A 113,909-nucleotide genomic window follows, 5' to 3' on the forward strand; every position below is an offset into this window, starting at 1 on the left:
CAGCACCACGTCACCGGCCCGCAGCTCGGCCCGCAGCAACTCCAGCGCGGCGTCGGCGTCGGCGACCATGGTGGCCTCGGCTCCCCACGATCCCTCCATCACCGCGCCGTGGTGCATGGCGCTCATAGCCCTCCCGGTTCCGACGACGACGAGTCGTGACACATCTAAGCGCACCGCCAGTCGGCCGATGTTGTCATGCTCCGATATCGCATCGTCGCCGAGTTCGGCCATCTCGCCGAGCACCGCCCAACTGCGGCCGCCGTCCGGGCCGGCATCCTGGGCCATCCAGGCCAGCGCCTTGAGCCCGGCCCGCATGGAGTCGGGGTTGGCGTTGTAGGCGTCGTTGATGACCGTCACCCCGTCGTCGCGGGTCACCACCTGCATGCGGTGCCGCGACACCGGACCCGCCCCGGCCAGCGCGTCGGCCACCTGATCCAGGGTGGCGCCGCACTCGAGCGCGACGGCGGCCGCGCACAGCGCGTTGGACACCTGGTGGTCGCCGTGCACGGCGAGGCCGACCTCGACCTGCCGATCGCCGGCATGCAGGGTGAACCGCGGCCGGGCCAACCCGTCGAGCGTCACGTCGCCGGCCCACAGATCGGCCCCCGGTTCGCGCGACACGCTCACGACACGCGCGGCGGTCCGGTCGGCCATCGCCGCCACCGCGCTGTCATCGACATTGAGGACCACCACGCCCGAGGCCGGAACCACTTGGGGAAGCTCGGATTTGGTCTCCGCGATGGCTTCGCGGGAGCCGAACTCGCCGAGGTGAGCGGTGCCGACGTTGAGCACCACCGCGATCGACGGGGGCGCGATCGCCGCCAGCGCCGCGATGTTGCCGCGGTGTCGCGCCGACATCTCCAGGACCAGGTAGTCGGTGGACTCCGTGGCCCGCAGCACCGTCCATGGGTGGCCGAGCTCGTTGTTGAACGAACCCGGCGGCGCCACCACCTCGCCGAGCGGGACCAGCACCGCGGCCAGCAGATCCTTGGTGGAGGTCTTGCCCGACGATCCGGTGACCCCGATGACGGTCAACCCGCCCTCGACCAGCTGGGCGGCGACCGCGCTCGCCAATTTGGCCAGCGCGGCCAGCACCGCCGCCCCCGCGCCGTCGGTGTCGTGTTCGAGCACGCTGGCCAGCTGATTGTCGGCGGCCGCGCCGGTATGGGGCTCGACGACGATCGCGGGCACGCCCACCGGCCGCGCCGCCAACACCGCGACGGCGCCGGATTGCACCGCGGCGGCGGCGAACTCGTGGCCGTCGGCGTGCGCGCCCGGAAGCGCGAGGAACAGCCCGCCGGGGGTGACGGCCCGCGAGTCGAACTCCACGGTCCCGGTCACCCGCGTGGCGGCGGCCTGCTCGGCGGAGATGTCGGCGAGGCGACCCCCGACGATGTCGGCGATCGCGGCGATGCTCAGCTCGATCACGGGCGGTGTCCCAACGCGTCGAGAGCGGCGGCAAGCTCGACGCGGTCGTCGAACGGCCGGGTCTGGCCGCTTCCGGTCTGCCCGGGCTCGTGGCCCTTGCCTGCGACCAGCACGACATCTCCTGAGCGGGCCCACGCGACCGCGTGCGCGATGGCCTCGCGCCGGTCGCCGATCTCGACCACCTCGGCGCGGGGGGCCCCGGCGCCCGCCGCGCCTTTGGTGATCGCGGCCCGGATCTCGGCGGGGTCCTCGTCGCGCGGATTGTCGTCGGTGACCACCACCAGATCGGCCAGTTCGGCGGCGACCCGGCCCATCGGTTCGCGCTTACCCGGATCGCGGTTGCCACCCGCCCCGATCACCACGGCCAACCGACCGCCGTGCTCCCGCAGGGTCTGCAGCGCGGCCTGCAGCGCGCCGGGTTTGTGCGCGTAATCCACCACCGCGAGAAACGGCTGACCACGGTCGACGGGCTCCATCCGGCCGGGAACCGTCGCGGTGCGCAGACCCGGCCCGGCCTGCTCGGGTGAGACGCCGACCGCGTCGAGCAGGGCCACCGCCAGCAGACAGTTGGCCACGTTGTAGCGCCCGGGCAACTCGATGCGCAGCCCGTGGTGCACCCCTGCCGGGTCGACCGCCGAGAACTCCTGTGCCCCGCGCCCGGCGGGGCGGAGGCCCTCAACGCGCCAGTCGGCGTCGCGCCCGGTGGCGCTGACCGTCACCGGCGCGGCCGCCAGCGCGGCGATCCGCCGTCCTGCGTCGTCGTCCACGCAGACCACCGAAACCGCGGCGTGACTTGGTGATCGGGGGTCGAACAGCCGAGCCTTGGCGTCGAAGTAGTCCTGCATCGTCGGGTGGAAGTCCAGGTGATCGCGGGACAGGTTGGTGAAACCCCCGACGGCGAACCGCACCCCGTCGACGCGCCCCAGCGTCAGCGCGTGGCTGGACACCTCCATCACCACGGTGTCCACGCCCTGTTCGACCATCAGCGCCAGCAGGGCCTGCAGGTCGGGCGCCTCCGGTGTGGTCAGTGCGCTGACCTGATCGTGTCCGGCGATCCGCACGCCGACGGTGCCGATCAGGCCGACGACACGGTCGCCGGAGCGCAGACCGGCCTCGGCCAGATAGGCGGTGGTGGTCTTGCCCGACGTCCCGGTCACGCCGATGACCCGCAGCTTCTCGGAGGGATGGCCGTACACCGTGGCCGCGAGGTCGCCGAGCACCGTGCGCGGCGCCGGATGGATCAGCACGGGCACGTCGACCTCGGGAAACTGCTCACCGATCCGGCCTGCCCCCGCGGCGTCGGTGAGCACCGCGACCGCACCGCGGGCCACCGCGTCGCCGACGTAGGTCGCGCCGTGCGAGGACGCGCCGGGCAGAGCGGCGAACAGGTCGCCCGCCCGGGCGTCCTGTCCGCGCAGCGTGACCCCGGTGATGTCGACATCGGGCACGGAGGCCCCCCTGGCGGGCACCGCCTTGACCTGCTCGGCCAACGGCCCGAGAGCGTGGCCGAGGGGGTGGCTGGGACGCAGGTTCATGGCGTTGACACAGTACCGGCCCGGCCCGCGGGCGCCGGTCTGTGCTCAGCCGGCCTGAAGCGTCAGCGGCGGGCCGGGATCCGGTGACAGCGGGACGTTCTCCCGCTGCAGCAGCCACGCCGCGATGTTGTGGAACAGCGGTGCCACCGTGGATCCGCGCTCACCGTCGGAGGTGCGGTGCGGGTTGTCCATCATGACGCCGACGACGTAGCGCGGATCGTCGGCGGGGGCGATCCCGGCGAACGAAATCCAGTACACGTCGTCGTAGTAACACCCGCAGCCCGGGTTGATCTGCTGGGCAGTGCCGGTCTTGCCCGCGATCTGATAACCCTCGACCGCGGCCTGCGGGCCGGTGCCCTGTTGATCGCCACGCGGGTCGCGTTGCACGGTCGCCCTGAACATGTGCCGCACGGTCTGGGCGGTCTTCGCCGAGACCACCCGCACACCCTCCGGGCGCGGTTCGTCGGTCTGGGTGCCGTCCGGCGCGATGGTGGCCTTGACGATGCGCGGCGGAATGCGCATACCGTCGTTGGCGATGGTCTGGAACATGCCCGTCATCTGCAGCAGGGTCGTCGAAAGACCTTGGCCGATGGGCAGGTTGGAGAAGGTGCTGCCCGACCACTGGTCGATCGGCGGGACCAGTCCGGCGCTCTCTCCGGGCAGTCCGACCCCGGTGCGCTGGCCGAGGCCGAAGCGGTGCAGCATGTCGGCAAAGCGCTCCGGGCCGAGGCGTTGGGCCAGCATCAACGTGCCGACGTTCGACGACTTCCCGAAGATGCCGGTGGTGGTGTAGGGCATGGTGCCGTGCTCCCACGCGTCCTTGACCGTCACACCGCCCATGTGGATCTGACCGGGCACCTGCAGCACCTCGTCGGGGTTGGACAGCCCGTACTCGATGACCGAGGCCGCGGTGACGACCTTGTTGACCGATCCGGGCTCGAAGGGCGACGAGACCGCGGGGTTGCCGAGTTCGCGGTCGGCCTGCCGCCCGATGTCCTGCGACGGGTCGAAGGTGTTGTCGTTCGCCATCGCAAGCACCTCAGCGGTTTTCGCGTCCAGCACCACGGCCATCACGTTCTTCGCCCCGGACAGGTTCGCGGCCTGCTGCACCTGCTGCTGCACGTAGAACTGGATGTCGTCGTCGATGGTCAGCATCACCGTCGAGCCGTCGACGGCGTCGTGGCGGTTGCGGTAGCTGCCCGGAATCACCACGCCGTCCGAACCGCGGTCGTAGGTGACCGCGCCGTCGGTGCCGGCCAGCACGGCGTCGAGCGAATCCTCGAGGCCCAGCAGTCCGTGCCCATCCCAGTCGATACCGCCCACGATGTTGGCGGCCAGCGACCCGCCCGGGTACTGGCGCAGATCCTGGCGCTCCGAGCCGACCTCCGGGAACTTCTTGCTGATCGCCTCTGCGACGGCCGGGTCGACCGCGCGCGCCAGATAGACGAAGGGCTCGTCGCTCTCGAGCTTCTTGAGCACCGACTTCGCGTCGGGCTTGCCGTTCAGCCGTGCAGCCACCTCGTCGGCGATGTCACGCAACCGGCGCTGCGGATCCGGCGCGTCGGGGGTCTTCTCCCTGGCCTCCGTCAGCTGCTTGCGGATCCTCACCGGCTGGAAGGTCAACGCGCGGGCTTCGATCGTGAACGCGAGCTTGTCGTGGTTGCGGTCGACGATCGAGCCGCGCACCGCCTTCTCCACATCGGTGACCTTGAGCTGACCCGCAGCCTCGGCGCGCAGTCCCGCCGCGCGCGGCACCTGCAGATTGAACAGCTGGGCGGCGGCGACGACGAGCACCAGGAAGATGACGGCGTTGCCGGTGCGATGCCGGAACACGAACGACGCACTGCGCAGGCCGGCGTCGGTGACCGGTGCCCTGGTCCGCCGCGCCTTGGCGGACCTGCCCTGCGCCTTGGCCGGTGTGCGGGTCTTCGGGTTGCTCCGGCCGCGACCCTGGCCCGAGGTCCGGCTCATGCCGGCGCACCGAGCGGCGTCGGCGCCGGCGGGCTGACCTGCTCGACCGCCGGGGCCGGCCCGGGAAGCCCGGAGAGCGCGGGCACATGCGGTGTGCCTGCCTCCGGCGGAGCACCCGGGACCAGCTGGGGCACCTCGGGCGCCGGGGCCCCTGCCAGCGGCGCGACCGGTGCGCCGGGCGCGCCGGGCACGGTGGGCACAGTCGGAACAGTGGGTACGCCGGGCACGGTGGGCATCGGCCGCTCGGCACCCGGCAGGGGGGCCGGTGGCGTGCGGGACGGCAACCGCACCACGAGTTCGCGAGGTTCGATGACGCGCGGGGCGGGCGGCGGCGGGGGTGGCGGCGGCGCCGCTTCGGGTAGCGGGGTGTTCAGCGGCGGCGGCGGAACCCCCTCGGCGGGTTTGGGCGTGCCGACCACGATCCAGTTGCCTGCGGGATCCTGCACCAGGTGCGCGGTGTCCCGCGAGGGGATCATGCCCAGATCCCTGGCCGCCTCGGCCAGCGCGGGCGCGGCCTGCGCCTCGAGCACGTCGCGTTCGAGTGCCTCCTTCTGCTGCAGCAGCGCCTGGTTGGTCTCGCGGGCGTTGCCGAGTTGGTAGGACCGCTCGGCGGAGTCGGTGGACAGCCACAACGTGATACCCAGGCCCATCCCCAGCGACCCGATCACCAGGACGACGAACGGCACCCGGGCCACCAGGGCCCGCGGGCTCAGCTCGATCGAGGTCAGCTTGACGACGATCCGTTCCCGCAACCTGTCCCGCAGCGGAGGCCGGACGACCTTGGGCGCCTTGGCCTTTCGCGCCTTGGCGCGGGCCTTGGCCTGGCTGGCGCTCTTCGGCCTCGCCGGCTTCTCGACGGGCCGCGGAATCGGGTTGGTCTGCGGAGCCGACCGCGTCGGACCCGGTTCGCGGATGCGGCCGCGGCGCGTGGGCGCGTCGGCGGAGCGGCGTTGGTCGCCACGGGCGTTGCGGGCTTTGCGACGACGGTCGTCGCTGCCCCGCGCAGGTGCTGTCCGCTTGCTCACGGTTGCCTCCCCACCTTCTCCAGTGCACGCAACCGCACCGACGCACTACGCGGGTTGGTTGCGATCTCCTCTGCGCTCGCGCGTTCGGCGCGACGTGTCAGGGACACGAATTGCGGTTCGTGGCCCGGCAGTTCGACCGGCAGCCCGGTCGGGGTGCGGGACGCGGTGGCGGCCGCGAACTGTCTCTTGACGATGCGGTCTTCCAGGGACTGGTAGGCCATCACGACGATCCGGCCGCCTGGCGCAAGGGCGTCCATCGCGGCCGGCAGGGCGTCGCGCAACGAGTCCAGCTCGCCGTTGACGACGATGCGCAGCGCCTGAAATGTCCGCTTGGCGGGGTGGCCTCCGGTGCGGCGGGCCGGCGCCGGAATCGCCTGATACAGCAGCTCCACCAGTTCACCGGTGGTCGAGAACGGCTGGCGGGCGCGGCGGCGCACGATGTGTGCGGCAATGCGGCCCGCGAACTTCTCGTCGCCGAAGTCGCGCAGCACCCGCGTCAGCGCCTTCTCGTCGTAGGTGTTGACCACCTCGGCGGCGGTGAGGTCCGCGTCGCGGTCCATCCGCATGTCCAGCGGCGCGTCGGCCGCGTAGGAGAAGCCGCGCTCGCTGCGGTCCAGCTGCATCGAGGACACGCCGAGGTCGAATAGCACACCGTCGACGAGTAGGGGTTCTGAGCCCGCCCAAGAGCCCGAATCGGCGAGCACGCTTGCGATGCCGTCGTAGCGGGTGCGTACCAGCAACACCCGGTCGCCGAACCGCGTCAGCCGCTCACCGGCGATCCACAGGGCGTCGGGATCGCGGTCGAGCCCGATCAGGCGCAGCCCGGGCAGCTCGGTCAGAAACCGCTCGGCGTGCCCGCCCGCGCCCAGCGTGGCGTCGACCAGCACCGCCCCGGCGCCGTCGGGGCTGTGTCGGGTCAGCGCCGGCTTGAGCAGTTCGACACACCGGTCGATCAGGACCGGAATGTGGCCATGGTCGTGGGGATTTCGGGATTCCTGGGCCATCGCTGCGTCTCCGTCCGGGCCTGTGGTGACAGACCGCGCACCGAGGTCCCTGTCCGAGAGCGCGGACCTGGCGTCGGGGAAGTACGCCAGGGCCGGTTCGGGCAGAGGCCACGATGCACGGGCCGGTCGCCGGTGGGCCGTCGGGTCAGATGATGTCGTGCAGAGCTTCATCGGTGGCCGCGGAGAAGTTCTCTTCGTGGGACTGCTGGTAGGACTGCCACGCCGCCGAATCCCAGATCTCCAGGTAGTCGACCGCCCCGATCACCACGCACTCCTTGGACAGGTTGGCGTAGCGGCGGTGGTCGGCCGACAGCGTGATCCGGCCCTGCCCGTCGGGGTGCTGCTCGTCGGTGGCGGCCGCCAGGCTTCGCAGAAACGCCCGGGCCTCGGGGTTGCTGCGCGATGCCTGCGATGCTCGACGGGCCAGCTTCTCGAACTCGGCGCGTGGGTACACGGCGAGGCTGTGGTCTTGGCTCTTGGTCACCATCAACCCTCCTGCCAGTGCGTCACGGAATTTGGCGGGCAGCGTCAGCCGCCCCTTGTCGTCGAGCTTCGGCGTGTACGTGCCGAGAAACATCCGGCCACTTCCTGCTTCTCCGGAGCCCCGGTTGCTCCGTTGCCGCCACTTTACCCCACTTTCCCCCACTCTGTGCCATTTGCTGCCTGGTTTTGCGCACGAACCCCCACACAGCAGGGAATCTGCGCCGAGAAATGTGTCGGTCGGCGGGGCCACGAGCGCGGCCTGAGGCGTAAAACCGCAGCTAGTGGCGCCCGAACGAGGCGGTGGGGGGTAGTGGGGGCGTCGACCTACGCCGGCGTCGACGTCGCCTCAATGCCGCGACACGCGCACGAAAAAAAGGGGCAGCCCGGCGGGCTGCCCCTACGTCGTCGGGATCCTATTCGTCGAAGCGGCGGCGGAACCGGTCTTCCATCCGACTGGTGAACGAGCCACCGGTGCCCTTGGCGCGCTTCGGCCGCGGCATCCCGGGCGCGGCGTTGGCGACCTCGCGCACCCCCACCCGGGGTCCGGTGATCGCGAAGACCACGCCACCGAACATCACCATGAAGCCGAGTACTGACACGATCGGGAAACCACCGATCTGAGTGGCCGGGATCGCGACGCCCGAGACCAGCATCGCCAGTCCGATCACGAAAAGCGCTGCGCCCTGCAGCCGACGTCGCGTAGAGGGAGCGCGCAGGGTGCCGCCACGAACACTCGAGGCGAACTTGGGGTCCTCGGCATAGAGCGCGCTCTCGATCTGCTCGAGCATGCGCTGCTCATGATCGGAGAGTGGCATTCGTCCCTCCCTTTTCAAGCCGGGGGCGCGCCCGGAGCCGTCTCAGTCCTTCAAACTCGCTTATGCCCACAGTAACGGGCACCTAACAGTCATGATACGAGGTCAATCTGAGCCGTACCACCTAGTTGGATTCCCGATTGTATGCCGGATCGCACAACCTCGAAGATCCCATCCGCTTTCCGGTTTCCCAATAATGGTGTGACGAGTCCGCACGAGACCGCGAAGGGCAAGGGAAGTTGGCGACATTTCTCATCGACTTGTCGCCGAGCGATATGCAACGCCGGCTCGGTGACGCGCTGGCGGTCTACGTCGACGCCATGCGTTACCCGCGCGGCACCGAGGACCAGCGCGCGGCGATGTGGATGGAACACACCCGCAGACCCGGCTGGAAAGCGGTCGCGGCCGTGCAGACCGCCGATCCCGCCGACACCGACGACCTGGTGGGCCAGCCGCTGCTCGGCGTCGCGTACGGCTACTGCGGGGCGCCCGACCAGTGGTGGCAGCAGCAGGTGGTGGCCGGTCTGCACCGGGTCGGGGCGGACCGCAACCGCATCGCCGAGCTGATGACCAGTTACTTCGAGCTCACCGAACTGCACATCCACCCGCGGGCGCAGGGCCGCGGGCTCGGTGAGGCGCTGGCCCGCCGGCTGCTCGCCGACCGCGGCGAAACTCATGTGTTGCTGTCCACGCCGGAGATCAACGGCGAGGCCAACCGGGCCTGGCGGCTCTACCGCAGGCTCGGTTTCACCGACGTCATCCGCGGCTACCACTTCGCCGGTGACCCGCGGGCCTTCGCCATCCTCGGCCGCGCTCTGCCCTTGTGAGCCCCTTGCAGCCCCCAGTCTGGCACGATGACGACGTGTTCGACGTGCCCGCCCGCCGGTCCCGCAACCGACACCGGCTGCTTGCGGTGGTGTTACTGGCGTTGATCGTGCTGCCGACGGTCGTGGGCTGCGTGCGGATCAGGGCGTCGATCACGGTGTCCCCCGACGACCGGGTGTCCGGGCAGATCGTCGCCGCGGCCAAGCCCCGCAACGCCGACGACAAGGGCCCCCAACTGCTCAACAACCTGACCTTCGCCAACAAGGTCGCGGTCTCCGAATACAGCCGCGACGACTACGTCGGCTCGCAGGCGGTGTTCTCCGATCTCACGTTCGCCGAGTTACCGCAGCTGGCCAACATGAACCGCGACGCCGCGGGGGTGGACATCTCGTTGCGCCGCGCGGGCGATCTGGTGATCCTCGAGGGCCGCGCCGATCTGACGTCGCTGAGCGACCCGGACGCCGACGTGTCGCTGTCGGTGTCCTTCCCCGGCGAGGTGACCTCGACCAACGGCGACCAGATCTCCGCGGAGATCGTCGAGTGGAAACTGAAACCCGGCGTGGTCAGCACCATGAACGCGCAGGCGAGCTACACCGACCCCAGCGCACGCTCCTTCACCGGCGCCGCGATCTGGCTCGGGGTCGCGTCGTTTCTGGTGGCGGGCATCATCGGTGCGCTGGCCTACGTCAACCGCGACCAGTCGCCGCGGGTGGGCGAACCCAGCGAGTAGGCCACCGGATGACCCCGGTGAGTTGCTAAAACCCAAGTTGCAGGCTCTACTCTGATTTCACCCGGATGGGTGAGCAGAGCACACAGAAAGGGGCGCCCGCTGAGCGTGTACGCAGCGGCACCGTCGGCCGTCGAGCTGGCCAGCGCCGTCACCGATCAACTGCGGGCGTATCTGGCAGAACGCCGCCGCGACTGCGCGTACATGGGTGCCGACTACGGCGAGTTCACCGCGGCGCTGGAGGAATTCGTGGTGCGGGGCGGCAAGCGGCTACGGCCGGCCTTTGCGTACTGGGGCTGGCGCGCGGTGGTCGACCGCCCCGGCGACGTCGTCGATCCCGATGCGCTGCGGCTGTTCTCGGCACTGGAACTGCTGCACGCCTGCGCGCTGATCCACGACGACGTCATCGACGCGTCGGCGACCCGGCGCGGCATGCCGACCGTGCACCGACTGTTCGCCGACCGGCACCGCGCCCACGACTGGCACGGGTCCTCCGAGCAGTTCGGGATGTCGGCGGCGATCCTGCTCGGCGACCTCGCGCTGGTGTGGGCCGACGACATCGTGGCCACCGCCGAACTGCCCGACGCGGCGCGCCACCGGGTACAGCACATCTGGGCGGCCATTCGCACCGAGGTGCTCGGCGGCCAGTATCTCGACATCGCCGCGGAGGCCAGCCGCGCGGAATCGGTGGCGTCGGCGATGACGGTCAACATCTACAAGACCGCCTCGTACACGATTTCGCGCCCGTTGCAGCTGGGTGCCGCCGCGGCCGCCGACCGGCCGGAGGTGCAGGCCGCGTTCCACGAACTCGGCACCAACCTCGGCGTCGCGTTCCAGTTGCGCGACGACGTGCTCGGCGTATTCGGTGACCCGCTGGTCACCGGCAAGCCATCGGGTGACGACCTGCGCTCGGGCAAACGCACCGTGCTGCTGGCCGAGGCCGTCGAGCTGGCCGACGAGCGCGATCCGGCGGCCGCCGAACGGTTGCGGACCTCCATCGGCACCGAACTGACCGACGCCCAGGCCAAACAACTGTGCGAGGTGATCGAATCGGTCGGGGCGCTGGCCGCGGTGGAGCACCGCATCGACGTGCTCACCCGCAAGGCGCTCGACATCATCGACACCGCGCCCATCGACGAACAGGCCAAGACCGGCCTCACCGAACTCGCCCGTCTAGCCGCCAACCGGTCCGCCTAGAGCATGACCACCCCCACGTCCAAACCCCGGATGTCGGAGCGCATCTCGCGCTTCATGACGTTCGCCGCCTCCCCCGACGCGCAGCCCGCGCGGCTGGGCTTCTTCGGCGCCGCGTTGATCACCGCCGGCGGGGTCGGAGCGGGAAGCACCCGGCTGCACGATCCGCTGCTGGAGTCGCTGCACCTGTCGTGGTTGCGCTTCGGGCACGGGCTGGTGTTGTCCTCGGTGTTGTTGTGGGCCGGCGTGGCGCTGATGCTGATCGCGTGGCTGCGCCTGGGCCGCCGCGTCATCGACCGCACCGCCACCGAGTACACGATGGTCGCGACCACCGCGTTCTGGCTGGCGCCTCTGCTGCTGAGCGTGCCCGTGTTCAGCAGGGACACCTATTCCTACCTCGCCCAGGGCGCACTGTTGCGGGACGGGTTCGACCCTTACGTGGTCGGGCCCATCGAGAATCCGAACCTCTTGCTGGACAACGTCAGTCCCATCTGGACCACCACCACCGCGCCGTACGGGCCCGCGTTCATCCTGATCGCGAAGTTCGTCACGATGTGGGTCGGCAACGACGTCGTGGCCGGCACCATGCTGTTGCGGTTGTGCATGCTGCCCGGTCTGGCGCTGCTGATCTGGGCGGCCCCACGGGTGGCCCGCCACGTCGGCGCCAACGGCGCGGCGGCGCTGTGGATCTGCGTGCTCAACCCGCTGGTGATCATCCATCTGATGGGCGGCGTGCACAACGAGATGCTGATGGTCGGGTTGATGATGGCCGGACTCGCCCTGACCTTCAGCAAGCATCACATCTGGGGTGTCGGCCTGATCGCCGTCGCGGTCGCGGTGAAAGCCACCGCCGGACTGGCACTTCCGTTCATGGTGTGGGTGTGGATGCGCGACCTGCGCAGCAGGCGCGGGTTCCCGACGGTCAAGGCGTTCGCGGTGGCGACGGCGGCGGCGCTGCTGATCTTCGTCGCGGTGTTCGCGGTGTTGTCGCTGGCCGCCGGTGTCGGGCTGGGCTGGCTGACCGCGCTCGCCGGTTCGGTGAAGATCATCAACTGGCTGACGGTGCCTACCGCGGTGGCCAACGTCGTCAACGCCGTCGGCGGGCTGATCATGCCGGTGAACTTCTACGCAGTGCTCGACGTCACCCGGATCGCCGGGATCGCGATCATCGCGATCTCACTTCCGGTGTTGTGGTGGAGGTTCCGCCACACCGACCGCGAGGCCCTCGTCGGTATCGCGTTGGTGATGGGCGTCGTGGTGCTGTTCGTGCCCGCCGCGCTGCCGTGGTACTACACGTGGCCGCTGGCCGTGGTCGCGGCGCTGGCGCAGAGCAGGCCCGCGATTGCCGTGATCGCCGGGTTGTCCACCTGGATCACCGTGATCTGGCGGCCCGACGGCGCGCACGGCATGTACTCCTGGACGCACGTGTTGCTCGCCATGGCATGCGGTGTGGCGGCGTGGTATTCGCTTTACCGGACGCCTAGCACGCCATCGCCTGGGCCCGACGCACCACCTCGCGGGCCTGATGCGAGTGCAGCGCGTCAACCGGCCGGGCATTAGCCTGCTTGTCCGTCGAACCGTCGCGGCGGATCGTCAGGGACGGATCGGGGGTGAACAGCCATCGGACGATCTCCGTCTCGCCGTATCCCCCGTCGTGCAGCACGACGAGCAGGCCGGGCAGGCTCTTCACCACGTGGCCGGTGTCGTCGAAGAAGATCTGCGGTATCACCACCGCACCGCCGCGGCGCACCCCGATGAGGTGCCCGTCGCGCAGTTGTTGATGCACCTTCGTCACCGGAACGCCCAACAGATCGGCGACGGTGGGTAGGTCGTAGACCGCCTCGCCAGGGTCCAGAACATCGTCGGCGGCTGGAATGCTGCTCACCGCATCGAGTCTAGGCCTCCTGGCGGGTTCGAGCGGCTCGTAACATGTCTCTGATGGACACTCACCGGCGATTGGATCCGCTCGCCGGTACCGTGCTCGACGGTCGCTACCGCGTCGACAGCCTGATCGCCACCGGCGGGATGAGCGCCGTGTACCGCGGTCTGGACCTTCGGTTGGACCGTCCGGTGGCGCTGAAGATCATGGAGTCGCAGTACGCCGGCGATCAACAGTTCCTGATGCGCTTCCAGCGCGAGGCCCGCGCCGTGGCCCGACTCAAGGATCCCGGCCTGGTCGCCGTCTACGACCAGGGCGGCGGAGACCGGGGCGGTCAGCCTCCCTTCCTGGTGATGGAACTCATCGAGGGTGGCACGCTGCGCGAACTGCTGCGTGAGCGCGGACCGATGCCGCCGCACGCCGCCGCGGCGGTGCTCGCGCCGGTGCTGGGTGGCCTGGCCGTCGCGCATTCGGCCGGACTGGTGCATCGCGACATCAAGCCGGAGAACGTGTTGATCTCCGACGACGGCGAGGTCAAGCTCGTCGACTTCGGGCTGGTCCGCGCGGTCGCCGAGGCCAAGATCACCTCCACCAGCGTGATTTTGGGCACCGCGGCGTACCTGTCGCCCGAACAGGTCAGCACCGGACATGCGGATCCGCGCAGCGACGTCTACGCCGTCGGTGTGCTGGCCTACGAACTGCTCACCGGCGACACCCCGTTCACCGGTGACAGCGCGCTCGCAATCGCCTACCAGCGGATGGACAACGACGTCGCCGCGCCGAGCACGAAGATCGCCGGTGTGCCACCACAGTTCGACCACCTCGTGCTGCGCGCGACCGCGCGCGACCCGTCGCAGCGGTATGCCGACGCGCGCGAGATGGGCGAGGCGCTCGAAACCGTCGTCGAGGAATTGGGGCTGCCCGCGTTTCGCGTGCCCGCGCCGCGCGATTCGGCGCAGCACGCGTCGGGGGCCCTGACGTCGCGGCACCCGGCGCCCGCCAACCGCCCGCCCCGGCAACAGACCCGCGAGTTCACCCGAGACAATATGGCACCCGTTGAACTCGAATCACCGGACCCGCCAAGGCAGTTCGCCGGCATCGACATCGACGAGTTCTACTGGGCCCGCCAACGCTCCAGGCGCGCGCTGCTGTTCTGGGTGCTCGCCGTGCTGACACTGACGGGTCTGGCCGCGGCCGGGGCGTACACCCTCGGCACGAACATCGGCACCCTGCTTTAGTCGCGCAGCATCTCGGCGACCAAGAACGCCAACTCCAGCGACTGCTGGGTGTTCAGGCGCGGATCGCAGGCCGTCTCGTAGCGGCCCGCCAGGTCCAGGTCGGAGATGTCCTGCGCGCCACCGAGACACTCGGTGACGTTCTCGCCGGTGATCTCGACGTGGATACCGCCGGGGTGGGTGCCCAGAGCGCGGTGCACCTCGAAGAACCCCTGAACCTCGTCGACGATGCGGTCGAAGTGGCGGGTCTTGTAGCCGTTGGAGGATTCGTGGGTGTTGCCGTGCATCGGGTCGCACTGCCAGATCACCTGATGCCCGGTGGCCTGCACCTTCTCGATGATCGGCGGCAACAGATCGCGAATCTTGTTGTTGCCCATCCGAGTCACCAGGGTCAGCCGGCCAGGTTGGTTGCGCGGATCGAGGCGCTCGACGTATTCGACGGCGACCTCAGGGGTCATCGTCGGGCCCAGCTTCACCCCGATCGGGTTGTCGATCACCTCGGCGAACGCCACGTGCGCGCCGTCGAGTTGGCGGGTCCGCTCGCCGATCCACACGTAGTGCGCGGACAGGTCATACAGCGCGGGCCTGCCGTCCTCGTCCTCGCCGAGGCGCAGCATCGCGCGTTCGTAATCGAGCACCAACGCCTCATGGCTGGCGTAGATCTCGGCGGTCTGCAAATTGTGGTCGTCGACCCCGCAGGCCGTCATGAAGGTCAGCCCGCGGTCGATCTCGCTGGCCAGCGCCTCGTAGCGCGCCCCCGCCGGTGAGGTCCGGACGAACTCGCGGTTCCAGTCGTGCACGAGATGCAGCGAGGCCAGCCCCGACGCGGTCAGCGCCCGCACCAGGTTCATCGCCGCGCTGGCGTTGGCGTACGCGCGCACCAGGCGCGACGGGTCGTGTTCGCGGGTGGCGGCGTCGGGGGCGAACCCGTTGACCATGTCACCGCGGTAGGACTTCAGCCCCAGTGCGTCGATGTCCGACGAGCGCGGCTTGGCGTACTGACCCGCGATGCGGGCCACCTTGACCACCGGCATGCTGGCGCCGTAGGTGAGCACCACCGCCATCTGCAGCAGCGCGCGGATGTTGGCGCGGATGTGCGGTTCGGTGTTGTTGACGAACGTCTCGGCGCAGTCCCCGCCCTGCAGCAAAAACGCCTCGCCCCGCGCGACGTCGCCCAGCAGGGCCTTGAGCCGTTGCACCTCGGCGGGCACGGTGACCGGCGGGACGCTCTCGAGCACGGTGCGCATCTTCTTGGCCGTCTCGGCGTCCCAGCTGGGCTGCTGCAGTGCGGGCTTGGCCAGGGCGGCGTCCAACCGATGCCGCAGGTCATCGGGCAGCGGCGGCAGCGACGGCAGCTGATCGATGGGTACGTCGACGGTCCAGTTCACGTGTTCATGGTAACGGGACATCCGGGACGCCCTTCACCGCTGCGCGACGGCCTGCCCACCGGTGATGATCTGGTATCGCAGCAGGTTGTGCCGGGCGTCGACGAGCGCGTCGTGCGCATCGCGCGGGCCCGGCGGCATCCGCGGCGACCCCCTGTCCTCCCACAACTGCCGAAGCTCGCGGGTGAACCGGGGCATGGCGGGCGGCAGCTCGGTCATCGGCCCCCACAACTGGCACAGCACGACGTGGTCGTAGGCGCCCACCCAGGCCCACAGTTCGATCGGCTCCTCCCCGTCGATGCCGAAGAAGTCCTCGAGTTCGGCCCGGATCTGCCGCCGCGACCGCCACAGCGCGGACGCCGGCGACGGCAGCTTGGGCAGCACGTGCTTCCGCACCCAGCTGCCCGCCTGTTGAGGATCGAATTCCGTTGACACCGCGTAGTATTCACGTCCGTCTTCGGCGGCGATGCCGATCGAGATCAGCTCGATCGTCCGGCCGTCATCGATGAACTCGGTGTCATAGAAGTACCTCACCTCAGGCCGCCGTCCGTTGCGGCGGAGCGGGGGCGGCTCGGATCTCGCGGTCCAGTTGCTCGTCGACCTCGGCGTCGTCGGGAAACTTCGGCATCCCGGTGATGGCGTCCTGTAGCCACAGCTTGGCCTGCACCACCGGGCGTCGAAGCCACCGCTCGCGCTCCAGGGCGCGATGCATTTTGCGAGGCCGATTGGTGTAGCGCCAGCGCGCCCACGGCGCGTGCGGGCGTGAGAGCCGGATCGCGCCGATGACCAGCAACGGCGTGATGAACATCCCGACCAACCCCGTCCACACCTTTCCCTTGAGCAGCACCACCACCGCCAGCGCCAATGTCAGCACCGCGATCGCGATCACCGACACCCGCGCGGCCATCGTGTGATCCTCGCGCCAGATCCCGATGTTGAGAAACGACAACGGGTTGAACCCGAGCACCAGCAGGCCTGCGACCGCGACCGCGGCGAACACCGCATCCACCGACGCCCTGCCGTCCTCGGCCCAATACACGTCGTCCAAATGCAGGATGAGCGCGAACTCGTCGAGTACCAGCGCGGCGCCGATTCCGAAAAATGTTGCCGCCACCGTGAACTCGGGTACTCCCCCGTCCACAGCCATCGTCACCATAGCGACCCCGGAGACCATGACCAGAATCACACCGATGACCACGTGGTGGATGTGCAGTCCACCGGTGCCCAGGTTGCGCGGCTGCCACCACTTGCGGGGGGCGTCGCTGTCGGCGTGGCGGCGGATGTACCGCACGATCGTGCGGGTGACGAAGAACGTGAGGATGAACGCGATCAGGCAATACACCAACGGCAACCGCCCGTGCGGAACGGAGAGGTCGAATTCGAAGATCGGCGCTGCCGCTGCTGGAGCCACCCAGAAAACTTACGCCGACCTGCGCGTGTCGGGCCCGGGATACCCGCCGAGTCAGCGGGACCCCCCGATAGTCTGGTCGGCGATATGAGTAATTGGCGGCTGCCCGGGGGGCGCGGTTCGGTACCAACGCTCGCCTGGCGGCTGTTTCAGTTGCTTACCGCGGCCCTGCTGGCCTGGGCGGGCTGGCGGCTGCTGGGCCAGACCCCGTACCGGATCGACATCGACGTCTACCGCATGGGCGGTCGAGCCTGGCTCGACGGCACTCCGCTGTACGCCGACGGCGTCATGTTCCAAACGCGTGGCGGCCTGGACCTGCCCTTCACCTATCCGCCTCTGGCGGCGGTCGCGTTCGCGCCGTTCGCGTTGCTCTCGCTGGAACTGGCCAGCGTCGCGATCACCTTGACCACGCTGATCCTGCTGGTCGTCGCGACGACGATCGTGCTGACGCGGCTCGATGTGTGGCCGACTACCTCCGCCACCGGGGAGCCCGCGTGGTTGCGCCGCGGCTGGCTGGCCGCCGCGATCGTCGCCCCCGCGGTGATCTACCTGGAACCGATCCGGTCCAACTTCGACTTCGGCCAGATCAACGTGGTGCTGATGGCGCTGGTGATCGCCGACTGCGTGCCGCGCCGCACGCCCTGGCCGCGCGGCATGCTGCTGGGCCTGGCCATCGCGCTCAAGCTCACCCCCGCGGTGTTCCTGCTGTACTTCCTGCTGCGCCGCGACACCCGCGCGCTCATCGTCACGACGGCGTCGGCGGTGGTGGCCACGCTGGCCGGCTTCGCGTTCGCCTGGCGCGATTCGATCGAGTACTGGACCGAGACGGTGCGCAACACCGACCGCATCGGCACCGCGACGTTGAACACCAACCAGAACATCGCCGGCGCGCTGGCCCGGCTCGGGCTGGGCGAGGGCGAGCGGTTCGTGCTGTGGGTCCTCGCCTGCTTCGCGGTGCTGGCGGTGACGGTGTGGGCGGCGCGACGACTGCTCAGGGCCGGGCAATCGGTGCTCGCGCTGATCTGCGTGGCGATGTTCGGGCTGGTGGTCTCGCCGGTGTCCTGGTCACACCACTGGGTGTGGGTGCTGCCCACGGTGGTGGTGACCGCGGTGGTCGCCTACCGGCAGCGGCACATCGCGCTGGGCGTGATGTCGGCGGTCGGGGTCGCGCTGATGGTCTGGACGCCGATTCCGCTGATGCCCGAGCACCGCGAGACCGCGGCCCCGCTGTGGCGCCAGTTGGCGGGCGGTTCCTACGTCTGGTGGGCCATCGCGGTGATCGTCGTGGCGGGCACGCTGACGGTGCGTGCGACTGCGGGCAGTTGCGACCTCGACGCCGCGCGCGTCCCCGCCGTCAACTAGCCGGCCCCTGCTCATTCGCCGGCTCAGCCGGCGGCCACCTCCGGGACGCGGGCCGCCGGCGGTACCTCCTCGGGCGCCCTGCCCTCCTTGATGTCGGCCGCGTAGAGGTCGACGTACTCCTGCCCGGAGAGTCGCATCAGTTCGTACATCACCTCGTCGATCACCGCGCGTTCGATGAACCGGTTGCCGGCCATGCCCTCGAACCGGCTGAAGTCCATCGGCTTGCCGAACTTGACCTGGACCCGGCCGAAACGCCACATCTTGCTGCCCGGGGGGTTGACGACATCGGTGCCCACCATCGCGACCGGGATCACCGGGACACCGGTCTGCAACGCCAAGCGCGCCAGACCCGTCTTGCCCTTGTACAGCCGCCCGTCGGGCGAGCGGGTGCCCTCCGGATACATGCCCAGCAGCTTGCCCTCACCCAGGATGCGGGCGGCGGTGTTCAGCGCGCTCTGGGCGCTGTCGGCATCGGTGCGGTCGATCGGCACCTGCCCCGCCACGGTGTAGAACCAGCGCGTGAGCCAACCCTTGATCCCGGTGCCGGTGAAGTACTCGGCCTTGGCCAGAAAGGTGATCCGCCTGCGCACCACCAGGGGCAGATAGAAGCTGTCGGCGACCGCCAGGTGGTTGCTGGCCAGGATGGCCGCACCCGACGGCGGAACATATTCCAGCCCTTGCACTTTCGGCCGCCCCAACACGGACAGCAGTGGGCCCATGAACACGTATTTGAACAGCCAGTACCACATGGGCCCTCCCGGATACCGAACACCGGCCGGTGTTCTTCGACAACTTTACCCAGGTGCTGTGGATGCGACCACAGCACAAGGCGTTACTCCTCGACCGTCACCGGGATGTGCTGATAGCCACCCGGCGGTGGCGGCCGGTCCTGCGGCGGTTCGGGCGGCCCGTCCCCGTCCGGACCCGCGGTGTCGTCCAGAACCGCCCTGATCACCGCCAGCAACGCAACGCTGTGCTCGGCGACGACCTCCAACAGCGGGTGCTGCTCCCCTGACACCAGCGCGGCCAGCGCGCACACCGGGCACCACACCTGTTGACACCTGCCGGGGCCGGCCGCGCTGCTTGCTGCCCTGGCGGCCGCCAGCCGCACCGCGGGGTCGAGCTTGTCCAGGATGGTCTGGGCGAGTTGCCGCAGTTCCGGGCCGAGGTCGGCGTGCTCGCCACTCACTGGGGCCACACCTCCGGATTCGGTCGGAACCGCACGGTCAGTTCACTGCCTCGCAACTGCGCGTCCATCACGATGCATCGCCGCAGGACGGACGCCAGCCGAACACGGCGCCGCAGACCGCCTGCGCCGATGATCAAGTCGTCGTCGACCCGGCCCAGCGTCAGGGCGGCGGAGTCGACCTGGGGCAACTCTAGTCGCATCCGGTAGACCGCCTCGAGCCCGGATCCGGATTCGCGGTCCACCACCGGCCGCAGCGGCCCCGGCGGCGGTGAACCGTCGCGCCGGCGCGCGCTGTCGAGCAGCTCGCCCAGCGCCTTGGCGCCGATCGGTTCGCCGGCCAGGTGCGGCACCAGGACGAGTTGCACGTCGCCGATCGCGGCGTCCAACTCCTCGAGCACGCTGCGCTGCTCCGAGATGCGCTCGGCGTACCAGTCGAACGCCGGATGGTCGGGCAGGTTGCGGTACTCATATGAATCGTCTTGCACCAGAATCTGGTTCACGATCAACTCGTCGACCCGCACACCCATCAGCGCCAGCGACCCGAGCGTGCGCACGGCCTCGGCCGCGACCACGCGTTCGGCCGTCATCACCAGGTGGGCGCTGACCTTCGAACCGTCGGTGAGCAGCGCGCTGAGCCGGTCGGTGCCCGCGCCGATGCGCTCGAACAGGCCGACGACGGCCCCCGCGCGGGCGTCGTCTCCCGCCGCGGCGAGCCTGCGGTGTCGCGGCCATGCCCGTTCCAGGTAGAGCCCGAACGTCGCGGGCAGGGTCAACATCCGCAGCGCGTCGGCCGTCGACGCGCAGTCCACCACCACGTGGTCCCACTCCCCCGAATCGGCCAGGTCGCCGACCTCGTGCAGACCGAGCACCTCCTGAATCCCCGGCAGTGCCGAAAGCTCCTCGGGTGCAACACTTCCCAGGTCAGAATCGGGGAAGCGATCTGACAGCACGCCCGCGATCTCGCGCCAGCGCTGTTCCAGCAGCGCCAAGGTGTCCAGCGCCAGCGCGTCGAGGAAACCACCGCCCGCGTCGGCGTCGTCGGCGAGCACACGGGTGGGTTCGCGGCGTCCGGTGGGTGTCACCGACGTGCCGAGCACGTCGCCGATCGAATGCGCCTGGTCGGTCGATACCAGCAGCACCCGCATCCCCGACCGCACGTCGCGCACGGCAGTGGCGGTCGCCAACGTCGACTTGCCTACGCCGCCCTTCCCGACGAACAGGCTGATCCGAGCCGTCGGAGGCGGGCGATCACCCAAATCACTCAGCCTCGACTCGTTTCTTGAGATCCTTCAACGCGGTGTCGGTGAGACGCCGTTCCGCCTTGCGTTTGAGCAGACCGATCATCGGGATCATCAGGTCCACCGCCAACTCGTAGGTGACATCTGTCCCGGATCCCTTGGGCGTGAGCCGATATTCGCCGTCCAGCGACTTCAGCAGCGAACTCGACACCAACGACCATGTCACCGACCTGCGGTCGGTGGGCCAGTCGTAGGACAGCACCATGGTGTCCTTGAGCACCGCGGCGTCCAACACCAGCCGTGCGGTCTTGGGATTGCCGTTTTCGTCGACCTCGAGTACCTCGGCCTCCTTGTACTCGGCAACCCACTCGGGGTAGGAACCGATGTCCGCGATGACGTCCATCACCGTCGAAGGGTCGGCCTCGATGTAGATGGTCTGCGCCGTCTTGTCCGCCACTGCCTACTTCCCCGTCGAATCTGCCAATGGCAGAAATCTACCGCGCCCCGCGCCGTTGCCCCACTCTCAAGCCAGCGGGGACACCCCAACCGGGCGCTCGGCCTCGAGCCGCCACTTCACCTCGAACGCCATCTTCTTGCCCGCCACCCGGCGCCGATGGGTCATCTTGGCCAGGTTCATCTTGGCCAGTTGCCACGCCGCCGCGCCGGAGGGTTCGGCGTGCAGGAAGTAGTGCAGGATCACCCCGTCGAGCACCGGCTGCAGCCAGATCTCCATGGTTCCGGTGAGCGCCCCGGTCACCGTCCACCGCTGCCCCAGCTCGGCGCGGTCCTCGACCAGCGTCAACCGCAGATCGGGCCACCAGCGACGCCAACTCGCCTGGTCCGCGACGGCCTTGCCGACCTCGGCCGGGTCGGCGGCGACGAACGTCTCGTCCGCGATCTGGATGCTGTTCATGGCCCACAAGCTTCACATACACGCCAACCCCACCCCAAGATGGCCGACTAGGCTGGAGCCCACGAAGCCGCCAGCGGAGAGGCCATGACCGTGCGTGAGTTAAGTGTTCCCGCTACTTTCAGCGTCGGTGAGCACGACAACATCGTCAGCTACGTGTTCGAACACGAGCGCGACGACCCCGACCATGTGATCTTCAAGCGCCTCGTCGACGGCGAATGGACGGATGTGACCTGCAAGCAGGCCGCAGACCAGATCCGTTCGGCGGCTTTGGGGCTGATCGCCGAAGGCGTCGCGCCCGGTGACCGGGTCGGCTTGTTGTCGGCCACCCGCTACGAGTGGCCGATCCTGGACCTCGCGATCCTGGCCGCCGGTGCGCGCACCGTGCCGATCTATGAGACCAACTCCGCCGAACAGGTGAAGTTCGTGCTCCAGGATTCCGGGGCGGTGCTCGTCATCGCCGAGACCGACGCGCACGCCGAGAAGATCGAACAGCAGCGTGACGAGCTGCCCGGGCTCCGCAAGGTGTTGCGCATCGAGGGCGCCGACACCCCTGCGCTCGACGCGCTCGCCGAGGCGGGCAGATCCGTCGACGTCGGACGACTCGAGGAGCGGCTGGCGGCCATCAGGGCCGCCGACCCCGCGACGCTGATCTACACCTCGGGCACCACCGGCAAGCCGAAGGGCTGCCAGCTGACGCATTCCAACCTGATCTACGAGATCCGCGGCGCCAAGGACTGTTTCCCCAACCTGCTCGGCAAGAACGAGAAGATGCTGGTGTTCCTGCCGCTCGCACACGTGCTGGCCCGCGCGATCACGCTGGCGGCGTTCGCCAACAAGGTCACGCTCGGGTTCACCAGCGACATCAAGAACCTGGTGCCGATGTTCGCCGTGTTCAAGCCGACGTTGGTGGTTTCGGTGCCGCGGGTGTTCGAGAAGGTCTACAACACCGCCCACCAGAACGCCCACAGCGACGGCAAGGGCCGGATCTTCGAGATCGCCGCCAACACCGCGATCGACTACAGCAAGGCCCTCGACCACGGCGGGCCCGGCCTGCTGCTGAAGGCCAAGCACGCGCTGTTCGACCGGCTGGTGTACGGCAAGCTGCGTGCCGCGCTCGGCGGTGAGTGCCACGCCTCGATATCGGGCGGCGCGCCGCTGGGCGCCCGACTCGGCCACTTCTACCGCGGCGTCGGACTGACCATCTACGAGGGCTACGGGCTCACCGAGACCAGCGCCGCGATCACCGTGAACCGGGTCGACGACCTGCGGATCGGGTCAGTCGGAAAACCGCTGCCGGGCAACAGTTTACGCATCAACGACGATGACGAGCTGCTGGTCAAGGGCGGCGTGGTGTTCAACGGCTACTGGAACAACGAAGAAGAGACCGCGGCGGTGTTCTCCGACGGCTGGTTCCACACCGGCGATCTGGGCGCCATCGACGCCGACGGCTTCCTGACGATCATCGGCCGCAAGAAGGAGATCATCGTCACCGCAGGCGGCAAGAACGTCGCGCCCGCGATCCTCGAGGATCAACTGCGCGCCCACCCGCTGATCAGCCAGGCGATGGCGGTCGGCGACGAGAAGCCGTTCATCGCCGCGCTGATCACCATCGACCCCGAGGCCTTCGAGGTATGGAAGGAGCGCACCGGCAAGGATCCCAACGCCTCGGTGGGCGATCTGGCCACCGCCCCCGACCTGGTGGCCGAGATCGACCTGGCGGTCAAGGAGGCCAACGAGGCGGTGTCCAAGGCCGAGGCGATCCGCAAGTTCACCATCCTGCCGGTCGACTTCACCGAGGACACCGGTGAGCTCACCCCGACGCTGAAGGTCAAGCGCAAAGTCGTGGCGCAGAAGTTCGCCGCCGACATCGAAGCCCTCTACGAGAAGAACTAGAGCAGTTCGGCCAGGCGCGCCGCCTGAGCGCTCCACTGCCAGTTGTCGACGACCCACTGCCGGCCCGCGGCGCCCATTTTCGCCGCGCGGTCGCGGTCGGCCAGCAGATCGCTGATCGCGGCCGCGATCGCGCCGACGTCCCAGCCGTCGACCACCACACCGGTCTGGCCGTCGCGCACGGTCTCCGGGGCCCCGCCCGAGCGTCCCGCCACCACCGGCACGCCCGACGCCGAGGCCTCCAGATAGACGATGCCCAACCCCTCGACGTCCAGGCCCGCGCCGCGGGTGCGGCAGGGCATCGCGAACACGTCGGCCATCGCGTGGTGGGCGGGTAATTCCTCACCGGGCACCCCGTCGGTGAACACGACGTGTTCGGTCACGCCGAAACTGTGCGCCAACCGGTGCAGGGCCGTCCGGTACGGGCCGCCCCCGACGATGACCAGCGCGGCGTCGGGCACCCGCTGCCGGATCGCGGGCAGGGCCCGGATCAGCATGTCCTGACCCTTGCGGGGCACCAGTCGAGACACGCACACCACCGCGGGGCGGTTGCCCAGCCCGTACCGGGCGCGCAGTTCGGCGCGGGCGACGTCGTCCGGGGCGAACCGGTCGATGTCCACGCCGGGGGGAAGGTGCTCGAGCGCGGCGTGTGACCCGAACGCCGAGGCGAACCGGCGCCTGGTGTAGCCGCTGATGTAGGTCACCACGTCAGTCTGAGAACCTATGCGGTGCAACGCACTTCGAGCCAGCGGCAGCATCGACCAGCCCACTTCGTGACCGTGTGTGCTCGCCACGACGCGATTGGCGCCCGCGCTGCGCGCCAGCGGGGTCAGCAGAGCCAGCGGCGCGGCCGCCCCGAACCAGACGGTGTCGATCTGGTGTCGCTCGATGAGCCGCCGCATCCGGCGGGCCACCGACGGTTCGGGCAGCATCAGGCTGCCCGGATGGCGCACCACCTCATATCCTTCGATCCCGGCCTGCTCGTCGAAGTCGTCGGAGCCCTTCCACTTGGGCGCATACACCGTCAGCGTGTGCGCCCCCGACACCACCAGATGCCCCACCAACTCGTGCAGGTAGGACTGAATTCCGCCACGTCTGGGCGGAAAGTCGTTGGTGACCAACAGAACCCGGCTCATCGGTCAGCGGTTCCGCATCCAGTCGTCCCACCGGGTCAGCACGGCGGCGAAGTCGTCACCCAGGGTGTCTGCCACGGCCGTCGCCACGTCGGGATGGCCCGGCGCGCACGCCCGCACATACAGCTCACGCAGCGCCTCGACGCCGTAGCGATCAGCCACGAACCGGGTGAACAACCACGCCCGGTCGTAGGCCGAGGAACGGTCGGGGCCGGCCAGGTCGGCGTCAGTGGGCAGTCCCCCGGCGTGCACCGCGTCGGGGGACGTCGCGGCGCTACCCGGGCGGGCGACGAAGTCCGCGACCCCCTCGGTAAGCCACCGCGGGGCATCTGCGGCCGTCTCGTGCCGCGCCGCGACGTGAAACAACTCGTGGCGCACCACGATCCGCAACGCGTCGTCGCTCATCGCGGCGGCGCCGGGAGCGAACGTGATTCGGTCCACCTTCGTGGTGGCCGCGGTCTGCGAGTCACCGCCTGCGACGACGTCGAACTGCGCATCGCTGCCCGCGGCGACCACGATGATCTTCCGCGGCCACTGCGGCCCCCAGAACGCGGTGACCGCGTCCGCGGCGTCGTCGAGGTGATCGGCGATGCGGGCAAGCAGTGGCGCGGTGCCCGCGTCGAGGCCGACCAGGCGCACCGTGCGCCCGTCGGGCAGGGTCTGTGACGTCGAGGGGGCGATCGGCGTCACCGACGAGGCGGCCGTCGCGGGTTGTGGTGCGGCAGGCGCGGATTCGGCCGTGCCGACGAGCAGAAGTGCGCAGATCAACTGGGCGACGAGCAGAACACCTATGCGCCTTCTGCTCGCGTGCGCGTCAGTACCGGCGGACGTTGTAGATCGGCGCATTGTCCACCGGGGCGACTCGCACCGGCGTGCCGTAGGTGGAAGCGTGCACCATCATTCCGTCGCCGATGTAGATCGCCGAGTGCGACGCATCGGAGTAGTAGTTGACCACGTCGCCGGGCTGCATCTGGTCCATCGAGACCGGTTGACCGCCCCTGGCCAGCGCCTGACTGGAGTGTGGCAGCGAGATACCGGCCTGCTGGAACGCCCACATCACCAGCCCGGAGCAGTCGAAGGCGTTGGGTCCGGAGCCGCCCCACGAGTACGGCGAGCCGATGCGGCTCAGCGCCGCCTGGATCACGGTGGTCTTGTCGCCCGCGGGTGGGGCCAGGTCGCCGGGCGGGATCGCCCCGGGCGGGGCGGCCAGAATGCCGGGATCGCCCGCTGGTGGCAAACCGTTGAGCGCGGGCACCGGGGGCACCGGCGGGATCGCGGCCAGCACCTCGCGCTGGGCCGGCGTCAGCGCCTCGAACTGCGACTTGACGATCGCGATCTGCACCTGCAGTTGGCTTTGTTTGGCCTGCAGGTCGGCGCGCACCGCCGCGGCCTGCTCGGCGGCGGTCTTGGCCGCGGCCGCGGACTTGGCTGATGCGTCTTCAGCGAGCGCGGCCTTGACCTCGGCGTCGCGGAAGCTCTTCATCTGCGCCGACATCTCGGTGGCCATCACCCGCTGGATCGACAACCGGTCGATCAGGCCCTGCGGTGACGTCGCGGTCAGCATCGCGTCCATGCCGTCGGGGCGCCCGCCCATGTACTGGGCGGCAGCAACTCGGTCGACCGCGGTCTGGAACGTTGCCAGCTGCCCCCTGGCGGCTTCCCCGGCCGCGATGTCGGCGGCGTGCTTGGCTTCCGCCGCCTGCTGTGCTGCCAGCTTGTTGTCGAGGTCCAGCTGGGCCGAATGCATCGCTTCGGTGGTCTGTTCGGCCTGGCGCGACAGTTCGGTGAGCTTAGCCAGCGCATCGTCGGCCGGATCTGCCTGCACACTGGCGACCGAACCACCGAGGATGACCAAACCGGCCAGCACACCCACGACGGGTCGCTTAATGACACGGGTGATCCGGTGCATGCGGTCGAGCCTCAAGTTGCGTCCTTCAACTGCCGTGACGGAAGCCGCGTCGATCTGCTCTTAGGTCTCAGACAGGTTACGAAACGGCATCGGCCTTGTCCAACAGAGAACGCAAATTTAACAGGCGTCTCAGAATTCCCCGCCTCGGGGCGTGATCACGCCACCCCTGAGCCACCTTGACGATGGATCGGCACCAGGCGCAGGCGGGGCGCCAAACCCACCTCCGCGAGCACCTCCAGCGCCTGCCGTTCATCATCCAGCAACGTATCGGGTACGCCGAGCAGCACGCTCACGACGCAGTCCTGGCAGCCGGGACCCCGGACCGCGCAGTCGTCGCAGTCGATCTTCACCGGCCCGTCGGGCCTCTCCTGTGCCATCTGACCGTCCTTTACTCGGGTGTCAACCGCACGGTAACGGCACCCCCCGACAAGTCAGCCGCGAGATTGCATCTGCGCAGGCAAAGTGCGAGTGACGGCCTGCTGGAATGCAATGGAATGCAATTTCGCGGTCACGAGCCGCGGCGGGCATCGGTGTGGCAGCCACGGCCTGTCGGAGGTGTTGCCTACCTTCAGCGCATGGGCCAGCTCAGCTTCGCCGATGTCGATCCGCTGGCCGACATCACGTTGCGGGAGACCACCTTCGTGGTGGTGGACCTGGAAACCACCGGTGGGCGTGCCACCGGCGACGGGTACGACGCGATCACCGAGATCGGCGCTGTGAAGGTGCGCGGCGGTGAGGTCCTCGGCGAGCTGGCCACGCTGGTGGATCCGGGCCGGAGCATTCCGCCGCAAATCGTGGCGCTGACCGGCATCACCACCGCGATGGTGTGCGACGCGCCCACCATCGACTCGGTGCTGCCCGCATTCCTGGAGTTCTCCCGCGGTGCGGTGCTGGTCGCCCACAACGCCGGCTTCGACATGGGCTTCTTGCGCGCGGCCGCCGAGCGGCTGCAGATCGTCTGGCCCCGCCCGCCGGTGCTGTGCACGGTTCGGCTCGCCCGCCGGGTGCTCACCCGCGACGAGGCGCCCAGCGTGCGACTGGCCGCGTTGGCCCGATTGTTCGGCGCGAACACCAAACCCACCCACCGCGCCCTCGATGATGCCCGAGCCACCGTCGACGTATTGCACGGGCTGATCGAACGCATCGGCAACCAGGGGGTGCACACCTACACCGAGTTGCGCTCGTATCTGCCCGACGTCACGCCGGCGCAACGGCGCAACCGTCACCTGGCCCAGGCCCTGCCCCGCCGGCCCGGCGTGTACCTGTTCCGCGGCCCCGCCGCCGAAGTGCTCTACGTCGGGACCGCGGTGGACTTGCGCCGCCGGGTCGGCCAGTACTTCAACGGCGCCGACTCCCGCACCCGGATCAAGGAGATGGCCTCGCTGGCCACCGCGGTCGACCACGTCGAGTGCGCGCACGACCTCGAGGCCGGGGTGCGCGAGTTGCGCCTGCTGGCCGCCCACGCGCCGCCCTACAACCGGCGCTCGAAGTTTCCGCACCGGTGGTGGTGGATCACGTTGACCGACGAGGCGTTTCCCCGGTTCTCCACGGTGCGCACGCCGCGGTCCGACACCGCGGTGGGTCCGTTCCGGACCCGGTCTCAGGCCGTCGAGACCGCTGAGCTGTTGGCCCGGTTCACCAAGCTGCGCACCTGCACCGCCCACCTGGGTCGCAGCGCGCGGCACGGCCCGCGATGTCCCGAACGCGAGCTGTCCCCGTGCCCGGCGCCGCGCGATGTGGGCGCCGCCGACTACGCCGCGGCCGCGCTGCGCGCCCGCGAGCTCATCGAGGGCCGCGACGGCGCCGCGCTGACCGACCTGCTGGCCCACATCGAGGACCTGGCCCGCCGCAGCCGCTACGAGACCGCCGCCCGGCTCCGCGATCACGCCGCCACGGCCATCGACGTGCTCTGGCGTGGTCAGCGACTGCGTGCGCTGGCTCAGGTGAACGAGATGGTGGCGGCCCGCCCCGACGGCAGCGGCGGTTGGCACCTGGCGGTGATCCGGCACGGACAGTTGGCCGCCGCCGGTAACGCCCCGCGGGGGGTGCCGCCCATGCCGGTCATCGACGCGATATCGGCCGGGGCGCAGGCGGTGCTGCCGACGACGGCGCCGCTGGGCGGTGCGCTCGTCGAGGAGACGGCCCTGATCGCGCACTGGCTCGGCCGGCCGGGCGTCCGCATCGTGCGCGCCGAACCCGGCTGGTGCTCACCGATCGCGGCCGCCGGCCGGTGGGCGGCGTGGGCGGCCTCGGCACGGTCGGCGCGACTGGCCGCCGAGCAACTCGCCGAGAGCGACTCAGATCTGCTGTCCGAACCTCACCCAACGCGCGAGCAACTTCTCGGCCGCCCCGGAGTCGATCGCCTCGGTGGCCCTGGCCAGCCCCGACTCCCAGGCCGGCACCCATTTGGCGTCGCTGGCTAGGCCGGCGTGGGCCACCATCGCGCCCGCGGCGTTGAGCACCACCGCGTCGCGAACCGCGCCCTTCGCGCCGGCCAGCACCGACCGCACCTCGGCGGCGTTGGATTCGGCGTCGCCGCCCACCAACTCGGACAGTTCGGCGCGTTTGAAGCCGAAGGCGGCCGGATCGAACGTCAACCGCTCCACCGTGCCCGCCTGCACCCGCCAGATGGTGCTGGTGGTCGTGGTGGTCAACTCGTCGAGGCCGTCGTCGCCGTGCACCACCAGCACACTGGAGCGCCTGGTCGCGAACACCCCGGCCATCACCTCGGCCAGATCCCCCCACGCGCAGCCGATCAGGCCCGCCCGCGGGGAGGCCGGATTCGTCAGCGGCCCGAGCAGGTTGAACACCGTCGGCACACCGATCTCGCGGCGCACCACACCGGCGTGTCGGTACGAGGGATGAAACTGCGGCGCGAACGCGAAGCCGATTCCGACCTCGGCCACACAGCGGGCGACGTCGTCGGGGCCCAGGTCGATGCGCACCCCGAGCGCCTCGAGCGTGTCGGCGCCGCCGGACAGCGACGAGGCCGCCCGGTTGCCGTGCTTGACCACCGGCACTCCGGCGGCGGCCACCACGATCGCGGCCATCGTCGACAGGTTCACCGTGTTGGACCCGTCCCCGCCGGTGCCGACGACGTCGACGGTCTCGGTGCCGATCACCTCGGTCGGTACCCGCCGGGCATGCTTGAGCATGGTGTCGGCCAGTTCGGTGACCTCCCCGGACGTCGGGCTCTTCATCTTCATCGACACGCCGAAGGCCGCGATCTGGGCGGGGGTCGCCAATCCGGTCATGATCTGATCCATCGCCCAACCGGCCTGACCCGAGGCAAGCGCCTGACCAGTGGTGAGACGGCTGAGGATCTGGGCCCACGTCGGGGAGTCGGGGGGAGTCACCCGCTGATTATGACGAATTCCTCGACCCGGGTGGAGTTCGACAACTACAAAGCGTCATACTTGCTCATGTGACGAGCGCTGTAGGTACGTCGGGAACTGCAATCACGTCGCGAGTACATTCGCTGAACCGACCCAACATGGTGAGTGTCGGCACCATAGTGTGGCTTTCCAGTGAGCTGATGTTCTTTGCTGGGTTGTTCGCAATGTACTTCACGGCACGTTCCCAAGCCGGGGGTGTTTGGCCGCCGCCACCCACCGAGCTCAACCTGGCCCAGGCGGTTCCGGTCACGCTGGTGCTGATCGCGTCGTCGTTCACCTGTCAGATGGGCGTTTTCGCCGCTGAGAAGGGCGACGTGTTCGGGCTGCGACGCTGGTACTTCATCACCCTGCTGATGGGCACGTTCTTCGTGCTCGGCCAGGGCTACGAATACCTGCATCTGGTGCAGCACGGCACGACGATCTCCAGCAGCGCGTACGGCTCGGTGTTCTACTTGGCCACCGGTTTTCACGGCCTGCACGTCATCGGTGGTCTCGTCGCGTTCGTTCTGTTGCTCGCGCGAACCACGATGAGTAAGTTCACTCCGGCTCAAGCCACCGCCGCGATTGTCGTCTCCTATTACTGGCATTTCGTCGACATCGTGTGGATCGCACTGTTCGCCACGATCTACTTCGTCCGCTGATCGGCTAGCCGAAGCCGATGCGTCCGTTGAAAAGGGGTTCGATGACCGACAAGTCCCGCCGCCGGCTGCGCCGGCGCATTTCAGGGGCTCTACTGCTGCTGCTCGGGCTGGCCGTCGCCGGTGGTCTGGCCGCCACTCTGACGCCCACGCCCCAGGTGGCGGTCGCCGATGAGTCACAGTCGGCGCTGCTGCGCACCGGCAAGCAGTTGTTCGACACGTCATGTGTCACCTGCCACGGCGTCAACCTGCAGGGTGTGGCCGACCGCGGCCCCAGCCTGATCGGGGTGGGCGAGGCGTCCGTCTACTTCCAGGTCTCCACCGGCCGCATGCCCGCCATGCGCGGTGAGGCTCAGGCCCCGCAGAAGCCGGCGTTCTACGACCCGGAACAGATCGACGCGCTCGGCGCCTACGTGCAGGCCAACGGCGGCGGACCCGTCGTCCCCCGCGACGAGAACGGTCAGGTCGCCCAGGACTCGCTGCTCGGTGACGACATCGCGCGCGGCGGTGACCTGTTCCGGTTGAACTGCGCGTCCTGCCACAACTTCACCGGCAAGGGCGGGGCGCTGTCCTCGGGCAAGTACGCCCCGGATCTGGGGACCGCCACCCCGGCGGAGATCTACACCGCGATGCTGACCGGTCCGCAGAACATGCCGAAGTTCTCCGACCGTCAGCTGACGCCGGAGGAGAAGCGCGACATCGTCACCTACGTCCGTCACTCGGCCGAGACCCCCAGCTACGGCGGCTACGGCCTGGGCGGATTCGGTCCCGCCTCAGAAGGCATGGCGGCGTGGATCATCGGCATGGTCGCCGTCATCGGTGCGGCCCTGTGGATCGGAGCACGAGCGTGACTGAGAGCACCCCGAAGGGCACGGACGTCCCGGGCCACGCCGGCGTCCCCGGCCAGCCCAGCGACGCCGAACTCGCGGCGATGTCGCGTGAGGAGTTGGTGGAACTCGGCGGCAAGATCGACGGCGTCGAGACCGTCTACAAGGAGGACCGCTGGCCGGTCCCCGGCACCCGCGCCGAGAAGCGCTCCGAACGCCAGGTGGCCTACTGGCTGATGCTGGGCGGCCTGGCTGGTCTGGCGCTGCTGCTGGTGTTCGCGTTCTGGCCGTGGGAGTGGCAGCCGGCGGGCTCCGAGGGTGAATTCCTCTACACGCTGGCCACTCCGCTGTACGGGCTGACGTTCGGGCTCTCCATCCTGGCGATCGGCATCGGCGCGGTGCTGTACCAGAAGAAGTTCATCCCCTCGGAGATCTCGATCCAGGAACGCCACGACGGCGCCTCCCCCGAGATCCACCGCAAGACGGTGGTGGCCAACCTCGCCGACGCGCTCGAGGGCTCGACGATCAAGCGCCGCAAGCTCGTCGGCCTCTCGCTGGGCATCGGGCTCGGCGCGTTCGGGGTCGGCACCCTGGTGGCATTCCTGGGCGGGCTGATCAAGAACCCGTGGAAGCCGGTCGTGCAGACCGCCGAAGGCAAGAAGGCGGTGCTGTGGACGTCGGGGTGGACCCCGCGCTACGAGGGCGAGACGATCTATCTGGCCCGCGCCACCGGCAGGCCCGGCGAGTCCCCGTTCATCAAGATGCGTCCGGAGGACATCGACGCCGGCGGGATGGAGACGGTGTTCCCGTGGCGGGAGTCCGACGGTGACGGCACCACTCCCGAGTCGCACCACCGCCTGGCCGAGATCTCGATGGGCGTGCGCAACCCCGTGATGCTGATCCGGCTGCGGGCCACCGACATGCCCAAGGTCATCAAGCGAAAGGGTCAGGAGAGCTTCAACTTCGGTGAGCTGTTCGCTTACACGAAGGTGTGCTCGCACCTGGGCTGCCCGGCCTCGCTGTTCGAGCAGCAGACCAACCGCATCCTGTGCCCGTGTCACCAATCCCAGTTTGACGCGTTGCGCTTCGCCGCACCCATATTCGGCCCCGCCGCGCGGGCGCTGGCGCAGCTGCCCATCACCATCGACCAGGACGGGTATCTGGTGGCCAACGGAGACTTCATCGAACCCGTTGGTCCGGCCTTTTGGGAACGGAAAGCATAATGAGTCCGACATTGCCGAAACCGCCGAGCATCAACGAGATCGCCGCCAAGCAGGGCAACGACATCGATTCGCGCTACCACCCCTCGGCGGCGGTGCGGCGGCAGCTGAACAAGGTGTTTCCGACGCACTGGTCGTTCCTGCTGGGTGAGATAGCCCTCTACAGCTTCATCATCCTGCTGATCACCGGCGTGTACCTGACCCTGTTCTTCGACCCGTCGATGGCCGAGGTGACCTACAACGGGGTCTACCAACCGCTGCGCGGCATCCAGATGTCGAAGGCCTACGAGTCGACGCTGGACATCAGCTTCGAAGTGCGCGGCGGGTTGTTCGTCCGCCAGGTACACCACTGGGCCGCACTACTTTTCGCCGCGGCGATCATGGTGCACCTCGCGCGCATCTTCTTCACCGGCGCGTTCCGGCGCCCCCGCGAGGCCAACTGGGTGATCGGCGCGCTGCTGCTGATCCTGGCGATGTTCGAGGGCTATTTCGGTTACTCGCTGCCCGACGACCTGCTCTCGGGCATCGGCCTGCGGGCGGCGCTGTCGTCGATCACGCTGGGCATGCCGGTGATCGGAACGTGGTTGCACTGGGCGCTGTTCGGCGGCGACTTCCCCTGTGGCGGTGTCGGATACATGTGTTCGCAGGACGGCTTCTGGGTGCCGCGAATGTATGCGCTGCACATCCTGTTGATTCCGGGCATCATGCTGGCGCTGATCGGTCTGCACCTGGCGCTGGTGTGGTTCCAGAAGCACACCCAGTTCCCCGGCCCCGGCCGCACCGAGTCCAACGTCGTCGGCGTGCGGGTCATGCCGGTGTTCGCGGTGAAGTCGGGCGCGTTCTTCGCGATGACCACCGGCGTCCTCGGCCTGATGGGTGGGTTGATGACGATCAACCCGGTGTGGAATCTGGGGCCCTACAAGCCATCCATGGTGTCGGCGGGCAGTCAGCCGGACTTCTACATGATGTGGACGGAGGGCCTGGCCCGAATCTGGCCCGCGTGGGAGTTCTACATCGGCAACTACACGATCCCGGCATCGGTGTGGGTGGCGGTGATCATGGGCCTGATCTTCGTGCTGCTGATCATCTACCCGTGGATCGAGAAGAGGCTCTCCGGCGACAACGCGCATCACAACCTGCTGCAGCGGCCCCGCGATGTGCCGGTGCGCACCGCGGTCGGTGCGGCTGCGATCGCGTTCTACATGCTGCTGACGCTGTGCGCGATGAACGACATCATCGCGCTGAAGTTCCACATCTCGCTGAACGCGACGACGTGGATCGGCCGCATCGGCATGGTGGTGCTGCCCGCGATCGTGTACTACGTGGCCTACCGGTGGGCGGTCAGCCTGCAGCGCAGCGACCGCGCGGTGCTCGAGCACGGAATCGAGACCGGCATCATCAAGCGGCTGCCGCACGGCGCCTACGTCGAGGTGCACCAGCCCCTCGGCCCGGTCGACGAGCACGGACACCCGGTGCCGCTGGAGTACCAGGGCGCTGCCGTGCCGAAGCGGATGAACAAGCTCGGGTTCTCGGGTGCACCGGGCACCGGCAGCTTCCTGTCCGCCGATCCGCTGTCCGAGCACGAGGCGATCACCGAGGCGGCCCACCGCGCGGAGCGCAAGGCGCTCGCCGTGTTGCGGGAACGCCAGGAGGAGTCGCCTAACGGCGAGGCCGCGACCAACGGTGAGTCCGGCAAGGGGCAGCACTGATCGCCACCGGCTGATCACTCACAACCAGCCTGCGCGCCCTACTCGTCGAGTAGGGCGCGCAGTTCGTTGAGGTAGAACCACGGCACGGCGGGCATGGCCACCGCGACGAGGCCGGCCAGCACATAGAACACCCACCCCGCGGCATTGCTGCCGATCGCGCTCAGATAGGTGGCGATCCCGATGGCGACCATGGCGATGCCCATCGCCGAGATGATCACCACCGCGCAGCGCAGCCATATCTGGTCAACGGCGGCCACCAGAGACGCCGGCAGCGAGGGACTGTGGGCCCACGGGGCGGAGTAGCCGGGCCCACCGCTGAGCCGGCCCACGGACGCCCCGGTCACGCGCAGTTTCTCGGTGGGCGCCTCCCCGCCCCTGGCCGCGGGCGAGGCCTGCGGCCGCTCGGCGGGCCGCGGCGGCGGCTCCTCCTGGGTGGCCTCGCGGCGGGCCCGCAGCAGTAGCGGCACGGCGCCGACGATCACCACCGCGGAGATCCCGATGACGCTGTACAGCAGCCACGGTGTGCCGGAGTCCCCCGCGGCCTCGGCGTGGCCGCGGCCGAGGTCGACGAGGGCCACCGTGGCGGCCACCCCGGTGCCCAGCGCGGCCAGCCAGATGCCCCCGCACGAGCCCAGCAGGATGCGGTCGACACGATCGAGTTCGGCGGGATCCAGACCCGCGCTCAGCGGCGAACGGCGCCCACTGTCAGGTTGGTAGGCCATCAGCAGACCGTCTGCGCGGCGTTGTTGGTGTTCGACGACAGCACTGTGCCGTCGCTGGTGGTGATCGTGCAGTTCAGCTGGCTGACCAGAAACAGGCTCGACGCCTGCACGGAGCCCACCTCGGACTGCGAGATCGGCGTCACCGTCAACGACCACGGGATGTAGACGTTGCGTTGGGTTCGGCTGCGCCCTGATGCGTCGGTGTAGGTGACGGTGATGATGTCTCCCGGTGCCTTGGTTCCCGTCACCGAGTAGGTGACCTGACGTGGACCCGCGCGCGTCGTCGTGGTGGTCGGCGGCGGCGCTTCGGAGGTCTCCGGTGGTGGCGGCGGCGGTTCCTCGGCCGGTGGCGGGGGCGGCGGCGGCTCCTGGGTGACGGTGACCGTCTCCGGAGGTGGTGGCGGCGGCTCCTCGGTCGGAGGGGGCGGTGGCGGTGGTGGTGGCGGTGGCGTCGTCGTGGTGATCTCGTCCTGCACCGGCGGCACGGTGCTGGTGGTCGTCGACGGGACCGCCAGGTTGTCGGTGTCGGTGCGGGTGACCAGGACCGACACCGAGACCACGAGCGCGACCGCGGCGAGAATGGCCGCCACGCCCACCACCCAGGGCCAGCGCGGCGGGGTCGGCTCCTCGACCACCTCGGTCTGCTCGTAGCTGTCGTAGTCGTAGAGCGCCGAGTCCGCGGGCACGTACGGTCCGCTGCTGAAATGCTCGGACTCCGGCGCGGAGTACGCCTGCGAATAGATGTCGGTCTGGCCGGTCTGCGCCGCGCCCGCCTCACCCGGATCCCGGCCGGGCTGTTCAGAAGTCGGTTGGTCGCCGGCGTCCTGACCGCCGATTTCGGACCCTTCGTTCTCCGGGGGGTTCGGCCCGCTCATTTACGCCTATCCTTCTCGACTACTCAACCGGCGCGACAGGCCGGTAAGCGGCTGACCGTGCCTCGGCAACACTACCCAACCGGGTCCGGAGATGACGCGCGCAGCGCGGTTGCGCCGACGAAGTGATGGCCCGATTGTGACCTTGCCACGCACCGGCGGGCGGCGGCGGGGTCAGTGCTTTTCGGGGCCGATGTAGTACTCGAACGTCAGGCCGGCCACGGCGGCGATCACGAAGCAGATGCCCGCCACGATCAGCCACGGCAACCACAGCGCGATGCCCACGGCACCGATCGAGAAGGCCAGCGCGACCAGGATCGGCCACCAGCTGTGCGGGCTGAAGAAGCCCAGCTCGCCGGCGCCGTCGCTGATCTCGGCGTCCTCGTAGTCCTCCGGCCGGGTGTCCAGGCGCCGAGCCACGAACCGGAAGAACGTGCCGGTGATCAGGGTCAGGCCCGCGGTCAGCACCAGCGCGGTCGTGCCCGCCCATTCCACGCCGCCGTACTGGAACATCGACGACAGCACGGCGTAGACGATCGCCGCCAGGATGAAGAACGCGGTGAGGAACTCGAACAGCCGGGCTTCGATATGCATGTGGTGTCCCTACTTGCTGGCCTGGGCTTGCTGTGGTGCCAGCTCGCCCCGGCGCGTGTCGAACGGATGCGTGGTCACGGCAAGCGGCGGCTGGTCGATGGCCTTCAGCGCCTCGGCGTTGGTCTGACCGGCGATGCGCTGGTCCATGTACGCCTTGAAGTCGTTGGGCTCGACGACGCGCACCTCGAAGTTCATCATCGCGTGGTAGGTGCCGCACAGCTCCGCGCACCGGCCGACGAAGGCGCCGGTCTGGTTGATCTCGCTGATCTGGAAGATGTGGTCGGAGTTGTTGGCCTCCGGGTTCGGATACACGTCCCGCTTGAACAGGAACTCCGGCACCCAGAACGCGTGCGCCACATCGGCCGAGGCGAGCTGGAACTCGACGCGCTTACCGACGGGCAGCACCAGGACCGGGATCTCGTTGGAGGTGCCCAGCGTCTCGATCTTGTTGTAGTTCAGGTAGCTGCGGTCCTCGGGGTTCATGCCGTGAATGGCGCCGTACTCGCCGCCGTGCGGGCCCTCGGTGCCCTCCGGACCGGACGCCACGGCCTCCTTGCGCTCGGGGTCCGCGCCGTCGTAGTCGAAGGTGCCGTCGCGGAAGTTCACCGACTGGTAGCCGAACTTCCAGTTCCACTGGAAGGCGGTCACGTCGATGACGACCTCGGGGTCGGAATCCTTGTGCAGCATCCGCTCCTGCACGACCACGGTGAAGTAGAACAGCACCGAGATGATCAGGAACGGGATCACCGTGAGCACCAGCTCCAGCGGCATGTTGTAGCCGAACTGGCGCGGCAGCTCGGTGTCGCCCTTCTTCTTGCGGTGGAAGGCCGACGTCCAGAAGATCAGGCCCCACACGATCGCGCCGACGACGAGCGAGGCGATCACCGAACCGATCCACAGTTCACGGTTGAGGTGGGCTTCGGGCGTGATGCCGTTGGGCCAGCCGAGGCCCAGCACCTCCGACCAGCTACACCCGCTGAGCAGCAACGCCGCGCCACCCAGGACGACTGACAATGACGCCGCTCGCGCCACCGCCTTCAGCCGGCGAGGTGTCACGTGGAGCCTCCTAGAAGTCAGTAGCACTCGACCGCGGTGCGGTCAGTCCTCAGAAGCGAATACTACGCAGCGTAGACCACGCCCGGGTACCGGTCTCGACACACCTCGGTATTAGGCATACTGGCGCCGTGTGCGGACTGCTGGCCCTGGTGTGTGACTCGTCCGCGAACAGTGCATCTGCGCTGGTTGACGAGGTTTCGGCGGCCTCGCACCTGATGCGCCACCGCGGGCCCGACGAGCCGGGCACGTGGTCGGACGACCCGGCGCGCCCCACCGTGCTGTTCGGGTTCAACCGACTGTCGATCATCGACATCGCGCACAGCCACCAACCGCTGCGCTGGGGACCGCCAGAGTCCCCCGACCGCTACGTGCTGGTGTTCAACGGCGAGATCTACAACTACCTGGAACTGCGCGACGAGTTGCGCGCCGATTTCGGTGCGCAGTTCGCCACCGACGGCGACGGTGAGGCGATCGTCGCCGCCTACCACCATTGGGGCACCGACGCGCTGGCGCGGCTGCGGGGCATGTTCGCGTTCGCGCTGTGGGACACCGTGGCGGGCGAGCTGTTCTGTGCGCGTGACCCGTTCGGCATCAAACCGCTCTACATGGCCACCGGGCCGGGCGGCACCGCGGTGGGCAGCGAGAAGAAGTGTCTGCTGGCGCTCGCCGAGACCATCGGCATCGACCTGGGCATCGACGAACGCGCCGTGCAGCACTACACGGTGCTGCAGTACGTCCCGGAGCCGGAGACGCTGCACCGCGGGGTGCGCCGACTGGAGTCGGGCAGCTACGCCAGGGTGCGGCCCGGCGGAGGGCCGGAGGTGACGCGCTACTTCACGCCGCGCTTCGCCGCGGTGCCCTTCGCCCCGGACACCGAACAGGCCCGCTACGACGAAATCACCGCGGTGCTCGAGGATTCGGTCGCCAAGCACATGCGCGCAGACGTCACCGTCGGCGCGTTCCTGTCGGGAGGTATCGACTCGACGGCCATCGCCGCGCTGGCGATGCGCCACAATCCGCGGCTGATCACGTTCACCACCGGGTTCGAACGCGAGGGATTCTCGGAGGTCGACGTCGCCGTCGCGTCGGCCGAGGCGATCGGCGCCAGGCATGTGACCAAGGTGGTCAGCCAGGAGGAGTTCGTCGCGGCGCTGCCCGAAATCGTCTGGTATCTCGACGAACCCGTCGCCGATCCCGCGCTGGTGCCGTTGTTCTTCATCGCCCGTGAGGCCCGCAAACACGTCAAGGTGGTGCTCTCCGGCGAGGGCGCCGACGAGCTCTTCGGTGGCTACACGATCTACCGAGAGCCGTTGTCGCTGCGGCCGTTCGAGCTTCTCCCCCGGCCGGTGCGGCGGTCGCTGGGCCGGGCCTCGCGCCCGCTGCCGGAGGGAATGCGCGGCAAGAGCCTGCTGCACCGTGGGTCGCTCACGCTCGAGGAGCGTTACTACGGCAACGCGCGCAGCTTCTCCGACGATCAACTGCGCGCGGTGCTGGCTGATTTCCGGCCGGAGTGGACACACACCGACATCACCGCGCCGATCTACGCGGCGTCGAAGGGGTGGGACCCGGTCGCGCGCATGCAGCACATCGACCTGTTCACCTGGCTGCGCGGTGACATCCTGGTCAAGGCCGACAAGATGACGATGGCCAACTCGCTGGAGTTGCGGGTGCCGTTCTTGGATCCCGAGGTGTTCGCGGTGGCCGCCCGGCTGCCGATGGAGCAGAAGATCACCAGGGCCACTACGAAATTCGCGCTGCGGCGCGCTCTGGAGCCGATTGTGCCCGCCCATGTGCTGAACCGGCCCAAGCTGGGTTTCCCGGTGCCGATCCGGCACTGGCTGCGCGCCGGCGAACTGCTGGACTGGGCGCACACCATGGTCACCACGTCACAGGCCGGCGATTTGATCGACCTGGCGGCGGTGAGGATGATGCTCGACGAACACCGCGACGGCGCAAGCGATCACAGCCGCCGGCTGTGGACCGTGCTGATCTTCATGCTGTGGCACGCGATCTTCGTCGAGCGCAGCATCACCCCGCAGATCAGCGAACCGACCTACCCCGTGCAGTTGTAGCCGCGCGGCGCGATCAGCCGCCCAGCGCTTGCGAGATCTCGGTGCCCGTGGCGTCGCCGTAGGCGTCGGCGATCCGCTTCACCGCGGCGGCCCTGTCCCACGTCCATTCCTGCGGACCGGGCGCTTCGAGCACCAGCGTCGCCACCATCGACGCCAGTTGCGCCGAGCGCTCCGGGCTCAGGCCCGCGCTGCGGCCGGTCAAAAAGCCCGCCCGGAACGCGTCGCCGATACCGGTGGGGTCTTCCTTGTGGGTCTCGGGAACCACGTCGACGTGGACGAAAGTGCCGTTGCGGCTGACGATGTCGACGCCCTTCTCCCCCAGCGTGGTGATGCGCATCTCGATCTGGCGCATCACCTCGGCCTCCGACCATTCGGTCTTCTGCAGCAGCAGATCCCACTCGTAGTCGTTGGTGAACAGATACGTCGCGCCGTCGATCAGCTTGCGGATCTCCTCACCGGACAGCCGGGCGAGTTGCTGCGACGGGTCGGCCGCGAAGGCCAGACCCAGCTTGCGGCACTCCTCGGTGTGCCTGAACATCGCATCCGGGTCGTTGGCGCCGATGATGACGAGTTCTGGTGCGCCGGCACGCGATACCAGGTCGGCGAGCTTGATGTTGCGGGCCTCCGACATCGCCCCGGGGTAGAAGGAGGCGATCTGGGCCATCGCCTCGTCGGTCGTGCAGACGAAGCGCGCGGTGTAGGCCGACTCGGAGATCAGCACCGAACTGCAGTCCACACCGTGACTGCTCAGCCAGCCGCGGTAGTCGTCGAAGTCCTTACCCGCCGCGCCGACCAGCGCCACGTCGCCGCCGAGCACCCCGATCGCGAACGCCATGTTGCCCGCGACGCCGCCGCGGTGCACGACGAGGTCGTCGACGAGAAAGCTCAGGGACACCTTCTGCAGGTGATCGGCCAGCAGCTGCTCCGAGAACTTGCCCGGAAAACGCATCAGATGGTCGGTCGCAATGGATCCGGTCACCGCAATGGTCACAAGACGTCACCCTTCATTCGATAGGTCCCTCTAGTCAAACGGCACTCGTCGTCGGTGCGCTAACCTGCCTACAAGTGCCCGCCCGGTCACTGTAGACAGGCGTACATCGACCCACATTTCGGGGGAGCAAATCCATGGCTGGTCCGTACCCGCCCGATTACGGCGCTGGACCGGTCGGGCCGCAAAGCTATCCGCCGTCCGCCACCCAGGGGTTCGGGCCGCGGCCCGGCGCCGAACCGTATCCCGACCACGTCGCCTCGGCCTACCCGGGCACGCTGCCGCCGCCGGTGCAGTACCCGAAGCGGCGGCGCTGGCCGCTGATCGTCGGTGTCGTCGCCGTGCTGGCGGTCGCGGGTCTGATCGCCGCGTTGGTCCTCACCCGCTCGGAGGGCGCGTCCACCCCCGCGACCGCGCTGACCGAGGAATCGGCGAAGGCCGCCATTCAGGAATACCTGGACGCGATGACCAACGGCGACGATGAGACCGTGGCCCGCCACACCCTGTGCGGGCTGTTCGACGCGGTCAAGGAGCGCCGCTCGGATCTGGCGCTGGCCGGGCTGTCCGCGGACGCGTTCCGCAAGCAGTACCGCGGCGCCGAGGTGACCTCGATCGACAAGATGGTGGTGTGGTCGCCGCGGCAGGCACAGGTGCTGTTCACGATGCGGGCGACACCGGCGCGCGGATCCAGCCGTGACCAGTCCGGACCGCGCGACCAGCAGGCCGTCGCTCAGTTGCTCACCGAGGACGACGAGGTGTTGGTCTGCTCGTATCTGCCCAGGACCGGCGGCCAGTACTGACCGCCGGATCGCCGGGTCGAAATCAGTTGAACGAGTCGCCGCAGGCGCACGACCCGGTGGCCTGCGGGTTGTCGATGGTGAAGCCTTGCTTCTCGATCGAATCGACGAAGTCGATCGTGGCGCCCTGGACATACGGCGCGCTCATCCGGTCAACCGTCAGCACGACGCCGCCGAACTCGGCGGTCAGGTCGCCGTCGAGGGTCCGGTCGTCGAAGAAGAGGTTGTAGCGCAGCCCGGCGCAGCCACCCGGCTGGACGGCGATGCGCAACGCCAGGTCGTCGCGGCCCTCCTGGTCGAGCAGCGCCTTGGCCTTGGCGGCGGCGGCATCGCTCAGGATCACGCCGTGCGTGGCGGTTCCCGTGGCCGAGTCTTCCTGAACAGTCATTACGTCTCCCTGTATGGCCTCATCGTGTGCGGCGTACTGTCACAACGGTACCTCCTCTGTCCACTATTCCCGAGTTGCTCCACAGGTCCCCGACGGTCCGCGCGGGTGCGTCAGTAACCTGGCAGGCGTGAACCTGCTGGGCCGTAAGAAGGACAATCGGCGCCCCTCGGACCCCTCCAACGAGGACACCGCCGGGGACACCGCCGAGGATGTGGGCGAAGACACCGCTGCGACGCAGGCGGTCAAGGGCTCGCGCGTCACCCCGCCCAAGGGCAGGCCGACGCCTCGGCGCAATCAGGCGGCACGCAGGCGGGGGCCGGTCGCGCCCGCGCCGATGACGGCCGCCGAGGCGCGCCGCCGCCGCAAGGAGATGCGCACCAAGCTCACCCGCGAGGAGCGCAAGGCCGAAAGGCTCGAACGCCGCGCCGACATGGCCGAACGCCGCGAGAAGATGATGGCCGGCGACGAGGCCTACCTGCTGCCGCGGGACAAGGGCCCGGTGCGCCGGTACGTGCGCGACGTCGTCGACGCGCGCCGCAATGTGCTCGGGTTGTTCATGCCGTCGGCCCTGATGTTGATCTTCGTCATGCTCGCGGTGCCCTCGGTGCAGCTTCAGCGGCTGCTCTCACCCGCGATGCTGCTGCTTGTCGTGATCATGGTGATCGACGGGTTCGTCCTGGGCCGCAAGGTCAACCGGCTGGTCGACGCCAAGTTCCCCGACAACGTCGAAACCGGGTGGCGGCTGGGCTTCTACGCCGCCAGCCGCGCCTCGCAGCTGCGCCGGATGCGCGCCCCACGCCCCATGGTGAACCGCGGCGAAAAGATCGCCTGAACCCCGGTGCGCACCCTGGTCCTCGGCGGTATCCGATCGGGCAAGTCGCAGTGGGCGGAGGCGGCCATCGCCGATGCGGTGGGCGCCTCCGAGCCGGTGTGCTATCTGGCCACCGGCCCGGCCGTCGACGATGACAGCGACTGGGCGGCGCGCGTGCAGGCCCACCGCTCGCGCAGGCCGGTCGGTTGGTCGACCGTCGAGACCACCGATGTGGCAGCGCAACTGCGCGCCGATCACCGCGCGGCCACCATCGTCGACGATGTCGGCGGCTGGCTGACCGCGGTGATGGACCGGGCCGGCGCGTGGGACGGCGGGTCGGTCGCCGCCGACGTCGAGGATCTCCTCGGGGCGGTCGAGTCGTTTGGGGCCCCGCTGGCGTTGGTCTCCCCGGAGGTCGGCCTGACCGTGGTGCCCGCCACCCGCTCGGCGCGCCGGTTCGCCGACGAGTTGGGCATCCTCAACCAGCGGCTGGCGGCGCTGTGCGACCGAGTGGTGCTCGTCGTCGCAGGACAACCGGTCGTCGTCAAGGGGGACGCGCGGTGACCGGGTTCGCGCCCGTCGTCGCCCCCGACGCCGAGGCCGCGGCCGCCGCGCGCACCCGCCAGGACCGGTTGACCAAACCGCCGGGGTCGCTGGGCAGGCTGGAGGATCTGGGGGTCTGGGTGGCGGCGTGTCAGGGGGTCTGCCCGCCGCGTCAGTTCCAGCGGGCGCGGGTGGTGGTGTTCGCGGGCGACCACGGGGTCACGACCGCCGGGGTGTCGGCGTATCCGGCGGAGATCACCGCACAGATGGTCGCGAACTTCGCCGGCGGCGGCGCAGCGATCAACGTGCTCGCCGACGTCGCGGGCGCGACCGTACGGGTGGTCGACATGGCCGTCGACGCCGAGCACCCGTACACCGCGGCGATCGGGGCGCACAAGGTGCGCCGCGGCAGCGGCAACATCGCCGTGCAGGACGCGCTGACCGACGAGCAGGTCGCCGCCGCGATCGACGCGGGCCGTCGGATCGCCGACGACGAAGTCGATTCGGGCGCCGATCTGCTGATCGCCGGCGACATGGGTATCGGAAACACCACGCCGGCAACGACTTTGGTCGCGGCGATGACCGACACCGAGCCCGTCGTGGCGGTGGGCCGCGGTGCCGGGGTCGACGACGCGGGCTGGGCCCGAAAGACCGCCGCGGTCCGGGACGCGCTCTACCGTTCTCGCGCGGTCTGGTCGGATCCCGTTGCGCTGCTACGGGTCTGCGGCGGCGCCGATCTGGCCGCGATGGCCGCCTTCTGCGCGCAGGCCGCGGTGCGCCGGACACCGGTGCTGCTGGACGGGCTGGTGGTGACGGCGGCGGCGATGGTCGCGGATCGGCTCGCACCGGGTGCGCGGCAGTGGTGGCAGGCCGGGCACCGCTCCACCGAACCCGCCCACGAGATGGCGCTACAACGGTTGGGCCTCGAGCCCCTCGTGGACATGCGGATGCGCCTCGGCGAGGGCACCGGCGCGGCCGTCGCGCTGCCGATCCTGCGCGCCGCGGTGGCCACGCTGGCGTCGATGGCGACGTTCGACGAGGCCGGCATCACGGGCCCGCCCGAGGTGCGATGATCCGCTCGTTGGCCGCGGCGTTCGCGTTCGGCACCGTGCTTCCGGTGCGCGCGGCGGGCGCCGTGGGCCGCGGCGCGCTGAGCGCGTTCCCGCTTGTCGGTGTCGCGCTGGGCGCGGTCGCCGCGGCAGTGGCGTGGGCGGGGTCGTGGGCATTTGGCCCCGGCCACCCGCTGGGCGGATTGCTGGCGGTGGCCGTGCTGCTGGTCGCGACCCGCGGTCTGCACGCCGACGGCCTGGCCGACACCGCCGACGGGCTGGGCTGCTACGGGCCGCCGCAACGCGCGCTCGAGGTGATGCGCGACGGGTCCGCGGGACCGTTCGGCGTGGTGACGCTGCTGGTCGTGGTGGCGGCGCAGGCGTTGGCGTTCGCCGAACTGAGCGCGCTCGGTGTGGTCGTCGCGGTGACCGCCGGCCGGGTGGCCGCGGTGCTGGCCTGCCGGCGGTCGGTGCCCGCGGCGGCGGGCAGTTCGCTCGGCGCGCGGGTGGCGGGTACCCAGCCGATCGCCGTCGCGGCGGTGTGGGTGCTCGCGGTGGCCGCCGCCGCGGTGTGGGCGATACCGCGGCCCTGGCAGGGTCCACTGGCCGCGGTGGTCGCGCTGTTGTGCGGCGCCGCGCTGGTCGGCCACTGCGTGCGCCGCTTCGGTGGCATCACCGGCGACGTGCTGGGCGCCGCGGTGGAGATCACCACCACGCTGACCGCCGTCGGCCTGGCGGTCGGCGTCAGCTGAGCCGCGCCATCCAGCCGTGGGTGTCGGCGAACGTGCCGCGCTGGATACCGGTCAACGTGTCGCGCAGCGCCATGGTGATCTCGCCCGCCGCGCCGTCGGCGATGGTGAACTCGCCGTCGGCGTGCTTGACGTGGGCGACCGGCGTGATGACCGCGGCGGTGCCGCAGGCGAACACCTCGGTGATCTCCCCGGCGGCGGCCTTCTTCTGCCACTCGTCGACGTCGATCTTGCGTTCCTCGACGGCGAACCCGGCGTCGGTCGCCAGCTGCAGCAACGAATCTCGCGTCACCCCCGGCAGGATCGAGCCGCTCAGCTCGGGGGTCACCAGCCGCGCCGACCCGCCGCTGCCGAACACGAAGAACAGGTTCATCCCGCCCATCTCTTCGATGAAGCGGCGTTCCGCGGCGTCCAGCCACACCACCTGGTCGCAGTCGTTGTCGATGGCCTGCGCCTGAGCCAGCAGCGATGCCGCGTAGTTGCCGCCGAACTTGGCCGCGCCGGTTCCACCCGGGCAGGCCCGCACGTACTCCGTCGACAACCACACGCTGACCGGTTTGACCCCGCCCCGGAAATACGCGCCCGCCGGCGAGGCGATGACCATGTAGCGGTATTCGTTGGCCGGCCGAACCCCGAGGCCGGGTTCGGTGGCGAAGATGTAGGGCCGCAGGTACAGCGACTCCTCCCCGCCCGCCGGTGGCACCCACGGTTCGTCGACGGCGATCAGTTGGCGCAGCGACTCGATGAACACCTCTTCGGGCAGTTCGGGAATCGCCATCCGCCGCGCCGACGTGCACAGCCTGCGTGCGTTGGCTTCGGGCCGAAACGACACGATCGACCCGTCCGCCCAGCGGTAGGCCTTGAGCCCCTCGAAAACCTCTTGGGCGTAGTGCAACACGATCGCCGACGGATCGAGTTCGATGGGCCCGTACGGGATGACACGCGCGTTGTGCCAGCCTTTGCCGTCCTGGTAGTCGATGGACACCATGTGATCGGTGTAGAACTGGCCGAACGGCGGATCGGACAGGATCGACGCCCGTACCTCGTCGCTCACCGGGTTCGCGTTGCGCTCAACGGTGAACTCGAGGGGGCCGTCAGTCATGCACAGATTGTATATCCGCCCCGCTACCGAGTTTTCAGCTCGACGAACGGCGGCTTGACCACCTCACATTCGACCGCGCGTCCGCGCACGTCGACCGTGACGCGTTGCCCGTCGGCGATGTCGGCGGCGGCGTCGATCAGCGCCAGCGCGATGCCGACCTTCAGGGTCGGCGAGAACGTTCCCGACGTCGTGACCCCGACGGTGCGCTCACCGTCGCGCACCGCCAGATCGGCGCGCAGCACACCGCGGCCGACGGCCCTGAGCCCGCGCACCACCCGGTCGGGCCCGGCCTGCTTCTCGGCCAGCAACGCATCGCGGCCCCAGAACTGGTCCTTTTTCCACCCGATGGCCCAGCCGCAGCGCGCCTGCAGCGGGGAGATCTCCAGCGACAGTTCGTGGCCGTGCAGTGGATAGCCCATCTCGGTGCGCAGCGTGTCGCGGGCGCCGAGCCCGGCCAGTTCTCCCCCGGCCGCGGTCACCGCGTCGACCAGCGCGTCGAACACCACCTGCGCGCGGTCCCACGGTGGCAGCACCTCGTAGCCCTGCTCGCCGGTGTAGCCGGTGCGGCACACCCGCACCGGCACGCCGCCCCACTCGGCGTCGACATAGCCCATGTAGTCCATGTCGGTGGGCAGTCCCAGCCCGCCGAGCACCTCGGCGGATTTGGGGCCCTGCACCGCGAGCACGGCATACGAGCGGTGCTCGTCGGTGATGGTCAGCCCGTCGGGTGCGTGCTCCTGCAGCGCCGCGACGACGGCGGCGTTGTTGGCCGCGTTGGGCACCAGGAAGATCTCGTCGTCGGAGACGTAGTAGGCGATCAGGTCGTCGATCACGCCTCCGGATTCGGTGCAGCACAGGGTGTACTGGGCCTTACCCGGTCCGATCCGGTCGAGGTCGTTGGTGAACGCGGAGTTGATGTAGGCCGCGGCGCCCGGGCCACGCACCAGCGCCTTGCCGAGGTGGCTGACGTCGAACAGGCCGACGGTAGTGCGGGTGGCGGTGTGTTCGCTGACTGTGCCCGCATACGAAACCGGCATCAGCCAGCCGCCGAACTCGGCGAAACTCGCGCCGAGTTCGCGGTGGCGATCCTCGAGGGGGCCATGCTGGACGTTGCTCACGCCGAACCACCCTAGTGGGGGGTGTCGGCCTGCCACACTCGTGCAGTGGTCGATCTCGACGCGCTGCAGGCTGCGGGCATCGCCGACGCCCACCGGCGTGCCGATCTGCTCGAATACCTCGACGGTCTGGGCTTCACCGCCGAGCAGATGGTCGACGCCGAACGGCGGGGCCGATTGTTCGGCCTGGCCGGCGACGTGCTGCAGTGGCCGGGCCCGCCGACCTACAGCCTGCGCGCCGCCGCCGAGACACTCGGCGTGCCGCTCGACGAGGTGACCGACGCGTGGGCGGCGCTGGGGCTGCCGGTCCCCGACCCGCACACCCCCGCGCTCAGCCAGGCCGATGTCGACGGCCTGGGCACCTGGGTGGCGATCAAGCCGGTGGTGGGCGACGACGCGGCGCTGAACTTTCTGCGGGTGCTGGGCAATTCGATGGCCAGACTGGCCGAGGCGGGCTCGACGATGGTGCGCGTCGCCCGGCCCGACATCCAGATGACCCACACCGGCGACGAACTGACCACCGCGCGCGCCTACCGCGCGGTGGCCGAAACCACCCAACGCTTCAGCGGGTTGATCGACACCGTGTGGCGTCACCACATCATCAGCGCGCGAACTCATTTCGAGCATGTCATCAACGACTCGTCGGCCGTGGTCACCTGCGGAATCGGCTTTGCCGACCTGACCGGGTTCACCACGCTGACCCAGGTGCTCACCTCGACCGAGTTGTTCGATTTGCTCTCCGACTTCGGCGGCGTGGTGGCCGACCTCGTGCACGCCGACGGCGGGCGGGTGGTGAAGTTCATCGGCGACGAGGTGATGTGGGTGACCTCGACCCCGGAACTGCTGGTGAAGGTGGCCGTCGACCTCGTCGAACATCCCCGGGCGAAACAGGCCGGTCTGCAGGTCCGCGCCGGCCTGGGCTACGGACCGGTGCTGGCCATCGGCGGTGACTACTTCGGCAACGCGGTGAACCTGGCGGCCCGGCTGGTCTCGGCGGCCGCCCCGGGGCAGGTGCTCGCCTCCACCGATGTGTGCGACCAGCTGCCGGACTGGCCGGTCGGCGATCAGGACACGTTGACACTCAAGGGTTTCGATTCGCCGGTGGCGGCCTATGACCTGCACCTGCGTCGCTGACGGCTAGGGTGAAAGACCGTGAGCCCCGCAAAAGCCGGTTATCAGGCACCTTCCGTATCCGTCAGCTCAACGCTGCCCAAACGCGCCGGTGACGCTGTGCTGATCGTGGCCGTGGTCAGCGGCCAGGACGATCAGGACGAGCAGGCCACCGCGACCGTCGTCGCCAGCCCGTTCCTCGACGCCGGCGCCGTCGGCGAGATCGAGTCCGCGCTGGCGGCACTGGGCGCCAAAGGGGGCGCCGAGCAGGTCACCAGGGTGATCGCGCCGTCCCTGCCGGTGGCCAGTGTGGTCGCGGTCGGGTTGGGCAAGGACCGCGAAGCCTGGCCTGCCGACGTCATCCGGCGCGCCGCCGGGGCGGCCGCGCGTTCGCTCAACGGCACCGAGACCGTGATCACCACGCTGTCGGACATCGACCTGAGCACCGCGGTCGAAGGACTGATCCTGGGCGCCTACCGGTTCTCCGACTTCCGCAGCGACAAGACCGCGCCCAAGGATGCCGGTCTGCGCGCGATCACCGCGCTGAGCGCGGACACCAAGGCCGCGACGAAGGACGCCGCACAGCGTGCCGCCGACATCGCGACCGCGGTGGCCACCGCACGCAACTTCGTGAACACTCCGCCGAGTCACCTCTTTCCCGCTGAATTCGCCCAGCGGGCAAAGGCTTTGGGCGAAGCCACCGGCCTGGAGGTCGAGGTGCTCGACGAGAAGACGCTGGAGAAGAAGGGCTATGGCGGCCTGGTCGGTGTCGGCAAGGGATCCGCGCGCCCGCCGCGTCTGGTGCGGCTGACCCACCGCGGCGCCAAGGGCCGCGGCAAGAACGGCGCCAAGACGGTGGCGCTGGTGGGCAAGGGCATCACGTTCGACACCGGCGGCATCTCGATCAAGCCCGCGGCCAACATGCACCACATGACCTCCGACATGGGCGGGGCGGCGGCGGTGATCGCCACGGTGGTGCTGGCCGCGCGGCAGAAGCTTCCGATCGACGTGATCGCGACCGTGCCGATGGCCGAGAACATGCCGTCGTCGACCGCGCAGCGGCCCGGGGACGTGCTCACGCAGTACGGCGGCACCACCGTCGAGGTGCTCAACACCGACGCCGAGGGCCGGCTGATCCTGGCCGACGCGATCGTGCGGGCCTGCGAGGACCAGCCGGACTATCTCATCGAGACGTCGACACTGACCGGCGCACAGGTCGTGGCGCTGGGCGCCCGCACCCCCGGGGTGATGGGCAGCGACGAGTTCCGCGACCGCGTGGCCCGGCTGTCTCAGGAGGTCGGCGAGAACGGCTGGGCGATGCCGCTGCCCGAGGAGCTCAAGGAGGAGCTCAAGTCGACGGTCGCCGACCTGGCCAATGTCGGCGGCTCACGGTTCGCGGGCATGCTCGTCGCCGGCACTTATCTGCGTGAATTCGTCGCGGACGGGGTGCAGTGGGCGCACATCGACATCGCCGGCCCGGCGTACAACACCGACGGGCCGTGGGGTTACACCGGTAAGGGCGGCACCGGCGTGCCGACGCGCACGATGTTCGCGGTCCTGGAGGACATCGCGGCCAACGGCTGACGCCCCCTAACGCCCAAACGGACACTTGGGCGGATTTGTGCGGGTGAACCCCGCCATTTCGTCGATCCCGGTGATCAGAACACGCTGCCACGCGCGGTGCTGCGCATGACCTGCGGCAGCAGGTGCGATACCCCGTAGACCAGGCGGGCCTCGGGGGCGACGGGCACGATCGCCTTGTTGTTCTGCACCGCCGACACGATGGCCTTGGCCACCCTGTCCGGGCCGTACTTGCGCCGGGCGAACAGCTTCTCGAGCTGGGCGCGGCGGGCCTCGGCCTGGGCGCGCTGGCTGGCGGGCACGTCGAACCGGGTGGTGTGCACGATGTTGGTGTCGATCAGACCGGGGCACACCGTGGTCAGCCCGACACCGGCCTGGTCCATCTCGGCGCGCAGGCAGTCGCCGAACATGAACACCGCGGCCTTGCTGGTGGCGTAGGCGTTCATCGTCTGCTGCGGGGAGTACGCGGCCATCGACGACACGTTGACGATGTGTCCGCCGGTACCGCGATCGACCAAGCGGCGCCCGAACGAGCGGCAGCAGTTGACCACCCCGCCGAAGTTGATCTCCAGCACCCGGTCGTACTCCTCGCGCGGGGTGTCCAGGAACAGGCCCGCGTGGCCGACGCCGGCGTTGTTGACCACGATGTCGGGCACGCCGTGCTCGCCGCAGATCCGGTCTGCGAAGTCCTCGACGGCGTCGGCGTCGGCCACATCGAGCGGATAGGCGTGCGCCACGCCGCCGCGCGCGGCGATCTCGGCAGCGGTGCCCTTGACCGCGGCCTCGTCGATGTCGCTGATCACCAGTTCGGCTCCGCGACGAGCGAACTCGAGCGCGGTGGCCCGGCCGATGCCGCTGCCCGCACCGGTCACCGACACCAGGGTGTCGCCGAACTCGTCGCGCGGGCGCCCGACCTGCGCCCGCAGCAGGTCACGTGAAGCGGGTTTGCCGTCGAGGAAGTCGACGAGTTCGAGCACCGAGCGCGCCAGCACCTGCGGGTGCGAGAACGGCGACCAGTGGCCCGCGCGGATGTCGCGACGCCACAACCTGGGCACCCAACGTGATTCGAGGTCGTACCCGTACGGCGAGATGAAAACGTCCTTGGTGTTGACGATCAGCTGCACCGGGACGCCGATGTCGTGGTCGGGCCGAACCTTCGCCGCGGACCGGAAAGCGTTGGCGCGGTAGATCTTCAACGAATTCGCCGCGTCGACGCCGATATCGCGGTAGTGGATCTGTTCCGGCGGGGCGTCGCCGGCCAACACATGCTGCATCCGCCTGGCCAGGCCGGCGCGCATCAGCGCGGGCGCCAGCGCAGGCACCGAGAACGGCAGCCAGTAGCTGAACCGGGCGGCCATGGTCAGCGCACGCGCGAACCGCACCGGCCGGTACGGACGGAGCAGTCCGTCGCGGATCGCGTGGGCGTAGTGGTCGGCGCTGGGCCCGGACACCGAGGTGAACGAGGCGACGCGGTCGTCGGCGCCGGGTCGCGACAGGTACTCCCACACCCCGACCGACCCCCAGTCGTGGGCCAGTACGTGCACCGGCTCCCCCGGGCTCAGCGCGGAGATGACGGCGTGGAAGTCGTCGGCGAACCTCGCCATCGTGTAGGCCGACACCGGTTTGGGCACCGACGACGCCCCCGCCCCGCGATTGTCATAGGTCAGGATCCGGAACCGGTGTCGCAGCAGCGGGATCACGCTGTCCCACATCACATGCGAGTTCGGAAACCCATGAACGAGCACCAGTGTCGGCCCGTCGGGGTTGCCCTGCTCGTAGGCCGCGATGCGGACCGCGTCGCCGCTGTCGACGAACCGCTCGGCGACGTCGGCCATCAGCCCTCCTCGAGTCTGGTGCGGGCGGCACGTTTGCGTTCGATGCGGCGGCGCTCGTCGTAGTCGCGCATCCGTTGCGGATAGCCGACCTTCTGCACGTCGTAGACGGGGATGCGCAGGCGGTCGGAGAGCTTTCGGGCCCCGGCCTCTCCCCCGGCCCGGCGGCGGGTCCACTCGCCGTCGGCGGCGACCAGCACGACGGTGACGTCGGTGACGGTGGTTTTCGGTTCGACGTAGGCTTCGACACCGGCGTGCTCGGCGACCCATTGACGCAGGTACCGCAGATCCGCCGCGGAGTCGGTGTTCTCGGCTTTGCCTGCCTTACCGCGCCGCCCCGGACGTCGAAGCTTGTCGAACAGTCGCACTTTGGGCCGAGCTCCCTTCGGTTGCCTTTTCCGATAGTGCCAGAACGGCGGGTCCGCAGGTCTGGGGCGAACTGTGTGTACGGACGTGACAGGATGGGAACCAGCATTCGACCACCTGCGACAGATCGATCGAGGGAGCCCACCCAACATGGCCATCTCCGTTCAGATGCCCGCACTCGGCGAGAGCGTCACCGAGGGGACTGTCACCCGCTGGCTCAAGCAGGAAGGCGATACGGTCGAGCAGGACGAACCGCTGCTGGAGGTCTCCACCGACAAGGTGGACACCGAGATCCCGTCCCCGGCGTCGGGTGTGCTGACGAAGATCGTCGCGCAGGAGGACGACACCGTCGAGGTGGGCGGTGAACTCGCGGTCATCGGCGAGGCAGGCGAATCCGACGGCCAGGCCGAGGAAAAGGCCGAAGAGCCCGCCCCGGAGCCACCCCAGGAACCCGAGCCCGCGCCGGAGCCGGAGCCCGAGCCCGCACCTGAGCCGGAGCCAGAACCCGAACCCGCGCAGTCGTCGGGCGGCGGTGAGACCACCTCGGTCACGATGCCCGAACTCGGCGAGTCGGTGACCGAGGGCACGGTGACCCGCTGGCTGAAGAAGGTCGGCGACAGCGTCGAGGTCGACGAGCCACTGCTCGAGGTGTCCACCGACAAGGTCGACACCGAGATCCCGTCACCGGTGGCCGGCACGCTGGTGTCGATCACCGCGGAGGAAGACGACACCGTGGCGGTCGGCGGCGAGCTGGCCAAGATCGGCCAGGCCGGCGCCGCACCGGCCGAAGAGCCCGCACCGCAACCCGAGCCCGAACCAGAACCAGAACCGGCGCCCGAGCCGGCCCCCGAACCCGAACCGCAGCCGGCACCGGCACCGGCACCGGCACCGGAGCCCGCACCTCAGCCGGCGCCCGAGCCCGCCGCCCAGTCGCAGCCGTCGAGCCAAGCGGCGCCGTATGTGACTCCCCTGGTCCGAAAGCTGGCGGCCGAGAACAACATTGACCTCGCCACGGTGAAGGGCACCGGCGTCGGCGGCCGAATCCGCAAGCAGGACGTTCTCGCCGCGGTCGAGGAAAAGAAGGCGCCCGCACCCGCGGCCGCCGCCTCCGCGCCCGCCGCACCGGGTAGAGGTGCGCCCGCACCGGAGCCCGCCCTGGCGCACCTGCGCGGCACCACCCAGAAGGCCAACCGGATCCGGCAGCTGACCGCGAAGAAGACCCGCGAATCCCTGCAGGCCACCGCGCAGTTGACGCAGACCCACGAGGTCGACATGACCAAGATCGTGGCGCTGCGCGCGCAGGCCAAGGCCAGCTTCGCCGAACGCGAGGGTGTCAACCTGACGTATCTGCCGTTCATCGCGGTCGCGGTCGTCGACGCGCTGAAGGCACATCCGAACATCAACGCCAGCTACAACGAGGAAACCAAGGAGATCACCTACTACGACGCCGAGCACCTCGGCTTCGCGGTGGACACCGAGCAGGGTCTGCTCTCCCCGGTGGTCAAGAACGCCGGCGATCTGTCCCTGGCCGGGTTGGCACGGGCGATCGCCGACATCGCCGCACGCGCGCGCTCCGGCAACCTCAAACCCGACGAGTTGGCCGGCGGCACGTTCACCATCACCAACATCGGCAGCCAGGGCGCGCTGTTCGACACGCCGATCCTGGTGCCGCCGCAGGCCGCGATGCTGGGCACCGGAGCGATCGTCAAGCGTCCTCGCGTCATCGAGGACGAGTACGGCAACGAGTCGATCGGCGTGCGGTCGGTGTGCTACCTGCCACTGACCTACGATCACCGGCTGATCGACGGCGCGGACGCGGGCCGCTTCCTGACCACCGTCAAGCGTCGACTCGAAGAAGGTGCGTTCGAGGCCGACCTCGGCCTGTAAGAAAGGCGGGCGCCAGTCGTGTCCGAGGCCGTCATCGCGGTTGCGGGGTCTTCCGGGCTGATCGGTACCGCGTTGGTGTACGCGCTGCGCGCCACCGATCACCGGGTGATCCGGATCGTGCGCCGACCACCGTCGAACGCCGACGAGGTGTACTGGAATCCCGACACCGGTGAGTTCGACCCGAGCCGGCTGAGCGGTGTCGACGCGGTGGTGAACATGTGTGGTGTCAGCGTCGGTGACAAGCGCTGGTCGGGGGCGTTCAAGCAGAGCCTGCGCGACAGTCGCATCGCCCCCACCGAGGTGTTGTCCGCCGCGGTCGCCGAGGCCGGGGTGCCCACGCTGGTCAACGCCAGCGCCGTGGGTTATTACGGCGACACCGACAGCCGCGTCGTCGACGAAACCGCCCCGGCCGGTGAGGGTTTCCTGGCCCGGCTGTGCGAGGACTGGGAGGCGGCCACCGCGGCCGCGGCCGCCGACGGTGTGCGGGTGGTGCTGGTGCGCACCGGGCTGGTGTTGGCCCCGACAGGCGGGGTGCTGGGCCGGATGCGGCCGGTGTTCTCGCTGGGCCTCGGCGCGCGCCTGGGCGACGGCCGCCAGTACATGCCGTGGATCAGCCTGGAAGACCAGGTGCGGGCGCTACTGTTCGCGATCGACGACGACCGGTTGTCCGGTCCGGTCAACCTCACCGGGCCCGCGCCGGTCACCAATGCCGAGTTCACCGCGGCGCTGGGCCGGACACTCAACCGTCCCACCCTGTTCACGGTGCCCGGCTTCGCCCTGCGGGTCGCCCTGGGCGAATTCGCCGACGAAGGTCTGCTCTTCGGGCAGCGGGCGATCCCCGCTGCGTTGGAGCGCGCGGGATTTCAGTTCCACCACAACACAATCGGCGAGGCGCTGACGTTCGCGACCACGGCCGAGGGCCGATGAGTACCGTTTCAGTGGTGGCAACATCGATCCGGTCGGCCACGTCGCCGATCGAGGTACGACATCTGGGCACCGTGGACTACGAGCACGCGTGGCAGTTGCAACGCGAAGCGGCCGAGGCCCGCATCGGCGGCGGTCCGGACACCTTGCTGTTGCTCGAGCACCCGCCGGTGTACACCGCGGGCAGGCGCACGCTGCCCGAGGAGCGGCCGCGCGACGGCGTCCCGGTGATCGACACCGACCGGGGCGGAAAGATCACCTGGCACGGGCCCGGACAGTTGGTGGGCTATCCGATCATCGGCCTGGCCGAACCGCTGGATGTGGTGAACTTCGTTCGCCGCCTTGAAGAGTCGCTGATCCAGGTGTGCGCGGGCTTCGGGTTGCAGACGCGCCGTGTCGAGAGCCGCTCCGGGGTGTGGGTGCCGCCGGACGATCGGCGGCCGGCTCGCAAGGTGGCCGCCATCGGCATCCGGGTGGCGCGTGCGACGACGCTGCACGGCTTCGCGCTGAACTGCGACTGCGATCTGGCCGCGTTTTCCACGATCGTGCCGTGCGGTATCGCCGACGCCGGCGTCACGTCGTTGTCGGCCGAACTCGGGCGCCGGGTCGGCGTCGAGGACGTCATGGAACCGGTGGCCTCGGCAGTCGCGGACGCCCTCGACGGTCGCCTGGTAGTAGCGTGGACGTAGTGACGGTAACTCCGGAAGGTCGCAAGCTGCTGCGTCTCGAGGTGCGCAACGCCGAGACGCCGATCGAGCGCAAGCCGCCGTGGATCAAGACCAGGGCGAAGATGGGCCCGGAGTACAAGGAACTCAAGGCGCTGGTGCGCCGCGAAGGGTTGCATACTGTCTGCGAGGAAGCGGGCTGCCCGAACATCTTCGAATGCTGGGAGGACCGCGAGGCGACCTTCCTGATCGGCGGCGAACAATGCACCCGTCGCTGCGATTTCTGCCAGATCGACACCGGCAAGCCCGCCGAGTTGGACCGTGACGAACCGCGCCGGGTCGCCGAGAGCGTGCAGGCGATGGGGTTGCGCTATTCGACGGTCACCGGGGTGGCACGCGATGACCTGCCCGACGGCGGCGCCTGGCTCTACGCCGAGACCGTGCGCGCCATCAAGAAGCTCAACCCCAACACCGGCGTGGAGTTGCTGATCCCGGATTTCAACGGGCAGCCCGAATTGCTCGAGCAGGTCTTTGAGTCACGCCCGGAGGTGTTGGCGCACAACGTCGAAACCGTGCCGCGCATCTTCAAACGGATTCGCCCGGCGTTCCGCTACGAGCGCAGCCTCGAGGTGTTGACGGCCGCGCGCGACTTCGGCCTGGTGACCAAGTCCAACCTCATCCTGGGCCTGGGCGAGACACCAGAAGAGGTCCGCACCGCCCTGACCGACCTGCACGACGCGGGCTGCGACATCGTCACCATCACCCAGTACCTGCGGCCGTCGGCGCGTCACCACCCGGTGGAACGCTGGGTCAGGCCCGAGGAGTTCGTCGAGCACGAGGAGTTCGCGAAGCAGGTCGGCTTCTCCGGGGTGCTCGCCGGTCCGCTGGTGCGCTCGTCGTATCGGGCGGGTCGGCTGTATGCCCAGGCAGCCACTTCTCGGCCCGCCGTATCCTGAGAGAATGGCGAAATCGCGCAACCCCGAGGCCCTGAAGGCGGCGAAGGCCGAGGCGAAGGCGGCCCGTAAGGCGGCGTCCAAGCAGCGGCGCAGCCAGCTGTGGCAGGCATTCCAGATCCAGCGCAAGGAGGACAAGCGCCTCCTGCCCTACATGATCACGGCGTTCGTCCTGATCGTGGCGGGCTCGGTGGTGCTGGGAGTGATGGCGGGTGGATTCACCACCTACCTGATGATCCCGCTGGGCGTCGTGCTCGGGGCGCTGGTGGCGTTCATCATCTTCGGCAGGCGCGCGCAAAAGGCGGTCTACCGCAAGGCCGAGGGCCAGACCGGCGCGGCGGCGTGGGCGCTGGACAACATGCGCGGTAAGTGGCGGGTGACCCCGGGCGTCGCTGCCACCGGCCATTTCGACGCCGTGCACCGGGTCATCGGGCGCCCCGGGGTGATCTTCGTGGCCGAGGGGTCCCCGTCGCGGGTCAAGCCGCTGCTGGCTCAGGAGAAGAAGCGCACGGCGCGACTGGTCGGCGACACCCCGATCTATGACGTCATCATCGGCAACGGCGAGGGTGAGGTCCCGCTGGCCAAGCTCGAGCGCCACCTCAACCGCCTGCCGGCCAACATCACCGTCAAGCAGCTCGACGCCCTGGAGTCACGACTGGCCGCGCTCGGCACGAAGGCCGGTCCCGCCGCGATGCCCAAGGGTCCGCTGCCGACACAGGCCAAGATGCGCAACGTGCAGCGCACCGTGCGCCGCCGCTAACCCTCCTCGGCTGGCCTGGACGCCTGACGCGCGCCGAACGTCAATTACCGCGCCATTTTTTGGCGGTTTTTCGAGCACAACTTGACGTTCGACCGAGCATGAAACCGACTGGATCGCCACTTTCGTCCAATGAAACATGGAGTGGCCCTTCCTCGGCACCGAGGCCGTAGCGTCCGGCGCCGTCAACCGCTATCAACTCGCCACGCGCTATGACCAGCTGTTCCGCAACGTGTACGTACCCAAAGACGTGGAACTGACGCCGGTCGACAAGGCGGTCGGCGCCTGGCTCTGGTCGGGACGACGGGCTACCGCCGCGGGTCTGTCCGCGGCCGCTCTGCACGGGACCAAGTGGATCGACCTGGAGCTACCCGCTGAGCTCAACCGGTACAGCCGGTTCCGGACCTCGGGCATCCTCCTGCACAGCGATTCCCTGGCGGACAGCGAGGTCGGTGTGGTCAACGGAATACCGGTCACCACGCCGGCGCGAACCGCATACGACCTCGGCCGGCGGCGCGTGCTGACCACCGCGGTGATCCGGTTGGACGCCGTGATGCAGGCAACCGGCCTCAAGCCCTGGGAGATCGCGGCGGTCGCCGACCGCCACTGTGGCGCGCGCAGAATCATCGCGCTGCGCGAGGCGATCGATCTGTGCGATCCCGGCGCCGAGTCGCCCCAGGAAACCCGTACCCGCCTCGTTCTCACTGCCGCAAACCTGCGGCCGACGCACACCCAGATCGAGGTGTACGACGATTACGAGTTCGTGGCACGCATCGACATGGGCTACCCGGAGTGGAGAGTCGGTGTCGAGTACGACGGCACCCAACACTGGGAGGACCCCGACGTCCGCAATCGCGACATCGAACGACAGGCCAAGCTGGAGGCGCTCGGTTGGCGGATCATCCGCGTCAACGCCGACATGCTGCGGTACCGACCGCACGTCATCGTCGCGCGAACCCGGGCCGCGCTCCAAGCCGCGGGCCGAAACGTGTGACCGAACCTGTACTCGAACGTTGAGTTGTGTTCGAATTCCGCGCGAATTTTCGCGCGGTAATCAACGTTCGCGCCGCACCAGGAAGACACCTAGCGGCGGATTACCGCCGTCTTCGTGAAGCGGTCCTGATAGCCGCGGAAGTCGCTGTCGGTGAACAGTGCGGGAATGACCGGCACGATCAGCAGCATGCGTGCCAGGGCCCGCCCGATGCCGACGTGTTCGCGGTGGTCGACCGAGGCCACCCGCAGACCCAGCGCCAGCTGGCCCGGGGTGAAGCCGAACAGCCGGACCGAAACCGTGCCGACCACCACCCAGATCGCCAGGGTGACCAGCCGCGCGTTCAGCGAGTACTGCAACTGTTCCGGGGCCATCAGCCCCAGCGGCACCGCGAAGCCGGTCAGACCGACCGCAATGAACCAGTCGATGAGCAGCGCGGCGATGCGCCTGCCGAACCTCGCTATCGACCCGGGGCCGGACTCGGGCAGACCGAGACGCTGGCCGGGGTAGTCGTTCGATCCGGTATCACTGCCGGACCCGAAGCCGGGCATCCAAGAGCCCACAGTGCGCGCCATACTGTCAGGATATGTGGGACCCGTCCGGGTCCACCGGCCGCCAGCGACCACCGCCGAGGCGACATTGCGTAACTTCGGCGCAACATGCGGTTGACGACCGTGCAACATCGTGTCCTTAGCGTCAACGCGCGGGTTACCAGACATAAGGAGAGTCTTGGATGGCAGAAAAGACGGCCGACGACATCATCAAGCAGATCAAGGACGAAGACGTACAGTACGTCGACATTCGCTTCTGTGATCTGCCGGGCGTCGTCCAGCATTTCTCGGTGCCGGCTTCGGTGTTCGACGAAAGCGTTTTCGAGGACGGCCTGGCGTTCGACGGGTCGTCGGTGCGCGGCTTCCAGTCGATTCACGAATCGGACATGATGCTGCTGCCCGATCCCCAGACCGCATGCATCGACCCGTTCCGTGAAGCGAAGACGCTGAACATCAACTTCTTCGTGCACGACCCGTTCACCCGCGAGGCCTACTCCCGCGACCCGCGCAACGTCGCCCGTAAGGCGGAGAACTACCTGGCCAGCACGGGTATCGCCGACACCGCCTACTTCGGCGCCGAGGCCGAGTTCTACATCTTCGACTCCGTGTCGTTCGACTCGCGGATGAACGGCACGTTCTACGAGATCGACTCCGAGGCGGGCTGGTGGAACACCGGCGAGCCGGTCGAGTCCGACGGCAGCGCCAACCGCGGCTACAAGGTGCGCCCCAAGGGCGGCTACTTCCCCGTCGCGCCCTATGACCACTTCGTCGACCTGCGCGACGAGATGTGCACCAACCTGCAGAACGCCGGTTTCGTGCTGGAACGCGGCCACCACGAGGTGGGCACCGCCGGCCAGGCCGAGATCAACTACAAGTTCAACACGATGTTGCACGCCGCCGACGACCTGCTGCTGTTCAAGTACATCATCAAGAACACCGCGTGGCGGGCGGGCAAGACGGTGACATTCATGCCCAAGCCACTGTTCGGCGACAACGGCTCCGGTATGCACGCGCACCAGTCGCTGTGGAAGGAGGGCCAGCCGCTGTTCCACGACGAGTCGGGCTACGCGGGCCTGTCCGACACTGCACGCCATTACATCGGCGGCATCCTGCACCACGCGCCGTCGCTGCTGGCGTTCACCAACCCGACGGTGAACTCCTACAAGCGGCTGGTTCCCGGTTACGAGGCGCCGATCAACCTGGTGTACAGCCAGCGCAACCGCAGCGCATGCGTCCGCATCCCGATCACGGGCAACAACCCGAAGGCCAAGCGCCTCGAGTTCCGCTGCCCGGACAGCTCGGGCAACCCGTACCTGGCGTTCGCGGCGATGCTGATGGCCGGCCTCGACGGCATCAAGAAGAAGATGGAGCCGCAGGCCCCGATCGACAAGGACCTCTACGAGCTGCCGCCGGACGAAGCCGCCAGCATCCCACAGGCCCCGACGTCGCTCTCGGCGGTCATCGACAATCTCGAGGCGGACCACGACTACCTCACCGAGGGCGGGGTGTTCACCGAGGATCTGATCGAGACCTGGATCTCCTACAAGCGGGAGAACGAGATCATGCCGGTGCAGATCCGACCGCACCCCTACGAGATCGCGCTGTACTACGACGTCTGATCGCGGCTGACCATTCGGGCCGGGCGAACTTTCGACGCGCCCGGCCCGGATGGCGTTAGGGTCTGTCAATGACGACCCTGGACAACCGTTTCAACACGTACTCCCCCGCGGCCCTGACCGCCTTTCGCGTCATCTTCGGTCTGTTGTACGCGATCCACGGATCGATGAAGCTGTTCGGCTGGCCCCTCGGCGAGTCGGTCCCGGTCGGCAGCTGGCCGATGTGGTGGGCCGGCCTGATCGAACTGGTTGCCGGCTTGTTGATCACCGTGGGGCTGTTCACCCGCATCGCGGCGTTCATCGCCTCCGGCGAGATGGCCGTCGCGTACTTCTGGCAGCACTGGCCGCCGCTGGAGGGTCCGTCCCAGAGCTTCTGGCCGATGGCCAACGGCGGCGAGGCGGCCGTGATGTTCTCCTTCGCCTTCCTGCTGCTGGCCACCATGGGCGCCGGCGCCTACTCCATCGACGGCCGACGCCGGCCCGTCGGCACGACCACTACGGGGTCCGCGCCGCGGGCCGGCTTGTTCAGCCGCTTCCGCCGCTAGCGTCAGGCGGTCACGAACTCCAGCGCGGTCACCGTTCCGTCGCCGAAGTTGGTGATGTAGATGTGCTGGCCGTCCGGGCTGATGCCGATGGCGTTGGTGCTCGTCAACCCACCTGTCGGGCTGTCGTCGAAGACGATGACATCCAGCACCTCGCGGTTGACGGTGTCGACCACGGTGACGGTGCCCGCCTGAGCATTGACGACGTATATGAGGCTCTTGTCCGGGCTGAGCGCCACATAGGTCGGCAGCGGGCCGACCGCAACGCCGTCCACCTCGGGTGTGCCGGGATCGAGGTCGACGAGAACGGGATCCCCCGACTGGATGTCGACGATGGTGAGCACGCCGTCGACGTCCGAGAGGTCGGGGTCGGTCGGGTCGTAGCTCGACATGTCGAAGGTCGGAACGTAGAGGAAGCTTCCGTCACTCCAGGCGTAGCCCGCATAGCGGCCCAGCGTCACGGGATCACCGACCACCTCATTGGTGACCGTGTCGACGGTGAACGCTTCGCTGTCGTACGTGACCTCCGGGCCCTCCTCGCCCGGCGTTATCGTCTGCACGGCCTGGATGACGTACAGCCGGCTGCCGTCCGCGTTGAATGCGCCGCCCAGCAGGAACTTGACGGTCGTGGCGCCAGTGTCGGGGTCCTGTACCGGTGCACTCAGCCCGGGCGACACATCAACGTCGTCGATGATCGTGTTGTATGTCGGGCTGGTCGGGTCGGCGTCGATGACGTGCAGGTCCCCGTTCTGCTGGTCGACGACGTAGATCCGCTTTCCATCGGGGCTGGTGATCGGATATAAGCCGCCAGGGAGGTCGATTGGATCGCCGACAACCGTGTTGGTGGTGGTGTCGATCACCGTCACTCTCGGCTGGCCACCGTAATAGTCCGGGCTGACCACGTAGAGCCGATCGCCGGCCAGTGCGCCGAACGCCGCGTTCGGTCCGCCCTCGATGGTAGTCACCACCTGGTTGTAGTCGGCCTCCTCCGGGTCGGCTCCGATGACGGTGATGGAGCCGTTGCCCACCCCAGAACCCGCGCTGAGCTCAGTATTCATCACGTAGGCGTACCTGTCGGTGACCACCACGCCAGCCGGTTCTGAGCCGACGGGAATAGCCTGTTCGCTGACCACGAAGTCGCCGGCCGGCGGATCCGGCAGCGTCATCGTGTAGTCCGGCCCCTCGGCCAGCGCGGCGAACGACACCGTGCGCAGCGAGAAGGTCTGCATCTGCTGGTCAGCGGTGGTGACCTGCAATCCGACGAAGTCGTCGGTATCGAGGCCGAGCGCGGCGCGCAGTTGCGCGGCCTGCGTCGGGGTCAGCGAGATCTCGTACTCGCCGGTCTCGGCGTTGTAAACCTCGGTGAACGTCCAGTACTTCGGCGCGAAGCCCTCGGCCACCGTGACATTGACGACCTTCGTCGGGTCGAACTTCAACTCGGCCTCGACAGTGCCGTCCTCCTGCGGTGTCGGCGGCTGCGTGACGTCGGGCTGGGTCGGGTCGTCCTCGCCCGCGGCGACGATGCTGACGGTCACCGAGGCGGACTTGCGGTTGAAGCCGAACAGGCCGCCGGGGTCGCCGGCCGTGATGGTGATGGTGTCCTCGCCGTCCCAACCGGTCTCCGGCGGCGTGTAGGTGAAGGTGTTGGGCCCCGTCTTGACGACGGTGCCGTCCTCGCCGTTGGCAGCCGTGAACGTCAGCGGATCGCCGTCGGGATCGAACGCGTCGACGTCGGGTGCCTCGGTGTCGACGGTGATCGTGAAGGTGCCGTCCTCGTTCTCGTCGACCTGTGCGCCTGTGATGACCGGCGCCTGGTTGGAGAATGTGCGGGTGAAGGGCGAAAATTGCCGGCGCACGAACGCCAGGAGCCCGAGGAACAGCGGGTTCTCACCGGACGGTGTGGACGGGCCGCCGAGGATGCCCGACAACACGCTGTCCACGATGCGAAGCGGCAGTGTGAACAGCGCCGTGATCGGGTCCTGGGCCGCCGGTGCCGGCTCGTCGAGCGCCAGCGTGCGCAATGTCTCGGTGTGAGAAGGCGATTCGTCGACAGCGGCGGTGGTGAACGACTCGACAGAGATGTCGTCGCCTTCGGGTGCCTGCGGCGTTTCGGTGAGATCGACGTTCACGTCGGTGTTCGACCCGAGCTGTTGGACTGTCTGTTGGCCCTGCTGCTGGGCTCCCTGCGACTCGGCAGGGAGGTTTGCCGGCGGCCCATCGCCGCCGCCCGTGGGCGGTGCGTCGCCGTCGCCGGACGGATCGATGACGTCGCCGCCCTGCTGCTCCTCCTCGCCGGCGTCGAGCGCGTCGTCGATCTCGAGGTTCTCTTCGAGCTCCGTGTCTGCCTCGAGGTCGTCGACGGCGTCGGCCGGTTCGGTCAGGGCGGCGCCGTCGCCCCCTTGGTCACCGGTCTGCTGGCCCTCGTCCCCCGGCGTCTCGTCGGCCGGGGCGTTCTGTGACGCCTCCGTCTTCGTATCGGTCTGACCGGACTCGTTCGCCTCGGCAAACGCGATCGCCGGCCCGTTCGCCACGGCAGCGCCGATCCCGAGCGCCACTGCCAGCGCGCCGACTCGACCGATGTACGCGGAGTACTTCATATTCATCCCTTTTTCCCGGCCGCGACCGGCCGCACGTGGTTGTCGATTCGACGCTAAGGGTCAGACGGCGGAAAGGAATCGGGTGTTTCCCTATGAACGATCCCCAATCCAGCAAAGTCGCTATAGGGTCGCGCCGACTGCCGGGCGGCTATTTCGTTGCGTTGGCAAGCTTGCGAAGCGTCAAACCTGCAGACCTGGCCTTGAGCGCATATTCTGACGTCCCACCGATGCCAGGAGCTGCCGTGACATCGCCTGCGACGGAAGCAACCACAGTCGCGGGGATGGTCGTGCGGTGAACGAATCGGCAACCAAGCTCAAGATCGACGAACTTCTCGATCGCGCATCCCAGGCGATCAGCGAAGGCGACCGTGCCACCGCCAGTGGCCTCGCGAGGCGAGTGCTGTCCATGGACAGCGGCAACGCCGACGCCGAGGAGCTGCTCGCCATGCCGGTGGAGCACGGCGAAATCCGGCGCCTCACCTTGCTTTTCGCCGATCTGGTCGACTCGACCGAACTGTCGACCCGCGTCGATCCGGAGCGATACCGGACCGCGGTCGGGCTCTTTAAGGAGCGGGTTCGAGACGTCATCGCGCGATACGACGGACACATCAGCTCCACGAAGGGGGACGGCCTGCTGTGCGTGTTCGGTCACCCCACCGCACACGAGAACGACGTCGAACGCGCGGTGCTGGCCGGTTTGGATATCGCCGGTGAGACCGCACGGCTGAGCGACCGCATCCAACGTCAGTTCGGCTTCGAGATCGCCGTCCGGGTTGGCATTCACCGCGGGGTTTCCTATCTCGACGTCGAACAGGACGACGTCTACGGGCTGGCCGCGAACATGGCCGCCCGGGTGTCGGGTCTGGCACCGCCGGGAGAGGTCGTCGTCTCTTCCGCCGTCGAAGCGCTGATCGGGCACCTCTTCGACACCCACCAACTGCCTGCCCGGTTCGTCAAGGGCGTGCCGACGCGCTGCTGGACTGACCCGCCACTCAGTCGAGTCGTAAGTCCTTGCGAAACCGTTTCATACCGTCGATCTTCTCGGCCAGCGAAGCCTGCGGTCCGGCGTAGAACATCCACGGCATGGTGACGATTCCGTCGATACCGCCCGCCTCGGCCCTGTCGTAATGCTCGGCCGTGAAGGCGTCGGTCAGTGGGGTGAGGACAGTGAAGTTTTCCATCGACATGCCGTTCTCCGCCCGCAGCTCACCCAGTCGGGCCACCCGTTCCAGTGCCCGGTCGGTGGTGATCAGGTCGCCGATCCAGCCGTCGTGGCGGGCCGCACGGCGCAGCGCGATATCGGAGAGTCCACCGACATAGACCGGGATGTCCGGCGGTGTCGGTTCCATCTCCAGTCGCGGCGTCTGATAGAACTCGCCGTCGAACTCCGTCCAGCCCGGCTTCCACAGCTCCTTCATCAGTTCGAGCATCTCGTCGGTGCGCTTACCGCGGCGATCGAACCGCTGACCCATCAGCGTGAACTCTTCCTCGCACCAGCCCACACCGATACCGAGTTCCAGCCGCCCCTCGGCCAGAACCGCGGCGGTGCCGATGGATTTCGCCGCCGAGTACGGGTCGCGCATCGCGGGCAGATACACCGTGGTGACGAACCGCAACCGCGTGGTCACCATCGCGAGGGCGCCGATCAACACCCACGGATCCGGCCAGTCGGTGAACGGCTCCCACCGTCGCTTCCCATCTTTGGTGTAGGGGTACGGCGTCTGGAGTGTCTCGAGGTTGACGACGTGGTCTGGGATCCCGAGTCCGTCGTAGCCGAGTTCGTCGGCAGCCCTGGCGATATCGGCGACTTCGGTGGTATTCAGGAACGCCAGGCTGACATAGAACTTCATCCTGCGTCGCGCGCCCACGCCGGCGTGATGAACACACCCTCGGCCTCGACGGTGATGCCGTCGGCGTCACTCAGAGCGCCCCGGGCGAACGTCTTGGGCCCCTCGGTCCGCTCGACGAAGGCTTCGGCCCGCAACTGGCCCAGTGGCGTTCCGCGTAGATAGCGCAGGGAGATGGTGCCGGTGAACCGGGGCTGGGTCAGCCCGTCACTGGCCACCTCGCCGAGCACGTGGTCGAGCACCAGCGCGCAGATACCGCCGTGCACCCAACCGGGCGGGCCCTCGTAGACCGGACCGAGGACGAACTCACTCCAGCAGCGACCGTCGTCCTCGTGGTGGATGGTGATCGGTGGGGCGATCGCGTTGCGAAGTCCCACTGCGGGATTGGCCCATGTCACCGGACGCCCGGACGGTTCGAGGCGCACCGGCACGCGCTCCGAACCCCGCTCGCGCTCGAGCAGCTCGGTGACCGCCTCGATCCGCCGCTGGGCGTCACGCACGGTCTCCGCTGCGGCGTCGGTATGAATCGCCGCGTCGATGAGCCTGCGCACCGCATCGGTCAGCGGGGTGTACAGCGCACGCTGCCGCTCGTACTCCTGCTCGCTGATCGTCTCGAAACCGAAATCCATGCTCATCCGCGTCGCCTATCCATCGAACACCTTCCGTACCACCGCTTTCGCCCGCCGGGTCACCCGCAGGTAGTTGTCGAGGAACTCGCCGCCGTCGTCGCTGCCCCAGCCCGCCGCCACCGCCACGGCGTTGAGCGCACGGCCGGGGCCGGGCAGCTGATCGGTCGCCTTGCCGCGCACCAGCACCAGCGCGTTGCGGGCCTTGGTGGCGGTCAGCCACGCCTGCCGAAGCAGGTCCACGTCACCCTCGGGCAGCAGTTCGGCGGCCCCGATCGCGTCCAGTGTCTCCAGCGTGGAGGTGTTGTGCAGCGCGGGCACCTCGTGGGCGTGACGCAACTGCAGCAACTGAACCGTCCACTCGACGTCGGCGAGGCCGCCGCGGCCCAGTTTGGTGTGCGTGTTCGAGTCGGCGCCGCGCGGCAGCCGCTCCTTGTCCACCCGCGCCTTGATGCGCCGGATCTCCTGCATCGCTTCGGCGGACACACCACCGGGCGGGTAGCGCACCTTGTCGATCATCAACAGGAACCGCTCCCCCAGGTCCAGATCACCGGCCACGCGGTGCGCACGCAGCAGCGCCTGGACTTCCCAAACCTCGGCCCACTGCGCGTAATACGCCTCATACGACGCCAGGGTGCGCACCAGCGGACCGTTGCGGCCCTCCGGTCGCAGATCGGCGTCGACCTCCAGGGGCGGGTCGTCGCTCGGCGTGCCCAACAACGTGCGCACCTGCTCGGCGATGCCCACCGCCCAGCGCACCGCGACCGACTCGTCGACGCCGTCGGAGGGCTCGCAGACGAACATCACGTCGGCATCCGAGCCGTAGCCCAGTTCGTGGCCGCCGAGTCGGCCCATCCCAATCACCGCGATGCGCGCCGGCGGACCGTCGTCACCGGGCGTGTTGGCCCGGATCACCGCGTCCAGCGCGGCCTGCAGCACCGCCACCCACACCGCCGTCAACGCCCGGCACACCTCGGTCACCTCGAGCATGCCTAGCACATCCGCCGACGCGACGCGGGCCAGCTCTTGGCGGCGCAGCGTGCGCGCCGCGGCGATCGCGCGCACCGGGTCGGCATACCGTCCCGCCGAGGCGACCAGCGCACGGGCCACCCCCTCCGGCTCGACGTCGCACAGCTTGGGCCCGTCCGCCCCGTCGGCGTAGAGCTGGATCACGTCGGGCGCCCGCATCAGCAGGTCGGGCACGTAGGCCGACGTGCCCAGCACCCGCATCAGCCGCTTGGCGACCAGCCCCTCGTCGCGCAGGGTGGACAGAAACCACCGTTGGTCGGTCAGCGCCTCGCTGATGCGCCGGTAGGCAAGCAGGCCGCCGTCGGGGTCGGGGGTGTCCGACAACCAGTCCAGCAGCGTCGGCAGCAGCACCCGCTGCACGCGGGCGCGCCTGTTGCCCTGGCTGGTCAGCGCGGCCAGATGGGTCATCGCGCTCTGCGGGCCTTCGTAGCCGAGCGCCGCCAGCTGACGCTCCGCGGCCTCGGCCGTCATACCTTCGGAAAGTCCAACCGTGCCAATGGATTCCAGCAGTGGCTGGTAGAACAGCTTGGCGTGCAACCGGGACACCCGCATGTTCTGGCGCTTGAGTTCCTCGCGCAGCACACCCAGCGCGTCGTGTCTGCCGTCGGGGCGGATGTGGGCCGCACGCGCCAGCCAGCGCAGGGCCTCGTCGTCGTCCTCGTCGGGAAGCATGTGGGTGCGCTTGAGCCGTTGCAGCTGCAGCCGGTGTTCGAGCAGCCGCAGAAACTCGTAGGAGGCGGTCAGGTTGGCGGCGTCGTCGCGGCCGACGTAGCCGCCCGCCCCCAGCGCGGCCAACGCCTCCACCGTGGAGGCCACCCGCAACGACTCATCGGTGCGGCCGTGCACCAATTGCAGCAACTGCACGGCGAACTCGACGTCGCGCAGGCCTCCGGTGCCGAGCTTGATCTCGCGCACGCGCACGTCAGCAGGCACCAGTTCCTCCACCCGCCGCCGCATCGCCTGCACCTCGGCGACGAAGTCCTCGCGCTCGCTGGCCGTCCACACCATCGGCATCAGCGCGTCGATGTAGGCCTGTCCCAGTTCGGCGTCGCCCGCCGCGGGTCTGGCCTTCATCAGCGCCTGGAACTCCCAGGTCTTGGCCCACCGCTGGTAGTAGGCGACATGAGACTCCAGTGTGCGGACCAACTGGCCCCGCTTGCCCTCGGGCCGCAGCGCCGCGTCGACTTCGAAGAACGCGTCGGCGGCGAACCGCATCATCTCCCCGGCCACCCGCGTCGCCACCGCGTCGGCCACCTCCGCGACGAAGATGACGTCGACGTCGCTGACGTAGTTGAGTTCGCGCGCACCGCACTTGCCCATCGCGATGACCGCCAGCCGGGGCCGGTCCGCCGGGTCGTCGAGGGACTTCATCGCCACCGTCAGCGCCGCAGCCAGCGCCGCGTCCGCCAGGTCGGACAGGTGCACCCCGACGGCCGCGAACGGCAGCACCGGTTCGTCCTCGACGGTCGGCGCCAGGTCGAGCGCGGCCAACACCAGCAGCCGGTCGCGGTAGAGCTTCTGCAGCGGCAGCATCGCCGCGGCGGCATCCGTGGCGTTCTCGGCCATCTCCGCGAACGCGACCTTGAGTTCGTCGGCCGACGGCAGTGTCACCTCACCGGCCAGCAGGCGCCAGGTGTCCGGATCGATGACCAGATGGTCGGCCAGCGCCAGCGACGATCCGACCACCGCGAACAGTCGACCGCGCAGTCCGCGGTCGGTCAGCAGCCCGTTGTTCAGTTCCGTCCAGTCGTCGCCGACCGCGTCGGCCAACCGGACCATCGCCTTCAGCGCGATGTCGGCGTCGGGGGCACGCGACAGCGACCACAACAGGTCGACGTAGTCCTCGGTGTTCCAACCCAACCGGTCCAGGTCTGCCGGCGCGGACCGCTCGACCAGCCCGAGCCGACCCGGACTTGGCAGCCTCGGGCGCTGCGTCACAGGTTTGGACACCACTGAAAGGTAGCGCAGGCGGCTACAGCGACAGGTAAGCCTTCAGCTCGAACGGTGTGACGTGGCTGCGGTAGTTCTCCCACTCGGCGCGCTTGTTGCGCAGGAAGTAGTCGAACACGTGCTCCCCGAGCGCTTCCGCGACGAGTTCGGAGTTCTCCATCTCGGTCAGCGCCATGCCGAGGCTGCTGGGCAGCTCCTTGTAGCCCATGGCGCTGCGCTCCTCGGACGTGAGATTCCAGACGTTGTCCTCGGCCTCCGGGCCCAGCACGTAGTTCTTTTCGATGCCGCGCAGCCCGGCGGCCAGCAGTACGGCGAAGGTCAGGTACGGGTTGCACGCCGAATCGGGGCTACGCACCTCGACCCGCCGTGACGAGGCCTTGCGCGGGGTGTACATCGGAACCCGCACCAGCGCAGAGCGATTGGCCGCACCCCAGGACGCCGCCGTGGGCGCCTCACCGCCGTGCACCAACCGCTTGTAGGAGTTCACCCACTGGTTGGTGACGGCGCTGATCTCGTTGGCGTGCTCGAGAATGCCCGCGATGAACGACTTGGCCACGTCGGACAGTTGCAGCACGTCGTCGGGGCTGTGGAACGCGTTGGTGTCGCCCTCGAACAGGCTCATGTGGGTGTGCATGGCCGATCCGGGGTGCTCGGCGAACGGTTTGGGCATGAACGATGCCCGCACGCCCTCGCCGAGCGCGACCTCCTTGACGACGTAGCGGAACGTCATCACGTTGTCGGCCATCGACAGCGCGTCGGCGTAGCGCAGGTCTATCTCCTGCTGCCCCGGCGCGCCCTCGTGGTGGCTGAACTCCACCGAGATACCCATCTGCTCCAGCGCGTCGATGGCGTGGCGGCGGAAGTTCGGCGCCGCGTCGTGCACGGCCTGGTCGAAGTAGCCGCCGCTGTCGGCCGGAATCGGCGGGGTGCCGTCGTTCTCACCGGGTTTGAGCAAGAAGAACTCGATCTCGGGGTGCACATAGCAGGAGAACCCGAGATCGCTTGCCTTCGACAGTTGCCTGCGCAGCACGTGACGCGAGTCCGCCCACGACGGCGACCCGTCGGGCATGGTGATGTCGCAGAACATCCGCGCCGAGTGGTGCATACCCGTGCTGGTGGTCCAGGGCAGCACCTGGAACGTCGACGGGTCGGGCCGGGCCACCATGTCGGCCTCCGACACCCGGGCGAAGCCCTCGATGGCGGATCCGTCGAAGCCGATGCCCTCCTCGAAAGCTCCCTCGAGTTCGGCGGGCGCGATGGCGACGGACTTGAGGTATCCGAGGACGTCGGTGAACCACAGCCGAACGAAGCGGATGTCGCGTTCCTCCAGCGTGCGCAGCACGAATTCCTTCTGCCGGTCCATGTCCGCAGCGTAGGCACCGGCTGTTAACGCTGTGTTACACGGCGGCGTCGATCGGCGGGCCGATCAGCAACGCAGATCGGCGGGCGGCACCACCGAGTCGACGAGGAAACGCACCACCGCGGTGTCCACGCACGCGTCGCCGTTGAACACCACGGTGTGCTGGGTGCCGTCGAAGGTGATCAGCGAGGCGCCCATCTGGCGGGCCAGGTCCGCGCCCGCCTGATACGGCGTGGCCGGGTCGCGGGTCACCGACACCACCACGACCTTGCCGGGCCCCGGTGACGTCGCCGGCCGCGGGGCGGTGGTTGGGGGCACCGGCCACATCGCGCACACATCGCGCGGGGCGAACCCGGTGTAGGCGCCGTAGGCCATGAACGGGGCCGCCGCGCGGGACTGGCGGTCGGCCTCGGCCGATGCCGCCGGATCGGTCGGATACGGCGCGTCGACGCAGTGGATGGCGGTGAACGCGTCTTGCTTGTTCTTGTAGTGCCCCGACGCGTCGCGGCCCTGATAGTCGTCGGCGAGCAGCAGCAGGTCCTCGGCGTCGGTGCCACGTTGCAGGCCGAGCAGCCCGCTGGTCAGGTACTTCCAGTAGCGCTGTGAGTAGAGCGCGTTGACCGTGCCGGTGATGGCGTCCTGGTAGCTCAGCCCGCGGGGGTCGGTGGTGTGGCCGGGCCGCATCACCAGCGGGTTGACCAGTTGGTGGTAGCGGTCGACGAACTGCGCGGGGTCGGTGCCCAGCGGGCAGCCCGGTGACTTGGCGCAGTCGGTGGCGTAGTCGTTGAAGGCCCGCTGAAACCCCGTCAGCTGGCGTACGCGGGCCGCGATGGGGTCCAGCGTCGGGTCGATCGCGCCGTCGAGGACCATGGCGCGCACCCGGTCGGGGTGGCGCTCGGCGTAGGCCGCGCCGAGTTCGGTGCCGTAGGAGAAGCCGAGGTAGTTGATCTGCTGCTCGCCGAGCGCCGTGCGCACAACGTCCATGTCGGCCACCGCCGAGGAGGTGCCGACGTTGGCCAGGAACTCGGTGCCCATCGTCTCGGTGCACAGGTCGACGAACCGTTGGTAGATCTGTTCGATGCGGGCGACGCCGGGCTGGCTGTAATCGGCCATCGGCTCGCGCCGCCAGGCGTCGAACTCGGCGTCGGAGCGGCAGCGCAGTTCCGGCGTGGAGTGGCCCACCCCGCGCGGATCGAAGCCGACCAGGTCGAAGCGTTGTCCGATCTCGGTGTCGGCCAGTGCGGCGCCCATACCCACGACGGTGTCGACGGCCGACGCGCCGGGCCCGCCCGGGTTGACCACCAGCACTCCGATCCGGTCGCCACCGGCAGGCACCCGGATGACGGCCAGGTTCGCGTGTGCGCCTTCGGGTTTCGCGTAATCCACGGGCACCGTCACGGTGCCGCACTGGGCCGACGCGATGGCCGCGAGCCGCTGGGCGTCGGTGACCCACTGCGCACAGTCACCCCAGACCGGCGGCTGGCCGTAGTCACGGGTGACGTCGCCCTCGGGGGTGGCGGAGGCGGCCGGGCCGACGACGACCGACATCAGCATCAACGCCAGGATCAGCCGCCCCACCCGCCACATGGCGACCATCGTTGCATGTCCGCGGCGCACCGGTCGTCCCCTGGGATCGAACGGTGACCTTGCCGTGATCAGCCGCTCAGGAACACCTGGTGTCCGGCGGCGGCAGGGTCAGATCGACGAGGTACCGGGCGGCGATGTCGTCGACGCACTCGTTGCCCTGGAACACCACGGTGTGCTGGGTGCCCTCGTAGGTCAGCAGCGTGCCGTCGAGTTGTCGGGCCAGGTCGACACCGGCCTGGTAGGGCGTCGCGGGGTCGTTGGTCGTCGAGACCACCAGCACCGGCGCCAGCCCTTCGACGTCGATCTCGTGCGGCTCGGAGGTGGGCGGCACCGGCCAGAACGCGCAGGTGCTCATCGGCGCGTGGCCGGTGAACTCGCCGTAGCTCATGAACGGCGCCACCTCGCGTGCGCGCCGGTCCAGCTCGATGACCTTCTCGCGGTCGGTGATCGCGGGTTTGTCGACGCAGTTGACCGCCACCCGGGCGTCGGTCGAGTTGTTGTAGTGCCCCTTGTCGTCGCGGCCCATGTACAGGTCGGCCAGCACCAGCATGGTGTCGCCGGTGCCGTCGCGCAGTTCGGTCAGTGCCTTGGTCAGGTGGCGCCACAGGTTCGGCGAGTACAGCGGCAGGATGGTGCCGACGATCGCGTCCGAATAGGACAGCCCGCGAGGATCTTTGGTCTTGGCCGGCTGCTCCACCAACGGGTCCACCATGCTGCGGTAGACGTCGACGGCCTTGGCCGGGTCGTCGCCGAGCGGGCAGTCGTCTTCGGTGGCCGCACAGTCGGCGGCGTAGTCGTTGAACGCGGTCTGGAACGCGGCGGCCTGGCGGATGTCGGCCTCGATCGGATCGGCGTTGGGATCCACCGCACCGTCGAGAACCATCGCGCGCACGTTCTGGGGGAACTGCTCGGCGTATGCCGAGCCGATCCGGCTGCCGTACGAGTATCCGAGATAGGTCAGCTTCTCGTCACCGAGCGCCGCGCGCATCGCGTCGAGATCCTTGACCACGTTGGCGGTTCCGACGTTGGCCAGAAACTCCTCGCCCATCTTGTCGACGCAGCGGTCGATGAACGCCTTGGTCTCGTTCTCGATGTGCTCGACGCCCTTCAGCGAGTAGTCGACCTGCGGATCGGCGCGGATTCGGTCGTTGTCGGCGTCGGAGTTGCACCACACCGCGGGCGTGGAGTTCGCCACGCCGCGCGGATCGAAGCCGACGAGGTCGAAATGCTCACTGATCGACGCGGGCAGCGAAGCGCTCATCGAGACGGCCGCCTCCACACCGGACTCCCCCGGGCCGCCGGGGTTGATGATCAGCGAGCCGATCTTCTCACCCGTCGCCTTCATCCGGATCATCGCGATCCGCGCGACATCACCGTCGGGGTCGTCGTAGTCGACCGGCACCGACAGCAGCCCGCACTCGGCGCCCGCCGGGATGCGCGACTCCCGCGGCGACGACTCCGTCTGGCACGGCACCCATTGGATCGGCGTCCCGGGACGGGGCACCGCGACGACGGCGCGCCCGTCGACCACATTGCTGCAACCGGCGGCGAGCAGCATTACCGTGGCCGCAAGGACCCCGATCTTGAGGTTCATGGGACCACATGCTGCCATGAACCCGCATCGGCGCTGGCGAGGCGGGGTTCGGCCGGGCGGTCAGCTAACGGGTTGCGGCGACCAACTCGTCGAGGGCGGCGCCGAAGTCGTCGGCCATGTCCCACAGATCCGGCAGCAACTCCGGGCACGAGACGATGCCGACGTTGAGCCGTCCGTTCAGCGACATCACCGTGATGTTCAGCCCGGACCCGTGGAAGATCGGGCCCAGCGGATACATCGCGTCCACCTCGCAACCCAGGTAATAGAGTGGCACCTGCGGGCCCGGCACGTTGGAGATCACCAGGTTGTGCACCGGCCTGGCCCCGCTCAGCCGGCTGGCGGCGTAGACCCGCATCGCCACCCCGAACACGGCGGGCGCGGCGAACTGCGTCCAGTCCTGCAGCAGTGTCGCGCCGATCGCCGAACTGTGTTGTTTGGCAACCGAATTGGCTTCCGCAATTGACTTCAGGCGCTCGGCGGGGTCGGCGATGTGGGTTTCCAGCCGCGAGAACATGCCCGACACCTGGTTGCGGCCCGGCCGGTCGGACTTCTCGTGCACCGACACCGGCACCATCGCCACCAGCGAGTTCGACGGCAACTCACCGCGGTCGGCCATGAACTTGCGCAGCACCCCGGACACCAGCGCCATCACCACGTCGTTGACCTTCACGCCGAAGTGGTTCTTCACCGTCTTGATGTCCTCGAGGTCGAGTTGGGTGAACGCGACGTTGCGGTGCGCGGTGACGTTGGTGTTGAACGGCGTCTTGGGGGCCGCGAACGGGGCGGCCATGGTCAGGCCGCTGCGGGCGCGTTTGACGGTGTCCAGCACCGACGACAGCGTCTCGGGCAGCGCGTTGACCAGCTTCAGCGGCCGGGTGGCATACCTGAGGGCACCGGAGACCGCGATCTCGAGCGAGCTGGCGTCGCCGGCCCCCTCGACCGGGTCCGGCGGCGGTGCGTCCGCCTCGGTGCTGCACAGCTGCGACATCAGGTTGGCGCCGGTCACCCCGTCGACCCCGGCGTGGTGCACCTTGGTCATCACCACCAGACGGCCGCCGCCCTGCGGATCGGTGCCGTCGACGTTCTCGATCACCCACTTCTCCCACAGCGGCCTGCTGCGATCGAGCGGCAGCGATGCGATGTGTCCGCAGATCTCGGCCAGCTCGGCGTGCCCGCCCGGCGACGGCAGCCCGATACGGTGCAGATGCCGGTCGATGTCGAAGTCGTTGTCCTCCACCCACACCGGATGGTCCGGGTTGAACCGGCTGTCGGCGATCTTCTCCCGGAACTGCGGCATCGCCTTGATCCGGAGGCTGAACGCGTCGCGGAACCGGTCGAAGGTGTATCCGCCTGGCATCGTGGAGGTGTCGAGTTCGAGAATCGAGCACACGTGCAGCGGCTGCTTGGCGGTTTCCAGATACAAAAAGCTGGCGTCGAGTCCACTGAGCCTCTGCATGCGCCGATCGTAGGCGCGCCGACGCCGGGTGTGAGGAAATCCACTCAACACGGCTTTTAACTTTCCACCGCCCAGGTGGCAGACTGGCGGGGTCAGACGGACACGGGGACCCGAACCGGCCTCGAGGATCCGACCCGACTCGCCCATTAGGGGACAACGATGTCTGAGCAGACCGTCTACGGCACCGGCCAGGCCGCTCCGCGGACGAAAACCCGCACTCTGCACCTGCACAAGTGGAAGGCCGACGGCCACAAGTGGGCCATGCTGACGGCCTACGACTACTCCACCGCGCGAATCTTCGACGACGCGGGCATTCCGGTACTTCTAGTCGGCGACTCGGCCGCCAACGTGGTGTACGGCTACGACACCACGGTGCCGGTGTCCGTCGACGAACTCATCCCGCTGGTGCGCGGCGTGGTGCGCGGCGCACCGCACGCGCTGGTGGTCGCCGACATGCCGTTCGGCAGCTATGAGGCCGGTCCGCAGCAGGCGCTCGCATCGGCGACCCGGTTCCTCAAGGAGACCGGGGCGCATGCGGTCAAGCTGGAAGGCGGCGAGCGGGTGGCCGAGCAGATCGCCACGCTGTCGGCCGCGGGCATCCCGGTGATGGCGCACATCGGCTTCACCCCGCAAAGCGTCAACGGGCTCGGCGGATTTCGCGTTCAGGGCCGCGGCGACGCCGCCGAACAGACCGTGCACGACGCGATCGCCGTCCAGGAGGCCGGCGCGTTCTCCGTGGTGATGGAGATGGTGCCCGCCGAACTGGCCACCCAGATCACCGGCAAGCTGACGATCCCCACCATCGGCATCGGCGCGGGCCCCAACTGCGACGCGCAGGTACTGGTCTGGCAGGACATGGCCGGTTTCACCAGCGGCAAGACCGCCAAGTTCGTCAAGCGGTTCGGCGAGGTGGGCGCGGAATTGCAGCGCGCCGCAGCGCAGTACGCCGAGGAGGTCGCCGCCGGGGTGTTCCCCGACGACGAGCACTCGTACTGACACGTTCCTGCGCCTTTCTTGCGCGAGCAGACGCAAATTCCCCCTTTTTCGGGCGGATCAGGCGGTGTTTACGTCTGCTCGCGGGGAGAAGTTACTGGAACTCGGCCGGGCGCTTGGCCAAAAAGGCGTCCACGCCCTCGCGACCGTCGGCGGAGGTGGCCCGCTGGGCGATCAGCCGGCCCTCGAACTCCATCTGCTCTTCGAGCCCGCTGGAGAACGTCGACAGCATCAGCGCCTTGACCGCGCCGTTGGATCCGCTTGCGCTGGCGGCCATCTGCTGGGCCAACGCGTCGGCCCTGGCGGCCAACTGATCGTCGGGCAGCACTTCGGAGACCAGCCCCCACTGCGAGGCCTCCGCGGCGGTGAGCGCCCGGTTGGTCAGCATCAGTTCCTTGGTCCGGGTGACGCCGATGAGGCGCGGCAGGAAGTAGGAGGCGCTTCCGTCGGGGCTGAGCCCGACCCGGGTGTAGGCCATCGTGAACGACGCCGACACGGCGGCGAGCACCAGATCGCCGGTCACCGCGAGGGAGAATCCGGCACCGGCGGCCGTGCCGTTGACCGCGGTGATCACCACGGCATCCATCCGCGCGAACGTCGAAATCGCGCGGTGCAGGTCGTCGGCGACCCCCTTGATGTGGGCGCCGCGGTCGGATGCGGACGCGAACGACTTCAGATCGCCTCCCGCGCAGAAGAACCGTCCCGTTCCGGTGATCACCACCACCTTGGTGGCCGCGTTGTCACAGCGCTTGGCCGCCTCAGCCAACTCGCGAGTCATGGTGCCGTTCATGCCGTTTGCGGCGTCAGGCCGGTTCAGCGTGATTCGGGCGATGGCGTTGGACTGCTCGAAAGCGATCGTCTGGTATTCGGTCACAGCAGGACTGTAACCGGCGACCTACCCGAACTTGCCCGCCAGGTAGTCCGCCCGACATGCGCGACGGGCGAGCTTACCGCTGGTGGTTCGCGGGATTGCGCCCGCGGCAACAAGTTTCATGTCGGCGACCGGAAGCGCGTGGTGGCGCGACACGGCGGACCGGACCGCCTCGAGCACCGGCTCCGGATCGGCCTTGCCCGCGCCGGGAGCCCGCTCGGCCACGATCACCAACCGTTCGCCGCCGTCGCCGACATCACCGCCGGACACCCCGAACGCGGCGACGTAGCCGGTGCGCACGGCCTTCGACGCCGCGGCCACGGTCTCCTCGATGTCCTGCGGGTAGTGGTTGCGGCCGTCGACGATGATCATGTCCTTGATGCGCCCGACGATGTAGAGCTCACCGTCGAGGTACATGCCCAGGTCACCGGTGCGCAACCAGTGCCCACCCACCGGTGATCCCTCCGCGTGGCTGCCGCTCTCCAGCCGCGACTGCAGCTTGTTGTGGAACGTCAGGTCGGTCTGCTCGGCGCGGCCCCAGTACCCGCGGCCCAGATTGGTGCCGTGCAGCCAGATCTCACCGATCCGTCCGTCGGGCAGTTCGGCGTCGGTCTCGGTGTCGACGATGACGGCCCACTGACTGCGGGCGACCCGACCACACGACACCTGCGCCACCGCGTTGTCGGCCTCGGGCGCCACGCGGACGGCGCGTCCGGCGCCGAGTTGCTCGCGGTCCAGGTGGACCGCGCTGGGCCGGGCGTCGGGGTCGATGGTGGAGACGAACAACGTCGCCTCGGCCATACCGTAAGACGGCTTGACCGTGGTGGGCGGCAGACCGTAGGGCGCGAACGCCTCGTTGAACTTCTCGATCGAGGCCATGCTGACCGGCTCGGAGCCGTTGATCAGCCCGGCGACATTGCTCAGGTCGAGGTCTTCCCCCGCGGGCGGGCGGCCGCGCTGCGCGGCGAGTTCGAACGCGAAGTTGGGCGCGGCCGCGAAGGTGCGGCCGAACTGCGACTCGGTGGCCAGCTCGCGAATCCACCGGTAGGGCCTGCGGACGAACGCCATCGGCGACATCAGCGTGAGCTGCCCGCCGCACAGCGCGGGGAAGATCACCATGAGCAAGCCCATGTCGTGGAACAGCGGCAGCCAGCTGACGCTGCGGATGGTGCGGTCCAGGCCGACCCCCAGAATCATCTGCGCGACGTTGGTGCACACCGCGCGGTGGGTGATCTCCACCCCGGCGGGGGTGCGCGTCGAACCGGAGGTGTACTGCAGGTAGGCGATGTCGTCGGTGTCCGCCTCGACCGGCCGAAACAAATCCCCGACGCCGTCGGGCAGCGCGTCGACGGCGATGACCCGCGGTCGGCGGGCCCGCGGCAGGGCCTGCAGCGATTCCTGCACCGCCCGGGCGCCCTCGGTGGTGGTCAGCACCACCGTCGGCTCCGCGTCACGGATCACCGCCTGCAGGCGTTCGGCGTGCCCGGGCAGTTCGGGCGCGAACAGCGGCACCGCGATGTTTCCCGCCGCGATGGCCGCGAAGAAGCCGACGATGTAGTCCAGGCCCTGGGGCGCCAGGATCGCCACACGATCACCGGGTGCGGTGACCTGCTGTAGGCGGGCGCCGACGGCGCGCAGACGCGCGCCGAGGCCGGTCCAGGTCAGTTCGAGCGGAACGGCATCGCCGCTGCCCCGGTAGTCCAGGAAGCGGTAGGCGACGGCGTCGCCGAGTTCGGCGATGTTGCGCTGTAGATACGACGTCACGGTGGCGCCGTCGGGTACGACGATGTGGCCCTCGGAGTCCAGGTAGTCCTCGATGTCGCCCGAGGCTCCCGGACCGAGCGTGTCGGTGGATCCCTCAAGTTTCATAAGGAAATTCTATGGCAAATAAGGGGATGATAAGGGCCAAGGTATGTGTGAATACTGTCACAGATACCGCCGATATGGCAGGCTTTGGCCTGATGGCAGGCAAAATCGACCGCCACACCGAGGTCGAGCGCAGATTCGACGTCGTCGACACGACCGTCGCGCCGTCGTTCGACGGCCTGGCGTCGGTGACGCGGGTGGAACGGTCCCCCTCACAACACCTCGACGCGGTGTACTTCGACACGCCCGGCCGTGACCTGGCCACCCACCACATCACGCTGCGTCGGCGCACCGGCGGGTCGGACGCGGGGTGGCACCTGAAGTTGCCCGCCGGCCCCGATGCCCGCACGGAGGTGCGCACACCACTGGGCACACAGGGCGACGAGGTGCCCGTCGAACTGCGCGATGTCGTGCTGGCGATTGTCCGGGACCGGCCGTTGGCGCCGATCACGCGCATCGCCACCCACCGCACGATCGACGTGCTCTACCGGGCCGACGGTGTCGCCGTCGCGGAGTTCTGCGACGACCAGGTCACCGCGCAGGGCGCCGACGACGAGGCACCCCTGCGGTGGCGCGAGTGGGAAGTGGAACTGGTCGACGACACCGACCGGGATCTGCTCGACCGGCTGGCGAACCGACTGCTCGACGCGGGCGCCGTGCCCGCCGGACACAGTTCCAAGCTGGCCCGCGCCCTGGACTCGGACCCGAAACCGGCGCCCGACGCCGAACCGGCCGATCCGGTGCACCGTGCGGTCGCCGAGCAGATCGAGGCGCTGCTGGTGTGGGACCGAGCGGTCCGGGCCGACGCCCCCGACTCGGTGCACCAGATGCGGGTGACCATCCGCAGGATCCGCAGCCTGCTGCAGTCCGCAGAAGGCTCACGCGACGGGTGGATTCTCGACGAATTGCGGCAACTGGCCGCCATCCTGGGGGTGGCGCGCGATGCCGAGGTGCTCGCCGAACGCTACGAACGCGCACTCGACGAGCTACCGAGCGCGCTGGTGCGCGGACCGGTGCGCAAACGGCTGGTCGACGGCGCCAAGCGGCGCTATCAGACCGGCTGGAAGCGGTCGATGATCGCGATGCGTTCGCAGCGCTACTTCGGCCTGCTCGACGGACTCGACCGCCTCGTCACCGCCGCACCCGAACCCGGGGAAGATCGTGAGGCGGCGAGCGTGGACGCGGCCTACAAACGGGTCAGTAAGTCCGCCAAGGACGCCGCCGAAGCCGGCGATACCGACCGCGACGAGGCCCTGCATCGAATCCGCAAGGGCGCCAAACGACTTCGGTATGTCGCCGCCGCGATGGGCGCCGACCGGGTCGCCGAGCGCGCGAAGGCGGTCCAGACGCTGCTCGGCGAATACCAGGACAGCGTCGTCAGCCGCGCGCATCTGAGCCAGCAGGCCGAGGCGGCCCACGCCGCGGGCGAGGACACCTTCACCTACGGCCTGCTGCATCAACGCGAGGAGGACCTCGCGCGCCGCAGTCGCAGGCAACTCGACAAGGCGTTGGCCAGGTTGAAGAAGGCGGTGCGCGAGGCCCGCTAGCGGATGGGGCGGATGAGTTGGCCTGTAAGCCGGATTCTGTTCCTCGCCGCAGCGGTTGCCGCGGCGGCGAGGCGGCGACCATCCATCTGGACACACCGTCACCGGGTGCCTCGAGCGGCCTACCCGCAGGCTCGGGCGAGCAACCCTCAGGCGCCTGCGCGACCGCGCCAGGCGCGGCCTTCTTGGCCTTGCTTCGGGTGGGGTTTGCCTAGCCGTCCCGGTCACCCGGGACGCTGGTGCGCTCTTACCGCACCGTTTCACCCTTACCACCGCGAGGGTGGCGGTCTGTTTTCTGTGGCACTTTCCCGCGAGTCACCTCGGATTGCCGTTAGCAATCACCCCGCTCTGTGAAGTCCGGACTTTCCTCGAAACCCTGGCGAACCAGGACTCCGCGGCCGCCCGGCCAACTCATCCGCTCTATCAACGTACTGTGCCGCACGCAGATTCCTCCAATCCCGCGACGGGTTCATACTTGACGGCATGGCACACGTGCCCCCGGCGCGCTACCTGATGCGGGCCAAGGATCTGGTCGACACCCGCTACGCGGAGGCGGTCACGGTCGACGATCTGGCCGCCGCCGCCGGGCTGTCGCGGGCGCACTTCAGCCGGATGTTCACCCGCACGTTCGGCGAGTCGCCACGCTCGTATCTGCAGACCCGCCGGCTGGAACGCGCGGCGGCGCTGTTGCGCTACACCGACCGCTCGGTCGCCGACATCTGCGTGCTGGTCGGGTTGCAGAGCGTGGGGTCGTTCACCACCAGCTTCGCCCGCGTGTACGGCCTTCCGCCGGCCGCCTATCGGGCCAGCCTGCCGCCCGCGGCGCTCCATGCCCGGGTGCCGAACTGCATCCTCAAACGCGACACCCGTCCGCCGGCCGACAGCAGGGTTCACAAGACAGCACACGGGGAGAAGACGGAGCGGGCGGGCCGGCCGTAGCGTCTTTTCCATGATGAGAATCGCAAGCGCCCACCTATGGGTTCACGACCAGGAAGCCGCGTTGAAATTCTGGACCGAGAAGGTCGGAATGGAAGTGCGCGAGGATGTTTCACTGCCAGACGTCGGCTTCCGATGGCTGACGGTCGGGCCGCCCGGCCAGGACGACCTGTCGATCGTGCTGATGGCGGTGCCCGGCGAGCCGGTGATGGACGAGGCCACCCGCGCGCAGGTATTGGACCTGACCGCCAAGGGTTTCGCGGGCACGGTGTTCCTCACCACCGAGGACTGCCAGGCCAGCTACGAGAAGATGAAGGCCCGCGGGGTGGAGTTCACCGAGGAGCCGCACCAGATGCCGTACGGCATCGACTGCGGGTTCCGCGATCCGTCGGGCAACAGTGTGCGTTTGACCCAGCGGACCGAGGTGCCGGTCAATACTGGATAAGTGAAGGCGACGACAGCTGCGCTCACTTCCGCCGCGTTCTTCGTGGCGACGCCGGGCACCGTCGTCGGTCTGATCCCGTGGCTGATCACCAAATGGGTTGTCCCGGAGTCCCGTCCCCCGACCTGGCTGGTGTTGGGAGCGGTGCTCATCGTGGCGGGTTTGATCCCGCCGGTGCACGCGTTCGTCGAGTTCGTCAAGGCGGGCGGGACACCGATGCCGGTGGCGCCGACCCAGCGACTCGTCGTCACCGGTTTCAACCGCTTCGTCCGCAATCCGATGTACGTCGGCCTGCTCATCGCGATCCTCGGCCAGGCGCTGCTGTTCGGCAGCGCCTGGCTGGTGGTCTACGCGGTGATCGGCTGGGTGGTCACCGCATCCTTCGTGCGCTGGTACGAGGAACCGACACTGGTCCGCACCTACGGACAGCAGTACGAGGAGTACCGCCGCAACGTGCGTGCGTGGATTCCGCGGCTGACGCCGTGGACGCCGTCCTCATGACTGCGCGGTGAGACTGCCTGCCGCCGCAGCAGTTCCGATGGCCACCCAGTCTGCGAGCCGTCTTCGAAGCGAACTCAGTGGTGCGCGCTGACCTGTTGAGCGCGCGTTCGGCGTTGATGCGCGCGACAACCTCGGCGGCGCGGGTGCGTCGTCGTCGCGGCATCTTCAGGGTGCGCCCTTCTGTATGCGGTGGCGCATTGGCCGACGGTGGCAGGTCTGCGGTGGTGGTATCCCACTTCGGGAAGAACACCCAACTCGACGGGTAAGTGCGGTAGGTCCGCCCGCTGGGCGCGGTCCACACGACGGTGCCGTCGGCATGCTGTTCGTCTCGCCAGCCGCAGAATGTTTTGAGCAAATGGTGAAAACGACACAGACACTTGATGTTCGACGGATGTGTCGGCCCGGCCGGGTAGGGCACCGTATGGTCGAAATCGCAATTTTCGGCCGGGCGGTCACAACCCGGGAACCGGCATGTCATGTCGCGCATCTGGACGAACGGCGCGCACTGGCGCGACGGCCGGTACCGCGCCTCGGGGCCGACCTCGTCGGGGCGATTCACGGTGTGCACCTTCGCGCCGTTGTTGATCAGTTCCGCCAGCAACGGCGTGGGGATGACTCCACCGTTGACCATCAACGCCGCGGTGGGCTTCGGCTTGGCCGCAGGCGTCTCCGGCGCAGGCGTTTCCGCGCTGTCCGCCGCGGCTTCGGGCGGGGTCCCCGCAGCCGTGGCTTCCGCCGGGGCTTCCGCCGCGGGTTCGGGCGGGGTCTCGGTGAGGACGTGGACGACGAAGGTGCTCACGCGGGGGTCCTCCTGGTCGGCGGAGGGGCATTGCGGACTGTTGCACTGGCACTTCAACCGGTCGGCGCCGGCCGCCAAGGCACCCAGGGCATCCGAGCGGCGCTGCCCCTGCGTGCGCGAGTCGGCCGGGCAGATGTCGCGGGTCATCTCAACCAGGCGGCGGTCCAGCAGCTCGGCATCGGTGGCAGTCAACCGTCCCCACAGCGACGCGGTGCCGTTGGCGTCGTCGGGTTTACCCAATCGCACGTCGCGCTTGCGAGCGGCCTCGTGAAACCGCCGACGCGCATCGGGGTCGTGGGTTTCCACCACCGCATCGACGGCCAACTCCAGTTTCTCCACCGACAGCGCCCCCCACTTCACAGCGCGTTCGGCGATGGCGGAGTCGATCTGGGCCACCAGGTCGCCATCGATCACGAGGTGGGTGCGCCACGTGATGGTGGCGATCAACTTCGCACTGATCCGGCCCGCGCTGAACAGAGCCGCGACCTTGGGCAACCGCTCGCGCAACGTCAGCCCGATACCCATCTCGCGCGAGGCCGCGCGCTGGCTGATGCCCATCGCCGCAGCGACCTCCGCGGCCGCGCAGGCCCAGAAATCCATCACCCATTTCTGGCGCTCCATGTCCGGCTCGTTCGCCCGGGCGGCCAGCTCCGCTGTCGCCGCCAACCGCCGCGCCGCCGTCTCCGCCTCGGTCCGCGTGCATGCCGCTATCTCGGCGACGAGTGCGGCGTCGTCTGCCGACCGGAACTCGGTGGCGAACATACGTTCGATTCTGGCACAGGGGTACGACAAGAGAGTCGCCCCAGGTCACCCCGTGTTTTGCAGTTCGACCCCGGTTAGATAGATGTCGGCCAACTCGTCGAGCGACAGGGGCAGCACCCTGGCCAGCGCCGCAATCGTGGTGAACGCCGGCGTCGGCAGCCTGCCGGTCTCGATCTTGCGCAGCGTCTCGGGCGAAATCGCCGCCGCACCGGCCACTTCGGCAAGCGTGCGGTCGCCGCGGGCCTGCCGGAGCCGCTCGCCGATGCGCTTACCGGCGGCGAGTTGTTCTCTCGTCAGCGGCACACGAACCATGGGTCCAACCGTACCGTGACCGGTATGAAAATACCGGCAACCCGCGTTAGGCTGGTATTTTCATACCGCTCGTAGGACAGAGGAGGGCCCGCTGGTGGTCGAGCTGAAGACACCACGCGAAATCGCGGCGATGGGCGTCACCGGCGCCTTCCTCGCCGAACTGCTCGACGACCTGACCGACCGCGCCCGCCCGGGGGTGAACCTGCTCGAGCTCGAGAACCGCGCGCGTCAGCTGATCGACGAGCGCGGCGCCCAATCGTGCTACTGGGACTACGCGCCGTCCTTCGGCCGCGGACCGTTTCGTAACGTGATCTGCCTCTCGGTCAATGACGCTGTGCTGCACGGGCTTCCGCACGACTATGTGCTAGCCGACGGTGACCTGCTGAGCATGGACATCGCGGTGTCCATCGACGGCTGGGTCGCCGACTGCGCCCGCAGCATCATCGTCGGAACCCCGCGGGCCGAAGACCAACGCCTCATCGAGGCGACCGAGAAGGCCCTGTCGGCGGGCATCGCGGCGGCACGACCGGGCAACCGCCTGGGAGACATCTCCGCGGCCATCGGCGCCGTGGCGGCCGACTACGGATATCCCGTGAACACCGACTTCGGCGGCCACGGACTCGGTCGCACCATGCACGAGGATCCGCACGTGCCCAACGCCGGCCGCCGCGGACGTGGCCTCAAGTTGCGGCCCGGGCTCACGCTCGCACTCGAACCGTGGTTCGCCGCAGGCACGGACAAAATCGTCTACGACCCCGACGGGTGGACCCTGCGCTCAGCGGACGGATCGCGCACGGCCCACAGTGAGCACACGATTGCAATCACCGACGGTGCGCCGCTGGTGCTCACGACCCGGAGCCACGCCGCCGCAGCAGGATGATGTTGTCGACCAGCGGGCCGGACGTGCCGTCGGGGCCGGACGCCTCCCGCTCGGCTGCCTCCACCCGCAGCCGTTCCCAGTCCGCCTCAGCGAGATCGAGCGCGTCGACGACCTCCTCGGCGCTGGGGAACTCGTGGTCCTGATGCAGCTTCGACGCCCAGGGCGGCGGCCCGCCGTGGTCGACGATCAGTAGCAGCCCGCCGGGACGGATGGCCTCGGCGGCGCGCCGGAAGATGCGCGTGCGGTCCAACGGCAGCGTGGAGTGCAGGTAGTGCGCCGACACCAGATCGAAGGTGCCGTCGGGGAACTGCTCGGGCAGATCGGCCTGATGGAACTCGACCCGATCGCCCACCCCGCGCTCCCGCGCGTCAGCCGCCGCGCGCTGCAGCGCGGTGTCGGAGATGTCCACACCCACGACATGCCAACCGCGTTCGGCGAGCCACAGCACGTCGCCACCCTCACCGCAGCCCAGATCCAGCGCCCGACCGGGCGGCAGCGGTGCCGCGACTTCGGCGAGGCGGGCGTTGACCCGTCCGCTCCAGACGCGGTCGCGTTCACCGTAGTGCTCCTCCCAATGCGTCTTGGCATCAAGCGTCGACATGTTGTCTCCCTTCAGGAACGGTCAGTCCGTACTCGTCTGCGACAAGGCTTTGCACCACCGCGGTCGCGGCCAGCGAACCGCCCGCGATCGCTGCGGCCACCTGCGGCATCTGGGCGCTCAGGTCACCGGCCGCGAACACGCCGGGCGTGCTCGTGCGGTGCTGTGCGTCCACCGCCACCGGGTCGGCGGCCACCGGAGTCGGACCACCGACTTCGACGCCCAGTTGTTCTGCCAGCGTCGAGCGCTGGTGAAGTGTGGTGGCGACGAGCATGGCCTTGCGCGCCAGCCGAGTCCCGTCGCTGAACACGACGGCAGTCAATTCGCCACCCTCCGATGCGAGTTCGGCCACCGGCCGCTCGTCGATGCCGATGCCCGCCGCGGACAGCCGGGCGCGGGCGGTGTCGTCGAGAGCCGATGGCCCGTCGGTCAGCACCACGATGTCGTCGGACCAGCCGCGCAGCAGCAGCGCCGAGTGCACGGCCTGCTCGCCGCGCGCCATCACCGCAAGCGGTTGGTCTCGGACTTCCCAGCCGTGACAGAACGGACAGTGAAACACCGACCGTCCCCACAGCTCGGCCAGCCCTGGCACCTCGGGCGGGCGGTACTCCATGCCGCCGGCCAGCAGTATCCGGCGGGTGTGCTCGCGGCGGCCGTCGGCCAGCGCCACCACGAACCCGTCGGCTACTCGCTCGGCCCCGGTCACCTCGCCTTCGCGAACCTCGATGCTCGGGTAGGCCGTCAGTTCGCGCCTGCCGATGTCGTAGAGCTCCGCGGGTGGACGGCCGTCGTGGCCGAGCAGGCCACCGATGCCGTGCGCGACCAGATTGCTCGGCGATCCGGCGTCCACGAGCAGCGTCCGCCGCCGCGCCCGGCCGAGCACCAGGCCCGCGCTCAGGCCGGCCGCTCCGCCACCCACGATTACGCAGTCCCATGTCGTATCCATGACTCCACCTTGCAGACCGCCGCCCAAAATGCCAAGCTCGTTTGCCATGGAGGCAAACTCCGAGGAAAGCGTCGACGTCCGGGTGCGGCGTCGGCTGCGCGAACTGCGCACTCAACACGGGTTGACGCTCGAAGAGGTGGCCAACCGGTCCAGCATCGATGTGTCGACGCTGAGCCGGCTGGAGTCCGGGAAGCGGCGCCTGGCCCTCGACCATCTCCCCCGACTGGCCGCGGCGCTGTCGGTGAGCACCGACGAACTACTGCGCGAGCCCGAAGCGCCGGATCCCCGGGTGCGGGCCAACTCCCACACCCATCACGACATCACCTACTGGCCGCTGACCCGACAGGCCGCAGGTGGCTTGCACGCGTACAAGATCCGGATCAGCCCGCGGCGCCGGATGCCGCCCGACGACCTACCGGTGCACGAAGGCCAAGACTGGATGTATGTGCTCTCCGGTCGCCTGCGGCTGATCCTGGGCGAACGCGACTTCACCGTGGAACCGGGTGAGGCCGTGGAGTTCTCGACATGGACGCCGCACTGGTTCGGCGCCGTGGACGGTCCGGTCGAGGCGATCACCATCTTCGGCCCGCACGGTGAGCGCCTACACCTGCACGACTAGCGGCTAATCCAGATACGCCGTCTGGTTCACCAGCCGCACCGACGCCGCGCCGTCGGGATAGAACTCGGCGATCGACAACGACGCCAGGTCCAGATGCATCCGGTAGAGGAGGCTCGGGCCGGCGTCCAACGCCGTGCGCAGCAGCGTCTTGATCGGGGTCACATGCGACACCACGAGCACCGTCTCGCCGGGATGCCCGGTGATGATGCGCGCCTGCGCGCGGCGGATCCGCTCGGCGGCGCGATCGAAACTCTCCCCGCCGGGCGGGGCCACGCTGGTATCGCGCAGCCAGCGCCGGTGCAGTTCGGGATCCCGTTCGGCGGCCTCGCCGAACGTCAACCCCTCCCACGCCCCGAAATCGGTCTCGATCAAATCGTCGTCGACGACGGCGTCGAGGCCCAGCGCGTCGGCCGCTGCCCTCGCGGTGTCATGAGCGCGCTGCAGCGGCGAGGTGACGACGGCGGCGATACCGCCCTTCTCCCCCAGATACCGGGCGGCCGCCTGCGCCTGGCGGCGGCCCAACTCGGTCAACGCCGGATTGCCGCGACCGGAATACCGTCGCTGCACCGACAATTCGGTCTGGCCGTGCCGCAGCAGCAGGAACCGGGTGGGCGCCCCGCGCGCCCCGGTCCACCCGGCCGGATTGGGCGCCTGGCCGGGTTTCTCCTCCTCCTCAGAGGGCTCGAGTTCGGCGGCCGCGGCGTCCATCGCCTCATTGGCCAACCGGTCGGCGTGGGCGTTCTTCAGCCGCGGAATCCAGTTGTAGGTGACGCGATCGAACCGCGTGGACAGCGCGGTCGCCCGCTGGTGCAGCGGCGCGAGGTCGGGGTGCTTGACCCGCCAGCGCCCCGACATCTGCTCCACCACCAGCTTGGAGTCCATGTAGACGTCGACCTCGGAGGCACCCAGCTTCGCCGCCTCCTCCAAACCTGCGATCAGGCCGCGGTACTCGGCGACGTTGTTGGTGGCCCGGCCGATCGCCTGCTTGCTCTCGGCGAGCACTATGGTGTGGTCGGCCGACCACACCACCGACCCGTATCCCGCCGGACCCGGGTTACCACGCGAGCCGCCGTCGGCCTCGACAACGACCTTCACGCGCGGGTTTCCTTGACCCGCAACAGGATCGCACCACATTCCGGACAGCGCATTACGTCGTCCTCGGCCGCCGCCGAGATCCGGGCCAGCTCGCCCTTGTCGATCTCGATCTGGCAGGCACCGCACCGGCGGCCCTGCAGAACCCCCGCACCGGCGCCGCTGCGGGCGCGCTGACGTTCGTAGACTGCCACCAGGTCGGCATCCAGTCCCGCGATGATTTCGTCTCGCCGCGAGAGACTTTGGTGGCGCAGCTGGTCGAGTTCGGCGCGTGCGTCGTCGGCGGCCTTCTGCGCCTGGGCCAAGTCGCTTTGCAGCTGGTCGATCTCGCCCAGTGCGTCGGTCTGGTCGCGCTGCACCTCTTCGCGACGCTCCATGATCTCCAGCAGCGAGTCCTCCAGGCTGGCCCGCCTGCGCTCCAGCGTCCCGAGTTCGTGCTGCAGTTCGGTGAGCTGTTTGGCGTCGACGGTCCCGGCCGCCAGCAGTGTCCGGTCACGCTCTTCGCGCTGGCGCACGGCGTCGATCTCGGTTTCGAACTTCGACGCCTGTTCGTCGAGGTCGTCCAGCGCGATCTGCAGCGCGGCGAGCCGGTCGTTGGCCTCGCGATGCGACGCCTGGACCTCTTCGAGCCGTTGCTGCTCGGCCAGGTTGTTGTAGCGGTGTTCGATGCGATTGCGCTCCGCGTCCAGTTCGGCCAGCTCGAGCAGCGAACGTTGTTGGACCACCTCAGCTTTCATCTTTCGTCCTCTCAACGTTCCACGGATCGGTGCGGACGGCCGACACCCGTACGGGCAACGAGTCGCCGAAGTGCCCACGCAGCAGTTCGGCCGCCTGCGTGCACCAGGGGTATTCACTGGCCCAGTGCGCGACGTCGACGAGCGCCACCTGCGAGGCCCTGCTGTGCTCGTCGGCCGGGTGGTGACGCAGGTCCGACGTCACGTAGGCCTGGACGTCGGCCGCCGCGACGGCGCTCAGCAGGGAGTCGCCCGCTCCCCCGCACACCGCCACCCGCGACACCATCGCGTCGGATTCACCGCACGCGCGCACTCCCCACGAAGTGGCGGGCAGCGCGTCATGCACCCGGGCCACGAAGGCCGCCAACGTCTCCGGCCGCTTCAGCGATCCGATCCGGCCCAGCCCCACGTCACCGGGCAGCGGCGCGAGCGTGAAGATGTCGAACGCCGGCTCCTCGTAGGGATGGGCGGCGCGCAGCGCGGCGAGCACATGGGCACGGGATCGGGCCGGCGCGATCATCTCGACGCGGTCTTCGGCCACCTTCTCGACGCTGCCCACGGCGCCGATGGCAGGCGAGGCGCCCTCGTGCGGCAGGAACTGGCCGACGCCCGACACACTCCAACTGCAGTGCGAGTAGTCGCCGATCTGGCCCGCGCCCGCGGCGAACATCGCCTCGCGTACCGCGTCGGCGTTCTCGGCGGGCACGAACACCACCCACTTGTCCAGCTCGGGTCCGTTCGATGCGGGCGCCAGCACCTCTTCGACGTGCAGTTCCAGGGCGTCGGCCAGCGCATCGGATACGCCGGGGCGCGCGGAGTCGGCGTTGGTGTGCGCGGTGAACAGCGCGCGGCCGGTGCGGATCATCCGGTGCAGCAGGGCCCCCTTGGCGGTGCTGGCGGCAACCGTGTCGACCCCGCGAAGCAGCAGTGGATGGTGGGCCAGCAGCAGCGAGCGGTCGGGTACCTCGGCCAGCACCGCGGCGGTGGCGTCGACGGCGACGGTCACCGACTCGACCGTCTCCGCCGGGTCACCGCACACCAGCCCCACCGAGTCCCAGTGCTGGGCGAGCCGGGGCGGATACGCCGCCTCGAGCACGTCGATCACGTCGGATAGGCGCACACTCACGAGATCACCTCGGACATCGCCTCAACGAGCGCCGGCCACTGCGGCCGCACCGCCGCGCGCAGGAACGGGCCCTCGAGGCCGACGAACGTGTCACAGCGACGCACGGCAATGCCTTTGCCGTCGAGATGTTTTCGCATCAGCTCGGCATCCTCGACGCGGAACAGGACAAACGGCGCACACCCCTCGATGACATCCACGCCGATGCTAGCCAAGCCGGCCACCATCTCGGTACGCACCTGAAGAAGGCGGCGGGCGTCACGGTCGGCCTCGGCCACCGCCGCCGGTGTGCTGCACGCGGCGATCGCCTCCAGTTGCAGGGTGCCCAGCGGCCAGTGCGGTCGGCGCGCCGTCATCCGCGCGAGCACCTCGGCGTCGCCCAGCGCGTAGCCCACCCTCAGCCCGGCCACCGACCACGTCTTGGTGAGGCTGCGCAGCACCACCACGTCGGGCAGTCGCTCGGCCGCCACCGATTCGGGCTCACCGGGGACCGCGTCGGCGAACGCCTCGTCGACCACCACGATCCGGCCGGGACGACGCAGCGCGTGGATCTGGTCGCGGGGGTGCAGCACCGAGGTCGGGTTGGTGGGGTTGCCGACGACGACGAGGTCGGCGGCCTCGGGCACGGCGGCGCCGGTCAGCTCGAACGGCGGGGCCAGCACCACATGGTCGACGGGCACACCCGCGGCGGTCAGCGCCGCCTCGGGTTCGGTGAACGACGGCGCGATCAACGCCGCACGCCGCGGCCGCAGGTCGGCCAGCAGCGCGAAGCCTTCAGCCGCCCCGGCCAGCAGGGCCACCTCCTCGGTCGGGCGGCCATGGCGGGCGGCCACCGCGCCGACCGCGCGTCCCTCGTCGGCCGCCCCGGGGTAACGGGCCAGCTCGGGTAGCCGAGCGGCGAGGCGGTCGAGCAACCACGACGGTGGCGCGTCGGCGCGCACGTTGACCGCGAAGTCCACCATGCCGGGACCGGCGGCCTGATCGCCGTGGTACCGGGCGCCCGCCCGCAGTTGCCTTGCCACAACCTGACCCTAATGCGCCGTTCGACCGGCCGGCCCGACCACTGCGGACGTCGGCGACAATGGAGGGGTGACAGACATGCTTGACCGACCGCAGAAACACACGACGGCCCGCCCGCATCTGGTGCTGTTCGACCTCGACGGCACCCTGACCGACTCGGCGCAGGGCATCGTCGCCAGCTTTCGGCACGCGCTGGGGTCGGTCGGCGCCACGGTCCCCGACGGGGATCTGGCCGCGATGATCGTCGGTCCGCCGATGCACCACACGCTGCGCGGGCTGGGCCTGGGCGAGCGCGCCGACGCGGCGATCGCCGCCTATCGGGCCGACTACCGGGCCCGCGGCTGGGCGATCAACCGGGTGTTCGACGGGATCGGCGAGCTGCTCGTCGACCTGCGCGCGGCCGGGGTGCGGTTGGCGGTGGCCACCTCCAAGGCGGAGCCGACCGCGCAGCGGATCCTGGCTCATTTCGGCCTCGACCAGCACTTCGAGGTCATCGCGGGCGCCAGCGTGGACGGCTCCCGGGCGACCAAGGCCGACGTCGTCGCGCATGCGCTGGCGCAGCTGGAGCCCCTGCCGGACCGCGTGCTGATGGTCGGCGACCGCTCCCACGACGTCGAGGGCGCCGCCGAGCACGGCATCGACACCGTGGTGGTCGGCTGGGGGTACGGCCGCGCCGACTTCGACGACCCCGCCACGAGCACCGAGGCGCTGGCCCACGTCGCGACCGTCGAGGACCTTCGCGAGGTGCTCGGTGTCTGAACATCTACACGTCACGTTCATCTGCTCGGGCAACATCTGCCGCTCGCCGATGGCCGAGAAGATGTTCGCCCACCAGATCAGCGAGCGCGGGCTGTCCGCGGTGGTGCGGGTGACAAGCGCGGGCACCGGAGGCTGGCATGCGGGTGATCCCGCCGACCACCGGGCCAGCCACGTGCTGCGCGCGCACGGCTACCCCACCGCGCACCGCGCCGCGCAGATCGACGACGGGCATCTGGCGGCCGACCTGATCGTGGCGCTGGGCCGAAACCACATGCGCATGCTCCACGAGATGGGCGTCGAGGCCGACCGGGTCCGGATGCTGCGGGCCTTCGACCCGCGCTCGGGCGCCCACGCCCTGGACGTGGAGGATCCGTACTACGGCACCCACGAGGATTTCGAGGACGTGTACACGGTGATCGAAGCGTCGCTGCCCGGCCTGCACCAATGGGTCGACGAGCAGCTGGCCAGTCGGGGAATCGCGAGCTGATGCGGCGCTGGGCGTTCCTGCTGCGGCCCTCGTGGCTGGCACTGTTCGTGGTGGCGGCAGCGTTCGCCTACCTGTGTTTCACCGTGCTGGCCCCCTGGCAGCTGGGCAAGAACGCCAAGACGTCACGCGAGAACGCCCAGATCTCGCAATCCTTGACCGCCGAGCCGGTACCGGTGACCACCCTTCTGCCGCACCAGGATTCGGCGGCGCCCGACGAGCAATGGCGTCGGGTCACCGCCACTGGTCGGTATCTGCCCGAGGCCCAGGTGCTGGCCCGGCTGCGCACGGTGGGGGCCGAACCGGCGTTCGAGGTGCTGGTGCCGTTCGCGGTCGACGGCGGGCCGACGGTGCTCGTCGACCGCGGATATGTGCGGCCGGTGCAGGGCTCACAGGTACCGGAGATCCCACCGGTGCCCGACGGGCAGGTGACCATCTCGGCCCGCCTGCGCGACTCCGAGGGGCTCTCACAGAGCAAGGAACCGTTCCGCGCGGACGGCGTGCAGCAGGTGTATTCGATCAACACCGGCCAGATCGCGCAGCTCACCGGCGTGCCGCTGACCGGGTCGTATCTGTTGCTGGCCGAGGATCAACCCGGCACGCTGGGCGTCATCGGGCTGCCTCACCTCGACGCCGGACCGTTTTTGTCCTACGGCATCCAGTGGATCAGTTTCGGCATCATCGCGCCGATCGGCGTGGGTTATTTCGTCTACGCCGAGATTCGCCAGCGCCGTAAGGAGAAGGCCGCCCAGGAGGCCAGGGCAGCCACCGAAGCCGCGGCGCCCGACGAACCGCTCACCGCCGAGGAGAAGCTGGCCGACCGCTACGGCCGACGGCGCTGAGCCCGACCGCCAGCGCCACCGCCAGCGTCTGCACCGCGCGGGAAAGCCGCACCGCGCGCGCCAGATCCGACACCCGCGGTGGCCTGCCGGCGCCGAGGGTGGGCCGGATCTCGAGTCGGTGCGCGTACCGAGTGGGCCCGCCCAGTTGCACCCCGAGCGCACCGGCGAACGCCGCCTCGACCACGCCGGCATTCGGGCTGGGGTGGCGGGCCGCGTCGCGCCGCCACGCGCGTACGGCGTCGACCGAGGAACCACCGACCACCGGCGCGCAGACCGCCACCAGCACGGCGGTGACCCGGGCCGCCAGCAGGTTCACCAGATCGTCGAAACGCGCTGCGGCCCATCCGAATTTGGCGTAGCGTGGCGAGTGGTTGCCGATCATCGCGTCCAGCGTGTTGGCGCCCCGGTACACCAGCACCGCGGGCACCCCGCCGACGGCCGCCCACAGCAGCGGCGCCACCTGCGCATCGGAGGTGTTCTCGGCGACCGATTCCAGCGCGGCGCGGGTCAGGCCCGCCGCGTCGAGTACCGACGGGTCGCGCCCGCACAGCGATGGAAGCAACCGGCGGGCGCCGGTCAGATCGCCGCGGGTCAGCAGGTCGGCCATCTGGCTTCCGGTGCGGGCCAGCGAGGTACCGCCCAGTGCGACGAACGTCGCGGCGGCCGTCACCGCCGGCGAGCTGCGTCCGCGGCCCGCCGCTCGTTCGGCGGCCAGGCCCAGCACGGCGAGCGCGCCGAGCAGCGCACCGGTGTGGCGCACGCCCCCGGCGCGGCTGTCGTGGTAGCTGACCGACTCGAATGCCGCTGCGCCACGGCCGAACAGCGCCACCGGATGGCCCCGGCGAGGGTCGCCGAACACCACATCGGCCAACCAGCCCGCCGCGATCCCGGCGGAGCGGTCGCGACGCGCTGACCCAATCACCCCGGCAGCGTCTCACAAGGTGGTGTACTCGAAGCCATGAGGCTTGGCCCACCCGAACACCCGACCCGTGTCACCGATCTGATCAACCCCGCCGCGGTGTTGCTGCCCGCGGCCAACGTGATCATGCAGCTGGCGCTGCCGGGGGTGGGCTACGGCGTGCTGGAAAGCCCGGTGGACAGCGGCAACGTCTACAAGCACCCGTTCAAGCGGGCCCGCACCACCGGCACATATCTGGCCGCGGCGACGATGGGCACCCGCGAGGACCGCGACCTGATCCGCCGTGAGATCGACAGGGTGCACGCGCTGGTGCGCTCCACCCCGGCGAGTCCGGTGTCCTACAACGCGTTTGATCCGCGCCTGCAGTTGTGGGTGGCGGCCTGCCTGTACCGGTATTACGTCGACCAGCACGAGTTCCTGTACGGCCCGCTGGACGACGACGACGCCGACGCCGTGTACCGCGACGCCAGGAAGCTGGGCACCACGCTGCAGGTCCGCGCGGACATGTGGCCGCCCGACCGACTGGCCTTCGACGAGTTCTGGAAGCGCTCGTCAGACGAGTTGCGCATCGACCCGCCGGTGCGCGAGCACCTGCGCGGCGTCGCGGCGATGGCGTTTCTGCCCGCGCCGATTCGTCTGCTGGCGGGCCGGTTCAACCTGTTCGCGACGACGGGGTTTCTGCCCGCCGAGTTCCGCGAGCACATGAAATTGGCGTGGACCGCCGATCAGCAGCGTAAATTCGACTGGCTGGTATCGGCGCTGCGCATCGCCGACCGGGTGATCCCGCGAGAGGTCTGGCTGCTGGGCTATCAGCTCTATCTGTGGGACATGCGGACACGCGCACGTCGCGGCAAACGCGTCGTCTGACCGACGAGGGGGTCTCCGACATGGCTTTTCCCAGTCTCAACCACGTGGCGCTGACGGTCCGCGATCTCGCCGTCAGCGCTCCCTGGTATCAGGAACTGATCGGCGCCGAACCGGCCATCGACGAGCACACCGACGCCGGCTACCGCCATGTCGTCTGGACCTTCGACAACGGCACGCTGTTCGGCATCCACGAGCACGACCGGGGCATCGAGGACGGTGGCTTCACCGAGTTCCACGTCGGCCTGGACCATGTCGGCTTCGGCTGCGCGAGTCGGGCCGAGCTGCAGAACTGGGCCGAGCGGCTGGACCGACTCCAGATCGCCCACGGCGAGATCGTCGACGCGCCCTACGGCTCCGGGCTGAGCTTTCGTGACCCCGACGGCAATGCGTTGGAGTTCTTCGCACCGCCGGGATGACCGGCCTGAGCTCCGCGAGATGCACGTTACCGTGGCCCCTTCTCGCACTTTCCCTCGATAACGTACGTCTCGCGGCCCGCCGGGGTATTGGTGGGCGCGGACGGTATCGAACCGCCGACCGCTGGTGTGTAAAACCAGAGCTCTACCACTGAGCTACGCGCCCTCGGAAGGGCAAATTACACGCCGATGACCTGCGACGAAAATCAGTCGGTCCGCAACGCCTCCAGCGCCGCGGTCCACACCGACCCGTCGCGCTGCTCGCCGGGCTGTTTCATCTCGGCGAACCGGATGATCCCGGAGCGATCCACCACGAACGTGCCGCGGTTGGACACGCCCGCCTTCTCGTTGAACACCCCGTAGGCCTGCGCGACCTCACCGTGCGGCCAGAAGTCCGACAGCACGGGAAACAGGAACCCACTCTGGATGGCCCAGATCTTGTGGGTGGGCGGCGGGCCGACCGAAATCGCCAGCGTGGCGGTCTGGTCGTTCTCGTAGTCCGGCAGATGGTCCCGGATCTCGTCGAGTTCGCCCTGGCAGATGCCGGTGAACGCCAGCGGGAAGAACACCAGCAGCACGTCCTTGGCGCCCCGAAAGCTGCTCAGGGTGACGGGCTGGTTGTTCTGGTCGTTGAGCGTGAAGTCCGGCGCCTCGGTGCCGACGTCGAGCATCAGCGCCGACCCGCGGCCTTCGACTTCGGCTGCACCAGGCGGCTGGCGATCCAGTCACCGAGATTGGCCGACGACGTCTGCATCAGGCCCGCGGTCGGCGCCGACTCGGCGATCTCGGCGGGCATCACGTGGCCGGGTTTGCCCGTCTTGGGCGTGATCACCCAGATCACGCCGTCGTCGGCCAGCGGGGTGATGGCGTCCATCAAGCGGTCGACCAGGTCGCCGTCACCGTCGCGCCACCACAACAAAACGACGTCGATGACCTCGTCGGCGTCCTCGTCGAGAAGCTCAGCTCCGCACGCCTCTTCGATATCGGCGCGGATGTCGTCGTCGGTGTCCTCGTCCCAGCCCAACTCCTGCACGACTTGATCTTTTTGGATGCCCAGTCTGCGGGCGTAGTTCGGGGCGTCATGCGCCGCGGACACCGTCAGTCCTCCTTCAGCCGGTCGTGCTCTGTGTGTGCTCGGCCTATCGTCGCACGCCGCACCGCCGCTGTTGGTGACTGGCACCAAGTTCGTCGATTCATTTCAGTACAGGGCGTCGCAGAGATTGAGCGCCGTGGTCTTGCTGTCGTTGAGCCGGGTGATCGCGGCGTTGAACTCCTCGGGCCCGTAGTTGCCGGCAATCGCGGTGGCCACCCCCCTCGCAGCGGCCACCCAGCCGTTGAGCGCGTCGGTCAGTTCGGGGGCCAGCGGGTCGGAGATGCTGCGGGCCACCAGGTCGGCGCTGTGGTTGAGGGCGTCGATGGCGGGCCGGGTGCGGGCGCCGACGTCGGCGGCGCTGTTGTTGAACGCGTCGACGTAGTCGTTGACCGCGGTGATGGCGTCGACGCTGCTGGTACTCAGCGTTTCGCAGGACGAGTGGATGGCCTCCTTGGTCAGCGAGGCCTGCCGTTGGGATTCCCGCACGCTGGAACTGGCGGCCGACTCCGCGATCGACGCCGAGACCGAGGCGCGGTAGACGGGCGCCTCGCGGGCGTCGACCTGGGGAGCGCCCTGGGTGACGCTGCTGCAGCCGCCGATGATCATGGCCAGGCAAGCCACGATGCCCATCACCAGAGCCACGATCCGCAGCCGCTTCGGGCACAGCCAACCGGTCAGCACGGTCTGCAGACGTTACCGGGTTCGTTTCGGCGTCGCCGGTTCATTCCCGTCGTCGCCCCCTTGATGACGTTGGGGCAGGATGGGAGAAGGATGGAGGCGCGATCGCGCGGGCAAAACCTGCCAGGCGGTCGCGCGTGCACCTATACCGCCGACCAAGGAGCGGAAGTTGACCACCGAGTTCGTGCGCCAAGACCTGGCCCAAAACTCCAGCAGTGCAGCCGAACCCGACCGGGTTCGGGTGATCCGAGAAGGCGTCGCGTCGTATCTGCCCGACATTGACCCGGAGGAGACCGGCGAGTGGCTGGAATCCTTCGACGGGTTACTGGAACGCTCCGGTGCGGCCCGCGCCCGCTACCTGTTGCTGCGGCTGCTGGAACGCGCCGGCGAACAACGGGTGGCCATCCCGGCGCTGACATCCACCGACTACGTGAACACCATCCCCACCGAGCTCGAGCCGTGGTTTCCCGGTGACGAGGAAGTCGAGCGCCGCTACCGCGCCTGGATCCGGTGGAACGCCGCGATCATGGTGCATCGCGCTCAGCGCCCGGGAGTCGGTGTCGGAGGGCATATTTCGACGTATGCATCGTCGGCGGCGCTCTACGAGGTCGGCTTCAACCACTTCTTCCGCGGCAAGTCCCACCCCGGCGGCGGCGACCAGATCTTCATCCAGGGCCACGCGTCGCCGGGGATATACGCGCGCGCTTTCCTCGAGGGCCGGCTGACCTCCGAGCAACTCGACGGCTTCCGCCAGGAACACAGCCATCCCGGCGGCGGGCTGCCGTCGTATCCGCATCCGAGGTTGATGCCGGACTTCTGGGAGTTCCCCACGGTGTCGATGGGGCTGGGCCCGATGAACGCCATCTATCAGGCCCGGTTCAACCACTATCTGCGCGACCGCGGCATCAAGGACACCTCCGATCAGCACGTGTGGGCCTTCCTCGGCGACGGTGAGATGGACGAGCCCGAAAGCCGCGGCCTGGCCCATGTGGCCGCGCTGGAGGGTCTCGACAACCTGACCTTCGTCGTCAACTGCAACCTGCAGCGCCTCGACGGGCCGGTACGCGGCAACGGCAAGATCATCCAGGAGTTGGAGTCGTTCTTCCGCGGGGCGGGCTGGAACGTCATCAAGGTGGTGTGGGGCCGCGAGTGGGACGCACTGCTGCACGCCGACCGCGACGGCGCACTGGTCAACCTGATGAACAGCACGCCCGACGGTGACTACCAGACCTACAAGGCCAACGACGGCGCCTACGTGCGCGAGCACTTCTTCAACCGCGACCCGCGGACCAAGGCACTGGTGCAGCACATGAGCGACCGCGAGATCTGGAACCTCAAACGCGGCGGACACGACTACCGCAAGGTCTACGCCGCCTACCGGGCCGCGATGGAACACAAGGGCCAGCCGACGGTGATCCTGGCCAAGACCATCAAGGGTTACTCGCTGGGCGCGAATTTCCAGGGCCGCAACGCCACACACCAGATGAAGAAGCTCGCACTCGACGACCTCAAGCACTTCCGCGACGCCATGCGGATCCCGATCAGCGATGAGCAACTCGACGAGAACCCGTATCTGCCGCCGTACTACCACCCCGGACCGGAGTCACCGGAGATCCGCTACCTGCTGGAGCGGCGCCGCGCACTGGGCGGCTTCGTGCCCGAACGCCGGACCAAGTCAAAACCGCTGGCGCTGCCCGGGCCCGACACCTACCAGAGTCTGAAGAAGGGCTCGGGCAACCAGGAGGTGGCCACCACCATGGCCACCGTGCGGACCTTCCGAGAAGTGTTGCGCAACAAGGATATCGGCTGGCGTATCGTGCCGATCATTCCCGACGAGGCGCGCACCTTCGGGATGGACTCGTGGTTCCCGAACCTCAAGATCTACAACCCGAACGGACAGCTCTACACCTCGGTCGACGCCGAACTCATGCTGGCGTACAAGGAAAGCGAAGTCGGCCAGATCCTTCATGAGGGCATCAACGAAGCCGGCTCCACGGGCAGCTTCATCGCGGTGGGCACGTCGTATGCGACCCACAACGAGCCGATGATCCCGGTCTACATCTTCTATTCGATGTTCGGGTTCCAGCGCACCGGCGACAACCTGTGGGCGGCCGCCGACCAGATGACCCGCGGCTTCCTGCTGGGCGCGACGGCGGGGCGCACCACCCTGGTCGGCGAGGGCCTACAGCACGCCGACGGGCATTCACCGCTGCTGGCGGCGACGAACCCGGCGGTGGTGGCCTACGATCCGGCGTTCGCCTACGAGATCGCCCACATCATCGAAAGCGGTCTGCACCGGATGTACGGCGAGGAGCCGGAGAACGTCTTCTTCTACATCACCATCTACAACGAGCCCTACGTCCAGCCCGCCGAGCCCGAGGGCGTGGACGTCGACGGGCTGCTGCGGGGCATCTACCGCTACCGGCCGGCACCGGAGAAGCGCGCCCATCCCGCGCAGATCCTGGTCTCGGGGGTGGCGATGCCCGAGGCGCTGCGGGCCGCCGAGATGCTGTCCGACGAGTGGGATGTCGCCGCGGACGTGTGGTCGGTGACCAGTTGGGGTGAGCTCAACCGCGACGGTGTGCAGGTCGAGAAGCAGCGAATGCGTCATCCGGACCGCCCGGCGGGCACCCCGTTCGTCACCAAGGCGCTTGCCGATGCGGCGGGTCCGGTGATCGCGGTGTCGGATTGGATGCGGGCGGTGCCCGAACAGATCCGGCCGTGGGTTCCGGGCACCTACATCACGCTGGGCACCGACGGCTTCGGCTTCTCCGACACCCGGCCGGCCGCGCGGCGCTTCTACAACACCGACGCCGAGTCGATCGCGGTCGCGGTGCTCGAAGGGCTGGCCCGCGACGGCAACATCGACCAGTCGGTGGCCGTCGACGCCGCCCGCAAGTACCAGATCGACGACGTCATGGCGGCGCCGGAGCAGACCTCCGACCCCGGCGTCGCCTAGGCGCGGCCCAGCCACCCCTCCCCGGCGAGCAGCCGCAAAGTCCGCAGTTTTACGGCGTGTCGTGCGCATTTTGCGTCTGCTCGGCGGGTTGGGTGAGCGGATGAGGGTGAGCGGGCGTGTTGGAGGAATCCTCCATAGCCGTGGCGTAGTCTTTATGGGTGGCTGACAATAGGTTCATCCCGCCGAAGTCCACGGTCGAGGTCTTACAGACCGTGCCGGACTCGTTGTTGCGGCGGCTGCAGCAGTACTCGGGCCGGCTGGCCACCGAAGCCGTCCGGGCCATGGAGGAGCGGCTGCCGTTCTTCGCCGACCTCGAAGCCTCGCAGCGGGCCAGCGTGCAGTTGGTGGTGCAGACCGCGGTGGTCAACTTCGTGGAGTGGATGCGCGACCCGCGAAGCGACGTCAGCTACACCGCGCAGGCCTTCGAGGTGGTCCCGCAGGACCTGCGGCGACGCATCGCGCTGCGGCAATCGGTCGAGATGGTGCGCGTCACGATGGAGTTCTTCGAAGAGGTGGTGCCGCTGCTGGCCCGCTCCGACGAACAGTTGACCGCGATGACGGCGGGCATCCTGCGCTACAGCCGCGACCTGGCGTTCGCCGCGGCCACCGCCTACGCCGATCAGGCCGAGGCGCGCGGCGCATGGGACACCCGGATGGAGGCCAACGTCGTCGACGCCGTCGTACGCGGGGACACCGGCCCCGAACTGCAATCCCAGGCCGCCGCGCTGAACTGGGACGCGACCGCGCCCGCGACCGTCATCGTGGGTCTGCCCCAGCCCGAGCGGGCGGATCTGGCCAGCGACGACGTGCACGACGTCGTCGACCGCCACGGCCGGGCCGCGCTGTCCGACGTGCACGGCAACTGGCTGGTGGCCATCGTCTCGGGCGCGTTGTCGTCGACCGACCGGTTCCTCGCCGAGTTGATGGACGTGTTCGCCGACGGGCCCGTCGTCGTCGGCCCGACCGCCGCGACGCTGGCCGCGGCCCACCGCAGCGCCACCGAGGCGATCGCGGGGATGAACGCCGTCGCGGGCTGGTCCGGGGCACCGCGGCCGGTGGCGGCCCGCGAACTGCTGCCCGAACGCGCCCTGCTCGGCGACACGACGGCGATCGCCGCGCTGGAGACCGAGGTGATGAGGCCACTGGCCGACGCGGGCCCCGCGCTCACCGAGACGCTGGAGGCCTATCTGGATTCCGGTGGCGCGATCGAAGCGTGCGCCCGCAAATTGTTCGTTCATCCAAACACCGTCCGCTACCGGCTCAAACGAATCGCCGATTTCACTGGCCGCGACCCCACGCTCCCGCGGGACGCCTACGTGTTGAGGGTGGCTGCCAGCGTCGGCCGACTCGGACGGCAAACACAGCTGACAAGCACGCGTTATGCGAGCGCGGCGGGGTGACGGAGATCACTGCGCGCCAGCGAGCACGCCGCGTGAGGCGATTGAAGGTTGCGGACCGGTCTCGATGAAGTCGCATCACATGTCATTTTGTGGAGACCCCACAAAAACATAAGACGAGGTTCATAATCTCTTACACCGCCCAAAACCGTCTTCACAGTGTTCTCTTAAAGAGTGCCTCACAAAGCCACGCTTGCTCTGCTTGCGCCCGGGCAGGGCTCCCAGACCCCCGGCATGCTCGCCCCATGGCTGGAGCTGTCCGGCGCCGCCGAGCGTCTCACCGCTTGGTCGCAGATCAGCGGCCTCGACCTGACCCGGCTCGGCACCATCGCCGACGCCGAGGAGATCACCGACACCGCCGTGACGCAACCGCTGGTGGTGGCCGCCACCCTGCTCGCCCACGAGGAGTTGACCAGGCGCGGACTGCTGGCGGACAAGAACACGGTGGTCGCCGGCCACTCGGTCGGCGAGATCGCGGCCTACGCGATCGCCGGGGTGATCTCCGCCGACGACGCGATCAAGCTGGCCGCGACGCGCGGCGCCGAGATGGCCAAGGCGTGCGCGCTCGAGCCGACCGGCATGGCCGCGGTGCTCGGCGGTGAGGAAGCCGATGTGCTGGCCCGCCTCGAGGCGCTCGACCTGGTGCCTGCCAACCGCAACGCCGCAGGTCAGATCGTCGCTGCCGGTGCGGTCGCCGCGCTGGACAAGCTGGTCGAGGATCCGCCGGCGAAGGCACGGGTGCGCAAACTCGCCACCGCGGGCGCGTTCCACACCCACTACATGGCCTCTGCGGCCGACGGCTATGCCAAGGCGGCCGAGGGTGTAACGACCTCGGAGCCGACCACGACATTGTTGTCGAATGCCGACGGCCAGGCCGTCGCTTCCGCCTCGGATGCCATGACCAAGCTGGTGGCGCAGATGACCCGGCCGGTGCGTTGGGACCTGTGCACCGACACGATGCGTCAACACGACGTGACCGCGATCGTCGAGTTCCCGCCGGCCGGGGCGCTGACCGGCATCGCCAAGCGCGAACTTCGGGGGGTGCCCACGCGCGCCGTCAAGTCCCCCGCTGACCTGGAAGGGGTCACCGAGCTCTAGCGTCTCGCTGCGCGCCCGGCCGGTACAACCACATAGAGATCGTCAATTCACTGCTGTAACAACCCAATTAGAAGGAGCCAACGTGTCCGCAACTCAAGAAGAAATCATCGCCGGCCTCGCCGAGATCATCGAAGAGGTCACCGGTATCGAGCCGTCCGAGGTCACCCCGGAGAAGTCGTTCGTCGACGACCTGGACATCGACTCGCTGTCGATGGTCGAGATCGCGGTGCAGACCGAGGACAAGTACGGCGTGAAGATCCCCGACGAGGACCTCGCCGGCCTGCGCACCGTCGGTGACGTCGTGGCCTACATCCAGAAGCTCGAGGAAGAGAACCCGGAGGCGGCCGCGGCCATCCGCGCACAGATCGAATCGGAACGCGCATGACTCGTCCTTCCACTGCTAACGGCGGTTTCCCCAGTGTTGTGGTGACCGCCATAACAGCGACGACGTCGCTCGCGGGAGACATCGAAGGCACGTGGAAGGGATTGCTGGCCGGCGAAAGCGGCATCCGCATCCTCGAAGACGAATTCGTCACCAAGTGGGACCTCGCGGTCCGCATCGGTGGTCACCTCGTCGAGTCCGTCGATGACCAGATGACCCGCATCGACATGCGCCGCATGTCCTACGTGCAGCGCATGGCCAAACTGCTGGGAGGCCGGATCTGGGAGGCCGCGGGTACGCCCGAGGTCGACCCGGACCGCTTCTCGGTGGTGGTGGGCACCGGTCTGGGTGGCGGCGAGAAGATCGTCGAGACCTACGACGCGATGAACGAAGGCGGCCCGCGCAAGGTGTCGCCGCTGGCCGTGCAGATGATCATGCCCAACGGTGCGGCTGCGGTCATCGGCCTGCAGCTCGGCGCCCGCGCCGGTGTCATCACGCCGGTGTCGGCCTGTTCGTCGGGTTCGGAGGCCATCGCCCACGGTTGGCGCCAGATCGTCATGGGAGACGCCGACATCGCCGTCGTCGGTGGTGTCGAGGGCGGTATCGAGGCGCTGCCGATCGCGGCGTTCTCGATGATGCGCGCCATGTCCACCCGCAACGACGACCCGGCGGGCGCGTCTCGTCCGTTCGACAAGAACCGCGACGGGTTCGTGTTCGGCGAGGCCGGTGCGCTGATGGTGATCGAGACCGAGGAGCACGCCAAGGCCCGTGGCGCCAAGCCGCTGGCTCGGTTGATGGGTGCGGGTATCACCTCCGATGCGTTCCACATGGTCGCCCCGGCGTCCGACGGACAGCGGGCGGGGCACGCGATGAAGCGTGCGATGGAGAGCGCAGGCCTGGAGCCCAAGGACATCGACCACGTCAACGCGCACGCCACCGCCACCCCGATCGGTGATACTGCCGAGGCCAACGCGATTCGGGTCGCAGGTGTCGAGCACGCCGCGGTGTACGCGCCGAAGTCGGCGCTGGGCCACTCCATCGGTGCGGTGGGCGCGCTCGAGTCGGCGCTGACGGTGCTGACGCTGCGCGACGGTGTCATTCCGCCGACGCTGAACTACGAAACCCCGGATCCCGAGGTCGATCTCGATATCGTCGCGGGCGAGCCTCGATACGGCGACTACCGGTATGCCATCAACAACTCATTCGGTTTCGGTGGACACAATGTCGCCCTAGCCTTTGGGCGCTACTGAGCGAGAGGAACTTTCGAGCAGTAATGGCAGGGTTGACGCGTGTAACCCGGCTCTCGACGGGGGCCGGTTTCCCTAACGTCGTCGTCACCGGCGTCGCGATGACGACGGCCCTGGCCACCAGCGCGGATGACACCTGGAAGAAGTTGCTGGACGGCCAGAGTGGCATCCGCAGACTCGAGGATCCGTTCGTCGAGGAGTTCGACCTGCCGGTGCGGATCGGCGGACACCTGCTGGAGGACTTCGACAATGAGTTGACGCGGGTCGAACTGCGTCGACTGTCGTACCTGCAGAAGATGTCCACCGTCCTCGGCCGGCGGGTGTGGGAGAGCGCCGGCAAACCCGAGGTGGATCCGCGCCGGCTGATGGTGTCGATCGGCACCGGGATGGGATCCACCGAGGAACTCGTCTTCAGCTACGACGGGATGCGGGCCAAGGGACTCAAAGCGGTGTCGCCGCTGGCGGTCCAGATGTACATGCCCAACGCCGCGGCCGCCGCCGTCGGCCTGGAACGGCACGCCCGCGCCGGGGTGGTCACCCCGGTGTCGGCGTGCGCGTCGGGCTCGGAGGGCATCGCGCACGCATGGCGCAACATCGTGCTCGGCGAGGCCGACATCGCGATCTGCGGTGGCGTCGAGACCAAGATCGAGGCGGTGCCGATCGCCGGGTTCGCCCAGATGCGAATCGTGTTGTCCACCACCAACGACGACCCGCCGGGCGCATGCCGGCCGTTCGACAAGGACCGCAACGGGTTCGTGTTCGGTGAGGGCGGCGCCCTGATGGTGATCGAGACTGAGGAGCACGCCAAGGCGCGCGGCGCCAACATCCTGGCCCGCATCATGGGCGCCAGCATCACCTCGGACGGCTACCACATCGTGGCGCCCGACCCGAACGGCGAACAGGCCGGCCACGCGATGACCCGCGCCATCCAGCTGGCGGGTCTACAACCCACAGACATCGACCACGTCAACGCGCATGCCACCGGCACCAGCGTCGGCGACGTGGCCGAGGGCAAGGCAATCAACAACGCGATGGGCGGCCACAAGCCGGCCGTGTACGCACCCAAGGCGGCGCTCGGCCATTCGGTCGGCGCGGTCGGTGCGGTCGAGTCCATCCTGACCGTCATGGCGTTGCGGGACGGCATCATCCCGCCGACGCTGAACCTGCGCAACCTCGACCCGGAGATCGATCTGGACGTCGTCGCAGGCGAGCCGCGGTCGGGCAACTATCAATACGCGATCAACAACTCGTTCGGATTCGGTGGGCACAACGTCGCAATCGCGTTCGGCAAGTACTGACGTTCCGCGCACAACAGCGCTACAGGAGGTTCCGCATGACCATCATGGCCCCCGACGCCGTAGGCGAATCACTGGATCCACGCGATCCGTTGCTGCGCCTGAGCACGTTCTTCGACGACGGCAGCGTCGAACTGCTCCACGAGCGTGACCGCTCTGGCGTGCTTGCCGCGGCCGGGACCGTCAACGGCGTGCGAACCATCGCGTTCTGCACCGACGGCACGGTCATGGGCGGCGCCATGGGTCTGGAAGGTTGCGCCCACATCGTCAACGCCTACGACCAGGCCATCGAGGAGCAGAGCCCGATCGTCGGCATCTGGCACTCCGGTGGCGCGCGACTCGCCGAGGGCGTCAAGGCGCTGCACGCGGTCGGGTTGGTGTTCGAGGCGATGATCCGGGCGTCGGGCTACATCCCGCAGATCTCGATCGTCGTCGGCTTCGCCGCGGGCGGTGCCGCATACGGTCCCGCGCTGACCGACGTGATCGTGATGGCGCCGGAAAGCCGGGTATTCGTCACCGGCCCCGACGTGGTGCGCAGTGTGACCGGCGAGGACGTCGACATGGCCTCGCTGGGCGGTCCGGACACCCACCACAAGAAGTCCGGGGTGTGCCACATCGTCGCCGACGACGAGCCCGACGCCTACGAGCGCGGCCGTCGACTGGTCGGGTTGTTCTGCCAGCAGGGCCATTTCGACCGGGCCAAGGCCGAAGCGGGCGACACGGACCTGCATGCGCTGCTGCCGGAGTCGGCCCGCCGCGCCTACGATGTGCACCCGATCGTCGAAGCGCTGCTCGACGACGACGCCCCGTTCGACGAGTTCCAGGGCAAGTGGGCGCCGTCCATCGTCATCGGCCTGGGCCGGCTGTCCGGCCGGACCGTCGGCGTGATCGCCAACAATCCGCTGCGGCTCGGCGGCTGCCTGAACTCCGAAAGCGCCGAGAAGGCCGCGCGTTTCGTGCGGTTGTGCGACGCGTTCGGGATTCCGATCGTCAACGTCGTCGACGTGCCCGGCTATCTGCCCGGGGTGGATCAGGAATGGGGCGGGGTGGTGCGCCGCGGCGCCAAGCTGCTGCACGCGTTCGGTGAATGCTCGGTGCCGCGAGTGACGCTGGTGACCCGCAAGATCTACGGCGGGGCCTACATCGCGATGAACTCGCGCTCGCTGGGCGCGACCAAGGTGTTCGCCTGGCCCGACGCGGAGGTCGCGGTGATGGGCGCCAAGGCCGCGGTCGGCATCCTGCACAAGAAGAAGCTCGCCGCCGCTCCCGAGGACGAGCGTGAGGCGCTGCACGAGGAGTTGGCCGCCGAACACGAGCGGCTCGCAGGCGGGGTCGATTCGGCGATCGAGATCGGCGTGGTGGACGAGAAGATCGATCCGTCCCACACCCGCAGCAGGCTGACGCAGGCGCTGGCCGAAGCCCCCGCCCGCCGCGGTAGGCACAAGAACATCCCGCTGTAAGTCGCCTACCCCAGCGACAGCATCTCCTCGGCCGCGGCGAGCACCCGCTCGCGGTCGGCTTGCACCAGCCCGATGCGGGTGCGGCGGTCGACGATGTCGTCGACGCTCAACGCGCCCTCGTGGCTGACCGCGTACTCGAACTCGGCGCGGATGACGTCGATACCCTCGGCCACCGGGTCGATCGGCCGCTCACAACTCGCGGCCTTGATGACGTTCGGCGCCTCGGCGCCGTAGCGCGCCACGAGCGACGACGGCAGGTCGGTCGGCGAGCGAAGGGTGGCAACGGGATTGGCCGGCGCACCGACCAGCGGCAGGTTACGGGTGCGGCATGCCCCGGCGGTCAGGCCGCGCAGTTCGATCGCCTTGTCGAGCACGTCCTCGGCCATGTACCGGTACTCGGTCAGCTTGCCGCCGACGACGCTGATCACGCCCGACGGTGATTCGATGACGGCGTGGTCGCGGGACAGATCGGCCGTCCGGCCCTCCCCTGCGTCGATCAACGGCCGCAGTCCGGCGTAGGCGCCGATCACGTCCGACTCCGCCAGCGCCACGTCGAGCGCGGTGTTGACGGTGTCCAGCAAAAACGAGACCTCCTCCGGCGTGGGTTGCGGCACATCGGGAATCGGCCCCGGCGCGTCCTCGTCGGTCAGGCCCAGATAGACGCGGCCCAACTGTTCGGGCATCGCGAACACGAACCGGTTGATCTCGCCGGGGATCGGGATGGTCAGCGCGGCGACGGGGTTGCCGAAGGCCGCGGCGTCGAACACCAGGTGCGTTCCCCTGCTGGGCCGCAGCGTGATCGTCGGATCGACCTCACCCGCCCACACCCCGCCGGCGTTGATGACCGCGCGGGCGCGAACCTCGAAGGAGGCACCGGACAGCTCATCGGTCAGCGTCACCGAGGCGCCGGTGGCCGCCGAGGCCGCCACCCGGGTCAGGATGCGGGCGCCGTGTTGGGCCGCGGTGCGGGCCACCGCGGTGACCAGGCGCGCGTCGTCGATCAACTGCCCGTCGTAGGCCAGATACGCACCGTCGAGTCCGTCGCGGCGCACGGTCGGGGCCAGTTCGACGGCACGCCCGGCGTCGATTCGCCGCGATCGGGGCAGCGTCGAGGAGGGGGTGCCCGCCAGCCTCCGCAGCCCGTCGCCGGCGGCGAAGCCCACCCGCACCAACGCCCGTGACATCCGGTTCATCGACGGCAGCAGCGGAACGAGCTGCGGCATCGCCTTGGCCAGGTGAGGCGCGTTGCGCGTCATCAGGATTCCGCGTTCGACGGCGCTGCGTCGGGCGATGCCGACATTGCCGGTGGCCAGGTAGCGCAGCCCCCCGTGCACCAGCTTCGAACTCCACCGGCTGGTGCCGAACGCCAGATCGTGCTTTTCGACCAGCGCCACGCTCAGCCCACGACTCGCGGCGTCGAGCGCGATGCCCGTGCCGGTGATGCCGCCGCCGATCACGACCACGTCGAGTTGCCCGCCGTCGGCCAGCGCGGCGAGGTCGGCCGTGCGGCGTGCCGCGTTGAGCGCGGTCGGGCCGGTCACGGTGCGAGGTATCCGTTCAGGCAGCGCGCGAGTTCGACGTCGAGCGCTTCGGTGTCGACGATCGGCGCGATGATCTGGCCGGACTGGACCACCGAACGGCCGACCAGCAGGCACACCGCGGCGAGCTTTCGTGGTTCGCCCTCGCGGACGCTGCCGTCCTCCTGGGCGAGTTTGATCTCGTTGGCCAGGGTGTCGATCATGACCTGCTGACTGGTGCCCAACCGTTCGGCGGTGTAGACCATCGTCAGCTCGGGAGCATCGCGCAACACCGACAGCACCACGTCGTCCTCACGCAGTCGCTTGCCGACCCCGACCATGCGCTCCACGATCGCCTCGCGCCCCACCCCACGGCTGGGCACGGCATCCAGCGCGCCGGTGATGCGTCGGGTGAGCAGTCCCGCCAGCACCGACCGGGTGTCGGGCCAGCGCCGGTACACCGTCGGTCGGCTGACCCGGGCGCGGCGGGCGATCTCGGCGAGAGTGACCCGATCGGCGCCATAAGCGGTCACGCAGTAGGCCGCGGCGTCTAGGATCCGCTCATCGACCGTCGGCGATCGACCGTTACGGATTGACGTCATGTGTAATACTGTAACGTATGACGCGTCCGGAGGACCAACCCAACGCCCTGTTACCGCCGATGAAGTGGAACGCCTGGGGCGACCCCGGCGAGGCCAAACCACTCTCGGAGGGCATCCGGTCCCTGCTCAAGGCGGCCCTCGGCGTCGAAGGGTCGACGAGCCCCGACCTCGAGGCCGAACAGGTCCGATTGTCGCCGTCGGCGCTGACCGACGCCGACCGTGACGCACTGGCGAAGATCGTCGGCGCCGATTACTGCCGCGTCGACGACCGGCACCGGTTACTGCGCGCGGGCGGCAAGTCCACCCTGGACCTGTTGCGCCGCAAGGACTCCGGAGTCCAAGACGCCCCCGACGCGGTGCTGCTCCCCGGCGACGAAGACGAGATCGCGGCGGTTCTGCGGCACTGCGCCGACAACGACATCGCGGTGGTGCCGTTCGGCGGCGGCACCAGCGTGGTCGGCGGGCTGGACCCGATCCGCGACGGATTCCGGGCGGTGGTGTCGCTGGATCTGCGCCGACTCGACGAACTTCACTCGCTCGACGACATCTCCGGCGAGGCGGAGTTGGGCGCGGGCGTCACCGGCCCGCAGGCCGAGCGACTCCTCGGCGAACGCGGGTTCTCGCTCGGCCACTTTCCGCAGAGCTTTCAGTTCGTCACCATCGGCGGACTGGCCGCGACCCGTTCGTCGGGACAGAACTCCGCCGGCTATGGCCGCTTCAACGACATGATCCGGGCCCTGCGCGTCGTCACCCCGGCAGGGGTCCTCGACCTGGGCCGCGCCCCGGAGTCGGCCGCCGGGCCGGACCTGCGGCAGATGCTGATCGGCTCGGAGGGGGTGTTCGGGGTCATCACCCGGGTGCGGGTACGCGTCCGGCCGGTGCCCACCGCCACCCGGCACGAGGCGTGGTCGTTTCCCGACTTCGCCGCCGGGGCCGACGCGTTGCGCGCGGTCGTGCAGACCGGCACCGGCCCGACGGTGATCCGGTTGTCCGACGAGGCCGAGACGGGCGTCAACCTGGCCACCACCGACCGCATCGGCGAGGACCAGATCACCGGCGGCTGCCTGGCGATCACGTCGTTCGAGGGCACCGAGGCCCACGTCGCGAGCCGGCACGCCGAGACGCGGGCGGTGCTACAGGCCGCCGGTGGCACCTCGCTGGGCGACGGGCCGGCGCTGGCCTGGGAGCACGGCCGGTTCGGCGCCCCGTATCTGCGTGACTCGCTGCTGTCGGCCGGGGCGTTGTGCGAGACGCTGGAGACCGCGACCACCTGGTCGAACCTGCATGCGCTGAAGGCCGCGGTCACCGAGGCGCTGACGAACGCACTGGCCGAAACGGGCACGCCCGCGCTTGTGCTGTGCCACATTTCGCATGTGTACCCCACCGGAGCGTCGCTGTATTTCACGGTGGTGGCCGGCCAGCGCGGCAACCCCGTCGAGCAGTGGAGCAAGGCCAAGGCGGCCGCCTCCGAGGCCATCATGCGCGCAGGCGGCACGATCACCCATCACCACGCGGTCGGCGCCGATCACCGGCCGTGGATGCGCGACGAAGTCGGTGACCTCGGCGTCGAGGTGCTCCGCGCCGTCAAGGCCACGCTCGACCCGAAGGGAATCCTGAACCCGGGCAAGCTGATTCCATGATCTCGCGGGTGACGATGTTGACCAACCCGGCGTCGGGGCACGGCAGCGCGCCGCACGCGTCCGAACGCGCGGTCGCGCAGTTGCAGAAGCGCGGCGTCGACGTGGTCGCGATCGCGGGCACCGATGCCGACCACGCACGTCGACTCGTCGAGGCCGCCCTCGAGCGTGGGATGGACGCGCTGGTGGTGGTCGGCGGTGACGGCATCATCTCGCTCGCCCTGCAGGTGCTCGCCCAGACCGACATTCCGCTGGGCATCATCCCGGCGGGCACAGGCAACGACCACGCCCGCGAATTCAACATTCCGGCAAAGGATCCCGAGGCCGCCGCCGACGTCATCGTGGACGGTTCGGCCCGGTCGATCGATCTGGGCCGCATCCGGGGTGCCGACGGCACCGAGAAGTGGTTCGGCACCGTGATGGCCGCCGGCTTCGACTCGCTGGTCACCGACCGGACCAACCGAATGCGCTGGCCGCACGGCCGGATGCGCTACAACCTCGCGATGCTCGCCGAGCTGTCTCAGTTGCGGCTGTTGCCTTTTCGGTTGACGTTCGACGGTCGCGAGTTGGACACCGAGTTGACGCTGGCCGCGATCGGAAACACCAAGAGCTACGGCGGCGGGATGCGGATCTGCCCCGAGGCGGACCCGTTCGACGGTCTGCTCGACGTGACGATGGTGGCCTCGGCATCGCGGACGAAGCTGATCCGGTTGTTCCCCACCGTGTTCAAGGGCACCCACGTCGACCTCGACGAGGTGCGCACCGAGCGTGCCCGCACCATCACCGTGGACTCCCCCGGCATCAACGCCTATGCCGACGGCGAGTACGCCTGCCCGCTGCCGGTCGAGGTGTCGGCGGTGCCGCAGGCGCTGCGGATCCTGACGCCGACTCCCTGACGCGACCGGCCCCGGCGGGCCTCAGCCCACGCCCCGGCTGAGCCAGCTCACCTCGGCGCCCGCGCCGCCGTCGCGGTAGGGTTCCAGCGCCTCGTCCCAGGCGGTGCCGAGCACGGAGTCGAGTTCGGCGGCCAGCATGTCGGCCCCCGCGGCCATCAGCGCGCGCAACCGCATCTCCCCGACGATCACGTCGCCGTTGGCGCTCATCGCCCCGCTCCACAAGCCCAGTTGCGGGGTGTGGCACCAGCGGTGGCCGTCGACGCCGGGGCTGGGATCCTCGGTCACCTCGAACCGCAGCACCGACCACGAGCGCAGGGCGTTGGCCAGCGCCGCGCCGGTGCCCACCGGACCGATCCAGTTCGTGACCGCGCGAAGCTGGCCGGGCATGGCCGGCTGCGGGGTCCACTTCAGGTTCGCCCGCGCCGACAGGGTCGACGACAACGCCCACTCGACATGCGGGCACACCGCCGCGGGTGAGGCGTGGATGTACACCACGCCTGTCGTCGCGTCGGCGAACTGGTTCGCTGCACGCATCTTGCTGCTCCTTCGGCTCCACGAGGGACGTCTTCCCCAACGACCTCGTCGAATTTCCGAAATTACAGCCGTGTCATGCGTGTCTATTGTGCCTTGTGAGGCCCCTGTTGCGCTAGTCTGCGCTGAATTCTCTCAGGACTTCGTCAGACAACGCCGGCCAGCGGGGATAGGCCCAGTCGCCGAAGTTGCGGTCGGTGAGCACCACCAACGCCAGGTCAACGGCCGGATCGACCCACAAAAACGTCCCTGACTGGCCGAAATGCCCGTAGGTACGGGCCGAGTTGGCCGTGCCCGTCCAGTGCGGGGACTTCGCCCCGCGGATCTCGAAGCCCAGCCCCCAGTCATTGGGTCGTTGCACCCCGAACCCCGGCAGCACCCCGGTCAGGCCGGGAAACTGCACGCTGGTGGCCTCGGCGTGCATCTGCGCCGAGACCGTCGCAGGTCGCAGCAGGTCCGACGCGAAAACGGCCAGGTCGGCGACCGTCGAGGTGGCCCCGAAGCCCGCCGCCTCGGCGCCGTCCTCCAGCGCCGAACCGGTCATCTCCAGTGGTTGGAACACCGCCTCGGACAGGTACCGGCCGAACTCGATGCCCGAGGCCCGCGCGATGGTCTCGGCGAGCACCCGGAAGCCGTAGTTGGAGTAGACGCGCCGCTTGCCGGGTTCGGCCATGGTGTCCGGCGCGTTCATCGAGTACCCCGCCGCGTGGGCGAGCAGATGCCGCACGGTGGATCCGGGCGGGCCGGCCTCGGTGTCGAGGTCCACGGCGCCCTCTTCGACCGCGATCTGCGCGGCCCGGGCGGTCAACGGCTTGGTCACCGACGCCAGTGCGAACCGGTGCGTGACGTCGCCGTGCTGAGCCAGCACCCCGGTCGGCCCGATCACCGCGGCGGCGGCGGTCGGCACGGGCCAGTCGGCGATCGCCTCGAGCGCAGTCATCGCGCCGAGCTTAGCCCGCGACGGGTGCGCTCCACGCCGCGGCGATCGCGGCCACGTGCCTGGCGTCGGTACCGCAGCAGCCCCCGAGCACACTGACCGCGGGCAGCCGGTCGCGCAACGCCGCGTGGCGTTCGGCGAGATCGGCGGGATCGCCCTCGTCGAGTTCGGTGGACTCGTCGAGTTCGGCGTGGCTCTTGGCCGACGCGTTCGCGCGCAACCCGACCAGGCGTTGCCGCCATGGCCCGTCCTGGTCGAGCGCGCCCGAGAAGTGCGTCGGATGCGCACAGTTGACCATGAAATACGCGGCGGCACCGTCAGTTTCGGCATCGACGAACTCGATCGCCGCACCCAGCGGCTGGCCTGTCGGCAGCCGTCCGTCGGTCTCGACGGTGAAGGAGATCACCGCCGGAAGGCCGAGGCCCGTCGCGGCACGCACGATGCCAATCGCCTCCTCGGCGTTGGTCATCGTGATCGCGGTGACCTGATCGACGCCAGCCTGGGCGAACGAGCCGATCTGGACGGCGTGGTACCGCTCGGCGGCCGAGGCGGTCATCGCCTCGCCGGGGTCGTAACCGTCGCCGCGCGGCCCGACGCACCCGCTGACCACGCCGGTGACGCCGTCGGCGGCCGCGGCCGCACGCACCTCGTCGGCGAGCGCGACGGCGGCCCGGTTGGCGGCGTCGAGTCGCTGCGCCGAGTAACCGAGCTGACCGGCCCAGTCCGGGTTGGCCCGCCAGGTAGGGGTCTCGACGATGAAGCCCGCGCCGAGACTGCGGGCGATGTCGAGGTAGCCGTCGTAGTAGCGGCGCAGCCTGGCGCGCGTTTGGGGGCGCTCCACCAGT

Annotated in this window: 107 protein-coding genes, 1 tRNA gene, 1 other RNA gene and 2 pseudogenes (2 of these 111 only partly in view); 50 read left to right on the forward strand and 61 right to left on the reverse strand. The window is 69.0% G+C overall.

All coding sequences use genetic code 11. The annotated features are described in order from the left end of the window. The 7 genes from ABQE89_RS04370 to ABQE89_RS04400 all read right to left on the reverse strand — a co-directional run. Nucleotides 1–1,428 carry the 5' portion of a UDP-N-acetylmuramoyl-tripeptide--D-alanyl-D-alanine ligase gene (locus ABQE89_RS04370; protein WP_448414500.1) on the reverse strand. Its footprint begins 78 nt before the window's first position, so the window shows 1,428 of its 1,506 coding nt (coding positions 1–1,428); it begins with the start codon at nt 1,426–1,428; the stop codon falls past the left edge of the window. After that, nucleotides 1,425–2,963, reverse strand: a complete 1,539-nt coding sequence (locus ABQE89_RS04375; RefSeq protein ID WP_448414502.1) for a UDP-N-acetylmuramoyl-L-alanyl-D-glutamate--2,6-diaminopimelate ligase — start codon at nt 2,961–2,963, stop codon at nt 1,425–1,427. Before ABQE89_RS04375 ends, ABQE89_RS04370 begins: the two co-directional genes overlap by 4 nt. Nucleotides 2,964–3,008: 45 nt before the next feature. Then, nucleotides 3,009–4,934, reverse strand: a complete 1,926-nt coding sequence (locus ABQE89_RS04380) for a peptidoglycan D,D-transpeptidase FtsI family protein (protein ID WP_448414504.1) — start codon at nt 4,932–4,934, stop codon at nt 3,009–3,011. Continuing rightward, on the reverse strand, nt 4,931–5,959 hold the full coding sequence (locus ABQE89_RS04385) for a cell division protein FtsL (protein ID WP_448414505.1): 1,029 nt from the start codon (nt 5,957–5,959) through the stop codon (nt 4,931–4,933). Before ABQE89_RS04385 ends, ABQE89_RS04380 begins: the two co-directional genes overlap by 4 nt. After that, entirely contained in the window at nt 5,956–7,134 is a 1,179-nt protein-coding gene (gene rsmH / locus ABQE89_RS04390; RefSeq protein WP_448414507.1) for a 16S rRNA (cytosine(1402)-N(4))-methyltransferase RsmH, read from the reverse strand. Before rsmH ends, ABQE89_RS04385 begins: the two co-directional genes overlap by 4 nt. Further along, nucleotides 7,109–7,540 carry a division/cell wall cluster transcriptional repressor MraZ gene (mraZ, locus tag ABQE89_RS04395; protein WP_448414509.1) on the reverse strand — a complete coding sequence of 144 codons (432 nt, stop codon included), beginning with the start codon at nt 7,538–7,540 and terminating at the stop codon, nt 7,109–7,111. The genes rsmH and mraZ overlap by 26 nt, the downstream gene beginning before the upstream one ends. Nucleotides 7,541–7,859: 319 nt before the next feature. After that, the gene (locus ABQE89_RS04400) at nt 7,860–8,261 is read right to left on the reverse strand and encodes an SCO2097 family morphological protein (protein WP_448414511.1); all 402 of its coding nucleotides are present in this window, start codon (nt 8,259–8,261) and stop codon (nt 7,860–7,862) included. Nucleotides 8,262–8,497: 236 nt separating this feature from the next. Between ABQE89_RS04400 and ABQE89_RS04405 the strand changes: the two genes are divergently transcribed. The 4 genes from ABQE89_RS04405 to ABQE89_RS04420 all read left to right on the forward strand — a co-directional run bounded on the left by ABQE89_RS04405 (nt 8,498) and on the right by ABQE89_RS04420 (nt 12,564). After that, the gene (locus ABQE89_RS04405; RefSeq protein ID WP_448414513.1) at nt 8,498–9,085 is read left to right on the forward strand and encodes a GNAT family N-acetyltransferase; all 588 of its coding nucleotides are present in this window, start codon (nt 8,498–8,500) and stop codon (nt 9,083–9,085) included. 35 nt (nt 9,086–9,120) lie between these two features. Beyond that, a complete protein-coding gene (locus tag ABQE89_RS04410) occupies nt 9,121–9,813 on the forward strand; it encodes an LppM family (lipo)protein (RefSeq protein ID WP_448414515.1) in 693 nt (230 codons plus the stop codon). A gap of 105 nt (nt 9,814–9,918) precedes the next feature. After that, nucleotides 9,919–11,007 (forward strand): bifunctional (2E,6E)-farnesyl/geranyl diphosphate synthase, encoded by a 1,089-nt coding sequence (gene idsA2 / locus ABQE89_RS04415; RefSeq protein ID WP_448414517.1) that lies wholly within the window; start codon nt 9,919–9,921, stop codon nt 11,005–11,007. A 3-nt stretch (nt 11,008–11,010) separates the two neighbouring features. Next, nucleotides 11,011–12,564 carry an alpha-(1->6)-mannopyranosyltransferase A gene (locus ABQE89_RS04420; RefSeq protein ID WP_448414519.1) on the forward strand — a complete coding sequence of 518 codons (1,554 nt, stop codon included), beginning with the start codon at nt 11,011–11,013 and terminating at the stop codon, nt 12,562–12,564. Here ABQE89_RS04420 and ABQE89_RS04425 read toward each other — a convergent pair. Beyond that, entirely contained in the window at nt 12,485–12,889 is a 405-nt protein-coding gene (locus tag ABQE89_RS04425) for an Rv2175c family DNA-binding protein (RefSeq protein ID WP_448414521.1), read from the reverse strand. The genes ABQE89_RS04420 and ABQE89_RS04425 overlap by 80 nt on opposite strands. 44 nt (nt 12,890–12,933) lie before the next feature. On the opposite strand from ABQE89_RS04425, the gene ABQE89_RS04430 reads away from it, so the two are divergent. After that, complete coding sequence (locus ABQE89_RS04430; protein WP_448414523.1) at nt 12,934–14,121, forward strand: protein kinase domain-containing protein; 1,188 nt, start codon at nt 12,934–12,936, stop codon at nt 14,119–14,121. Here ABQE89_RS04430 and ABQE89_RS04435 read toward each other — a convergent pair. The 3 genes from ABQE89_RS04435 to ABQE89_RS04445 are packed head-to-tail and all read right to left on the reverse strand — an operon-like array spanning nt 14,118 to nt 16,914. After that, nucleotides 14,118–15,506 carry a class II 3-deoxy-7-phosphoheptulonate synthase gene (locus tag ABQE89_RS04435; protein ID WP_448414525.1) on the reverse strand — a complete coding sequence of 463 codons (1,389 nt, stop codon included), beginning with the start codon at nt 15,504–15,506 and terminating at the stop codon, nt 14,118–14,120. The genes ABQE89_RS04430 and ABQE89_RS04435 overlap by 4 nt on opposite strands. Nucleotides 15,507–15,539: 33 nt before the next feature. Further along, nucleotides 15,540–16,037, reverse strand: a complete 498-nt coding sequence (locus tag ABQE89_RS04440; protein ID WP_448414527.1) for a polyadenylate-specific 3'-exoribonuclease AS — start codon at nt 16,035–16,037, stop codon at nt 15,540–15,542. 1 nt (nt 16,038) lies between these two features. After that, nucleotides 16,039–16,914 (reverse strand): hypothetical protein, encoded by an 876-nt coding sequence (locus ABQE89_RS04445; RefSeq protein ID WP_448414529.1) that lies wholly within the window; start codon nt 16,912–16,914, stop codon nt 16,039–16,041. Between the two features lie 84 nt (nt 16,915–16,998). Here ABQE89_RS04445 and ABQE89_RS04450 point away from each other — a divergent pair, with 84 nt between their 5' ends. Then, nucleotides 16,999–18,273 carry a glycosyltransferase 87 family protein gene (locus ABQE89_RS04450; RefSeq protein WP_448414531.1) on the forward strand — a complete coding sequence of 425 codons (1,275 nt, stop codon included), beginning with the start codon at nt 16,999–17,001 and terminating at the stop codon, nt 18,271–18,273. Nucleotides 18,274–18,296: 23 nt separating this feature from the next. Here the strand turns inward: ABQE89_RS04450 and ABQE89_RS04455 are convergent, their stop codons facing one another. The 5 genes from ABQE89_RS04455 to ABQE89_RS04475 all read right to left on the reverse strand — a co-directional run bounded on the left by ABQE89_RS04455 (nt 18,297) and on the right by ABQE89_RS04475 (nt 21,613). Then, nucleotides 18,297–19,022 (reverse strand): lysophospholipid acyltransferase family protein, encoded by a 726-nt coding sequence (locus ABQE89_RS04455; RefSeq protein ID WP_448414533.1) that lies wholly within the window; start codon nt 19,020–19,022, stop codon nt 18,297–18,299. An 83-nt stretch (nt 19,023–19,105) separates the two neighbouring features. Beyond that, nucleotides 19,106–19,462 carry a hypothetical protein gene (locus tag ABQE89_RS04460; protein ID WP_448414535.1) on the reverse strand — a complete coding sequence of 119 codons (357 nt, stop codon included), beginning with the start codon at nt 19,460–19,462 and terminating at the stop codon, nt 19,106–19,108. Then, nucleotides 19,459–20,718, reverse strand: a complete 1,260-nt coding sequence (locus ABQE89_RS04465; RefSeq protein WP_448414537.1) for an ArsA family ATPase — start codon at nt 20,716–20,718, stop codon at nt 19,459–19,461. The genes ABQE89_RS04460 and ABQE89_RS04465 overlap by 4 nt, the downstream gene beginning before the upstream one ends. A gap of 1 nt (nt 20,719) precedes the next feature. After that, nucleotides 20,720–21,157 carry an SRPBCC family protein gene (locus ABQE89_RS04470; protein WP_448414539.1) on the reverse strand — a complete coding sequence of 146 codons (438 nt, stop codon included), beginning with the start codon at nt 21,155–21,157 and terminating at the stop codon, nt 20,720–20,722. Between the two features lie 66 nt (nt 21,158–21,223). After that, nucleotides 21,224–21,613 (reverse strand): polyketide cyclase / dehydrase and lipid transport, encoded by a 390-nt coding sequence (locus tag ABQE89_RS04475; RefSeq protein ID WP_448414541.1) that lies wholly within the window; start codon nt 21,611–21,613, stop codon nt 21,224–21,226. An 84-nt stretch (nt 21,614–21,697) separates the two neighbouring features. Here ABQE89_RS04475 and ABQE89_RS04480 point away from each other — a divergent pair, with 84 nt between their 5' ends. Next, on the forward strand, nt 21,698–23,506 hold the full coding sequence (locus ABQE89_RS04480) for an AMP-dependent synthetase/ligase (protein WP_448414543.1): 1,809 nt from the start codon (nt 21,698–21,700) through the stop codon (nt 23,504–23,506). Here the strand turns inward: ABQE89_RS04480 and ABQE89_RS04485 are convergent. From ABQE89_RS04485 to ABQE89_RS04500, 4 genes are all read right to left on the reverse strand, one after another. Next, nucleotides 23,503–24,639 carry a glycosyltransferase family 4 protein gene (locus ABQE89_RS04485; protein ID WP_448414545.1) on the reverse strand — a complete coding sequence of 379 codons (1,137 nt, stop codon included), beginning with the start codon at nt 24,637–24,639 and terminating at the stop codon, nt 23,503–23,505. The two genes, ABQE89_RS04480 and ABQE89_RS04485, sit on opposite strands and share 4 nt — an antisense overlap. Nucleotides 24,640–24,642: 3 nt before the next feature. Next, nucleotides 24,643–25,482 carry a peptidase gene (locus ABQE89_RS04490; protein ID WP_448414547.1) on the reverse strand — a complete coding sequence of 280 codons (840 nt, stop codon included), beginning with the start codon at nt 25,480–25,482 and terminating at the stop codon, nt 24,643–24,645. Beyond that, nucleotides 25,451–26,560, reverse strand: a complete 1,110-nt coding sequence (gene ripC, locus ABQE89_RS04495; RefSeq protein WP_448414549.1) for a peptidoglycan hydrolase RipC — start codon at nt 26,558–26,560, stop codon at nt 25,451–25,453. The genes ABQE89_RS04490 and ripC overlap by 32 nt, the downstream gene beginning before the upstream one ends. Before the next feature lie 140 nt (nt 26,561–26,700). Next, nucleotides 26,701–26,922: a hypothetical protein gene (locus ABQE89_RS04500; protein ID WP_448414551.1), complete on the reverse strand. Its 222-nt coding sequence runs from the start codon at nt 26,920–26,922 to the stop codon at nt 26,701–26,703. A gap of 198 nt (nt 26,923–27,120) precedes the next feature. Between ABQE89_RS04500 and ABQE89_RS04505 the strand changes: the two are divergent. Beyond that, nucleotides 27,121–28,905 (forward strand): annotated as a pseudogene (locus ABQE89_RS04505) (DEDD exonuclease domain-containing protein); the annotation flags it as partial. On the opposite strand, the gene trpD reads toward ABQE89_RS04505, so the two are convergent. Next, nucleotides 28,843–29,919 (reverse strand): anthranilate phosphoribosyltransferase, encoded by a 1,077-nt coding sequence (trpD, locus tag ABQE89_RS04510; protein WP_448414821.1) that lies wholly within the window; start codon nt 29,917–29,919, stop codon nt 28,843–28,845. The pseudogene ABQE89_RS04505 and the gene trpD sit on opposite strands and share 63 nt — an antisense overlap. A 50-nt stretch (nt 29,920–29,969) precedes the next feature. Here trpD and ctaE point away from each other — a divergent pair, with 50 nt between their 5' ends. The 4 genes from ctaE to qcrB are packed head-to-tail and all read left to right on the forward strand — an operon-like array spanning nt 29,970 to nt 34,334. Continuing rightward, a complete protein-coding gene (gene ctaE / locus ABQE89_RS04515) occupies nt 29,970–30,581 on the forward strand; it encodes an aa3-type cytochrome oxidase subunit III (RefSeq protein WP_448414553.1) in 612 nt (203 codons plus the stop codon). 41 nt (nt 30,582–30,622) lie between these two features. Next, nucleotides 30,623–31,429, forward strand: coding sequence for a cytochrome bc1 complex diheme cytochrome c subunit (gene qcrC, locus ABQE89_RS04520; protein ID WP_448414555.1), 807 nt, complete (start codon nt 30,623–30,625; stop codon nt 31,427–31,429). Continuing rightward, nucleotides 31,426–32,628, forward strand: coding sequence for a cytochrome bc1 complex Rieske iron-sulfur subunit (qcrA, locus tag ABQE89_RS04525; RefSeq protein WP_448414557.1), 1,203 nt, complete (start codon nt 31,426–31,428; stop codon nt 32,626–32,628). The genes qcrC and qcrA overlap by 4 nt, the downstream gene beginning before the upstream one ends. Further along, complete coding sequence (gene qcrB, locus ABQE89_RS04530) at nt 32,628–34,334, forward strand: cytochrome bc1 complex cytochrome b subunit (protein WP_448414558.1); 1,707 nt, start codon at nt 32,628–32,630, stop codon at nt 34,332–34,334. The genes qcrA and qcrB overlap by 1 nt, the downstream gene beginning before the upstream one ends. Before the next feature lie 38 nt (nt 34,335–34,372). Here the strand turns inward: qcrB and ABQE89_RS04535 are convergent, their stop codons facing one another. From ABQE89_RS04535 to ctaC, 4 genes are all read right to left on the reverse strand, one after another. Further along, nucleotides 34,373–35,056, reverse strand: a complete 684-nt coding sequence (locus tag ABQE89_RS04535; RefSeq protein ID WP_448414560.1) for a DUF2561 family protein — start codon at nt 35,054–35,056, stop codon at nt 34,373–34,375. Further along, a complete protein-coding gene (locus tag ABQE89_RS04540) occupies nt 35,056–35,931 on the reverse strand; it encodes an MmpS family transport accessory protein (protein WP_448414562.1) in 876 nt (291 codons plus the stop codon). Before ABQE89_RS04540 ends, ABQE89_RS04535 begins: the two co-directional genes overlap by 1 nt. Nucleotides 35,932–36,102: 171 nt before the next feature. Further along, on the reverse strand, nt 36,103–36,522 hold the full coding sequence (locus ABQE89_RS04545) for a cytochrome c oxidase subunit 4 (protein ID WP_448414564.1): 420 nt from the start codon (nt 36,520–36,522) through the stop codon (nt 36,103–36,105). 9 nt (nt 36,523–36,531) lie between these two features. Beyond that, on the reverse strand, nt 36,532–37,578 hold the full coding sequence (ctaC, locus tag ABQE89_RS04550) for an aa3-type cytochrome oxidase subunit II (protein ID WP_448414566.1): 1,047 nt from the start codon (nt 37,576–37,578) through the stop codon (nt 36,532–36,534). Between the two features lie 128 nt (nt 37,579–37,706). On the opposite strand from ctaC, the gene asnB reads away from it, so the two are divergent. Beyond that, nucleotides 37,707–39,650 (forward strand): asparagine synthase (glutamine-hydrolyzing), encoded by a 1,944-nt coding sequence (gene asnB, locus ABQE89_RS04555; protein WP_448414568.1) that lies wholly within the window; start codon nt 37,707–37,709, stop codon nt 39,648–39,650. A 13-nt stretch (nt 39,651–39,663) separates the two neighbouring features. On the opposite strand, the gene ABQE89_RS04560 is transcribed toward asnB, so the two are convergent. After that, nucleotides 39,664–40,641, reverse strand: coding sequence for a carbohydrate kinase family protein (locus tag ABQE89_RS04560; RefSeq protein WP_448414570.1), 978 nt, complete (start codon nt 40,639–40,641; stop codon nt 39,664–39,666). 134 nt (nt 40,642–40,775) lie between these two features. On the opposite strand from ABQE89_RS04560, the gene ABQE89_RS04565 reads away from it, so the two are divergent. After that, nucleotides 40,776–41,438, forward strand: a complete 663-nt coding sequence (locus ABQE89_RS04565) for an Rv0361 family membrane protein (protein ID WP_448414572.1) — start codon at nt 40,776–40,778, stop codon at nt 41,436–41,438. Nucleotides 41,439–41,460: 22 nt separating this feature from the next. On the opposite strand, the gene ABQE89_RS04570 is transcribed toward ABQE89_RS04565, so the two are convergent. Next, nucleotides 41,461–41,823 carry a HesB/IscA family protein gene (locus ABQE89_RS04570; RefSeq protein ID WP_448414574.1) on the reverse strand — a complete coding sequence of 121 codons (363 nt, stop codon included), beginning with the start codon at nt 41,821–41,823 and terminating at the stop codon, nt 41,461–41,463. Nucleotides 41,824–41,950: 127 nt separating this feature from the next. Here ABQE89_RS04570 and ABQE89_RS04575 point away from each other — a divergent pair, with 127 nt between their 5' ends. The 4 genes from ABQE89_RS04575 to ABQE89_RS04590 are packed head-to-tail and all read left to right on the forward strand — an operon-like array spanning nt 41,951 to nt 44,978. After that, nucleotides 41,951–42,655: a DUF3043 domain-containing protein gene (locus tag ABQE89_RS04575; RefSeq protein WP_448414576.1), complete on the forward strand. Its 705-nt coding sequence runs from the start codon at nt 41,951–41,953 to the stop codon at nt 42,653–42,655. A 6-nt stretch (nt 42,656–42,661) separates the two neighbouring features. Further along, nucleotides 42,662–43,198: a bifunctional adenosylcobinamide kinase/adenosylcobinamide-phosphate guanylyltransferase gene (locus tag ABQE89_RS04580; RefSeq protein WP_448414578.1), complete on the forward strand. Its 537-nt coding sequence runs from the start codon at nt 42,662–42,664 to the stop codon at nt 43,196–43,198. Continuing rightward, nucleotides 43,195–44,250 carry a nicotinate-nucleotide--dimethylbenzimidazole phosphoribosyltransferase gene (gene cobT, locus ABQE89_RS04585; RefSeq protein ID WP_448414580.1) on the forward strand — a complete coding sequence of 352 codons (1,056 nt, stop codon included), beginning with the start codon at nt 43,195–43,197 and terminating at the stop codon, nt 44,248–44,250. Before ABQE89_RS04580 ends, cobT begins: the two co-directional genes overlap by 4 nt. Then, the gene (locus ABQE89_RS04590) at nt 44,247–44,978 is read left to right on the forward strand and encodes an adenosylcobinamide-GDP ribazoletransferase (RefSeq protein ID WP_448414582.1); all 732 of its coding nucleotides are present in this window, start codon (nt 44,247–44,249) and stop codon (nt 44,976–44,978) included. The genes cobT and ABQE89_RS04590 overlap by 4 nt, the downstream gene beginning before the upstream one ends. Here the strand turns inward: ABQE89_RS04590 and ABQE89_RS04595 are convergent. Further along, nucleotides 44,971–46,077 (reverse strand): branched-chain amino acid aminotransferase, encoded by a 1,107-nt coding sequence (locus ABQE89_RS04595; RefSeq protein WP_448414584.1) that lies wholly within the window; start codon nt 46,075–46,077, stop codon nt 44,971–44,973. The two genes, ABQE89_RS04590 and ABQE89_RS04595, sit on opposite strands and share 8 nt — an antisense overlap. 23 nt (nt 46,078–46,100) lie before the next feature. Continuing rightward, the gene (gene gcvT / locus ABQE89_RS04600) at nt 46,101–47,195 is read right to left on the reverse strand and encodes a glycine cleavage system aminomethyltransferase GcvT (protein ID WP_448414586.1); all 1,095 of its coding nucleotides are present in this window, start codon (nt 47,193–47,195) and stop codon (nt 46,101–46,103) included. Nucleotides 47,196–47,240: 45 nt separating this feature from the next. Here gcvT and ABQE89_RS04605 point away from each other — a divergent pair, with 45 nt between their 5' ends. Both ABQE89_RS04605 and ABQE89_RS04610 read left to right on the forward strand, forming a co-directional pair. Next, the gene (locus tag ABQE89_RS04605) at nt 47,241–48,326 is read left to right on the forward strand and encodes an adenylate/guanylate cyclase domain-containing protein (protein WP_448414588.1); all 1,086 of its coding nucleotides are present in this window, start codon (nt 47,241–47,243) and stop codon (nt 48,324–48,326) included. Between the two features lie 18 nt (nt 48,327–48,344). Continuing rightward, nucleotides 48,345–49,886 (forward strand): leucyl aminopeptidase, encoded by a 1,542-nt coding sequence (locus ABQE89_RS04610; RefSeq protein WP_448414590.1) that lies wholly within the window; start codon nt 48,345–48,347, stop codon nt 49,884–49,886. A 74-nt stretch (nt 49,887–49,960) separates the two neighbouring features. On the opposite strand, the gene ABQE89_RS04615 is transcribed toward ABQE89_RS04610, so the two are convergent. After that, nucleotides 49,961–51,718: an SDR family oxidoreductase gene (locus ABQE89_RS04615; protein WP_448414592.1), complete on the reverse strand. Its 1,758-nt coding sequence runs from the start codon at nt 51,716–51,718 to the stop codon at nt 49,961–49,963. Further along, nucleotides 51,718–52,083 carry an oxidoreductase gene (locus tag ABQE89_RS04620; protein ID WP_448414594.1) on the reverse strand — a complete coding sequence of 122 codons (366 nt, stop codon included), beginning with the start codon at nt 52,081–52,083 and terminating at the stop codon, nt 51,718–51,720. Before ABQE89_RS04620 ends, ABQE89_RS04615 begins: the two co-directional genes overlap by 1 nt. A gap of 148 nt (nt 52,084–52,231) precedes the next feature. Here ABQE89_RS04620 and sucB point away from each other — a divergent pair, with 148 nt between their 5' ends. The 6 genes from sucB (at nt 52,232) to ABQE89_RS04650 (ending at nt 58,261) form a co-directional block, all read left to right on the forward strand. Further along, on the forward strand, nt 52,232–53,968 hold the full coding sequence (gene sucB / locus ABQE89_RS04625; protein ID WP_448414596.1) for a 2-oxoglutarate dehydrogenase, E2 component, dihydrolipoamide succinyltransferase: 1,737 nt from the start codon (nt 52,232–52,234) through the stop codon (nt 53,966–53,968). Nucleotides 53,969–53,986: 18 nt separating this feature from the next. Next, the gene (locus ABQE89_RS04630; RefSeq protein WP_448414598.1) at nt 53,987–54,895 is read left to right on the forward strand and encodes a TIGR01777 family oxidoreductase; all 909 of its coding nucleotides are present in this window, start codon (nt 53,987–53,989) and stop codon (nt 54,893–54,895) included. Then, a complete protein-coding gene (lipB, locus tag ABQE89_RS04635; RefSeq protein ID WP_448414600.1) occupies nt 54,892–55,581 on the forward strand; it encodes a lipoyl(octanoyl) transferase LipB in 690 nt (229 codons plus the stop codon). Before ABQE89_RS04630 ends, lipB begins: the two co-directional genes overlap by 4 nt. After that, nucleotides 55,581–56,513: a lipoyl synthase gene (gene lipA / locus ABQE89_RS04640; RefSeq protein ID WP_448414602.1), complete on the forward strand. Its 933-nt coding sequence runs from the start codon at nt 55,581–55,583 to the stop codon at nt 56,511–56,513. Before lipB ends, lipA begins: the two co-directional genes overlap by 1 nt. Before the next feature lie 4 nt (nt 56,514–56,517). Then, entirely contained in the window at nt 56,518–57,270 is a 753-nt protein-coding gene (locus ABQE89_RS04645) for a DUF4191 domain-containing protein (protein WP_448414604.1), read from the forward strand. A gap of 136 nt (nt 57,271–57,406) precedes the next feature. Next, nucleotides 57,407–58,261: an endonuclease domain-containing protein gene (locus ABQE89_RS04650; RefSeq protein ID WP_448414605.1), complete on the forward strand. Its 855-nt coding sequence runs from the start codon at nt 57,407–57,409 to the stop codon at nt 58,259–58,261. 89 nt (nt 58,262–58,350) lie between these two features. Here ABQE89_RS04650 and ABQE89_RS04655 read toward each other — a convergent pair whose 3' ends face one another. Continuing rightward, the gene (locus ABQE89_RS04655) at nt 58,351–58,833 is read right to left on the reverse strand and encodes an RDD family protein (protein WP_448414607.1); all 483 of its coding nucleotides are present in this window, start codon (nt 58,831–58,833) and stop codon (nt 58,351–58,353) included. A 158-nt stretch (nt 58,834–58,991) separates the two neighbouring features. Here ABQE89_RS04655 and glnA point away from each other — a divergent pair, with 158 nt between their 5' ends. Both glnA and ABQE89_RS04665 read left to right on the forward strand, forming a co-directional pair. Further along, nucleotides 58,992–60,428, forward strand: coding sequence for a type I glutamate--ammonia ligase (gene glnA / locus ABQE89_RS04660; RefSeq protein ID WP_448414609.1), 1,437 nt, complete (start codon nt 58,992–58,994; stop codon nt 60,426–60,428). 68 nt (nt 60,429–60,496) lie between these two features. Beyond that, nucleotides 60,497–60,970 carry a DoxX family protein gene (locus ABQE89_RS04665; protein WP_448414611.1) on the forward strand — a complete coding sequence of 158 codons (474 nt, stop codon included), beginning with the start codon at nt 60,497–60,499 and terminating at the stop codon, nt 60,968–60,970. Nucleotides 60,971–60,972: 2 nt separating this feature from the next. Here ABQE89_RS04665 and ABQE89_RS04670 read toward each other — a convergent pair whose 3' ends face one another. After that, nucleotides 60,973–63,564, reverse strand: coding sequence for an Ig-like domain-containing protein (locus ABQE89_RS04670; RefSeq protein WP_448414613.1), 2,592 nt, complete (start codon nt 63,562–63,564; stop codon nt 60,973–60,975). A gap of 292 nt (nt 63,565–63,856) precedes the next feature. Here ABQE89_RS04670 and ABQE89_RS04675 point away from each other — a divergent pair, with 292 nt between their 5' ends. Then, the gene (locus tag ABQE89_RS04675) at nt 63,857–64,654 is read left to right on the forward strand and encodes an adenylate/guanylate cyclase domain-containing protein (protein ID WP_448414615.1); all 798 of its coding nucleotides are present in this window, start codon (nt 63,857–63,859) and stop codon (nt 64,652–64,654) included. Here ABQE89_RS04675 and ABQE89_RS04680 read toward each other — a convergent pair. The 7 genes from ABQE89_RS04680 to ABQE89_RS04710 form a co-directional block, all read right to left on the reverse strand. Then, nucleotides 64,557–65,414 carry a TIGR03619 family F420-dependent LLM class oxidoreductase gene (locus ABQE89_RS04680; RefSeq protein WP_448414823.1) on the reverse strand — a complete coding sequence of 286 codons (858 nt, stop codon included), beginning with the start codon at nt 65,412–65,414 and terminating at the stop codon, nt 64,557–64,559. The two genes, ABQE89_RS04675 and ABQE89_RS04680, sit on opposite strands and share 98 nt — an antisense overlap. Then, nucleotides 65,411–66,040, reverse strand: a complete 630-nt coding sequence (locus ABQE89_RS04685; RefSeq protein ID WP_448414825.1) for a PaaI family thioesterase — start codon at nt 66,038–66,040, stop codon at nt 65,411–65,413. Before ABQE89_RS04685 ends, ABQE89_RS04680 begins: the two co-directional genes overlap by 4 nt. Before the next feature lie 15 nt (nt 66,041–66,055). Continuing rightward, a complete protein-coding gene (locus ABQE89_RS04690) occupies nt 66,056–69,016 on the reverse strand; it encodes a bifunctional [glutamine synthetase] adenylyltransferase/[glutamine synthetase]-adenylyl-L-tyrosine phosphorylase (protein WP_448414616.1) in 2,961 nt (986 codons plus the stop codon). 22 nt (nt 69,017–69,038) lie between these two features. Then, on the reverse strand, nt 69,039–70,379 hold the full coding sequence (locus tag ABQE89_RS04695) for a glutamine synthetase family protein (protein WP_448414618.1): 1,341 nt from the start codon (nt 70,377–70,379) through the stop codon (nt 69,039–69,041). Between the two features lie 63 nt (nt 70,380–70,442). Continuing rightward, nucleotides 70,443–71,972, reverse strand: coding sequence for an alpha/beta hydrolase (locus tag ABQE89_RS04700; protein WP_448414620.1), 1,530 nt, complete (start codon nt 71,970–71,972; stop codon nt 70,443–70,445). A gap of 67 nt (nt 71,973–72,039) precedes the next feature. Then, nucleotides 72,040–73,557, reverse strand: a complete 1,518-nt coding sequence (locus ABQE89_RS04705; protein ID WP_448414622.1) for an alpha/beta hydrolase — start codon at nt 73,555–73,557, stop codon at nt 72,040–72,042. 64 nt (nt 73,558–73,621) lie between these two features. Then, nucleotides 73,622–75,013, reverse strand: a complete 1,392-nt coding sequence (locus tag ABQE89_RS04710) for a WS/DGAT/MGAT family O-acyltransferase (protein ID WP_448414625.1) — start codon at nt 75,011–75,013, stop codon at nt 73,622–73,624. 159 nt (nt 75,014–75,172) lie between these two features. Here ABQE89_RS04710 and panB point away from each other — a divergent pair, with 159 nt between their 5' ends. Continuing rightward, on the forward strand, nt 75,173–76,009 hold the full coding sequence (gene panB, locus ABQE89_RS04715; protein WP_448414627.1) for a 3-methyl-2-oxobutanoate hydroxymethyltransferase: 837 nt from the start codon (nt 75,173–75,175) through the stop codon (nt 76,007–76,009). A 91-nt stretch (nt 76,010–76,100) separates the two neighbouring features. Here panB and ABQE89_RS04720 read toward each other — a convergent pair whose 3' ends face one another. Then, nucleotides 76,101–76,880, reverse strand: coding sequence for an enoyl-CoA hydratase/isomerase family protein (locus tag ABQE89_RS04720; protein WP_448414629.1), 780 nt, complete (start codon nt 76,878–76,880; stop codon nt 76,101–76,103). Nucleotides 76,881–76,901: 21 nt separating this feature from the next. Further along, nucleotides 76,902–78,746 carry a fatty acyl-AMP ligase gene (locus tag ABQE89_RS04725; RefSeq protein WP_448414631.1) on the reverse strand — a complete coding sequence of 615 codons (1,845 nt, stop codon included), beginning with the start codon at nt 78,744–78,746 and terminating at the stop codon, nt 76,902–76,904. 92 nt (nt 78,747–78,838) lie between these two features. Here ABQE89_RS04725 and ABQE89_RS04730 point away from each other — a divergent pair, with 92 nt between their 5' ends. Next, nucleotides 78,839–80,290 carry a CYTH and CHAD domain-containing protein gene (locus ABQE89_RS04730; protein ID WP_448414633.1) on the forward strand — a complete coding sequence of 484 codons (1,452 nt, stop codon included), beginning with the start codon at nt 78,839–78,841 and terminating at the stop codon, nt 80,288–80,290. A gap of 9 nt (nt 80,291–80,299) precedes the next feature. Here the strand turns inward: ABQE89_RS04730 and rnpB are convergent. Continuing rightward, nucleotides 80,300–80,701, reverse strand: an RNA gene (gene rnpB / locus ABQE89_RS04735) — RNase P RNA component class A. Nucleotides 80,702–80,770: 69 nt separating this feature from the next. On the opposite strand from rnpB, the gene ABQE89_RS04740 reads away from it, so the two are divergent. Genes ABQE89_RS04740 through ABQE89_RS04750 form a run of 3 tightly spaced genes read left to right on the forward strand, consistent with a single transcriptional unit; the run spans nt 80,771 to nt 82,166 of the window. After that, nucleotides 80,771–81,226: a helix-turn-helix transcriptional regulator gene (locus tag ABQE89_RS04740; RefSeq protein ID WP_448414635.1), complete on the forward strand. Its 456-nt coding sequence runs from the start codon at nt 80,771–80,773 to the stop codon at nt 81,224–81,226. A 10-nt stretch (nt 81,227–81,236) separates the two neighbouring features. Further along, nucleotides 81,237–81,668, forward strand: coding sequence for a VOC family protein (locus ABQE89_RS04745; protein ID WP_448414637.1), 432 nt, complete (start codon nt 81,237–81,239; stop codon nt 81,666–81,668). Further along, entirely contained in the window at nt 81,669–82,166 is a 498-nt protein-coding gene (locus ABQE89_RS04750) for a methyltransferase family protein (RefSeq protein WP_448414639.1), read from the forward strand. It begins immediately after the preceding gene. 490 nt (nt 82,167–82,656) lie between these two features. On the opposite strand, the pseudogene ABQE89_RS04755 reads toward ABQE89_RS04750, so the two are convergent. Together ABQE89_RS04755 and ABQE89_RS04760 are read right to left on the reverse strand one after the other, a co-directional pair. After that, a pseudogene (locus ABQE89_RS04755) lies at nt 82,657–83,727 on the reverse strand (DUF222 domain-containing protein); the annotation flags it as partial. Nucleotides 83,728–83,772: 45 nt separating this feature from the next. Further along, a complete protein-coding gene (locus ABQE89_RS04760; protein WP_448414641.1) occupies nt 83,773–84,039 on the reverse strand; it encodes a helix-turn-helix domain-containing protein in 267 nt (88 codons plus the stop codon). A gap of 94 nt (nt 84,040–84,133) precedes the next feature. Here ABQE89_RS04760 and map point away from each other — a divergent pair, with 94 nt between their 5' ends. Continuing rightward, nucleotides 84,134–84,919 (forward strand): type I methionyl aminopeptidase, encoded by a 786-nt coding sequence (gene map / locus ABQE89_RS04765; RefSeq protein WP_448414643.1) that lies wholly within the window; start codon nt 84,134–84,136, stop codon nt 84,917–84,919. Here map and ABQE89_RS04770 read toward each other — a convergent pair. Both ABQE89_RS04770 and ABQE89_RS04775 read right to left on the reverse strand, forming a co-directional pair. Further along, the gene (locus ABQE89_RS04770; RefSeq protein ID WP_448414645.1) at nt 84,885–85,520 is read right to left on the reverse strand and encodes a class I SAM-dependent methyltransferase; all 636 of its coding nucleotides are present in this window, start codon (nt 85,518–85,520) and stop codon (nt 84,885–84,887) included. The two genes, map and ABQE89_RS04770, sit on opposite strands and share 35 nt — an antisense overlap. Then, entirely contained in the window at nt 85,507–86,463 is a 957-nt protein-coding gene (locus tag ABQE89_RS04775; protein WP_448414647.1) for an NAD(P)/FAD-dependent oxidoreductase, read from the reverse strand. Before ABQE89_RS04775 ends, ABQE89_RS04770 begins: the two co-directional genes overlap by 14 nt. 46 nt (nt 86,464–86,509) lie before the next feature. On the opposite strand from ABQE89_RS04775, the gene ABQE89_RS04780 reads away from it, so the two are divergent. Then, complete coding sequence (locus ABQE89_RS04780) at nt 86,510–87,082, forward strand: type II toxin-antitoxin system RelB family anti-toxin (protein WP_448414649.1); 573 nt, start codon at nt 86,510–86,512, stop codon at nt 87,080–87,082. 3 nt (nt 87,083–87,085) lie between these two features. On the opposite strand, the gene ABQE89_RS04785 is transcribed toward ABQE89_RS04780, so the two are convergent. Genes ABQE89_RS04785 through cobC form a run of 4 tightly spaced genes read right to left on the reverse strand, consistent with a single transcriptional unit; the run spans nt 87,086 to nt 91,053 of the window. Next, complete coding sequence (locus tag ABQE89_RS04785) at nt 87,086–88,177, reverse strand: bifunctional RNase H/acid phosphatase (protein ID WP_448414650.1); 1,092 nt, start codon at nt 88,175–88,177, stop codon at nt 87,086–87,088. After that, nucleotides 88,174–88,911, reverse strand: coding sequence for a zinc ribbon domain-containing protein (locus ABQE89_RS04790; protein WP_448414652.1), 738 nt, complete (start codon nt 88,909–88,911; stop codon nt 88,174–88,176). The genes ABQE89_RS04785 and ABQE89_RS04790 overlap by 4 nt, the downstream gene beginning before the upstream one ends. Beyond that, on the reverse strand, nt 88,901–90,034 hold the full coding sequence (locus ABQE89_RS04795) for a Nif3-like dinuclear metal center hexameric protein (protein ID WP_448414654.1): 1,134 nt from the start codon (nt 90,032–90,034) through the stop codon (nt 88,901–88,903). Before ABQE89_RS04795 ends, ABQE89_RS04790 begins: the two co-directional genes overlap by 11 nt. After that, nucleotides 90,031–91,053, reverse strand: a complete 1,023-nt coding sequence (cobC, locus tag ABQE89_RS04800; RefSeq protein ID WP_448414656.1) for an Rv2231c family histidinol phosphate aminotransferase CobC — start codon at nt 91,051–91,053, stop codon at nt 90,031–90,033. Before cobC ends, ABQE89_RS04795 begins: the two co-directional genes overlap by 4 nt. A 76-nt stretch (nt 91,054–91,129) precedes the next feature. Here cobC and ABQE89_RS04805 point away from each other — a divergent pair, with 76 nt between their 5' ends. The 3 genes from ABQE89_RS04805 to ABQE89_RS04815 are packed head-to-tail and all read left to right on the forward strand — an operon-like array spanning nt 91,130 to nt 93,136. After that, complete coding sequence (locus ABQE89_RS04805) at nt 91,130–91,810, forward strand: HAD-IA family hydrolase (RefSeq protein WP_448414827.1); 681 nt, start codon at nt 91,130–91,132, stop codon at nt 91,808–91,810. After that, nucleotides 91,803–92,297, forward strand: a complete 495-nt coding sequence (locus tag ABQE89_RS04810) for a low molecular weight protein-tyrosine-phosphatase (RefSeq protein ID WP_448414658.1) — start codon at nt 91,803–91,805, stop codon at nt 92,295–92,297. Before ABQE89_RS04805 ends, ABQE89_RS04810 begins: the two co-directional genes overlap by 8 nt. Beyond that, on the forward strand, nt 92,297–93,136 hold the full coding sequence (locus ABQE89_RS04815; RefSeq protein ID WP_448414660.1) for an SURF1 family cytochrome oxidase biogenesis protein: 840 nt from the start codon (nt 92,297–92,299) through the stop codon (nt 93,134–93,136). Before ABQE89_RS04810 ends, ABQE89_RS04815 begins: the two co-directional genes overlap by 1 nt. Here the strand turns inward: ABQE89_RS04815 and ABQE89_RS04820 are convergent. Beyond that, nucleotides 93,090–94,058 (reverse strand): cobalamin biosynthesis protein, encoded by a 969-nt coding sequence (locus ABQE89_RS04820; protein ID WP_448414663.1) that lies wholly within the window; start codon nt 94,056–94,058, stop codon nt 93,090–93,092. The genes ABQE89_RS04815 and ABQE89_RS04820 overlap by 47 nt on opposite strands. Before the next feature lie 36 nt (nt 94,059–94,094). On the opposite strand from ABQE89_RS04820, the gene ABQE89_RS04825 reads away from it, so the two are divergent. Both ABQE89_RS04825 and ABQE89_RS04830 read left to right on the forward strand, forming a co-directional pair. Next, a complete protein-coding gene (locus ABQE89_RS04825) occupies nt 94,095–94,922 on the forward strand; it encodes an oxygenase MpaB family protein (RefSeq protein ID WP_448414665.1) in 828 nt (275 codons plus the stop codon). 20 nt (nt 94,923–94,942) lie between these two features. After that, entirely contained in the window at nt 94,943–95,338 is a 396-nt protein-coding gene (locus tag ABQE89_RS04830; RefSeq protein ID WP_448414667.1) for a VOC family protein, read from the forward strand. Between the two features lie 88 nt (nt 95,339–95,426). Here ABQE89_RS04830 and ABQE89_RS04835 read toward each other — a convergent pair. The 4 genes from ABQE89_RS04835 to ABQE89_RS04850 form a co-directional block, all read right to left on the reverse strand. Next, nucleotides 95,427–95,501 (reverse strand) — tRNA-Val (locus ABQE89_RS04835). A 40-nt stretch (nt 95,502–95,541) separates the two neighbouring features. Then, a complete protein-coding gene (locus ABQE89_RS04840; RefSeq protein WP_448414669.1) occupies nt 95,542–96,006 on the reverse strand; it encodes a peroxiredoxin in 465 nt (154 codons plus the stop codon). After that, entirely contained in the window at nt 96,006–96,431 is a 426-nt protein-coding gene (locus ABQE89_RS04845; RefSeq protein WP_448414671.1) for a DUF3052 domain-containing protein, read from the reverse strand. The genes ABQE89_RS04840 and ABQE89_RS04845 overlap by 1 nt, the downstream gene beginning before the upstream one ends. A 102-nt stretch (nt 96,432–96,533) precedes the next feature. Then, entirely contained in the window at nt 96,534–97,109 is a 576-nt protein-coding gene (locus tag ABQE89_RS04850; protein ID WP_448414673.1) for an Rv2240c family protein, read from the reverse strand. Nucleotides 97,110–97,275: 166 nt separating this feature from the next. On the opposite strand from ABQE89_RS04850, the gene aceE reads away from it, so the two are divergent. The 7 genes from aceE to ABQE89_RS04885 all read left to right on the forward strand — a co-directional run bounded on the left by aceE (nt 97,276) and on the right by ABQE89_RS04885 (nt 106,944). After that, entirely contained in the window at nt 97,276–100,065 is a 2,790-nt protein-coding gene (gene aceE, locus ABQE89_RS04855) for a pyruvate dehydrogenase (acetyl-transferring), homodimeric type (RefSeq protein ID WP_448414675.1), read from the forward strand. Nucleotides 100,066–100,223: 158 nt separating this feature from the next. Next, nucleotides 100,224–101,465, forward strand: coding sequence for a PucR family transcriptional regulator (locus ABQE89_RS04860; RefSeq protein WP_448414677.1), 1,242 nt, complete (start codon nt 100,224–100,226; stop codon nt 101,463–101,465). Nucleotides 101,466–101,636: 171 nt separating this feature from the next. Beyond that, entirely contained in the window at nt 101,637–102,560 is a 924-nt protein-coding gene (locus tag ABQE89_RS04865) for an ACP S-malonyltransferase (RefSeq protein ID WP_448414679.1), read from the forward strand. Nucleotides 102,561–102,642: 82 nt separating this feature from the next. Next, nucleotides 102,643–102,945 (forward strand): meromycolate extension acyl carrier protein AcpM, encoded by a 303-nt coding sequence (gene acpM, locus ABQE89_RS04870; RefSeq protein WP_448414681.1) that lies wholly within the window; start codon nt 102,643–102,645, stop codon nt 102,943–102,945. After that, nucleotides 102,942–104,192 carry a 3-oxoacyl-ACP synthase KasA gene (gene kasA / locus ABQE89_RS04875; protein ID WP_448414683.1) on the forward strand — a complete coding sequence of 417 codons (1,251 nt, stop codon included), beginning with the start codon at nt 102,942–102,944 and terminating at the stop codon, nt 104,190–104,192. Before acpM ends, kasA begins: the two co-directional genes overlap by 4 nt. Before the next feature lie 23 nt (nt 104,193–104,215). Continuing rightward, nucleotides 104,216–105,487, forward strand: a complete 1,272-nt coding sequence (kasB, locus tag ABQE89_RS04880; protein ID WP_448414685.1) for a 3-oxoacyl-ACP synthase KasB — start codon at nt 104,216–104,218, stop codon at nt 105,485–105,487. Between the two features lie 35 nt (nt 105,488–105,522). Beyond that, nucleotides 105,523–106,944 carry an acyl-CoA carboxylase subunit beta gene (locus ABQE89_RS04885; RefSeq protein WP_448414687.1) on the forward strand — a complete coding sequence of 474 codons (1,422 nt, stop codon included), beginning with the start codon at nt 105,523–105,525 and terminating at the stop codon, nt 106,942–106,944. A gap of 5 nt (nt 106,945–106,949) precedes the next feature. Here ABQE89_RS04885 and ABQE89_RS04890 read toward each other — a convergent pair whose 3' ends face one another. Together ABQE89_RS04890 and ABQE89_RS04895 are read right to left on the reverse strand one after the other, a co-directional pair. Continuing rightward, the gene (locus ABQE89_RS04890; protein ID WP_448414689.1) at nt 106,950–108,485 is read right to left on the reverse strand and encodes a glycerol-3-phosphate dehydrogenase/oxidase; all 1,536 of its coding nucleotides are present in this window, start codon (nt 108,483–108,485) and stop codon (nt 106,950–106,952) included. Continuing rightward, the gene (locus ABQE89_RS04895; protein WP_448414691.1) at nt 108,482–109,063 is read right to left on the reverse strand and encodes a TetR/AcrR family transcriptional regulator; all 582 of its coding nucleotides are present in this window, start codon (nt 109,061–109,063) and stop codon (nt 108,482–108,484) included. The genes ABQE89_RS04890 and ABQE89_RS04895 overlap by 4 nt, the downstream gene beginning before the upstream one ends. A 59-nt stretch (nt 109,064–109,122) precedes the next feature. Here ABQE89_RS04895 and ABQE89_RS04900 point away from each other — a divergent pair, with 59 nt between their 5' ends. Then, nucleotides 109,123–110,703 (forward strand): FAD-binding oxidoreductase, encoded by a 1,581-nt coding sequence (locus ABQE89_RS04900; RefSeq protein ID WP_448414829.1) that lies wholly within the window; start codon nt 109,123–109,125, stop codon nt 110,701–110,703. After that, complete coding sequence (locus ABQE89_RS04905) at nt 110,700–111,596, forward strand: diacylglycerol kinase (RefSeq protein ID WP_448414693.1); 897 nt, start codon at nt 110,700–110,702, stop codon at nt 111,594–111,596. Before ABQE89_RS04900 ends, ABQE89_RS04905 begins: the two co-directional genes overlap by 4 nt. Nucleotides 111,597–111,617: 21 nt before the next feature. Here the strand turns inward: ABQE89_RS04905 and ABQE89_RS04910 are convergent, their stop codons facing one another. From ABQE89_RS04910 to ABQE89_RS04920, 3 genes are all read right to left on the reverse strand, one after another. Further along, nucleotides 111,618–112,130 carry a DUF3145 domain-containing protein gene (locus tag ABQE89_RS04910; RefSeq protein WP_448414695.1) on the reverse strand — a complete coding sequence of 171 codons (513 nt, stop codon included), beginning with the start codon at nt 112,128–112,130 and terminating at the stop codon, nt 111,618–111,620. Between the two features lie 112 nt (nt 112,131–112,242). After that, entirely contained in the window at nt 112,243–113,067 is an 825-nt protein-coding gene (locus ABQE89_RS04915) for a serine hydrolase domain-containing protein (protein WP_448414697.1), read from the reverse strand. A gap of 10 nt (nt 113,068–113,077) precedes the next feature. Next, nucleotides 113,078–113,909, reverse strand: the 3' portion of a protein-coding gene (locus ABQE89_RS04920; RefSeq protein ID WP_448414699.1) for a homocysteine S-methyltransferase family protein. Its footprint extends 110 nt past the window's final position; 832 of the gene's 942 nt are visible here — the last part of the coding sequence; the start codon falls outside the window, past its right edge; its stop codon occupies nt 113,078–113,080.

The organism is Mycolicibacterium sp. XJ1819 (genome assembly GCF_053483675.1).

Coding starts and splice junctions, on each gene's coding strand:
- ABQE89_RS04375 (WP_448414502.1), bottom strand. CDS start 2,963: ATGAACCTGCGTCCCAGCCACCCCCTCGGCCACGCTCTCGGGCCGTTG.
- ABQE89_RS04380 (WP_448414504.1), bottom strand. CDS start 4,934: ATGAGCCGGACCTCGGGCCAGGGTCGCGGCCGGAGCAACCCGAAGACC.
- rsmH (WP_448414507.1), bottom strand. CDS start 7,134: ATGAAGCTCTGCACGACATCATCTGACCCGACGGCCCACCGGCGACCG.
- mraZ (WP_448414509.1), bottom strand. CDS start 7,540: ATGTTTCTCGGCACGTACACGCCGAAGCTCGACGACAAGGGGCGGCTG.
- ABQE89_RS04400 (WP_448414511.1), bottom strand. CDS start 8,261: ATGCCACTCTCCGATCATGAGCAGCGCATGCTCGAGCAGATCGAGAGC.
- ABQE89_RS04420 (WP_448414519.1), top strand. CDS start 11,011: ATGACCACCCCCACGTCCAAACCCCGGATGTCGGAGCGCATCTCGCGC.
- ABQE89_RS04430 (WP_448414523.1), top strand. CDS start 12,934: ATGTCTCTGATGGACACTCACCGGCGATTGGATCCGCTCGCCGGTACC.
- ABQE89_RS04450 (WP_448414531.1), top strand. CDS start 16,999: ATGAGTAATTGGCGGCTGCCCGGGGGGCGCGGTTCGGTACCAACGCTC.
- ABQE89_RS04455 (WP_448414533.1), bottom strand. CDS start 19,022: ATGTGGTACTGGCTGTTCAAATACGTGTTCATGGGCCCACTGCTGTCC.
- ABQE89_RS04475 (WP_448414541.1), bottom strand. CDS start 21,613: ATGAACAGCATCCAGATCGCGGACGAGACGTTCGTCGCCGCCGACCCG.
- ABQE89_RS04480 (WP_448414543.1), top strand. CDS start 21,698: ATGACCGTGCGTGAGTTAAGTGTTCCCGCTACTTTCAGCGTCGGTGAG.
- ABQE89_RS04485 (WP_448414545.1), bottom strand. CDS start 24,639: ATGAGCCGGGTTCTGTTGGTCACCAACGACTTTCCGCCCAGACGTGGC.
- ABQE89_RS04490 (WP_448414547.1), bottom strand. CDS start 25,482: ATGCGCCGATCTACAACGTCCGCCGGTACTGACGCGCACGCGAGCAGA.
- ABQE89_RS04500 (WP_448414551.1), bottom strand. CDS start 26,922: ATGGCACAGGAGAGGCCCGACGGGCCGGTGAAGATCGACTGCGACGAC.
- qcrC (WP_448414555.1), top strand. CDS start 30,623: ATGACCGACAAGTCCCGCCGCCGGCTGCGCCGGCGCATTTCAGGGGCT.
- qcrB (WP_448414558.1), top strand. CDS start 32,628: ATGAGTCCGACATTGCCGAAACCGCCGAGCATCAACGAGATCGCCGCC.
- ABQE89_RS04535 (WP_448414560.1), bottom strand. CDS start 35,056: ATGGCCTACCAACCTGACAGTGGGCGCCGTTCGCCGCTGAGCGCGGGT.
- ABQE89_RS04540 (WP_448414562.1), bottom strand. CDS start 35,931: ATGAGCGGGCCGAACCCCCCGGAGAACGAAGGGTCCGAAATCGGCGGT.
- ABQE89_RS04545 (WP_448414564.1), bottom strand. CDS start 36,522: ATGCATATCGAAGCCCGGCTGTTCGAGTTCCTCACCGCGTTCTTCATC.
- ABQE89_RS04565 (WP_448414572.1), top strand. CDS start 40,776: ATGGCTGGTCCGTACCCGCCCGATTACGGCGCTGGACCGGTCGGGCCG.
- ABQE89_RS04570 (WP_448414574.1), bottom strand. CDS start 41,823: ATGACTGTTCAGGAAGACTCGGCCACGGGAACCGCCACGCACGGCGTG.
- ABQE89_RS04590 (WP_448414582.1), top strand. CDS start 44,247: ATGATCCGCTCGTTGGCCGCGGCGTTCGCGTTCGGCACCGTGCTTCCG.
- ABQE89_RS04595 (WP_448414584.1), bottom strand. CDS start 46,077: ATGACTGACGGCCCCCTCGAGTTCACCGTTGAGCGCAACGCGAACCCG.
- ABQE89_RS04615 (WP_448414592.1), bottom strand. CDS start 51,718: ATGGCCGACGTCGCCGAGCGGTTCGTCGACAGCGGCGACGCGGTCCGC.
- sucB (WP_448414596.1), top strand. CDS start 52,232: ATGGCCATCTCCGTTCAGATGCCCGCACTCGGCGAGAGCGTCACCGAG.
- lipB (WP_448414600.1), top strand. CDS start 54,892: ATGAGTACCGTTTCAGTGGTGGCAACATCGATCCGGTCGGCCACGTCG.
- ABQE89_RS04645 (WP_448414604.1), top strand. CDS start 56,518: ATGGCGAAATCGCGCAACCCCGAGGCCCTGAAGGCGGCGAAGGCCGAG.
- ABQE89_RS04650 (WP_448414605.1), top strand. CDS start 57,407: ATGGAGTGGCCCTTCCTCGGCACCGAGGCCGTAGCGTCCGGCGCCGTC.
- ABQE89_RS04655 (WP_448414607.1), bottom strand. CDS start 58,833: ATGGCGCGCACTGTGGGCTCTTGGATGCCCGGCTTCGGGTCCGGCAGT.
- glnA (WP_448414609.1), top strand. CDS start 58,992: ATGGCAGAAAAGACGGCCGACGACATCATCAAGCAGATCAAGGACGAA.
- ABQE89_RS04665 (WP_448414611.1), top strand. CDS start 60,497: ATGACGACCCTGGACAACCGTTTCAACACGTACTCCCCCGCGGCCCTG.
- ABQE89_RS04670 (WP_448414613.1), bottom strand. CDS start 63,564: ATGAAGTACTCCGCGTACATCGGTCGAGTCGGCGCGCTGGCAGTGGCG.
- ABQE89_RS04680 (WP_448414823.1), bottom strand. CDS start 65,414: ATGAAGTTCTATGTCAGCCTGGCGTTCCTGAATACCACCGAAGTCGCC.
- ABQE89_RS04685 (WP_448414825.1), bottom strand. CDS start 66,040: ATGGATTTCGGTTTCGAGACGATCAGCGAGCAGGAGTACGAGCGGCAG.
- ABQE89_RS04695 (WP_448414618.1), bottom strand. CDS start 70,379: ATGGACCGGCAGAAGGAATTCGTGCTGCGCACGCTGGAGGAACGCGAC.
- ABQE89_RS04700 (WP_448414620.1), bottom strand. CDS start 71,972: ATGGTCGCCATGTGGCGGGTGGGGCGGCTGATCCTGGCGTTGATGCTG.
- ABQE89_RS04705 (WP_448414622.1), bottom strand. CDS start 73,557: ATGAACCTCAAGATCGGGGTCCTTGCGGCCACGGTAATGCTGCTCGCC.
- ABQE89_RS04710 (WP_448414625.1), bottom strand. CDS start 75,013: ATGCAGAGGCTCAGTGGACTCGACGCCAGCTTTTTGTATCTGGAAACC.
- panB (WP_448414627.1), top strand. CDS start 75,173: ATGTCTGAGCAGACCGTCTACGGCACCGGCCAGGCCGCTCCGCGGACG.
- ABQE89_RS04725 (WP_448414631.1), bottom strand. CDS start 78,746: ATGAAACTTGAGGGATCCACCGACACGCTCGGTCCGGGAGCCTCGGGC.
- ABQE89_RS04730 (WP_448414633.1), top strand. CDS start 78,839: ATGGCAGGCAAAATCGACCGCCACACCGAGGTCGAGCGCAGATTCGAC.
- ABQE89_RS04740 (WP_448414635.1), top strand. CDS start 80,771: ATGGCACACGTGCCCCCGGCGCGCTACCTGATGCGGGCCAAGGATCTG.
- ABQE89_RS04745 (WP_448414637.1), top strand. CDS start 81,237: ATGATGAGAATCGCAAGCGCCCACCTATGGGTTCACGACCAGGAAGCC.
- ABQE89_RS04760 (WP_448414641.1), bottom strand. CDS start 84,039: ATGGTTCGTGTGCCGCTGACGAGAGAACAACTCGCCGCCGGTAAGCGC.
- ABQE89_RS04770 (WP_448414645.1), bottom strand. CDS start 85,520: ATGTCGACGCTTGATGCCAAGACGCATTGGGAGGAGCACTACGGTGAA.
- ABQE89_RS04775 (WP_448414647.1), bottom strand. CDS start 86,463: ATGGATACGACATGGGACTGCGTAATCGTGGGTGGCGGAGCGGCCGGC.
- ABQE89_RS04780 (WP_448414649.1), top strand. CDS start 86,510: ATGGAGGCAAACTCCGAGGAAAGCGTCGACGTCCGGGTGCGGCGTCGG.
- ABQE89_RS04790 (WP_448414652.1), bottom strand. CDS start 88,911: ATGAAAGCTGAGGTGGTCCAACAACGTTCGCTGCTCGAGCTGGCCGAA.
- ABQE89_RS04805 (WP_448414827.1), top strand. CDS start 91,130: ATGCTTGACCGACCGCAGAAACACACGACGGCCCGCCCGCATCTGGTG.
- ABQE89_RS04815 (WP_448414660.1), top strand. CDS start 92,297: ATGCGGCGCTGGGCGTTCCTGCTGCGGCCCTCGTGGCTGGCACTGTTC.
- ABQE89_RS04825 (WP_448414665.1), top strand. CDS start 94,095: ATGAGGCTTGGCCCACCCGAACACCCGACCCGTGTCACCGATCTGATC.
- ABQE89_RS04830 (WP_448414667.1), top strand. CDS start 94,943: ATGGCTTTTCCCAGTCTCAACCACGTGGCGCTGACGGTCCGCGATCTC.
- ABQE89_RS04840 (WP_448414669.1), bottom strand. CDS start 96,006: ATGCTCGACGTCGGCACCGAGGCGCCGGACTTCACGCTCAACGACCAG.
- kasA (WP_448414683.1), top strand. CDS start 102,942: ATGACTCGTCCTTCCACTGCTAACGGCGGTTTCCCCAGTGTTGTGGTG.
- kasB (WP_448414685.1), top strand. CDS start 104,216: ATGGCAGGGTTGACGCGTGTAACCCGGCTCTCGACGGGGGCCGGTTTC.
- ABQE89_RS04885 (WP_448414687.1), top strand. CDS start 105,523: ATGACCATCATGGCCCCCGACGCCGTAGGCGAATCACTGGATCCACGC.
- ABQE89_RS04895 (WP_448414691.1), bottom strand. CDS start 109,063: ATGACGTCAATCCGTAACGGTCGATCGCCGACGGTCGATGAGCGGATC.
- ABQE89_RS04900 (WP_448414829.1), top strand. CDS start 109,123: ATGAAGTGGAACGCCTGGGGCGACCCCGGCGAGGCCAAACCACTCTCG.
- ABQE89_RS04905 (WP_448414693.1), top strand. CDS start 110,700: ATGATCTCGCGGGTGACGATGTTGACCAACCCGGCGTCGGGGCACGGC.
- ABQE89_RS04910 (WP_448414695.1), bottom strand. CDS start 112,130: ATGCGTGCAGCGAACCAGTTCGCCGACGCGACGACAGGCGTGGTGTAC.
- ABQE89_RS04915 (WP_448414697.1), bottom strand. CDS start 113,067: ATGACTGCGCTCGAGGCGATCGCCGACTGGCCCGTGCCGACCGCCGCC.